The following is a 114122-nucleotide window of genomic DNA, read 5'->3' as shown; positions in this document are numbered from 1 at the left end:
CATGGCCTGGCTGATCGAGATCGGCGAGCTGCGGAAGCGTTCGATCTCGCGGCTGACGGCCAGACGGTCAGCCTCGGCGGTGACATCCGTCTCGCCGTGAAGGGCGGTAGGGGTGCCTCCGGCCGAGACGATCGCCTGCGCCGGGGCCAAGGCGAGCAACGCCGACAAGGCAGCGGCGAAAAACGTCCAGGGGTGCTGTCGTGCTGTCGTCATGCTCGAAACCCTCGGCCAGCGAGTGTGCCGGATGATCGTAAAGAATTCGCGGCCGGCCTTGGGCATCGGCCGGCCGCGGAGCGCCGCGGCGGGCTGCACCCGCCGTGACGATCAAGCGATACGGACCTCTTTGGGGCTGGTGAATAAGCGGCCCGTACCAACTTATAACTAAACCATACCGTATCGTTTTGTTTTGGTCAATGCTGTCGCGACGGCCCCGTTGGGGAAAGAGCGCGCGTTCACGGAATCGTCAGCGGGCGGAGCGGCGCCGCGGCGCCCCCTTTGTGGTGTCCCGGGCGCGGTCGGCAGGTCCCAGCGCGCCGGCCAGGAACAGCTTGATCGCGGTGCGCATGCGCTTCTCCGCCGATTTCGGCTCGAGCGTAGTTCCGAACGTCGCCATGCGGTGGGTATGTCCGACGACGACGTCGAGAAACACCTCGGCTGCAATGGTGGTGTCCTCGACGTCGAGTGCGCCTTGCGCCACCAGATGGTCGAAGAAGCGCGCGGTGGTGGCGACGGCCTTGAGCCAGCCTTCCTCCTTGCCGAGCTTGGCGACGTCGGGGAAGTTGATGGCCTGTGACGTCATCATGCGGCTGAACGCGACGGCGTCGGGACCGCAGGTGAACGAGAGCATCTCGCGGCCGATCTCGACCAGCCGCTGCTCGACGGAAATGTCCGAGGCGCTGGAGAGCTGCGTCTCTGCCGCGGCTGACAACGGCGCGAGCCAGCGCGCGATCTCGCGCCTCAGCACGGCCGCGAACAGCCCGCGCTTGTCGCCATAGCGCGAATAGACCGTGGGTTTGCTCACCCGGGCCGCTTCCGCGACCGCGTCGAGCGAAGTCGCCTCGAAGCCGCGATCCAGGAAAAGGCGGGTGGCGACCTCGATCAGCCGCTGGTCGCGTTCGATGGCAGCGGTTTTCGTCGGCCGGCCGCCGCGGGATTTCGGCATCTCGCGCCGTGGCGCCGCCGCTTTTGTTCTGGCCGCAGTCAATCCCATGCCCAATGATTCCCTGCGCGTTCCTGATCGTGTCTGTTCTATAACGCGCAGCGACAGGGGCGTCATCGCGAATCTGGCCGAATTGGCCGTATCGTCAACGGCCTCGATAAGACCTCGTTCCTTCCGCGGGCTCACGGAAGCGTCGAGGTCCAGGCTTGGCCGGATGCGGCCTTCTCATATCCGTACTGATACAGTGCCCGCATATAGGCGGTGTCGAATCCTTCCGAGGGTGGGGCGGGGTAATCGCGCGCGATGTAGGAGAGATGGAAGCCCAGCCGGTTGCGCTTGGCGAAATCGTAAGTGGAGAAGATGATCGAGCGCGTCTGCGACTGGGTGATTGCCGACAGGCTGCGTGAGGCAACGTCGATGGTGCCGTTGGAGACGAGCTCGAAGTTGCGCTCGATCTTCTTGTTGACGAGGATGTAGATGTCCATCTTCGCATTGCCGGGCAGGCGTCCGCTCTGGAACAGCAGCGCCTCCGGCAAAGTCAGCACCGGGGCCGTCACGCCGCCGTCGACATGCATCTCCTGAAACTTGCGGCCCTGGCCCTCGGCGTCGATCATGATCGGCGGAAACACCAGGGGAATGCTGGCGGAAGCCGCCATCACGTCGCGAAACAGCTTCAGGGCCTCGGGCGTTCCGACCGCAGCGATCTTGCCCATGTCCCAGATCACGGTGCGCTGGGTATCGAGGTCGGTGGTCACCACCAGCAACTTCCGGCCCCTGGCATGCTCGCGCGCGACCTGGGCCATGATCTCCGGACCGACATAGCGGGCGACCAGCTCGCGTAGCCGCGTGTTGCCGAACAGGCCGGATCCGAACAGCACGCGCACGATGCTGGGATCGTTCAGGAGGCTCTCGGCGATGCCGCTGGTGTAGACCTCCTTCAGCGTGTCGTCATATTGCGGGCCGAGGAAGGCGAAGGGCGCGATCAGTCCGCCGGTGCTCACGCCCGAGACGACCGAGAAGGTGGGGCGGGTTCTGGCCGCGGTCCAGCCGTTGAGCACGCCGACGCCATAGGCCCCGTCGGCGCCGCCGCCGGACAGCGCCAGATAGGATCTCGTCGCGGTGCTGTTGTCCTTTTCGAAGCTGAATTTCGTGACGGGATCGTCGGCGTAGCGCCGGAGGCCGTCGATATCGAGCACGCGCGACGTGCTGGCCTCGGCGGCCGTATAGGGCGTGCGCGGCAGGGACGTGCAGGCGCCGAGCGCCAGGCTGCACATCAGGACCAGCGATCCGATCAGGCGGACAGCTGTTTGCCTGATCCGCTCGCGCGAGGTGACGGATGCGTCGTTCGAACACGAAGTGTGAGGCATTGTCGGTGGCTGGCGATCACGCATGTACGACCGCCGGCCGAATTCGCCGCGGCATCTCGTCCAGCCCCCAAGATAAAACTACACGGTATCGTTTTGTTTTGCAAGGGCGAGAACTCCGATCCTCGCGCTAGCTGGTGTCCCGGTCTGAAGCACAAGCCGGGCCGACGCTGCTCGCGGGTTGATCGGCCCGCTCCGACACGCAATAAGCACCGCCATGAATCCGATTGATGACCTTCCCAATCACTTTGAATTGCTCGCTACCGATGGATCCGCGCGCACCGGGCGGCTGACCACGCCGCACGGCGTGGTGCGGACGCCGGCCTTCATGCCGGTCGGCACCGCCGGCGCGATGAAGGGCATGCACTGGCGCGAGGTGCGCGATGCCGGCGCTGACATCGTGCTCGGCAACACCTACCACTTGATGCTGCGGCCGAGCGCCGAGCGGATCGCGGCGCTCGGCGGCTTGCAGAAATTCACCGGCTGGAACGGGCCGATGCTGACGGATTCCGGCGGCTTCCAGGTGATGTCGCTCTCGGACTTGCGCAAGGTCAGCGAGAACGCCGTCACCTTCCGCTCGCACATCGACGGCGCCAAGGTCGAGCTGTCGCCGGAGCGTTCGATCGAGGTGCAGCGTTTGCTCGGCTCCGACATCGCCATGCAGATGGACGAATGCGTGCGGCTGCCCGCCGAGCGCGACGACATCGAGCGGGCAATGCGCCTGTCCTTGCGCTGGGCCGAGCGCAGCAAGCGTGCCTTCGCGAGCGCCCCCGATGGCTACATGCTGTTTGGCATCGTGCAGGGCGGCGACATCCCCCAGCTGCGCCATGCCAGCGCCGAAGGTCTCGTTGCGATCGGCTTCCACGGCTATGCGATCGGCGGTCTTGCGGTCGGCGAACCGCAGGCGGTGATGCTGGCGATGATCGAGGAGACCGCACCGCTGCTGCCGAGAGAACGCCCGCGCTATCTGATGGGTGTCGGCACGCCCGACGACATTCTCGAAGCCGTAAAGCGCGGCATCGACATGTTCGATTGCGTGATGCCGACGCGCAATGGCCGGCACGGAGTCGCCTTCACGCGCTTCGGCCAGGTCAATCTGCGCAATGCGCGGCATGCGGACGATCCGCGCCCGCTCGACGAAGAGAGCCCATGGCCCGCTGCGCGCAACTACGCGCGTGCCTATCTGCACCATCTCGTCAAGGCGGGCGAGACGCTGGGGGCGATGCTGCTGTCCGAAATCAATGTCGCCTACTATCAGTCCCTGATGCAGGGCATCAGAGATGCGGTCGCGCTGGGAAATTTCGACGAGTTCTATCAGCGCACGCGCGAGGACTGGGCGAGGGGCGACATCGCCCCGCGCTAAAGCGTTTTCGAGCGAAGTGGACACCGGTTCGCGTCAAGAAAACGCGTCAAGACAAGAAGCTAGTGCCGCGTTCTAATTCCATCGGAACGGGTAAAGGCTCTAGGTCTCAGTTGCAGGTGAAGCGTTGCTTCACGGCGTGCTTGGTCACGAAGCCATAGCCGCAATTGTCGCAGGTCCAGAGATAGCTGATCATGTGGTCCGAGACGTAGGCCGATGCTTCGGCGGCGACCATGGAGTCGGCGCAGACGGGACAGGTCGGCAGCTCGCTGCAACGCGGATCGCGCTTCGGCGCGACGGTCGACAGCACTTCAGCAATTGCTGACATCGTGGTGACCTCCCTGCTTTGAGACATAAGTCTAACATAAGCAGAAGCAGTTGACGAGGTCGCAACACAAATGCGTTGGTTTTCTGAACTTTACCGCTCACGTGATTTTGCGATGCAGCGTATTTAACATGTGCCGCATTGCCGCTTGCGTGTCGCCGCAAGCTGTCTGTAACTGCGCAATAGTCGCGACAGAAGCACAGGTTAGTTGCCACAGGGAGTTCTTCATGGACGCATCGTCTTCCACGGGTGCAGCGCACCAACCCGGCCGCGGCCGAATCTATGACTCGATCGTCGATGCCTTCGGCAACACGCCCATCGTGCGCTTGCGCCGGCTGCCCGGCATGCAAGGCGTGAACGCGACCATTTTGGCAAAACTTGAGTATTTCAATCCTGCCGCAAGCGTGAAGGACCGCATCGGTGCGGCCATGATCATCGCGATGGAGAAGGCCGGCATCGTCAAGCCCGACACCGTGCTGATCGAGCCGACCTCCGGCAATACCGGCATCGCGCTCGCCTTCGTTGCGGCTTCGCGCGGCTACCGCCTCAAGCTGGTGATGCCGGAATCCATGTCGATCGAGCGACGCAAGATGCTTGCCTTTCTCGGCGCCGAACTGGTGCTGACGCCGGCGGCGCAAGGCATGAAGGGTGCGATCGCGGCCGCCGAGGAACTGTTGAAGACGACGCCGAACTCGGTGATGCCGCAGCAGTTCAAGAACCTCGCCAATCCCGAGGTGCACCGCAGAACCACCGCGGAGGAGATCTGGAACGATACGGCCGGCAACATCGATTTCTTCGTCGCCGGTGTCGGCACCGGCGGTACGATCACCGGCGTCGGCCAGGTGCTCAAGCCGCGCAGGGCCTCGCTTCGGGTGGTGGCGGTCGAGCCGGAGGAGAGCCCGGTGCTGTCGGGGGGACAGCATACCCCGCACAAGATCCAGGGCATCGGCGCGGGCTTCGTCCCCGACATCCTCGACCGCTCGGTGATCGACGAGATCGTGAAGATCAACTCGACGACGGCGATCGAGACCTCGCGCGCGCTGGCGCGGCATGAGGGCATCCCGGGCGGTATCTCTTCGGGCGCGGCGATCGCGGCCGCGCTCGAGATTGGCAAGCGCCCGGAAGCTGCGGGAAAAACCATCCTGGCGATCGTGCCGTCTTTCTCCGAGCGCTATCTTTCGACGGCGCTGTTCGAAGGAATCTAGCAGATGGCGGATCAACCGAGGCGACCGCGTACGCTTGGCGATGCCAGGACCGAAGCGGAGGCGGCATTCAAAAAGGTGACCGCCAAGGTCGCCGTGGCGCCGCCGAAACAGAACGCCGTTCCCGGCGTCAAGGAGCAAGTCACGCTGCGCATCGACCAGGACGTGCTGGAGTTCTTCCAGGAGGGCGGCCCCGGCTGGCAGGACCGCATCAACGACGCGCTGCGAAAGGCAGCGGGGAAGTAGCTCAACCAGTCACCTTGCGAGGGGGAGGCGTGTCAGCGCCAAAGAAAGAGCCCGGCGTGAGCCGGGCTTTTTGCTTGAGAGTCCGGCTTTGCCTCAGCGGCGGAACATGCCGCCCATCATGCCGCCGACGACGCCGCCGACGAAGGCCGCACCGGCTGCATCGCCGGGGCTGCTGCGTTGAGGAGGCGGCGGCGCGCTGCTCGGAGCCGGGGCGCTGGCAGCCCGCCGGGCCGCCTTCTGGCTGTTGTCACTCGCCGTCGGCGGGCCGGCCACGACCTCCGAGAGCAGGGCCTTGTGCTGGTGCTTGTTGAGGTAGCCTGACGAGGGATAGCCGCGCGCAGCCTGCCAGCGCTTGAGCACCGCGCGGGTCTCATCGTTGAACACGCCGGTCTGCTTGGTGTCGAAGCCGAGCCCGGTGAGGCGGCGCTGCACGTCGCGGCGCTGGGTCTTGCTGAGGCCGATCTGGTCCTCGGTGAGTAGGGTTGCGTCGTCGGTGAAGGTTGCCGGATCGATACCGGCGTTGAGCGTGCGGGTCGCGGTCGAGGGGCCACTCTTGATCGCCGCGAGGCGCGCCAACGCCAGCGCCTTGAACTGACCGTTCGGATAGGCGGAGAGATAGGCGTTGAGCTCCTCCGGCTTGTTGGACTCCTTCACCGAGCGCCAATATTCGAGCTCGACACCCTCTGAGCTCGCGGCCGCCGCCGGCACGATGCCGGTCGCAGTCGGGGCCGCGTTGGCGACCTGCGTCGTCGGAGCCTGATTGAGATAGACAGAGCCCGTCAGGTTGGTGTGGCCCCAGGGCAGTTGGCCCTTGCGGGTCTCTTCATTGACCTGGGCGCGCACCGACGTCATCGCCTGCTGAATCTCGACGCCGGGCTTGGTGATGTTGTCGATCAACGCGCGGGTGAACGGGCTGTTGTTGCCCTCCTGGCCGTCGAGCGCGGTTTGGCCAGGGCCGGTGGCGAATGCAATCAGCGTGCCTTCGCCGGACTTCATCTCGGCGAGACCGCTCTGGACGTTGACGCTGCGGGTCGCGGCGTTCGACTTGATCTTGGCGGCGAACGGATTGTCGCGGCAGGCATCGAGGAAGACCAGCTTGACCTTGGCATCGCCCATGGTCTGCTCGAGCGTCAGGTCGATGTTGATGGCGGCCCCCAGCTTGACGTCCATCTCCGACTTGATGTCCGCATCGACGGGCAGGAGATAGTTGGTGCCGCTGACGGCGATGCCGTGGCCGGCATAATAGAACAGCGCGATGTCGGAGCCCTGCGCCTTGCGGCCGAAATCGAGCAGCTTCTCCGTCATCTGGTCGCGGCTGAGGTTGGAGCCTTCGATAACCTCGAAGCCGACATTGCGCAGCGTGGCCGCCATCGCCTTGGCGTCGATCGGCGGGTTCGGCAGTTGCGCGACGTTCTTGTAGGAGCCGTTGCCGACGACGAAGGCGACGCGGCGATCAGCCTTGGCGGCACTGACCGACAGCGCCATGCACATCAGCGAAGCGAGGAGGGTGAGATAGCGCATTCTGAAATCCCCAGAATCGAATTGCAGGCAGCAACAAATTGGCAACGAACCTACACGAAGTGCCCGACTTCGCGCCACCAAAACGGCCAGTCCGCTGCGTCAACCCGCTGCTGTGTGGCCGAATGTGCACGATAGAGTGTCTCTCCAACGTGATCTAAATCACACGGCCACTTGGTTTTGTCGCAGAAGACGGCGCGAGGTTCACTGCGCGCGGGCTGGAACCGGGGAGGCGGGCTTCAGGTTCAGGAGATTTCCGACCAGGATGAGCGCGGCGCCGAGCACGGTCCAGGCGTCGAGCCGCTCGGCATAGAGCAGCCAGCCGGCGGTCGCCGTCAGCGGAACCCTCAGGAAGTCCATGGGAACCACGATCGTCGCGTCGGCGTAGCGCATCGCGCTGGCGAGGCAATAGTGTGAAAAAGTGCCGCAGACCGCAATCACGCCGACCCAGGCCCAGGCATAGGCCGATGGCCAAGTCCAGACGTAGAGCGTCGGAACGAAGCCCGCGACCGATTGCACCACCAGCATCCAGAACAGGATCGAGAGCGCGCTTTCCGTCCGGGTCAGCGATTTGACCAGTGCCATCGAGACGCCAAATCCCATTGCGGCCCCGAGCGCGATGAGCTGGCCGGGATTGATCTCCCCGGTCGCGGGACGCACGATGACGATCACCCCCACGAGTCCGAGCACGATGGCGGCAATCTTCCAGGGCGTCATCCGCTCAGACAGGAAGCTTGCCGCGAGGATGGCGGTCCAGATCGGCATAGTGAACTCGATCGCCACCACCTGGCCGATTGGGATCAGCGTCAGCGCGAAGAACCAGCCGAGCTGGGCAGCATAGTGCACCATATTGCGGCCGACATGCTGCGGCAGGCGCGATGTCCTGACCACTTTCAAGCCTCCGGCGCGGTAGATGAACGGAGCAAGCAACACGAAGCCGACCAGCGACCGCACTTCCATGATCTGAAAAACGTTCAGCTCGCGCGTGGTCTCGCGCCCGGCAACCGCCATGACCAGCATCAGCGACAGCCAGCCGGCCATCCACAGTGCAGCCATCGTTTTGGACGGGGTCGCGCTCATTGGGGAGGATGCCGGAGGATGGAAGCACGAAGGGGACGCCGGTATCGGCGACATCGCCGGCGTTTGCAACGGTCAAATCTGCGGATGCAGCGATGCCAAGTGTCGTGCTAGGCATCCTTGAACAACGAGAAAATTGGGAGAGCTTCGCTCATGCATATCTTGCAGCCGGCCGAATGGAAAAAGCCGCGCGGCTTTTCACATGGCGTCGTCGTCAACGGCCCTGGGCGCTGGGTGGTCCTGGCCGGTCAAACCGGCGGCGACGAGGCCGGCAATTACGCGCCAGACATGGCGGCGCAGGTTGCGACTGCGCTGAAGCGGATCATCAAGCTCCTGGACGAGGCCGGCGCCGGCCCCGAGCACATCGTGCGCCTGACCTGGTACCTGACCAGCCGCAGCGAATATGAAGCGGCCGGTGCTGGCATCGGCGCAGCCTGGAAGGAAACGCTCGGACGCAATTTCCCGCCCTCGACGCTGCTCTATATCGGTGGCCTCGTCGACGACCGGGCCAAGGTCGAGATCGAGGTCACGGCGTTCGTGCCGGGCGGATGAAAAAGATACGACCCGGCGAGGCCGCGCCGGGTCGATTGTCCTGCCTGACGTCCGCTTAGCGCGACATCGAGATGTTGGCGCCGCGGAACTGGCTGTCCGCGCGCATCGTGACGGTCTGCTTGTTGCCGCTCGTCTTCAGCGCGATGTTGGCGTTGAATCCGGCGGCAGAGGCCACCACCTCGAAGTTTCCGCCGCCGCCGCGCCCCTGGAGCGAGCCAGAGATGTTGCGGCTGGCCTCGCTCCAGCTTCCCGAAATGGCGTGGCCCGCCGACTGAACGTTGGCGGCGAGGTTGAACTTGTAGGCGTCACTGGCGCAGGTCAGCGACATCTCCATGGTCGGACCGATCGGGGCATACTTTGCCCGGCAGCGGATTCGCTCAGTCGAACCGTCATCCAGCGTAACCGTGCCGCTGCCGCTCCAGCTTCCCGCCATCGCGGCGAATGGACCGGACTGGGCGTTGCTCTCGGAGTTGACAATTCCCGCTGCAAACATGACGGCGGCCGCGATCAGCAGCCGCCGGTTCCGGGCACGAACCTCCATTGGTTTATTGGCGCGATGCTTCCCAGCGCCCGCTGCACGGTATGCCTGCTGATGCTCCATTCCACTTCCCCGATCCGGCGTTGCCGTTGAGTTGACCGTTGGCATATGCACCATTGATCGAAACTTTCACAAGTCCCCCGCTACCTATGGTGCCGGAAACGTTAGCGCCGGGCGCGGTGATCTTGCCATCGGCGACCGTCAGCATGGAGCTCGCGGTCGGTTCGCACGAGCCGGTCTTGGTCACGATGATGACTTGCCAATTGCCGTCATAGGGGCTCTGGGCCAAGGCGGGGGCGGCGAGAGCGCCGGCGAAAACTGAGGCGGCACAAATCACCGCAATGCGATCAAAACGCATGAATTCGTCCTTGAATGTGTCTGATATGCCGACGTTTATTCGGACGAAATGTGACGGAAATTTGTTGCGTTGCCAAATTGAAAATTGTTCCTGTGGGAACAATGGTTTATTCGCACTTTTGACGCCAATTTTCGAAGCAGATTCAAGGTCGCCTCACGTTAAGGGTAAACGTGAGTGAGACTCAGGAAAGGCTTGGCGCGGTGGTTGCGAACTGCTCGTCCTGAGCTTTGGCTGGCAGCGCCTTGTGGACCTTGGCGTAGTCGATCACGTCGGCCAGCAGCTTGAGCCCGAGCGGCGCCAGGGCGCGCTCCCAAAGCTCCCTTGCAGTCTCGCCCTTCTTGACGAAGCACCAGTCCTGGGCGGCGATCGCGCCCGCGTCCATGCGGTCGGCGAGATGGTAGATCGTGCCGCCGGCGATTGGATCGCCTTCCTTGATGGTCCATTCCACGGCGGCTTTGCCGCGATGGCGCGGCAGCAGCGACGGGTGATAGCCGATCCCGCCGAGTCTGGCGGCGGCGAGCGCCTCCTTGCCGATTCGGGCGTGGCTGTGCGCGGTGATGATCAGATCGGTATCGGGGGCGATCTCGGAAGCCACCACCAGCTTCGGATTGGCCTGGACCGCGACCTCGATGCCGGCGGCCTTGGCAGTTGCAGCGAGGCGATCCTCGGGATCGGCCACCACGACCCGGACGACCGAGACGCCGTGCTCCCGGAGCATGTTCAGGGTGGTCACGCCGAAATGGCGGGAGCCGACGAGGGTAATGCGCATGGGGGTCCGATCCGTCTCGCAACTGCGTCATCCCCCGATAACACGTCCGCACGCCCTGTCACCACCCGCGCGGGGTTTGCATGGGTTATCAACAATGCGCCGGGAGACCGGCCGCAATGATTGGCCCCCATTTCGGATTGCCTTGCACCTGTTTCTGCGTCGCCGGCCAGAGTTGCCGCGCCGCCACGGTCGGACGGTGAGCGGGCGGGTAAGTGGTTCCTATGTTTCGTTTTTAACAGAGACGTCGCCGATCGGCTGATAACCTGCGCCAGCCGGGGCTGGCTACATTTCAATCCGCATCCGTTTTCGAACCCGGTTTTGGCCGCTGGCGCGATCGCCGGCGGCCTTTTCATGCCGCACGTCACGTCATCGTCGGATGGTAACAAGATCTCAACCAGCTTGGCGTATCGACGAATCTGTCGCGGATTTGTATTGCGTACCGCGACATCGAAAACGCCTGCTGGCGTGGGCGCGCCGCCGGGCCTTTTCGCCGGGACAGATTTCATGCCAAGCGCAATCGAGCAGATTGTCGACGCCTATGTGCGTCTGAGAAACCGTCGTGGTCTCGACGAACTGATGATGCACAGGCAGCGGCTCGCCGTCGATCTGAAGAGCAGGTCTGGTTATGATTTCAGCCTGCCGATCGGCCAGATCGACGAGGAGATCGCGATCATCGAAGCGGGGCTCAGCCGGCTCAAGGCGGAGAATTCCGCGACCGAGTAGAGGTCGGCGTCGTGCGCGGGTTTGGGCCGAAGCATCGTCGCGCAGCCGGGTCAGGTTCATTTGCGGTTCAGGCCGGCCGTGCCTCAATCGCCAGGTTGCTTCGTGGGACATGAATCCTGATAGGCTTGTCCCCGTGATCTGGAGGAGTCGTCATGATCGAGCTTGCGCTGGCCGGCCTGATTGCGTTTGCAAGCGTGCCTGCGGCACCGCCGGCACCCATGGTGGAGCAAGTTCAGTTCAGAGGCGGTCCGGGCGGACAATGTCCGCATGGCTATGATTTCAACCACTCAAACGGTCGCTGCTATCCCAATGACCATCACGCGCCGGGCGTCTACACCCGGGATCCCGGACCACGGTACGGGGGCGGCGGCCTTTGTCCGCACGGTTACGATTACAACTACTCGAACGGCCGTTGCTATCCGAATGGGGCGCATGCGCCCGGAGCCTACGGCGTTCCCCAAACTTACGGACGACGTGGCGGGCTCTGTCCCCACGGCTTTGCGCACAATTATGCGGACGGCCAGTGCTACCGCAACGGCATGCAACCGCCGGGACTGTACGGCCGATAGCCGATTGCCGCGCCGGCTCGTTGATTGCTCAGTCGCGCCGGCCGCCGTCAATCACCGTGAATAGTGGGCGCGCCGGCGTCGGCTCGACCAGCAGTTCCTCCACCAGCGCGGTTGCCGCATCGACATATTTGCGGGTCGGCTTATCGAGAGGGCGCTTGGCCTCGTCGTCGAGCGCTACTTTTGCCGCCTCGACCAGCTTGCGCATGCGTGCCGCATGATCATCGCCCGCCGTCAACGTGGCGCGCGCCAGCGAGCGCAGCACGAACAACTCGCCCTCGAGGCGGAGCAGACGATCGTTGAGCCTGGTCAGGACGGCGTTGAGGTCGGCCATGGGGTTCGACGTGGAGGATCCATCCTGATGTAAAGCGCGATGCGATGGAGTTGAAACGTCATCGCGCCTTAGGTGGTTGTTCGAGCTTGATCTTTTCGGAAAACCGCTGCGCACTTTTCCGGATCATGCTTTAGCGGCGATCGGTGAACGGAGTCCAAACGGCGCCGGTGCAATTCGGCCGATCCTGCGACGCCGCGGTCCGCTTACCACTCGACGCCCGCCCAGCGCCTTCCGAACACCGGCGGCCTCGTCTTCACCGCTTGCCAACCGAAGAAATGATGCTTGCCGGACCAGGCGTGTACGACACCGCTGCAGATGCCGCATTTGAAGCTGCCGGTGTGGACTTCGCTGTGCTCTTCTCTGGTCGCGGTGTAGTTCATGCCGCAACCCGCACAGGTGAACTCTTCGATCGTCCAGATGCTGTTCGCCATGGCCCAGAATGCGTTTCGCTGACCTCGATCCACTGTAGTCACCGGCTTTTGCAGCGGCGTAAACTCGCGCGGGGAAATCCGGTTAACGGCCGTTAGCCACGCCGGCTGGCGTTCATGGCGATGCGATATCCGCCTGATCACCGAGATCAGCCGTCGCTTCGAATGTCCCTGCCGATCAGGATCTGCAACTGTTCGAAGGGGTTCTTGTCGCTGACCGCATAGATATAGCGCCAAAAGCCGGGCGTGGCGTTCGGCTTTCAGTGGCTGCGGCAGCGCATTCCCGCGCGAGCGTGGGGTTCTCCGGGAGGGGCGTCATCGTCCCGAAAGCAGAATGGGCCGATGTACTCCTGATCGGGAGCGTGGTCACTTCCAGTCGTCTTGACGCCGGATGCGTTGCTGGCAATAACGGCCAAGCCTCGCAAACGCCGGAAGTTGCGTTCATGCCGCAAGGAAAGCTGTGCCCGTGAAAAGCCTCCGTCAGTTCCTGACGGGAGAGGATGTCATCCAGCTCGTGATCCGGCTCGGCCTGCTCGCCCTCCTGATCATCTGGACCTTCCTGATCATCCGTCCGTTCGTGCCGATCCTGGCTTGGAGCGGCGTGCTCGCGGTCGCGTTCTATCCGGCGTTCAGCTGGGTCGCCAAGACCCTGGGCGGCCGCCCCAAGACCGCAGCAGCGATCCTGACCCTGATCACGCTCGGCATCGTCATTGGTCCGGCGACCTGGCTCGGCATCAGCGCGGTGGACGGCGTGCGCGAGCTGGCGCACCAGCTGGGCACCGGCGATCTCGCGCTCCAATCGGCGCCGGAGCAGCTCAAATCGTGGCCGCTCGTGGGCCCCTGGCTCTACGACCTCTGGGATCAAGCCTACAACAACGTTCGGGCGGTCGTGCGCGAGGTGGCGCCGTATCTCCAGCCGCTGGCAGGCCCGCTGCTCTCGCTCGCGGGCGACGCCGGTGTTGGCACGCTCCAGTTTCTCGTCTCCGTGTTCGTGGCCGGCTTCCTGTTTCCGCACGGACCGCGGCTGGTTGCGGCCGGCCGCGGCTTCCTGTTTCGTATCGTGCCGGAGCAGACCGAGCAATTCCTGGGGCTCGCGGGCGCGACCATCCGCGCCGTGGCGCAGGGCGTGATCGGCGTCGCGATCGTGCAGGCGCTGCTCGCCGGCATCGGCTTCAAGCTCGCTTCGGTGCCGAGCGCGGGCCTTCTCGCCTTCATCGTGCTGCTGCTCTCGATCGTGCAGATCGGTGCTTTCCTCGTGCTGCTGCCGGTGATCATCTGGATCTGGACCGCCAAGGACGTCACCACGGCGCTGCTGCTCACCGTGTTTCTGGTCCTCGTCGGCTTCATCGACACCATGTTGAAGCCGCTCGTCATGGGGCGCGGCCTGACCACCCCGACCATCGTGATCTTCGTCGGCGTGATCGGCGGCACGCTGGCTCATGGCATCGTCGGGCTGTTCATCGGACCGATCATCCTGTCGGTGGCCTGGGAATTGATGATGGCCTGGATCAGGACCGAGGACCGGGCGGAGCCGGGGAAGGGCTGACCTCGCGCCTCGAAGGGGCGTGGCCTGCCGGCCGTGCGCGCCAGGACCCGAACGCTCGCGGCCTGTGATCAAGGCGTGCCGCGAACTTGTCTATTCGACTAGACAAGTTACGATGGGTCGATTCTGTTTCGATGACGGCTGCAAATGGCGAAGTCTTCCAAGCTGGTCGCCGCCAAGCGCGGCAAGGTATTGCTGGTCAGACGCCGATCGGATGGCCTCTGGATGTTTCCGGGCGGCCGCAAGCGCGCGCGCGAGTCGGAGAAGGACTGCCTGCGGCGGGAGATCAAGGAGGAGCTGCCCAAGCTGAAGCTTGGTAGGATCAGCCTCTGGAAAGAAGTGAAGGCAAGGAACAAGCGCTCGGGCCGCAAGATGAGCGACGCGATCTTCATTGCCAAGGCGGCCAAGGGCAGGCTGGCGATCGGCGACAAGAAGGAGATCGATCGCGCCGCCTGGCACAAGCCTCGCGGAATCCGCCTGACGCCGACATCGCGCTACATTCGCGACCGTCTGTTTCCGAGAAAGCGGCGGCGGAGCTAGTCCTCCCAAATCTCTGAAGAAAGCTCGAACGCCTACGCCGTTGGATGCTGGCAGAACACGGCCAAGCGTCATGAATGGGCTGCGCTCGATGCAGGCAGGAACGGTCAGTCAGCCGCTATTGCTTGGCTGCCATCGCCTCCAGGCAATGGTTGAGAAAGGCGGTGCGATCCCTGGGCAACACCTTCTGGAGGTCCGCCTTCATCGCACATTCGCGCTGGCGCAATTGCTCGGCGCGGCGCTTCTCGGCCGCCTCGCGGAATTCGGGAGCAACCTTGTTGGGATCGACCAGCGTCTGAGCATGGGCGGAGGCCGCCGCAAGCAGCGCGATGGCGCCGAAGAAAATGAGCGGTTTCAAATGTGCCTCCGTCAAAGCGACATCGTAGCGCGCGCCGTGTGCGCGCTCAAACCGGAAGATGCGGTACCCCGTTCCGGCGTGGTTGGCGACCTCAGGGCCGCCCGTGCTGAGGTTATGTGCATGGTGTGTGTGAACCAGTTCACAAGCGCGCGGCGAAACCGCTGCTATGAAGCGATCATTGCTCAACCGTTTCATTTTGAACGAGACGCCCCAGCGTGGCTCCAAGCGCTGGGGCTTTTTCGTGGCTCCATGGACGCACGACGTCTTCAATCGCCAAATGCTTGCATCGAGCGATGCTGATCTCAAGTCGCATGAGTTCCGCTCCGCGCGCGACCAACAGCCAGATCGTCGGGATCGCGGCGCCGCCTTGAACGTTGCCACGAGGGGTGCGTTCGCGGGGCAAATCCCATATGCATGGCGGCGAGTTGCCGATTCGGGATGAGGGCGGCTCGCATTCTGTTGGCTACAATGTACGACCAGAAACGGGTTCAAGTGAGGCTTTCCAAAAAGACGAGGGTGGCCAAGAAGGCGCCGAAGAAGAGCAAAGGATCGCAGCGCGCCACGATCTCGTCTTCGTCGCCCCTCGGCATGATGGCTCTTCACCTGCTCGCACAGTGGAAGCAGTCCGGACGCAGCGGGATCGTCTTTCTCGCCGAAAGCGAGAACAGGGCGGAGCGGCTGGGCAGCGTCATTCACGCGCTCGACCCGTCCTGCGAGGTGCTGGTGTTTCCGCGATTGAACACGCTGCCGTTCGACCAGCTGGAGCCGTCGCACGAGCTCGCGGGGCGCAGAGCCTCCGTGCTGAGGCGGCTCGCAAAATCCAAGAAGCCGCTGTTTCTCGTGTCGACCGCGGAGGCCGTGATGGAGCGCCTGCCGCCGCCGGCGACTCTGTCGCGGCTGAGCCTGAGCCTGAAAGTGGGCAGCCCGTTCTCCGAGCGGGACCTCGAGACCCGCCTCGAGGCTCTCGGATACGATCTCGACGACGAGCCGGACTATCCGGGCGGGGCGCTGTTCCACGGGCAGACCTTCGAGATATTCCCCGCGGGCGCGCTGGGACCATTCCGGATCGAGCATTCGGAGCATGCGATCGAACGGATCGTGGCGTTCGATCCGAACGAGCACAGGATCATTTTCGAGACAGGGGAGCTTCTTGTCGATCCCATGTCGGAGCGGCTCGGCCTTGCCGGCAAACGCGGCAAGCGCGCGAGCCTGTTCGACTATTGCGGGAACGCCAAATGGATCGCGGACGCCGGGGTCCCGTTGCATGCCGACGCTTGGCTCGACACAATCGAGGAGGCCGCAGGCCGGGCCGAGCGGGAGCGCGAATATCTCGGACGGCGTGACTGGAAGCTGCTCTCCAAGGGCATGAAGGTGCTGCCGCGGACGGCGCCGTTCCGGCCTATCCCGGAGTTTTCCAAGCTGACCTCTTCCAGAAAGGCGTTGCGGGCCTTCGTCGAGGAGACGCGCCGGGCCGGATCGCGACTGATACTCGCCGCCGCACATCAGGACGATCTGCGCGTGATGGAGCGGATGAGCGGCGTCAAGGCGGAGCGCTGCGACGACTGGAACGAGGCGGCACGCGGGCAGGGCGGCGAGGCGGCGCTTCTGGCCGATCTCGACGCCGGCTTCGTCTTGCCGGGGAAGAAGCCTCTGGTCGTGGTGACGGCGTCCGACGTGCTCGGCAGCCGCGCGCATCACCCTCAGCCGATGGCGCGCGCCTGGAGCGCGGCTTTCGATCATGCCGATGTGCCCGAGCAGGGCACGGTGGTCGTCCACCTCCAGCGCGGCCTTGCCGTGCTCGACGGCTTGCAGACCGTCAACACCGGCGGCGGCGCCATGCGCGAGATGATCCGCCTGAAGTTCGCGGGCGACAATGCGGTTCTGGTCCCGCCGGCCGATCTCGCCTTGATGTGGCCTTACGCGACCGAGCTCGGCAAGCTGACGCTCGACAAGGCGGATGGCAGCACATGGTGGGCCCGTCGCGGCGAGGCCGAGCGCGAGATCCGGGCCGCGGGCAAGGTGCTGGCGAAGCACATCAGCCAGCGCCGTCGGCGCCGCGCCGAAAAGCTGGTGCCGCCGGGATCGGCCTACGAGAAGTTCGTCGCGCGTTTCCCTTACTTCACGACGATCGACCAGGCCCAGGCGATCCGCGACGTGCTGGACGATCTCGCCTCCGGTCACCCGATGGATCGGGTGATCTGCGGCGACGTCGGCTTTGGCAAGACCGAGGTGGCGTTGCGCGCGGCGGCCGCAGTGGTGCTGTCGGGCAAGCAGGTGGCGATTGCGGTGCCGACGACCGTGCTGGCACGGCAGCACGTCGTAACGTTCCGGAAGCGCTTCGCGCCGTTCGGCATCGAGGTGGGCAACCTGTCGCGGGCGACGTCAGGCGCCGAGCTGCGCGAGACCAGGGAGGGACTGCGCAGCGGCAGGATCAAGGTCGTGATCGGCACGCAGGCGCTCACGGGCAAGGACGTCAGGTTCGACGATCTCGGCCTCGTCATCATCGACGAGGAGCAGCATTTCGGCGCTGCCGAGAAAGCGAAGCTCGCGGGCCTCGCCAGGAACGTCCATGTGCTGATGATGAGCGCCACGCCAATCCCGCGGACGCTGGCCGCGGGCCTTGCCGGTTTCCGCGACCTCAGCGTGATCGCCTCGCCACCGGTGCACCGGCTGCCGGTCGCAACCAGGATCGCACCGCTGTCGGACGCCGCCATCGCCTCCGCGCTGCTGCGCGAGCAACGGCGAAACGGCCAGAGCTTTCTGATCTGTCCCCGCATCCAGGATCTCGATCCCATGCTGGCGCGGGTGCGCGCGGTGGCGCCCGACCTTCGCATCGTCTGCCTGCACGGCAGGTTGGCGGCGGACGAGATCGACGACCGGATGATGAGCTTCGTCGAAGGCGGCGCCGACGTCCTGCTCGCGACCAACATTGTGGAGAGCGGCCTCGACATTCCCCGCGCCAACACCATCGTCGTTTGCTGGCCCGAGAAGTTCGGCCTTGCCCAGCTGCACCAGCTGCGCGGACGCGTGGGCCGCAGCGGTATCCGCGCCTTCGCCCATCTGCTGACCGAGACGGAGTCCGGACAGTCCGAGAAGCGGCTGGCCGTGCTGGAGGAGTTCAGCCGGCCGGGCGCCGGCTTTGCCATCAGCGAGCGCGACCTCGATCTCAGAGGCGCGGGCGATTTGTTCTCGGAGCAGCAATCCGGCCACGTCCAGGTGTTCGGACCCGTGCTCTACAGCCATCTGCTGAAAATGGCCTCGGAGAAGGCCGACGAGGAGCGCGCCGCCGTGTGGGTGCCCGACCTCAACCTGCCGGTCGGAGACATGCTCCCCGAGACCTATGTGCAGTCCGAGCCCGTGCGGCTCGAACTCTATGCGCGCGCCGCACGGTGCAAGGACGATGACGACCTCGACGATCTCGAGGAGGAAACCTCCCGCCGTTTCGGTCCGCTGCCGGGAGTGGCGCGCGATTTCTTCGCCGCAGCCAAGCTCAGGATCGCGTGCAAGCGCCGCGGCATCGTCCGGCTGGACGTTGGGCCGGAAGCGGCGGCCGCGACGTTCCTGCCGGGGCGCTTGCGGAAGTCACGCGGGAAGTCGCTGCAACGCGACGGCGATCGCGTCGTCCATTACAGCTCGATGCGCGCCGCGCCGTTCGAGCGGGTGGAAGAGCTGTTCGAGCTGCTGGACGAGCGGTGAGCTTCAAGAAAGCGCGAAAACAACCCCATGCACAGTAGCTAAGTGCTTCCAGCACAACGAGTTCTGCATCCGCTGCTTCTGCGCCGGGCGCAAGATCCCGTTTGACCTGTCGGGCAAAACAGTGGCATCCTGTCAACTTCGGAAAATCCGCCGCGGCTCGGGCTAGCGGGCCCAGTCGGGCACATCCGCGTTTTTCCTCGTGATCCCCATGAAATAGAAAACGCTCCTGGCCGTGAGCTCGGGATGGTCACCGTGGGTGAACACGATCTTCAGCCCGGCCGCGTCGATCATGGCGCGGAAGGTCTCGACCGTCGAGCCGCGGTTGTTCTCTTGCAGCACGATCACGCCGTCGGCAGCCAGGTAGGGTCCGATCGTATCGAAGAACTCGCGGTGGATTGCCCAATCCGGATCGTGAGCGCGGATATCGCCTTCATACTGGTCGATGAAGTGCGGCGGGTTGCTGACCACCAGGTTCCAGCGTTCGGTCTTCGGGATGCTCCGCAAATTGTTGGAGTGGTAGACGGAGACCCGATCCTCCAAGTGATTCAGTCGGACGGTGTTCCTGCAGCAGGCGACGGCCGCGGGGTTGATGTCGGCAAGGCACAGCGTTTCGCACAGGCCGTGTCCCAACGCCGAGAAGCCGATGAAGGCCGGCCCGGCGCACCACTCGAACATGCGTGGCTGCTTCGGCATCTGCCGGGAGCGCAGAAACGGGATGAAGGCCTGGCCGAATTCGATCCCGCCGCCGTCGAGCTCGGACTTGTATTCGATCGTGATGCCGCCCAGCACCACGCGCCTGGCAGGCCTGAGCCGGCGCAGCAGCGGCCGCACGAAACCATGCTCAAATCGGTGCAGGACCCCCATGCGCCAACGTTTCTGTTCGCTGCTGAAAGTTTCGCGATGTTGCTCTGCGCAGGCTGGGCTTGTCAAACTGCCGACAGCCACCGGCGACGCCGTTCGAGCGGGTCGGGGGCTGCAACCAGAACGAGATCCGTACTCGACCGGGGCGGCGCATCCCCGTCAGCCGCGCAGGCCGCTAACGTGGAATTAATCCGAAATGCTCACAATTTTACGGAGTTGGAGATGGGTGCTGCGTAGAGGAGCCGTCACGAGGACGATCCGGCGACGGCTTCCTCTTGCTCGCTCATTTGGGGTCAATGCAGATGACCGCGACTTTCGAAACGCAAAGCTTCGCCGAAGAACTCGACGCGGTAGCACTTGCAGCCGCCGCAGCAGCGCCCGAACCCGAAGCCGCAGAAGCTCCGGCGCCGATCAGGCGGTCCAGCCGGAAATCGGTGCTGGCATTGTCGGTGTGCGCCCTCGCGATCAACGGCGCGGCGGCCATCTATACGTTGCCTTCCGACTTGCCCTCGCTGGATGTCAGCCGCCTGGCTGAACTGCTTCCGCGCCGGGAGGCGCCCGCGGCAAAGCCGGATCCGGTCGTTGCTGCCTTGATGGACATTCAGTCGGCGCAGCAGCAGCACTCGGCCTCGCTGAAGGAGAACAGCCAAGTCTTGCAGCAGAATGCGGCTCTGCTGCAGCAGGACTCAATGGTGCTGCTGTCCCTGCGACAGAGCATCACGGACGAACGGGTCGATGTGAAGAAGATATCTTCGCAATTGTCGACGCTGATCGCAAAGGTCGACTCGCTGCAAAACGTGATGATGTCGGACGTCACGTCCTCGATCCGAAGAGCGAATGCGCGCTATGGACTGTCCGCAGCGATGCGCAAGCGGATGGTTCGGCAGCCGAAACCCGCGGGGCCTGTGTCGGTCGGAGGAGCTCCCCTGAGCGTGCCGGCAACCGTCTCAGTTCCGGAAAGCTGAAGACCGGGAAAGTGCATCACTTCGGATGATGTCCGCTCCGACCTCGTCCACGAATGACGGGCTCGGTGCACGCAACCGTCGTCCGTCACTTCATGGCGTGATCGATCTTGTGGCCCAAATGCCCGGTGTCGTGATCGCGGCGCAACTGGCTCAACGACGTCTCGTTCAACTGGGCCAGGACCTCGCTGAGCAGCGTCGCATCGGGATACCCGGCCGCAAAGCCTTTTCCGTAGATCTTGCGCAACGTGCCGACCAGCGTGTTGCCGTGCTTCTTGCTGATCCCGCCATCCTTGTCCCGATGGCGGCCATCCAGGCCCGGTTCCTTCATGTGTCTCTCCCTGGGCGGCGTCTTGAGCGCCTGAAGAGAGCGTGCGCCCAAAGGCGCTGATTGGCAATGGCATGCGCGCGAGCCGAGCGTTGGTCCGTGCCGCCGCGAGAGCGTTACCGTTGTGCGTCCATCGCCGAGCTGTGATGCCGCGTCAGATTGCGGCGGTGCCCTCAGCGCATCACATCAAGCCGGTGTTCGATTGGAGCTGTACGATGCGCTCAGTTCTGGCCATGGGCCTGTTGATTGTCCTGTGCACCGCCGCAAGCGCTGCGACCGCGCATCGCACACATCACTCGCGCTCTCCCACGGTCGGTCGTTCAGGCGTGGAGGTGAATCCCCGGGCGCGCTTTGCGGTCCCAGGCTGGAGCGATGAAGCAACCCGGCGGTGGCTGGATAATGCCTCCTCCAATGTCGGCCGAGGGGGCTAGGTGGATCGGTCGCGTTATCGACCGGCACCGCTGGCATCCGCAGACGCTGCAGCGCGCTTTGACGAGCCGGCGGTTTTGCGGGTGGCGAAGTCGGGCGGCTACGCGGCCTGCTCCTCGAACGAGGTGTAGACCCGGCCAGCCGGATCGACGATCTGAACGCTCCAGCACCCGTCCTCGACCAGCTCTCTGGCCTTCTTGAGGGCGGCTGCGAGCGAGGCCCGCTTGAGGCTGACGACGCCTGCCGTGTCGAAACCGCTGATTTCAAACATGCCGCTCCCTCCTGTGATTTCCGTCAAGCCTACACATTTCCAACGCGTTGTCGCGCGGCTTCTGGGGGCAGCTTCCGGAACAATCGAGAGAGTGTCATTGTCAACGCAAGTCGACGCGCATCACAGAGGTCGACGCGGTGCAATGCAATGACATCGGGCATCGCGCAGTGGATTTTCCGGAAAGATCATGCTCAAACAACGACCTAAAGCGCGATGACAGTTCATCCTGATCTCATCGCGCTGGGGGGCGAGAGATCGAGCCGTTCATCGGCAGGCCGTTCGACGAACGCGATCGATGGCGACTGATGCGTGCGCTTACTTCATTACCATCGGCGCCGAGAGACGGCCCGGCTCGGCTTTGAGGGGCGTCGAGGGCCATTCTGCAAATTCGCCGGCGAGTCGAGCCGATTCAAGCACCGGCCGGTGCCTGTTCCCTCGAAGCAGCGCCGATTTCTCAGGCCGATTTGGGTTGCAATTGTGTCATCTAGTTCACGTTATAATCGTGGTATCCATGGTAATAGTCCGATTTTCAGTCGTGCTATTTGAGGTCGTGATGAGTATCTCTGATCAGACTGCCGATGCCGCCATTGCCTTGCACCAACGTATCGCCTTTCTCGAAAGTCAAATTGCCGAACTGAGCGTCCTGCGAAATCGGTTGGCGCAAGCCGAGTTGCGCCGCTTCCGGTCGCGATCGGATCGGTCAGCTTCCCGAAGAACCAAGCCGACGCCAAAAATGTAGATAACCTTCCGCATTCAGTCGACGAATCGTTGCCGGTCTCGTCCGGACGCTCCAAGCTATGGCCCGCACGCGAGTCGCGGGGGGAAGCATGGAACGGGAGCGGTTTCAGAACATGTCTCTCGATGAGCTGTGGCAACTCCACGCGATCGTCAATGATATTCTGGCGGTCAGGCTGAACGCCAAGAAGGAAGAGTTGGAGCGGCGGCTCGTGATGCTTAGACGAGAAGACAAGAGTCCCCCCAATCAGGTTTGAGCCGAAGCCAGGCAATGGCTCGCTCACGAGTCTTCGCCATGGGCCGCGGCGTTGCGAGCTGTTTCGGGAGAGCCGCTGTGTGTCGCATCCAAGTCGGGATCATCGGGTGACGTTGGATTCCCGAGGCGGCCCTTGACGACGGCTCCGGTAACCAGGGCGACACGGCTCCGGCGCCTTAATGGAGGACGCGGGAAGCCTCGGCGGCCTCGACCTGTTCCTTCAGCTCTTCGAGCTCATCGATCGCGTCCACCAATCGGACTAGCTTGCGCGCGATATGCTTCAAACTGGGTCTTGCGCGTCTGGGAACAGGAACTCGTTGTGCCATCGGTGGACGCCTCCATGCTTGGAAGCTCTGAATCGCAAGAAGCGCGCCAGTGCGTCGTCAAATCGGGGGCGTGACAAAGGCCATTAAGTATTTGGTTTGGCTTTGGTGAGCGCGCTGGGGCTCGAACCCAGGACCCCGTGATTAAAAGTCACGTGCTCTACCGGCTGAGCTACGCGCTCCCATGGCCGCGGATGGCTTGAAGAGATCGCCACCGTGTTCGGACATTCGAGAAGCATGTCTTGCCGCCACGCCTCATTTGCGTTGCGGGGAAAACCGGTTGTTTCCGGATCATGCTCTCGGCTCGCGCTGTGTAGGGTGATGGGACGCGCAGGTCAATAGTGCGGGTGGCTGCTGAAGTTCGCGGCAGGAGCGGGGATTTTCTCGTTGCTTCTGCGGCTTAGGTCAGGATTTTCAACCTGATTGGCGGGCCGTCGTTCACGCGAACTGCGGTGGAGCACCGCGAGAGCTCGGCCTGCGTGTTTCCTCGGCGGTGCGGAGCATCGTCCGGAGACGCCCGCTGCGGCGTCTCCCAACCAAGAGGTCCCAAATCTCGCCGCACCTGCCTGGGTGGCCCACCGCGGGCCGGCGTCTCGGAGGATGGGCCGCGGGCGGCGTCAGCGTCAGTTCGTCTCCCGCCGCACCTCTGTCGACACGGTTTGCGGCGCGCCGACGGGGGGCAGCGCGACCGGGCGCAGGCCGATCAACTCGGCGGTGCGGATCGCGCTGTCGCGCCAGAACTGGAACGAGTTGATGCGGCTGAGCTCGAGGATGGCGATGGCGACCGCGGCCAGGAACGGCAGGCTTTGCAGCACCAGCACGCCGGCGAAGATGTAGATCTCGGTGATCTCGCGGAAGCTGTTGGTGGCGATCAGCACGCCGGCGCCGATCAAGAGCAGGGAGCCGATGACGGCCTCCCAGAAGGCCTGGAACTCGATCGACATCCTGCTGAGGCCGCCCTTGGAGGTGCGCGCGAACGCGATGTGCTCGGTGATGAGGCCCTGCGCGACCGCGCGCGAGACCGTCCACTGCACGCTCATCGCCGCGATCATCGCGCCCAGCATCTGGCCGGGCTTGATCGCGACGCGGGCGCGGTACATCGACAGGAAGTGCGCCAGCGAGACGATGAAGGCGCCGATGATCGGCAGCGTCAGGATCTTGTCGGGAATGGCGATGTCGGCGAAGGCGACGATCGGCACCCAGACGAGGTTGAGCAGCGCCACGACCACGCCGAGGCTTTCGGCACCCAGCCAGTTCAGCCAGCCCAAGCCATATTCGCGCTTCTGGTCGGGCGTGAGCCGGCTCTTGCCGGGCAGGAACTGGCGCCAGTGCTTCTTGACGATCTGGAGGCCGCCATAGGCCCAGCGGTGCCGCTGCTTCTTGAAGGCCTCGTAGGTGTCGGGAAGCAGGCCCTGACCGTAGCGGTGATTGGTGTAGTGGGTGACCCAGCCGAGCTCCTGGATCGCAAGTCCGAGATCGCTGTCCTCGCAGATCGTGTCGCTCGACCAGCCGCCGGCCATGTCCATCGCGGCGCGGCGGATCAGGCACATCGTGCCGTGCACGATGATGGCGCTGGCCTCGTTGCGCTGGACCATGCCGATGTCGAAGAAGCCGGCATATTCGCCGTTCATGATGTAGTGCATGATCGACAGATCGCCGTCGCGATGCTCCTGCGGCGCCTGCACGAGGCCGACGCGCGGGTCGGCAAAGGCCGGCACGAGGTCCTTCAGCCAGTCGGGCTCGACGACGTAGTCAGCGTCGAGGATGCCGATGATCTCGGCATCGGCGGCGGTTCGGTCCATCGCGATGCGCAACGCGCCGGCCTTGAAGCCCTGCACCTTCTCGGCGTTGATGAACTTGAAGCGTTCGCCGAGGGCGCGGCAGTGGTCCTGGATCGGCTGCCAGAAGGCGGGATCCGGCGTGTTGTTGATGATGACGACGCATTCGTAGTTCGGATAGTTCAGCCGCGACAGCGCATCCAGCGTCTGCTTGAGCATCTCGACCGGCTCGAAATACGCGGGGATATGGATCGAGACCTTCGGGTAGTAATTCTCCGGCACGTTCTCGACCGGCTTGTCCTTTTTGAGCAGCCGCTGCGGCGGCCGGCCGAAGGCGACCGCAGCGATCTCGTCGATGCGCGCCATCGCAATGAGGACGAGCGGAACGAGCAGGATCATGCCGAGCGTCAGCGCGAAGGCCGAGCCGAAGATGAAATAATGACTGTTCCAGAACGCGAAGACGGTCGCGGCCCAGGCGCCGACGCCGTTGGCGGTCGCCGACAGCAGGAACGCCTGTTTCGCAGTCGCCTTTTCAATCCGCAGGATCGGCAGAGACAGCAGGACCCCGACCAGCAGCGCGATGCCCATCAGCTTCCAGTAATCGGGATTCTCCACCGGGCCGGTCCAGGCGAATTTCGGCTCGCGGCTGGCGTTGAGGATGCCCCAGTACGGACCGACGCCGCCTTCAAAGAACTTCCAGGGCTGATCGATCGCTTCGACGATGTTGTATTCCATGCCGATGGCCTCGGCACGGGTGACGAAATTGCGCAGGATCAGCGCCTGCTGGAACGGGCCCGGATCGGCGTTGCGCAGATTGTAGCCCTGGCTCGGCCAGCCGAACTCGGCGATCACGATGCGCTTGCCGGGGAACAGGTTGCGCAGCAGGTTGTAGCGGTCGACGGCCTGGTCGACCGCCTGGTCCGAGCGGAAGTTTTCCCAATAGGGCAACACGTGGGCCGCGATGAAATCGACGTTGGAGGCGAGGTCGGGATTGTCGCGCCAGATGTTCCAGATCTCGCCGGTGGTCACGGGCACGCGGACCGAGCCCTTCACCTTCTTGATCATGTCGATGAGGTCTTCGACCTTCTGCTCGCCGCGGTAGATCACCTCGTTGCCGACGACGACGCCGACGACGTTGCTGTTCTTGCGGGCAAGCTCGATCGCGGCCTTGATCTCGCGCTCGTTGCGGTCCTTGTCCTTGTCGATCCAGGCGCCGACGGTGACCTTGAGGCCGAACTCGGCCGCGATCGGCGGCACCAGTTCCACGCCGCCCGTGGACGAATAGAGACGGATCGCGCGCGTCATGGTCGACAGCGTCTTCAGGTCGGAGCGGATTTTCTCGACCGTGGGGATGTTGTCGATGTCGGGGTGGGCCGAGCCTTCGAACGGCGCGTAGGACACGCTGGGCAAGAGGCCCTTGAAATCAGGCGCGGGTTCCTTTTCGCGCAAGACTCCCCAGATGCCGGCGTGGAGCGCGGACACGAGCAACAGAACGGCGGCGACTACGCGCATCGCGGCTAACCAAAAGGGGCTGAGGTGGCAGGGAAGCGGATCCGACCCCGAGATCCGACCGAGTCCGCGGCAACGGGAGCATATCTCGGCCGCGCGGTTTCACAACTGTCATGGCCTCATGTCCTCATGAGGGCATGGCTTTGTCGAAGGACGCGCAGCAGTGCCAACCGTCTCTATGGCCGATCGTTCCTGAACGGCAGCTGAAACGAACGCGGCTATTTCTGGGGCGCAGGGGAGGGGCTTGCCGCGGGCGAGGGGCTCGCGGCGGGCTGCTGTGCCGGCGGATTGCCTGCTGCCGGTGCTGCCGGCTGGGGCGCTGCGGCCGCAGCCTGCTGCGGCTGGGCGGCCGGGTTGATCCAGCACGCGTGCACGCGGCTGTCCAAGGTCTCGGCCACCTTCGGATCGATCTGCCCGCCGAACCGGGTCAGGCAGCGGAACGCGGCCTGGATGTGGCCGCCGGGACAGCCGAAGCGGTCGTAGAGGTCGAGATGGCGGAACGCGGTATCGAGGTCATCCCGCCACATCAGCCGCACCACGCGCCGGCCGAGCCAGACGCATTCCGGGTTGCCTGCCGGGCCGTTGATGACCTGGGCCGCTTCCGCGAACTCGTCGGTGCGGCGCTGGTTCTGGGCCGCATCCTTGGCGGCGTCGGCGGGCTGGGCGGCAGCCTTGCCCTGGTCGGGGGCCGGTGTGCCGCTTTGGGCGGAGGCGCCACCAAGACCGGCGAGAACGAGAAGGGCGGAGACGGTCAAGGTGGCGGCGAACTGCCGCAGGACCGTATTTCGTAACTCGAACACCCGTTGCCGCATGAATTCCCCAATATATCCGCTGACCGTCCGCGCCGAGACCTCGCGGACGCGCTAGCTGATGGCGTCCAAATGGGTCTCCAATGCGGCGGAAAATTCCCGTCGAATCCCATGACCTGTATTTCGAATTTTGTCCAGCAAAGTCACGATGCTAGCCCGCGGCCGAACGGCCGCAACCAAATTCCGCAGGGGAGGAGCGGGTCGGTCGCCGGTTACCCCTTGGCAGACGGCGTGCAAGCAGGTAATCGACGGACCCTTCGCGGAGGACGGAACCGATTTCTCTTCGTACGCCACTGGCGCTTCTGCTCGTTTCACTGGGTGCGATTGCTGCCGTGTGGTGGTGGCTGGCGACGCCGATCACGCTCGCGCGTGCACCGATCGATCCCGCCGAGAAGGTCCAATGCGTGTCCTATGCGCCGTTCCGCGGCGAGCAGACGCCGCTGGAGCCATGGACCCATATCGAGGCCGAGCAGATCGAGCAGGACCTGCGCCAGCTCAAGGAAATCACCGACTGCGTCCGCACCTATTCGATGGAGAACGGGCTGGACCAGGTGCCGGCGGTTGCCGCCAGGGTCGGCGGGCTGAAAGTGCTCCAGGGCATCTGGCTCTCCAGCAACCGCAGCAAGAATCTCGAGCAGGCCGCGCTCGCGGTTCGCCTCACCAAGGAATTCCCCGAGATCATCTCCGCGGTCATCGTCGGCAACGAGGTGCTGCTGCGCGGGGAGATGACGACTGCGGACCTCGTCTCGATCATCCGCTCGGTGAAGGCGCAGGTCAGCGTGCCCGTCACCTATGCCGACGTCTGGGAGTACTGGCTGAAGAACCGCGAGGTCTACGACGCCGTCGACTTCGTCACGATCCACATCCTGCCTTATTGGGAAGATTTCCCCATAAAGGCAAAGTTCGCCTCCGCCCATGTCGAGTCGATCCGCGAGCGCATGGCGGTGGCGTTCCCGGGCAAGGAGATCCTGATCGGCGAAACCGGCTGGCCGAGCGAGGGCCGCATGCGTGACGGCGCGCTGCCGTCGCGTACCAACCAGGCGCGCGTCGTCTCGGAAATCCTGAGCCTTGCGAAGTCACAGAAGTTCCGCGTCAATCTGATCGAGTCCTACGACCAGCCGTGGAAGCGCAAGCTGGAAGGCACCGTCGGCGGCTATTGGGGATTGTATGACTCGGTGCGCCGGACCCTGAAATATCCGCCCGGCCAGCCGATCAGCAATTTCCCGTATTGGAAGTGGTACATGGGCGCCGGCATGGGCCTCAGCGTGCTGGTGTTCGCCGTCGCGCTGATCACGCTGCGGCGGCGGCCGTGGACGCCGCGCTTCTCGGCCTGGCTCGGCGTCGGCATCTCGGCGACGACGGCGGGGATCCTGCTCGGGATCGGCGTCGACAAGATGTATTACGAGAGCTACGGCATCGGCGGCTGGCTGCTGTGGGGTGCGCTGCTGCTCGCCGGCGTCCTGTCGCCGATCTTCTGTGCGCAGGCGATGGTGATCGGCCGCAGCCTTCCGACCTTCCTCGACCTGCTCGGCCCGCGCGAGGGCCGCAAATGGTCGAAGCTCACCGCCGTTCTCGGCCTGACGCTGGCGGTGACGGCCGTGATCGCGGCGCAGACCGCGCTCGGCTTCGTGTTCGATCCGCGCTACAAGGATTTTCCCTACGCCTCGCTGACGATGGCGGTGGTGCCGTTCGCGCTGCTGATGCTGAACCGGCCGCAGATCGGCCAGCGTCCGATCGCAGAAGCGGTGTTCGCGGGCGTGCTCACGCTGTCGGCCGCCTATGTGCTGGTCAGCGAAGGCCGCGACAATTGGCAGTCGCTGTGGACCTGCGCGATCTATCTGTTGTTCGGGCTCACGCTGTGGCGGGCGCGGGCCGAGCAAACCCAAGAATGAACAGGCCGATCGCCAGGCCCGACAGCACGACATTGTAGAGCACGATGCCGAGACCGGCGGCAACGATGCCGACGGTGAGCAGCACGATCGACGGTCGCATCAGGTTCAGCGTCGCCACCACCAGTGCGACGATGCCGAACACCGAATTCTTGAACAGCACGGTCCCGACCGAACGCGCCTTGCAGATCGCAGTCTGCAGGCCGGCGTCGCAGGCGAGCGCGACCTGCGACAGCTCGATCGCGAGATAGCGCAGATAGAGTGCGTAGCCGACCGAGACGAAGCCGACGACGATCAGGAACTGCACCTGGTAGGGCGTGAGGCGAAAAGGCTTTTTTGTCATGGGGGCCAATATGGTCGGGATGGCGCGGGCAGGCAACAGGGCAGGCGATGTTTCTGTTGATCCGGCTCGCCCGAACATCTCTTCCAGGAACAGGCGGGGATCCGGCTGGTTCTGAACATCGTGACACCCAACGAATGTCGCCGTCGAGGAGTGAGTGAGCATGGACAAGCCAACGCAGGAGCAGCTGAGCGAGCTCAAGAGGCTCAGCAAGGAGGCGCGGGTGGAGGATTGGTCGGAAATCGTCCGCTCAAAGGACGAAGCGGAGATGCGCATTCGGGATCTGAAGGAGAAGGCGCGCATGGAGTAGGTGCGCGCATGAGACATCCTAAGAGTTGACGTTTTCAGAGCTGACGTTGCGTCTTCTGACTCTGGTCGGCGAGCCGGCGCTCGTACTTCTCGGCCAATGCGAGCAGTCGCTTCCGGACGTAGGGATCCGCCTTGTCGGCCAGTTCGCGGATCAAGGCGAGTTGCTCGCGCAGAAACTTTGCTTCCGTCATCTCCGCTCCGAATCAAGTCCGGCGCGAATGGTGCCGTTTTACACCGACCTCGTTCGTATCATTTGGGACGTTGGCTGAGCGTCGGCGCAACGATCAGCTCGTCCGCACGAGTCGGCATTGTCGAATCCGGCGCGAGAGTCATTTCAAACCCAACCGCCGCTCGACCCAGCCCAGCACGAACAGCACGAGCAGCGTCACCGTGATGGCTGCTCCGACAAGCAGCCAGGCTCCCAACGCGCAGGCGATGCCGAGGCCGGCCGCAATCCAGACGGTTGCGGCCGTGGTGAGGCCGTGAACCGTCTTCGCCTTGGCATCGTGCAGGATGACGCCTGCGCCGATGAAGCCGACGCCGGTCAACACGCCTGCAACGACACCCTGAATGACCCTGGAGATCGCATCCGGGTGGTCGCGCAGGTTCTGGAACTCGATCACCGAGATCGAGACGAGCGCAGAGCCGAGCGCGACCAGCGCCAGGGTTCGCATTCCCACCGGCTTGTCGTTCATGTCGCGATCGATGCCGATCAGCAGCCCGGTTCCGGCCGCGACGAGAAGCCTCAGAACATCATCCAGTTCGTTCATTGAAAGCCCGCGGGTTCGGCAACGGGATGACGCTGCATTGCGCCGGCGATGACTGCGAACTTGCTGCGAAAGTGCGGCTCGGGTCCAAGCGGCCGTTCGTCGCATGCTCGCGCAAGTTCGAGCGAGCATCGCGCGTGTGCGGTGCGGCCGCCACTGACAGCGTGACGGCGCCGACCGGCTTGGTCGGCGCCGTCTGCCAGAGTTGACGGATGGCCCTATGGCATCACTTCCTGCCGGTGCTCGAGCCGGTCGTGTTCTGCATCTTCTGTCCAGGTGCGCTTTCGGAGTGGCCCGGTCCAGCGTTGGTGTTGGTCTGCTGACCGGGCGCGTATTCGGAGGCGCCGGGACCCGTCGAAGGCTTCGTCGTGTTCTGCATCTGCTGACCCGGCGCATTGCTCGAAGCGCCCGGCGATTTCGTCGTTTGCGCAAGCGCAGAGGATGCCGCGAGAACGGCGGCCGTTGCGATGATGAATGTCTTCACGCGTGTCTCCCATGGTCATGGAGGCGGGCACGAGCGATCTTGCATGTCGGCCGCTCCGGTTCAGGACCGGGATAACTTGGCAATCGGTGGCTGGTTTCCGTGATGAGCTGAAAATTGGCGCCATCTGCACACGCGGCGAGATGCTGTCATTCACCTTGCGTTCAGGTGGACGCAGAGTCCGCCTAACGTCTGAAGAACGACGACAGCGTCGATCCCGCCGATGGTGATGCTGCCTCCGGTTTCGCCGGCGCAGGCTGCGGAGCAGGAGCGGGCGCGGGCTCATCGCGCTTCGAGCGTTTCGAGGAATAGCTGCGGCGGCGCTGCTTCTCGGGTTTGGCGTTCGGCGCCGTTTCCGCTTGCGGGGCTGCGTCCTGGTTCTTCTCCGAGCTCTTCTCCTGAACCCTGTCCTGAGTCTTCTCTTGCCCCTTTTCCTGCCCCTTCTCTTGCCCCTTTTCCTGGCCTCCGCGCATCGACAGGCGCTGACCGTCGAAGACGGTGGTCTCGCAGTGACGATCGTTCTCGGCGAGGGTCGCGCAGAATTTCGCGGCGGCGGCGGCGTTGACCAGGGGGCCGGCGCCCAAACGGAGCTGCATGCCGAGGCCGGTGGTGCCTTCCTTGACCATGATGATCGGCCGCAGCGCCGCGATCTCCGGATTGGATTTGGTCAGGCCGCGCCAGAGCGCGCGTAAGCCGTCGATCGAGTTGGCGCCGCCGAGATCGATCGCGAAGCGCGTCTGCTGAACCGCGATGGCGGGGGATTCATTCTCGGCTGCTTCCGCTGGCTTCGTTGCCGCTGCGACGACTTCGCTCGGGGCGGGCGCCGGTTCGGCCTTCTTCTCGGCTGCGTCGGGTTGAATCAGTTTCGATGCGGCTGAATCCGGCGGCGCCATGATCGACCTGGACGGAACCAGCGGAATGGTCGGCAGGGCCGAATTCATTGCCGGCGTCTGCTGCACGAGTGAAGCGGCGGCCGCGGTCTGCGGCGGCTGGCTCGAGGACTCCTTCAGCGTATCCTTCGGAGTGTCCTTCTGGGAATCCTTCGCGGCTTCGGTGCGCGGCTTCTCGCTGGCTGCGGCTGGTGTCGAGGCGACCGGCGCGACGCTGGGAGCTGCGGTCATGGGTGCGGCGTCCTGCGGCTTCGCGCCCTGCGCCGGCGCTGCGGCTTGCCTTGCGATGGCACCGGTGACGGAATCGAGGCCTTGCTCCAGCACGGTGACGCGCGAATAGAGCCGGTCGCGATCGCTGTTCAGCGTCTCGATCGCGGCGGCGAGGCGGCGGGCCTCGTTCTGGCTCTCCTTGGTCTGCATCTGGAGCCGGTCCGCCTGGCGCGCGAGATCGGCGGCGGCCATCTGGTCGCGCCGCCAGCCGAGCTGAGCCTGGTTGGCCATCACGGCAATGACGACGGCACCCACGGCCGCGACGCTCCACGAGCCCAGCCGCCACATCATGCGACGGTCGAACGCATTTTCCTCGGCCAACAGTCCGGAGAACAGCCCGCCGGTCTCCTTGGTGCCGAAGGCATCCGCGAGTGGGTCGGAATCCTTTGCCATCTACGTTAAATGCCCAGCCCCGTCCGGCTTCCCCGAATCAATCAGGGAACATTAACAGGAAAAGCGCACCGCACTTGAATTCCGGGCGTTTGCGGGGGTAGCAAGGCGATAGCATCACGGCGGCCTGCCGTCCGCCGCACATTGATTCGGCTCTAGCAGTCAGGATTGCGATGACCGCCCGTTCCAGCCTCACGATCGTGCTCGCCGCGGGCGAAGGCACGCGCATGCGATCGAGCCTGCCGAAGGTGCTGCATCCCGTCGCGCATCAGAGCCTGCTCGCCCATGTGCTTGCCGCCGCACCGAAGGGAACCGGCACCGCGCTCGCCGTGGTGATCGGTCCCGATCACCACGCAGTGGCGGAGGAGGCGAAGCGGATCCGCCCCGACGCGCTCACCTTCGTGCAAGGCGAACGTCTCGGCACCGCACATGCGGTGCTCGCGGCGCGCGAGGCGATCGCTGGCGGCGCCGATGATCTCCTCATCGCCTTTGGCGATACGCCGCTGATCTCGGCCGATACCTTCGCGCGGCTGCGCGAGCCGCTCGCCAAGGGCGCCGCGATTGCCGCGCTCGGCTTTCGCGCCGCCGATCCGACCGGCTATGGCCGCTTCATCGTCGAGGGCGACCGCTTGGTCGCGATCCGCGAGCAGGCCGATGCCAGCGAACAAGAGCGCAGGATCGATCTGTGCAATGCCGGCGTGATGGCGATCGACGGCCGCCGCGCGCTAGACATCCTCTCGCAAATCGGCAATGCAAATTCCAAGGGCGAGTATTATCTGACTGATGCCGTCGAAATCGTCCGCAAGCAGGGATGGGAGTCCGTGGTGATCGAGACCAGCGAGGACGAGGTGCGCGGCATCAACACCAAGGCGCAGCTCGCCGAGGCGGAAGGCGTGATGCAGGCGCGCTTGCGCAAGGCGGCCATGGAAGCCGGCGTCACGCTGATCGCGCCGGAGACCGTTTATCTCTCCGCCGACACCGTGTTCGGCAAGGACGTGACCATCGAGCCGTTCGTGGTGATCGGCCCCGGCGTGTCGATCGCCGACGGCACCGTGATCCATTCCTTCTCGCATATCGTGCAGACGACGCTCGGCAAGAACGTCTCGATCGGTCCCTATGCGCGGCTCAGACCCGGCACCTCGCTCGGCGACGGCGCGCGGATCGGCAATTTCGTGGAGACCAAGGCCGCGACGCTGGAGGCCGGCGTCAAGGTCAACCATCTCTCCTACATCGGTGATGCCACCATCGGCGCCAATTCCAACATCGGCGCCGGCACCATCACTTGCAACTACGACGGCTTCAAGAAGCACAAGACGATGATCGGGAAGGGCGCCTTCGTCGGCACCAACTCCTCGCTGGTCGCCCCCGTGACAATCGGCAACGGCGCCTATATCGGCTCCGGCTCGGTGATCACGAAGGATGTCCCCGACGACGCGATGGCGCTGGAGCGCAGCCAGCAGACCATCAAGGAAGGCGGCGCGGCGCGCTACCGCGAGATTAAGACGGGCGGCAGGAAACCGGAGAAGTGAACGGCGCTATTCGTCGTCGGCGAATTCGGAGAAGATGGCGCGGGTCAGGCGCCAGCCGCGCGGCTTGGCCCGCTTCACCGGCTCGCCTTCGGCATGCTTGACGAAGACGGGCTTGCTTTCCTTGCCGCGCTGGGGCGGCGGCCAATGCGCAAGATGCGTGCCCGTGGTCTCGCTGGCGCGCAGGTGCATCGACGACTGGCCTTTGCGATCGGACGAGCCCTTCATGGCGTAACTCTCCTGTACCGGAATCGTTGGCCAAATCCGTTGACAAGAGGTTAATGTAAGCCGCTTGAAGCCGGCCAATTCGACGCAGGCGAAGCTCAGGTGGCTATCCGGCGCTGTCTCAATCAGCAATAATTATTGAGTATCTGGTTCCTTCCGAACTTCGCTAAAAACCGAGCGCGTCGTTTAGGCGATTTTTCGACGATTTGGGGGATAGTGATCCGCATGTGCGGAATTGTCGGCATTCTCGGGCGCGAGCCGGTTGCAGAGCAGCTGGTGGATTCGCTCAAACGTCTCGAATATCGCGGCTATGATTCCGCGGGCGTCGCCACGCTCGAAGGTGCGCATCTCGAGCGCCGCCGCGCCGAGGGCAAGCTGAAGAACCTGGAGAAGCGGCTGCAAGCCGAGCCTCTGAAGGGCACCACCGGCATCGGGCACACCCGCTGGGCCACCCACGGCAAGCCGACCGTCAACAATGCCCATCCGCATGCGACCGAGCGCGTGGCCGTCGTCCACAACGGCATCATCGAGAATTTCCGCGAGCTGCGCGAGGAGCTCGAGACGAAGGGCTCGGTGTTCCAGACCGAGACCGACACCGAGATCGTGCTGCATCTCGTCGACGATCTGCTCGCGCGCGGCAACAAGCCCGTCGAAGCGGTCAAGCTGGCGCTGGCGCGCTTGCGCGGCGCCTTCGCGCTCGGCTTCATCTTCGCCGGCGAAGACGACCTCATGATCGGGGCCCGCAACGGCCCGCCGCTTGCGATCGGCTATGGCGACGGCGAGATGTATCTCGGTTCCGACGCCATCGCGCTCGGCCCGTTCACCGACACGATCAGCTATCTCGAGGACGGTGACTGGGTCGTTCTCACCCGCCAGAGCGCATCGATCTTCGACAAGGACGGCCAGCCCGTCCAGCGCGACAAGATCAAGCACGCGGCCTCGACCTCGCTGGTCGACAAGGCCAATTACCGCCACTTCATGGCCAAGGAGATCCACGAGCAGCCGGAAGTGGTCGGCCATACGCTGGCGCGCTACGTCGACATGGCGACCGAGCGCGTCGCCCTGCCGGTGAAGCTGCCGTTCGACTTCAAAAACATCCAGCGCATCAACATCACGGCGTGCGGCACTGCGAGCTATGCCGGCTTCGTCGCAAAGTACTGGTTCGAGCGCTTTGCGCGCGTGCCGGTCGAGGTCGATGTTGCCTCCGAATTCCGCTACCGCGAGGCACCCTTGCGCAAGGGCGATCTCGCGATCTTCATCTCGCAGTCCGGCGAGACCGCCGACACGCTGGCGGCGCTGCGCTATGCCAAGGCCCAGGGCGTGCACACGGTCGCCGTCGTCAACGTGCCGACGTCCACGATCGCGCGCGAGAGCGAGACCGTGCTGCAAACGCTGGCGGGACCGGAGATTGGCGTCGCCTCGACCAAAGCTTTCACTTGCCAGCTCATGGTGCTGGCAAACCTTGCGATTGCGGCCGGCAAGGCCAGGGGCGAATTGTCCGACGAGGACGAGACCAAGCTGGTCCATGGCCTCGTCGAGGTCCCGCGCCTGATGGCGGACGCGCTCACCACCGAGCCCCAGATCGAGAAGCTGGCGCACCGGATCGCCAAGTCCAGCGACGTGCTCTATCTCGGCCGCGGCACCAGCTTCCCGCTCGCGCTCGAAGGTGCGCTGAAGCTGAAGGAGATCTCCTACATCCACGCCGAAGGCTATGCCGCGGGCGAACTCAAGCACGGGCCGATCGCGTTGATCGACGAGACCATGCCGGTCGTCGTCATCGCGCCCCATGACCGGGTGTTCGAGAAGACCGTCTCCAACATGCAGGAGGTCGCCGCCCGCGGCGGCAACATCATCCTGATGACCGACGCCAAGGGCGCGGCGGAGGCGACCGTCGAGTCCCTCGTCACCATCGTCATGCCCGATATGGCGGCGGCCTTCACGCCGATGGTCTACGCAGTCCCTGTGCAGTTGCTCGCCTATCACACGGCCGTCGTGATGGGCACCGACGTCGATCAGCCGCGCAACCTCGCCAAATCGGTGACCGTGGAATAGGCAGAACGGACATCGGTCGGTCGCTTCGTGGTCTTCCAAAACCTGCTAGAAGACCCTAGCTTGTTGCTAGCGACCGACCTGGAACCCGAATGACCACCCGCGACGACGCGCCTGCGCCTCTTGATCCCGTCCCGGAACCGCATACCGGCCTGATGGGCCGCTTCCGTAATTATTTTCTGACCGGTCTCGTCGTGACCGGGCCGATTGCGATCACGCTGTATCTGGTCTGGTGGTTCGTCACCTGGGTCGATGGCGTGGTGCGGCCCTTCGTTCCGCTGGCCTACCGCCCCGAAACCTATCTGCCCTACGTCATTCCCGGCTGGGGACTGGTTGTCGCATTCTTCACGCTGACGCTGGTCGGCTTCCTGGCGGCCAACCTGATCGGCCGGACGCTGGTCGATGTCGGCGAGACCTTGCTGGGCCGGATTCCGGCGGTCCGCGCGATCTATCGCGGCCTGAAGCAGGTGTTCGAGACGCTGTTCTCGGGCAAGGGATCGAGCTTCCGCAAAGTCGGCCTTGTCGAGTTTCCCTCGCCGGGCATGTGGTCGATCGTGCTGATCTCGCAATCGCCGAACGAGGACATCGCGCGCAGCCTGCCGGGCCAGGAGGAGCATGTCTCGGTGTTCCTGCCATGCTCGCCGAACCCGACCACGGGTTTCTTCTTCTATGTCCCGAAGAGCAAGATCATCGAAGTCGATCTCACGGCCGAGGACGCAGCCACGCTGATCATGTCGGCCGGCGTGGTGCAGCCGGGCTCGGCCCCCGATCCGAAGAAAGCGGCGGCGCTTGCCGGCGTGGCGAATGCCGCGCGTATCGCCAATGCCTCCAAGCTCCAGCCCGAGCCTGCGAAGGCGGAGTAGGGCCATTCTCCCGCGGGATGGCCGCATTCACGCCGGCGTTTTCGTCATCTGCTAGTCTCCGATTGATCGAGCGCCTCGCTCGGAACGATTGGAGTGCACGATGTCCAAGACCATTGCGATCCTCGCGCCCGGGGCCATGGGTAGCGCCGTGGCCCGTCGGCTTAGCGAACATGGCGCGCGCGTGCTGACCTCCCTGAAGGGACGCAGCGAGGCGACGCTGAAACGCGCGGCAGACGCCGGCATGGTCGGCGCCGAGGACGAGGCGATCGCCGAAGCCGACATCATCCTCTCGATCGTGCCGCCGGGCGAAGCCGTTGCGCTGGCTGAGCGGCTGGCCGGGCTGATCGTCAGGCGCGAGAAGAAGCCGGTCGTGGTCGACTGCAACGCCGTCAACGTCGATACCGTGCAAAGGATCGAGGAGATCATCGGCTCGGCCCAGGCACCCTTCGTCGATGCCGGCATTATCGGCTTCCCTCCGCAGCCGGGTGGCAAGAGCCCGGCGTTCTATATGTCCGGCGAGCACGCCCAGAAGGTCGCCGTGCTGAAAGACCTCGGCCTCGACGTGCGGATCGTCGCAGGCCCGGTCGGCGCGGCGTCGGCCTTGAAAATGTCGTACGCCGGCATCGTCAAGGGGCTCGCCGGCATCGGCTCGGCCATGGTGATCGCGGCCACGAAGGCAGGCGCGGCCGATGCGCTGCGCGACGAGCTGGCACTGAGCCAGCCGGCTATTTTGGCGCGACTCGAAGTCGCGCTGCCCGACATGATCCCGAAGGCCTATCGCTGGGTCGCGGAGATGCGGGAGATTTCCGGATTCCTCGGCCCCGATCATCCGGCCAGCCAGATCTATGAGGGATTTGCGCGCTGGTTCGAGCATCTCGCGGAGGATGCGAAGAGCGAGGCGGTGGATGCGGAACTGATGAAGGCATTCGCGGACAAGAGCGCGAAGAAGAAAGTCTAGCTGTCGACCTCTCGCAAGCGGCTTGCCGTTCCGGGAGGGCAATGGCTGAATGGCCGGCGCATGCAATGGGAGTTCGAATGAGAGTGCTGGTGATCGGCGCAGGTGCGCTCGGAGGCTATTACGGCGCTTGCCTCGTCCGAGCAGGCCGAGACGTGACCTTCCTGGTGCGCGAGAAGCGGGCGGAGCAATTGCGACGGAGCGAACTGCAGGTCGTCAGCCCGCACGGCGACTTCGCCGTGCAGCCAGAGCTTCTCGTGGCCGGCGATCTCAAGGACCCGTTCGACGTCGTGCTCGTCGGCGTGAAAGCCTACTCGCTCGATGATGCGATGAACCAGTTTGCGCCCGCCGTCGGCCCCCACACGATGATCTTGCCGATCCTGAACGGGCTGAAACACATCGACGCTCTCACCGCCAGGTTCGGCGCGAGCTGCGTCCTCGGCGGCCTCGCAAACGTCAGTGCCGGGCTCGATGCAGATGGTCGCGTCGTTCAGTTCATGGCCAATCAGACGATCGTCTTCGGCGAGGTCGAGGGGACACTGAGCGAACGTGCGCTCGCACTTGAGACACTGCTTCAGGTCCCCGGCATCGACGTGCGCGCCAGCGAAGCGATCATACAGGACATGTGGGAGAAGTTCGTGCAGCTCTCGACGCTCGCCGGCATCACCTGCCTGATGCGCGCGAGCATCGGAGACATCCTGGCCGTGCCCAACGGCGAGCAGTCTATTTTCCGCCTTTTCGCCGAATGCTGCGCCGTTGCGACAGCATCAGGTTTTGAGCCACGCGCGCCGTTCATCGAGTTTGACCGAAAGCTGTTCACCACGCTGGATTCGCCGCTGAAGGCTTCGATGCTGCGCGATATCGAGCGCGGTTCGGTCACCGAGGCGGAGCACATCCTGGGCGATATGGCCAACCGCGCCCGCGCGCTCGGCATCGACACGCCGCTGCTGGATCTGGCCTGTGCGCATGTGGCGGCCTACGAAGTTGGGCGGCGAAGAACGGCAGGCTAACCTGCTCCGATCAGCGGGATCGCCTCGTCGCGTTCGTACAGATACAGCAGGCACCGCAGCGCCTCGCCGCGCTCGCCCCTGAGCTTCGGATCCTCCTTCAGGATCCGCAGCGCCTCGTCACGGGCCTGGGTGATGAGCTGGCCATGAACCTCCGGGCGCGCGATGCGGTAGCCGGGCAGGCCACTCTGGCGCACCCCTAACACGTCGCCTTCGCCGCGCAGCTTCAGATCTTCCTCGGCAATGCGGAAACCGTCGGCGGTCTCGCGGATCACCTTGAGCCGCGCCTTCGACATTTCGCCGAGCGGCTCGGAGTAGAGCAGAAGGCAGGTCGAGGCTTCCGAGCCGCGGCCGATGCGCCCGCGCAGCTGGTGCAGCTGGGCAAGCCCGAAGCGCTCGGCGTTCTCGATCACCATGATGGTCGCGGCCGGCACGTCGACGCCGACCTCGACCACGGTGGTCGCGACCAAGAGGCCGATCTCATGAGCCGTGAACCGGCCCATGACGCGGTCCTTCTCGGCGCCCTTCATCTGGCCGTGGACGAGGCCGACTCGCTCGCCGAACCGCTTTTGCAGGCTCTCGAAACGTTTGGTCGCGTTGGTGAGATGCTCGGTGCCCTCCGCCTCGGATTCCTCGACCAGCGGGCAGATCCAGTAGACCAGCTTGCCGGTTTCGAGCGCGCGGCCGACTCCCTCCATGACCTCGCTGATGCGGCTCATCGGTACCGCGCGGGTGTCGATGGGCTGGCGGCCGGCCGGCTTTTCGCGCAGCTCGGAGATATCCATGTCGCCGAAATAGGTCAGCACCAGCGTGCGCGGGATCGGCGTCGCGCTCAGCACCAGCACGTCGACGGCTTCGCCCTTGGACGTCAGCGCGAGGCGCTCGCGCACGCCGAAGCGATGCTGCTCGTCGACGATGGCGAGCGCGAGATCATGGAAGACGACGTCATCCTGGATCAGCGCATGGGTGCCGACGAGCAGGTCGATCTCGCCCTCGGCGAGCTTGGCGATGATCTCGCGCCGGTCCTTGCCTTTCTCGCGGCCAGTGAGGATTGCGACCCGCATGCCGGCGCGCTCGGCGAGCGGGGCGATGGTCTTGATGTGCTGACGCGCCAGGATTTCGGTGGGGGCCATCAGCGCCGCCTGCTTGCCGACCTCGGCGACCGCGGCGGCCGCGAGCAGCGCCACCACGGTCTTGCCGGAGCCGACGTCGCCCTGGAGCAGGCGCAGCATGCGCAACGGCTGCTTCAGGTCATCGGCAATCGCTGCGGCGGCGCTGCGTTGTGATGGTGTGAGCGCATAAGGCAGGGCGTCGATGATCTTGTTGCGCAGGTGCCCGTCGCCGGCGTTGCGCACGCCGGCAGGACGGCGCAATTGCGCGCGGATCAGGGCGAGCGCGAGCTGGCCGGCGAGCAATTCGTCGAAGGCCAGGCGCGACCAGAATGGCTGATCCGGCAGGATGTCGGTGAGCTCGACCGGCTGGTGCACGCGCGTGAGCGCTTCCGCGATAGGCGGAAAATTGCAGCGCCGCATCACCTCCGGGCTGATCCATTCCGGCAGGGCTGGCAGCTTCAGCAGCGCCTGCGCGATCGCGCGGCGGAGCGAGCCGAGCGCGAGGCCTTCGGTCAGCGGATAGACCGGATCGATGCCGGAGAGCTTTGAGATGGCCTCCTCATCGAGGACGCGGTCAGGATGCACGATCTGCGGGTTGCCGTCGTACATCTGCAGCGTTCCGGAGACGTAGCGCTTCTCGCCGACAGGCAGCAGCTTCTCGACATAGCCGGGCTTGGCGCGAAAGAACGTCAGCACCACGTCGCCGGTGTCGTCGCTGGCATAGACGAGGTACGGCGCGCGTGCGTTGCGCGGCGGGGGCGGGCGGTGCCGGTCGACGGTGACCTCCAGCGTCACCATGGTTCCCTGGGCCGCGTCGCGGATCTTCGGCCGGGCCCGGCGGTCGATGACCTGGCTCGGCAGATGCAGCAGCAGGTCGACCAGCCGCGGCGTCTCGTTGCGGCCGAGCAAGTACTTCAGCAGCTTGTCCTGCTTCGGGCCGACGCCGGGCAGGCTGGTCACGGCAGCAAACAGCGGATTGAGCAGGCTGGGGCGCATCGGGCGAATCTAGGATCGTTTCGACCCGTCATGCCCGGCTTTATGCCGGGCATCCACGGCTTTTTTCGTGCCGTGCGGCGGTGGCGGGCCAAACCAGGTTGGAGACGCAAATCGAGGGCTGACACGGTCGGTCGCAATGGCTATATCAAACCCGCCCGGCACGTCCGGGCTTTCTGCGTTTGACTGGATTTGAGACATGACGGGAACGACACGATCGAGCGACGGGCTGGACGACCGCCGCAAGCGGCTTCTGTTCCGCTGCTGGCACCGCGGCACGCGCGAGATGGACCTGATCCTGGGCCGCTTCGCGGATGCCGAGATAGGCAATCTGTCCGACGCCGAGCTCGGTGAACTCGAGCGGCTGCTCGAGGTCAACGATCCCGATCTCTATGCTGCCATCACCGGCGACAAGACGCTGCCGGCGGACGTCACCGGCGCGCTGTTCGCCCGCATCAAGGCGTTTCCGATCACGGACGGCAATCTATGAAGCAGGGGATGAAGTCGCCGGCCGAGCTGCTCACGCCCGGCCGCGCGCTGACGCTTGCCAATGTCGCGGAAGGCGCCGAGGGTCTCGTCGTCTCCGATCTCGCCCGCGCCATCGCCGCGCGGCCGAAGAAGCCGGCCGTCAGCCTCGCCGTGGTCTGCCGCGACGGCGGGCGCATGCAGCAGCTCGAACGCGCGCTAAGATTCTTCGCGCCGGATCTGCCGGTGCTGACCTTTCCGGCCTGGGACTGCCAGCCCTATGACCGCGTCTCGCCGCATGGCGGGATCCTGGCGCAGCGCCTGACGACGCTGGCGCGGCTCGCCCCCCTGACAGGCAGCGACAAGCCGCTGATCGTGCTGACGACCGTGAATGCCGTCGTGCAGCGTGTGCCCGCGCGCGAGCTCGTGACGGCGCAGGCGCTCTCGGTCGCACCCGGCAATGTGGTGCCGATGGACACCATCGTCGCCTGGCTCGAGCACAACGGCTACAACCGTTCCTCGACCGTGCGCGAGCCCGGGGAATACGCCGTGCGGGGCGGCATCCTCGATCTGTTTCCGGCCGGCCTCGACCAGCCCGTGCGCTTTGACTTCTTCGGCGACAGCCTGGAATCGATCCGCAGCTTCGACGCCGAGACCCAGCGCACGCTGCTCGACATGCGCTCGCTCGACCTCGTCCCGGTCTCGGAATTCCAGCTCGTCACCGATACCATTCGCCGCTTCCGCATGGGCTATGTCGCCGAGTTCGGCGCGCCCGAGCGCGACGATGCGCTGTATGAGGCCGTCAGCGAAGGCCGCCGCCATCCCGGCATGGAGCATTGGCTGCCGCTGTTCCAGGACCGGATGGATACGCTGTTCGACTATCTGCAGGGGGCAGCCGTCGCGATCGAGCCGCAGGCCGAGGACGCCGTCCGCGAGCGCTTCAAGCAGATCCAGGACTATTACGAAGCGCGGCGCGAGGCGATGGAGCATCCCGGCGGCGGCGCCATCTACAAGCCGCTGCCGCCCGATCGGCTTTATCTGACCGACGAGGAGTGGGGCAAACGCCTCGGCGATATCCCGCTGGCACGGCTGACGCCGTTCTCCGTGCCGACCGACGGCACTGGCGTCGTCGATGCCGGCGCGCGCAAGGGCCGCGACTTCGCACCGGAGCGCAACGACACCACCGTCAACGTGTTCGAATCCGTCGTCGCGCACGTGATGGCCTTGCATGCCCAGCGCAAGAAGGTCGTGATCGCGCTGTGGACCGAAGGCTCGCGCGACCGCATGACGTCGATGCTGCGCGATCACAAGCTGGCTCACGCCACCAGCGTCAACAGTTGGCGGACGGTGCAGGCGACCCCGCGCAACGAGACCATGCTCGCCGTGCTCGGCCTGGAGAGCGGTTTCGAGACCGACGAGATCGCGGTGATCAGCGAGCAGGACATCCTCGGCGATCGCCTGGTGCGGCCGCGCAAGGCGAGCCGCAAGCTCGACAATTTCATCTCGGAGGTGACGAGCCTCACCGCCGGTGACATCGTCGTGCACGTCGATCACGGCATCGGCCGCTTCATCGGCCTGCAGACCCTCGACGTCGCCGGCGCGCCGCACGACTGTCTCGAGCTGCGCTATGCCGCCGAGACCAAGCTGTTCCTGCCGGTCGAGAACATCGAGCTGTTGTCGCGCTACGGCTCCGACCAGACCGATGTCGAGCTGGACCGTCTCGGCGGCTCGGGCTGGCAGACCCGCAAGGCGAAGCTGAAGAACCGCATCCGCGAGATCGCGGGCGAACTGATCAAGATCGCGGCCGAACGCATGCTGCACGAGGCGCCGAAACTGCCGGTGCAGCAGGGTCTCTATGACGAGTTCTGCGCGCGCTTCCCCTATGACGAGACCGAGGACCAGCTCGGCGCGATCGAATCCACGCTGAAGGATCTCGAAAAGGGCCGGCCGATGGACCGGCTGATCTGCGGCGACGTCGGCTTCGGCAAGACCGAGGTGGCGCTGCGCGCCGCCTTCGCGGTCGCGCTCGACGGCAAGCAGGTTGCGGTCGTGGTGCCGACCACGCTGCTCGCGCGTCAGCACCACCGGACCTTCAGCGATCGGTTCAAGGGCTTCCCTGTCAACGTCGCACAAGCCTCGCGCCTGATCCCCACCAAGCAGCTCAACGAGGTCAAGAAGGGGCTCGCGGACGGCTCCGTCGATATCGTCGTCGGCACCCATGCGCTGCTCGGCAAGGCAATCAAATTCCGCGATCTTGGCCTCCTCATCGTCGACGAGGAGCAGCATTTCGGCGTCAGCCACAAGGAGCGGCTCAAGGCGCTCCGCGCCGAGGTGCACGTGCTGACGCTGTCGGCGACGCCGATCCCGCGCACGCTGCAGCTGGCGCTGACCGGCGTGCGCGAGCTCTCGATCATCGCTTCGCCCCCGGTGGACCGGCTCGCGGTGCGCACCTTCGTCGCGCCGCACGATCCCCTGATGATCCGCGAGGCGCTGCTGCGCGAGCGCTATCGCGGCGGCCAGGCCTTCTACGTGGTGCCGCGCATCGACGACCTCGCCGAGGTCAAGGATTTCCTCGACAAGAACGTGCCGGAGATGAAGGTCGCGGTCGCTCACGGCCAGATGCCGCCGGCGGTGATCGAGGACATCATGACCGCATTCTACGATGGCAAGTTCGACATCCTGCTGTCGACCACGATCGTCGAGTCCGGCCTCGACATCCCCAACGCCAACACGCTGATCGTGCATCGCGCCGACATGTTCGGTCTCGCCCAGCTCTACCAGCTGCGCGGCCGAGTCGGCCGCTCCAAGCTGCGGGCCTACGCGCTGTTTACGCTGCCGGCGCAGCAGAAAATCACGGTACAGGCCGAGCGCCGGCTCACCGTGCTGCAATCGCTGGAGACGCTGGGCGCGGGCTTCCAGCTCGCCTCGCACGACCTGGACATCCGCGGCGCCGGCAACCTTCTCGGCGAGGAGCAGTCCGGCCACATCAAGGAGGTGGGCTTCGAGCTTTATCAATCGATGCTGGAGGAGGCTATCGTCAATCTCAAGGCCGGCGTCTCCGAGCCCGCCGCCGACCGCTGGTCGCCGTCGATCACCATCGGTATGCCTGTGCTGATTCCGGAGGACTATGTCGGCGATCTCTCGGTGCGGCTGTCGCTATACCGGCGTCTCGCCGATCTCGACACCGAGGAGGAGATCGAGAACTTCGGCGCCGAGATGCGCGACCGCTTCGGCGTGCTGCCGGACGAGGTGCGCTACCTGTTCAAGGTCGCTGCGATCAAGGCGTTCTGCCGCCGCGCCAACGTCGAGAAGATCGACGCCGGCCCCAAGGGCGCCGTCATCGTCTTCCGCGACAATTCCTTCGCCTATCCGGATCGCCTCGTGACCTTCATCCGCAGCTACGGCCAGGCCGCCAAGGTGCGGCCCGACATGAAGGTGGTGTTCCTGCAGGACTGGGAGACCCCGGAAGAGCGGCTGGCCGGGACGACGGAGATCATGCGCCAGCTGGCGCAGCTCGCGGAGAGCAAGAAGGCGGCGTGACGGATTGTCGTGTCCCGGACAAGTGCAGGTACGAGACCCTAGGACGCCGCGCGCGAAGCGTCGGCCGACAGCCGCGCCAGCAGCGATCTTGCCGTATCCGATGACGACAGCGAGTCCACGCTGACCACGGGATCGCTGCGCATCTCGTGCTTGCCGTTCGAGGTGTGCCGCATCACCGCCGACAGGCGCCGGGCGATCATGTGGGCGGTGCGGAAGTCGGTCTCCGCGAACACGACGATGACCGAGCCGTCTTTCTGCGCGACGCCAAAATCCATTTGCCGCATCAGGCGGCTCAGGATGCGCGCGGCGTCGAGCTGGGCACGGGAATTGCCGGGATCGAAGGCGAAGCGCGCGACCGAGAGGCCGCCGCCGCGGGCCAGCGCCTGCTCGACCGCCTTGGCGAAGTCGCGGGCGAAGGCTTCCGCCGTGAGCAGGCCGCTGCGCGGATCGAGCCAGCCGCCGGCATCGATCGAGCGCAGCGTGCGGCTCAGCTGCGCTTCCATCGCATGCTGGCGGATCAGCGGGAGCGCACTGGCGGCGACCTTGGCCGGCTCGCCCGGAATCAACTCGAGATTGGGCAGGTCGTAGCTCTGGGTGAGCTGGTGCGCGGTGACGACCACCGGCAGGCTGCGGAAGCGGGTGTCCTCGGCGAGCACCGTCAGGAAGGCATCGGTGACGCGCGCGGTGAAACCTTCCGCGAGCACGACGCCGTCGAGGTCGCGGGTGTTGAGATGCTTTGCTGCGGCTTCGATCGAGAGCGCGCCGATGACGCCGACGCGTTCGCCGAGCGCCACCGAGAGCGCAGGATAGGCCGCGCCGCGGCCGATCAGGAGCACGGTGGCATCACGGGCCGGATCGGCCTCCGGCAGAGCGACCTTCGCCTCCGGCAGCCGGCGCAGCACGGTGGCGTGAAGGGTGCGCACGCGCAGCGCGGCGCGCAGCCGTGCGATCAGGCGGTCGGGATGGCCGCCGCGCGAGGAGAAAGGCAGGGCGTTGTGAGGCAGCGCGCCCGTTGCATCAATGGCCACGAAGGGAAGGTAGGGCGATTGGCCGGCGATCGTCTTCGCCACGACCGCCATGTGCGGCTCGTGCCCGCCGGACATTGCAGCGAGAACCGCGGCGGGTTGCACCTCTTCGACCGCGCGCACCGCGCTGGCCCAATCGGTGTCGATGACAGGAAAAAGCCGGCCCTCGTCCAGCGCCGCAACGAAGGCGGGGCGCTCGGCGTCGGACACAAACAGGATCGGGCCCGCCTGGGACATCGAGAAACTCTGATCACGCGACAGATGCCGCGCAATCTAGTTTGGCCGCCTTAATGCGGCGTCAACGAAACGGGTGAAACCGGGCCTAGATCGGCCCCGAGCGGTCGCGAAAAGCCTCGACCATCAGGGGGTTAAGCCCGAGTTCGCTGAGTGCCTCGCGGGCGCGGGCATTGTCCTGGGCCCTTCCTGCCAGGCGGTGGCCGCAGAGGCGGTCGGGCAGCGCGGTGAGCAGCGCGCCCTGGCCGAGCCGGCGTGCCCATTCCTGGAGGTCGTTGGACAGGAAGCGGTAGCCGCCGACGGCCATGATGCCGGAGGGCGGCGCCGTGATGCAGATCGCGCCGCTCGGACGGTCGAGCCGCGCCGCATAACCGGTGTCGACATAGTCGCGCGGTGGCTGCGCCATCAGGGTCTCGCCCACCGGCTGCGGTGGGGCGTAGGCCGCGATGGGCACCATCGGTCCGCGCAGGCCGAGCGTCCCCTTGGGCGTCAGCAGGATTTCGCCGGCGATGGAGGAGCCCGACTGCTCGCGCGGGGCGCCGTGGGGGCCGGGCATGACCGGCACCGGCATGCCGTCCTCACCGCGGCGGGCGCCGAACAATCCGGCCTCGCCGAACAGATAGACGTCGGTCAGCGGCGCATGCGGTGCGATCCAGGCATCGCTTGCCGTCACCTGCTCGGGCGCGCGCCACAGGCCGATGACGTTGCGCAAGGTGGGCATCCGCGCCGCGAGGTCGGAATCGCCGAGCCGCAGCGCGAGCTGCGCCGGGGCGATCAGCACCTCGCATTCGTGCGCGTTGATCTGCTGCTCCAGCACCTCGTTCTCGAACGGATGATGCAGCGCCAGCGTGCCGCCCGAGAGCAGCCACACGGCAAGCGAGGAGGCGAGGCCAGCGAACGACATCGGCGTGAACGCCGCCATCACGGTCGCGCCCTGCTTGATGTCAGCCTCCAGCGACATCGCGAGGCCGCCGGCGATCAGGCTGAAATGCGGCCGCGGCACCGGACGGAAGCCTTCGGCCGTGACGTCGAACGAGATCATCGCCGCCTTGCGGCCGTCCTGGATCACGGCGCGTGTGGTGCCGGGCGGGCGGGCGAGCACGTCGTCGAGCGAGGCCATGCCTTCGGGCAGGTCGGGGCCGAAGCCGCAGACGTGACGAATTGAGAAGGCTTCGGCGGCCGCATGCATCGCGAGGTCGGCATAGTTGACGCCGTCGACGGTGCTCATGGTGACGATGGCGCGCGCGGCGGTGCGGTTGAGGGCGGCGGTCAGTTCCGCGTGTCGCCAGAGCAGCGGCAGCACCGCGACGACGAGACCGGCGCGATGGGCGGCGAGCACCGTGAGCACGAACTCGACGGTGTTCGGCAGCTGGATCGCGATGACCGAATTGGCCGGCAGGCCCGATTCGACGAAATGCGCCGACAGCGCCTCGATGGCCGTATCGGCCTCGGCATAGCTCATCCGCCGCGGCTGGTGGCCGGTCACGCGCGCCTTGTTGAGGGGATCTAGCAGAGCGACCGCGTGCGGCTGCCTCAGCAGCGTGCGCTGAAACAGCGTGTCGAGTGTCGGCGATGTGGCTGGCTGGTTCACGGCGTCACTTTGCTTGATGAGCTTGCGGCTGCCCCTTCGACCACCAGGTTTCCGGCAAAACGCCGGACAGCGATGTGGCCTTGGGCCGTTCTATCCGATTCCAGCGCGCGATCCATTGCTCGGATACGTTAAACAGGGGGATTGTGTAGAACCCTGCGATCAAGGCGCGGTCGAGCGCCCGTACCGCCGGAACGAAATCCGTATGTTCACGGGCCTCGAGCAGGGCGGCGATCATGGCATCGACTGCCGGATCTCTGGCGCCCATGTAGTTGCGGGTCCCCGGATTGTCCGCGGCGGCGCTGCCCCAATAGAAATACTGCTCGTTGCCGGGCGAGAGCGACTGGTCCCACCGGTTCTGGATCATGTCGAACTCGTAGGCGAGCCGGCGCTGGTCGAACTGCACGGGATCGACCGAGCGCACCGTCGGCTCGATGCCGGCGCGCCTGAGGTCGCGCTGAAACGCCAGCGCAATGCGCTCCTGGTCGCGGGTGGTGACCATGATCTCGAAGGTCAGGGGTGCCCTGGTCGCACGGTTGCGCAGCACGGTGCCGTCGAGATCGTAGCCGGCCTCGGACAACAGCTTCAGCGCGGCGCGTAGCGTGGTGCGGTCGCGGCCCGAACCGTCGGTGACCGGAAGGCGATAGCTGCCGTCCAGGATGTCGGGCGGAATCTGTGAGGCGAACGGTTTCAGCAGCTCTCGCTCGCGCGCGTCCGCAGGGCGGCCATAGGCCGACAGGGTCGAGCCGGCGAAGTAGCCGGCAACGCGCGAGTAGAGCCCGAAGAAGTAGTTGCGGTTGACCAGCTCGAAGTCGAACAGCAGCGTCAAGGCCTGACGCACGCGAATGTCGGCGAAGATCGGACGGCGGGTGTTGAACACCAGGAATTCCGCAGGTTGCGGCACGCCGGGCTTGAAGGTGTCGCGGATCACTTCGCCGCTTCGTGCGGCTGGAAAATCGTAGCCGTCGTGCCAGCGCAGCGGCTCATGTTCGATGCGGAAATCGTAGAGGCCGCGCTTGAAGGCCTCGAACTGGCCGTTGGCCTCGCGAAAATAATCGAGCCTGATCTCGTCGAAATTGTAGAGCCCGCGATTGATGGCGAGGTCGCGGCCCCAATAATCGGGATTGCGGGTAAGCGTCACGCTGGCGCCGGGCTTCACCGCCGTGACCCGATAGGGGCCCGAGCCGATCGGCGCCGCCAGCGTCGTCTCCTCGAAGGTCGCAACGTCGACCGCGTGCTTCGGCAGGATCGGCATCAGGCCGAGAATCAGCGGCAACTCGCGATCATTGGCGCCTGCGAGGTCGAACCGGACGGTGAGGGGATCGGTCGCCTCCGCCCTGGCAACTTTGGCATAGTACTGCCGGTGGTTCGGGCGTCCGTGATCGCGCAGCAATTGCCAGGAGAACAGCACGTCCTCGGCCAGCACCGGCTTGCCGTCCGAGAAGCGGGCGCGGGGATCGAGGCGGAAGGTGACGAAGGTTCGGCCCTCGTCGGTTTCGACGGTCTTGGCGAGCAGCCCATAGAGCGTGAACGGCTCATCCTGACCGCGGGCCAGCAAGCTCTCCACGACGTAATTGCGGACCGGCTGCACCGCCAATCCCTTCACGATGAAGGGATTGAGGCTGTCGAAGGTGCCGAGAATGCCCCAGGTCAGGCGCCCGCCCTTGGGGGCATCGGGGTTGGAGTAGGGCATGTGGGTGAAATCGGCAGCCATGGCGGGCTTGCCGTGCATGGCGATGGCATGGGCTTCCTCTGCCCGGGCGCCGTCTGCCGGAAGTCCGATGGCCACGGCAACGAGGAGACAGAGGCGGACGCCGGAGCGCTCGAGAAGGCGCAGGAACATGAACATCGGCACACGGTGATTCGAGGACCGGCGGGCCTGAATCCTATCACAGGGAATTTGATGGAGCGTTGGCACGAGGCCGACCAAACACGGTTGTTGGCATTGATCTTTTCGTCGGCCACGTTAAGAAGGCGGTCGATCGCGCAAGAGCGTCGAGCCCGTCACTTATCCGCCTCAATTGACGGGGAGAGAGCCGCGCCCAAGGCGGCCAGGTTCGGCGCTTCGGAGCGGTTCGGGCACTTCCCGTTCAGAAAGGGTTTTCCGCAATGAATTTCCGTTACTTGGCCGCGTCCGTCCGGCCGCGCGGGCGACTTCTCGCCTTGTTGACGGCGACGGCGTTGGCCGTGCCGTTTGCCGCCGAGGCCCAAGCTCCCGCACCGGCTCCCGGCGCCCCCGCGCCCAAGGCGACTCCGGCCCCGAAAGCTGCTCCCAAGGCTGCCCCCAAGGCTCCGGCGCCCGCAGCGTCTCCGCAGGCTCCCGCCCAGGGCGCTCCGGCGCAGCAAGGCGCGGCCCAGCCCGCTGACCAGCAGATCCAGCTGATCTACGCCCCCTGGACCAAGTTCTGTCTCAAGGGCCAGGATGCCAATGCCAAGCAGGTCTGCTTCACCGGTAAAGACGGGCGCATCGAATCGGGCCAGCCGGTCATCGCTGCCGTCATCATCGAGCCGGAAGGCGAGCCCAAGAAGATCCTGCGCGTGACGCTGCCGCTCGGCATGCAGCTGGTGCACGGCACCCGTATCATCGTGGACAGCAACGCGCCGCTGCAGCAACCGTATGTGATCTGCTTCCAGAACGGCTGCATGTCCGACTACGAGGCCACGCCCGAGCTCATCAACAACATGAAGAAGGGCCAGAATCTCGTTGTCCAGGCGATCAACGCCAACGGCGCGCCGCTGACCCTGCCGCTGCCGCTCGCTGGCGAATTCCAGAAGGCCTATGACGGTCCGCCGACTGATCCGAAGGTGTTCGAGGAAACCCAGAAGAAGCTTCAGGAAGAGCTTCAGAAGAAGGCTGAGGAGCAGCGCAAGAAGCTCGAGCAGCAGGGCGCCCCTGGTGCGGCTCCGACCGGTCAGAAGTAATCGGGCCAGATTCCGAACATGAAAAAGGCGCTCGTTTCGAGCGCCTTTTTTGCGGACGCCTACCCGCGACGATCAGTTCAGCGATGGATTGCGCGGACGATAGCCGCCGGCCTTGTCCTTGATGAAGATCTCGGTGACCTGGGAATGCCGGACCGGCTCGCCGGAATCATCCGGCAACAGGTTCTGCTCGGACACGTAGGCGACGTATTCGGACTCCGCGTTCTCCGCGAGCAGGTGGTAGAACGGCTGGTCCTTGCTGGGCCGCACCTCTTCGGGGATCGACAGCCACCATTCCTCGGTGTTGTTGAATTCCGGATCGATGTCGAAAATCACGCCCCGGAACGAGAAGATCCGGTGGCGCACGACCTGTCCGATCTGGAATTTGGCGGTCCGCGCTTTAATCATCCTCCGTCGATAGACCAGGATTGTGGCCGATGCTAGTGGCCTTATCGGGAATTAACCTTCGCGTCCGGCGCGGATAGCCGTCAAATCTTCAGAAACCACTTCATCAATGGCCGATATCCTCAATCTCGCTCTACCCTATTTCGGCTTGATCTTCGTCGGGTTTGCCTGCGGCAAGGCCAAATCCCTGCCGGAATCAGGCCTCGCCTGGATGAATTTCTTCCTGCTCTACGTATCGCTGCCGGCGCTGCTGTTTGCGATCATGTCGAAGACGCCGTTTTCGGAATTGAACAACCCGCCGTTCCTGATCGCGACCACGCTGTCGACGGTTGCGGCGTTCACCCTGGCGCTGGTCGTCGGCAAGGTGTTCGGCCGCCTGACGCTGCGCGAGGCGACGCTTGCAGGTCTCTCCGGCGGCTACGGTAATATCGGCTACATGGGCCCGGGGCTGGCGCTCGCGGTGCTCGGGCCGAAGGCGTCGGCGCCGACGGCGCTGATTTTCTGCTGCGACAGCATCTTCCTATTCACGATCGTGCCGCTGCTGATCGAACTCTCCGACCGCGACCATCCTTCCCTCGTGCACGCCTTTGGCGTGGTGCTCAAGCAGATCGTGCTCAATCCGCTGATCATGTCGGCCTGTTTTGGCGCGGCCGTCGCAGCCCTCCACATCGAGATGCCCGTCGCGCTCGATCGCACGATCACCTTCCTCCAGAACGCGGCCGCGCCGACCGCGTTGTTCGTGCTCGGCGTGACCGTCGCGCTCCGCCCGTTCGACCGCGTGCCATGGGAGGTGCCGGGCGTGATCGCGGTGAAGCTGCTGATCCATCCGCTCGCGGCATTCGGCCTGATGCTGGCGTTCGGCCCGTTCGCGCAGCCTTGGGCCGCGACCGCGGTGCTGATGGCCTCGCTGCCGCCGGCGCTGAACGTGTTCGTGATCGCCCGGCAAAACGATGCCTGGATCGAATCCGCATCGGTCGCGGTGCTGCTTGGGACCTTTGCGTCCGTGGTTACGCTGACCACGGTTATGTGGTTGCTACAGACTGGAAGGCTGGCGTTTCCGTGAGAGCACGATGAGATTGGCTTGATCGCTGCCGCGGAACAGTGCGCTCCGTCTCCCGCAAGCAAGCCGGAGAGGCTGCACCGAGCAAGCGGCAATTCGTTCGGCCTAACGTCGCTACCTTCGCCAGGTCGGAGTCAAGCCTTCGCGCATGGCAAATCGCCTGAGCGGGCCGATGGCGCCGAGCAGGTGCATCCCGACGGCGCGCACCGGCTGGAGCGGCAGGAAATCGTTGAGCAGGGACCGGTTGGCGATGTCGATCGCAAAGGTCCGGCTCAAAATATCCGGCCGCCGCGCGCGGTCGTAGTGCTGGAGCACCTCGCTCGACCCGGGATCCTGACCCGAGGCGATGGCATCTCCCGCGAGCCGGGCGATGTCGGCGGCATCGCGCAGGCCGAGATTGAGGCCCTGCGCACCGATCGGCGGAACCACATGGGCGGCTTCGCCGACCAGCGCGATGCGGTCGCGGCCGAAGGATTTCGGACGTTCGATCGCGAGCGGGAACAGGTTGCGCCCGGGCTCGACCGTCATGCGTCCAAGGATCGAATGCGATTGCTTCTCGACGGCGGCGGAAAGCTCCTCGTCGCTGAGTCCGCGCAGCCGCTCGGCTTCCGCCGGCGCTGCGACCCAGACGACGCTGCAGCGGTCGCCGGGCAGGGGGACGAACACGCAGGGACCATGCGGGGTGTGGAACTCGGTCGAGACATTGCGATGCGGCCGTGCATGGGCGACGTTGAAGGTCAGCGCGGTCTGATGCAGTTCGCGCCGCGTCACCTCGATGCCGGCGGCCTCGCGGCACAGCGAGTGCCGGCCGTCGGCACCGACGACGAGGCGGGCCGAGAGAAACCGTCCGGACGCCGTTCGGATCGCGACGTCGTCGGCTTCGGTCACGATGCCTTCGGCCTCGTCGTCGAGGCGGACGAGGTTGGGCAGCTCGGCCGCGCGCTCTTCCAGCGCCAGCATCAGCGAACGGTTATCGATGTTGTAGCCGAACGCGTCGAGGCCGATTTCGTGACAGGAGAACCGGACCTCCGGGGCGCGGAACAATCGGTCGGTGTCGTCGACGAGGCGCATGACCTCGAGCGCGGCGGCCTTGTCCTTGCAGCGCGGCCAGACGTCGAGGGATTCGACGAGATCGACGGAAGCCCCCAACAGCGCGGTGGTGCGGTTGTCTGCATAGGGCACGCGCCGCGCCACCAGCGCGGTCCGTGCACCCGCTTGCGCCAGTGCGATGGCTGCCGCGAGTCCAGCCGGTCCGCCGCCGATCACGGCCGTGTCATGGAGTGTCGATGCGTCTGTCATGGAACGACAATTGACACGCTCGGCGGCAAATTCAAGCCCACCTATATTTCACTGATTTTATGACGAATTGTGCGACTGCGCGCCGCAATGGCGGATGTGCAAACCGATCCCATTCTGATAGCAGAAACCATGGACAGCCAAGAGGATTCCCTGAAGCCTACCCCCGCGATCCGCGCCGCGGCGCTATCGGTGCACATCTTTACGGCGTTCGGTGCTGCGCTCGCGCTGCTGGCGATGCTGGAGGCCGTGCGCGAGCACTGGGCGGCGATGTTTCAGTGGCTGGGCCTCGCCCTGATCATCGACGCGATCGACGGGCCGCTCGCGCGCCGTCTCGACGTCAAGAACGTGCAGCCGAACTGGTCGGGCGACGTGCTCGATCTCGTGGTCGACTTCGTCACCTACGTCTTCGTGCCGGCTTACGCGATCGTGGCCAGCGGCTTGTTGCTACCGGTCGCAGCTCCCTTGCTGGGCGTCGCCATCATCGTCACCAGCGCGTTGTATTTCGCCGATCTGCGCATGAAGGCCGACGACAATCATTTCCGCGGCTTCCCGGCGCTGTGGAATGCGGCAGCCTTCTACCTGTTCCTGCTGCACTGGCCGCCGCTGTGGTCGACGCTGCTGGTCGCGGCGCTCGTCGTGCTGACCTTCGTGCCGTTCCACGTGCTGCATCCGGTCCGCGTCGTGCGGCTGCGCTGGCTGACGATGTCGCTGATCGCGGTGTGGGCAGTGCTCGGCCTCTACGTTCTGGAGATGGATTTCCGCGTCGGCACCGGGGTGACCGTGGTGCTCTGCGCGATCGCGCTCTGGATCAGCTTCAGTGACGCCTTGATCCGTCTGGCAAGGTCGTTCGGATGATGGACCTCCTCACCAGCCCCGAGGCCTGGGCCGCGCTGTTCACCTTGACGGCGCTCGAGATCGTGCTCGGCATCGACAACGTCATCTTCATCTCGGTGCTCGTCTCGCGCCTTCCCGAGAAGCAGGCGCACCGCGCCCGTCAGATCGGGCTCGCGCTGGCGCTTATCTTCCGCCTCATCCTGCTCAGTCTCCTGGTCTGGCTGATCGGCCTGACCGCGCCGGTGCTCTCAATGATGGGCTACGATTTTTCCTGGCGCGACCTCATCCTGATCGGCGGCGGTATGTTCTTGATCGCCAAGGCGACGCATGAGATTCACGGCGAGGTCGAAGCCGATCACGACGGGAGCGAGAAGAAATCCGCAGCGAGCGCCTTCTTTTGGGTGATCGTCCAGATCATCGTCATCGACCTCGTGTTTTCGCTGGATTCGATCATCACGGCGATCGGCATGGCGGAGGACATCAAGATCATGGTCGCGGCGGTCGTGATCGCCTGCGCGGTCATGTACGTTTCGGCCGGGCCGGTGTCGCGCTTCGTCGCGGACCATCCGACCACGAAGATGCTGGCACTGGCGTTCCTGGTGCTGATCGGCGTCGCGCTGGTCGCGGACGGATTCCAGTTCCATATTCCGCGCGGCTATATCTACTTCGCGATTGCGTTCTCGGCGGCGGTGGAGTTGTTCAACGTGCTGGCCAGGCGCAACCGCAAGAAGGCCAGCAAGCCGTCTGCTTGATTGTTGCGGCCGGCGCCGAGTTGACAAGGCTGGTGCGATGGCTTTCGCTCAGTCCTGGGAAGAGGAGTCAAATGATGACCAAAGCGATCCGTGTGCACAAGGTCGGAGGCCCGGATGCCCTGGTCTATGAGAGCGTCGACGTGCCGGCGCCCGGCCCGGGCGAGGTGCGCATCCGCCAGCATGCGGTGGGCCTGAACTTCATCGACGTCTATTACCGAACCGGCCTCTACAAGGCGCCCGGGCTGCCCTTCATCGCAGGGAACGAGGCCTCGGGCGAGGTCGTTGCGGTCGGGCCCGGCGTCACGAATTTTCATCTCGGCGACCGCGTCGCCTATTACCACAATCTCGGTGCCTATACCGGCGAGCGCAACATCCCCTGGGAGAAGCTGGTCAAGCTGCCCGACCACATCACCTACGAGCAGGGCGCCGTGCTGATGCTGAAAGGGCTGACGGTCTGGTATCTCCTGCACAAGACCTTCAAGGTCGAGCCGCATCATCGCGTGCTGATCCACGCCGCCGCCGGCGGCATCGGCCTGCTGGCCTGCCAATGGGCGAGGGCGCTCGGGGCCCACGTCATCGGCACGGTCGGCTCGCGCGAGAAGGCCGAGCTGGCGGAGGCCAACGGCTGCGATCACGTCATCCTCTACAACGAGGAGGATTTCGTCGCACGCGTAAAGCAGATCAGCCGCAACGAAGGCTGCGACGTCGTCTATGACGGCGTCGGCAAGGCGACCTTTCCGGGCTCGCTGTCCTGCCTGAAGCCGCGCGGCATGTTCGTCTCCTTCGGCAATGCGTCGGGCCCCGTGCCGCCGTTCTCGATCGCCGAGCTCAACAATCACGGCTCGCTGTTCGCGACGCGGCCGAAGCTCAACGACTATGTCGGCACGCGCAAGGAGCTCTTGGAAGGCGCCGACACGCTGTTCGCCGCCGTCATCAACGGCAAGCTGCACGTGCCGATCAACCACGCCTACGCGCTCAAGGATGCCGCGAAAGCGCATATCGATCTCGAAAGCCGCAAGACCACGGGCGCGTCGATTTTGAAACCGTAGCTTTTCGTCATTGCGAGCGAAGCGAAGCAATCCAGGACTGTCGCCGCGGACGCAGTCTGGATTGCTTCGTCGCTTCGCTTCTCGCAATGACGAGGATAGACCTACGCGACGCGTCTTGCTGCGCCGGCCTTAGTCAAGATACCGTCGAGGCAATCGATCATCTCGGCGATCTCTGCCTTCGCGACGTTCAGTGCCGGCATGAAGCGCAGCGTGTCGAGCTGCGGCGCGTTGAGCAGCACGCCGGCTTCGAACGCCTGCGCGACGATGCCCGGCGCGATCGGCAGCTTGAGGTCGAGCGCGAGCAGGAGCCCGCGTCCCCGGACGCCGCCGAGCCCGTGCCGAGCCGAGACTTTCTGCAACTCGCTTTCGAGCAAGAGGCCGGCTTCGGTGACCTGTTTCAGGAAGTCGGGCTTGCCGACTTCCTCGAGCACTGCGAGGCCCGCGGCGCACATGATCGGGTTGCCGTTGAACGTGCCGCCCTGGTCGCCGTGTTCGAAGCAGGAGGCGCGTTCGTTCGCGAGCAGGGCTGCAAGCGGCACGCCGCCGCCGATGCCCTTGCCGAGCGTCATGATGTCGGGCGAGATGCCGGTGTGCTCATAGTGGAAGAGCTTGCCGGTCCGGCCCATGCCGGTCTGGATCTCGTCGAAGATGAGCAGCAAGCCGTGTGCATCGATGAGCGCGCGCAGCTCCTGCAGGAACTGATCGCTCGCCGGCCACACGCCGGATTCGCCCTGGATCGGTTCGAGCATGACGGCGACGGTGTTGTCGTTGATCAGCTTCTCGACCGAGGCGATGTCGTTGAGCTTCGCTTTCTTGAAGCCGGCGACCTTCGGCTCGAACAGCGGCTCGAACGCTTTCTTGCCCGAGGCCGACATCGTCGCCAGCGTCCGGCCGTGGAAGCCGCCTTCGAAGCTGATGATCTCAAACGCGCCGCCCTTGTGCAGGCTGCCATATTTGCGCGCGAGCTTGATCGCGCCCTCGTTGGCTTCCGCACCGGAATTGGCGAAGAACACCTGGTCGAAAGCACTGTTCTTGACCAGCGCCTGCGCAAGCTTGAGGCTCGGCTCGTTGTAGAAGGCCGGGCTGGGTGTCAGCAGCCGCCTGGCCTGCGCGGCAAGCGCATCGGCAATCGCAGGCGGCGAATGGCCGAGGCAATTCACGGCCCAGCCCTGCACGAAATCAAGATAACGCTTGCGACCGTCGTCCCAGAGGTAGGAGCCGGCGCCGCGGACGAACACGGTCTTCGGCCGTGCGGTGATGTCCATCAGCGCGTCATACGGATGCGTGGTCATGTCGAACTCCTCTGGAGGCGGGTGAAAGACGGGCGTAAAAAGCAAGAAGGCCGCACCTTGCGGGTGCGGCCTTCTCGAAAACTCGGCTGAATTCTAGTTGTTCAGCGGCGTCGTCGGACATGGCGCACCCTCTCGTCGTCGCGGGAGCGACGGCGGAGCATTTCGGTGCGCTGGTTGGTCCGGGTGATCATGGGGCGCGGCAATACATGCGAATGCTGGGCTTTGTCAAGCGGGTGCTTTGCTGAACACTCGCCTGGCATGCATCGGTCAGGTCAGGTGAGCGACTTCCTGGGCGTCCTCGTCGCCCCAATCCGCGTCCGCAATCGCGGTGTCGATGAGCTCGCCGCGCATCAGCTTGAGCGGCGATCTCCAGTACAGCGCGATGTTGTGGAAGGGGTCGGTCAGCACCTTGAACGCCCATATCAGGCCGGTCGTGAGGTCGCGCGTGACGAAGAGCTGGAGCATGCGCGCAAGTCCGCCGCCGATGCCGATCGCGAGCCAGAGCGTGCCGACGTGCCGGACGAAGTCGAGGCGTCCGGCCGCCGGATCGAAAAGTCCGAACAACGTCGGATAGAAATACAGCGCGACCGGCGCGCTGCCCCAGACGAGGAGCAGAATGATCTTGCGGGTCTGGTTGTAGCCGACCTTGATCGCTTCCTTGTATTCGTTGCTGACGCCGTTGACGGCGTCATAGCCGTTCGGCTCGAAGAAGAAATGCCCGGTCTGGCGCGTCAGCATCGCAAGCCAGCCCACGATGCCGGCGAGCGCGGGGTCTATGAACAGCAGCGCGTAGCAGAGCAGGAAGATCGCGGCGCTGCAGAGGTGCAGCGTCTGGTTGACGGTGCTCTGGTGGTAGAAGCGGTAATCGTCGAAGCGCTGTGTGCGCAGCATGCCTGAGAGGCTCATCCTCGTTCCTCGCTCGCGTTGAAAAGCGCGGGCAGGGTTAGGCCGAGTCCGTGACGCCTGCGTGAATGCACTATAGTGTCACAATACGTTCCGCAGGCGGTCTCGCGTGTCGCGCTGCGGCAGTCGAGATGATGCGAGCAAGGTCATGCGAACGCCCGGACCTGCGTCGTCCGCTCCCGATACCGGTGGGTTCACGCCATTCATTGTCCGCGGCACAGAAACCATCGCGTCGCTGGCGCGTTTGTGATCGAGATACGCGAATTGGTTCGAACCGGATGCACGTCGGCTCAGACCAAGAGGGCGGGACCAACAGACAGTTTGCAGCCTTGTCCGACACGCCTTATCCGATCGACCTCGACAGCATTCGCGGCGCATTTCCGCCCGGCATCGAAGCGCCGCGGCTTCTGGTCGACTTTGCCGACTGGCTCGAGGGGCGCCCCTGGGGCAGCGTCGGCTGTTTCACACTGCAAGGCCAGTTCGCAGATCATGCGCCGATCGTCGACGGCAGTCCCCTGCGCGACAGGTTTTCGCTGTTCATGCGTCTGCCGGACGGATCGGCCGTGGGTGGCTGGTACGGTGCCGGTCTCGACCGGGATAATCCCCCGATCGTAGGGCTGGGGTCGGAGGGCGACTACGAACTGCTTGCGCCGAGCCTCGACGGGCTGCTCGCCAAACTGACGTCGCAGCAATTCGACGACGCCTGGAGCGATCTGAAGCCGCGCGAGGAGGTCGAATGCCAGACGGTCGAGCTCGCGCGATGGCTCGCCGGACGGCAGCCGGGCGAAGCGGCGGCGCCCGATGAGGCATCGTCGCAGCTACCCGACTTTCGCGGCTTCATGGAGAAGTGGAGCCGGGAGCGCGAGGACTATTGGGCCAATCATCGGCTGATGGCCGAGCTCGGTTGGCGCTTGGCGGCGCATCTGCCGAAGGGCAAGAAGCCCTGGGACCAGACCCGCTTCGAGATCGCGATCGTCGGCGCGCAATACCAGGCGCGCGTGCTCTCGCGCGGACCGCAGCCGTTCGAAGAGGCTGCATCGATCGAGTCCCTGCTGCGCGATCTGCGCGAACAGATGTGTCGCGCGCAGCCCGAGCTCGGGCTGTGGTACGCGATGCATTTCGGCCTCCATGCCGATGGCCGGATCATGCCGCACTTCGAATACGATTTGCGGCCGACCATCGACGGCGAGCCGGCGCTGCTTTCCGAGGCGAAAGCCGATCTCGCGCGGGCACCACGGCCGGAGCGCTGGGTGCCGAAATGGCTGGCGCGACAGCAATGACGGAGTGCGTCAGAATCCCGCGACGCTGCCGTGCAGGTCGTACGCATCCGCGCGCTCGATCTTCGCGGTGACGATCTCGCCGACGCGCAACGGGCGGCGGCTGGTGAGATAAACCGCACCGTCGATCTCCGGCGCGTCGGACTTGGAGCGGCCCTTCGCAACGGTCGGGCCGACCTCGTCGATGATGATCTGCTGGCGCGTGCCGACCTTGCGCTTGAGCCTGCGCGCAGAGATTTTCTGCTGGCGCGCCATCAGCGCGTTGTAGCGCTCCTGCTTGATCTCTTCCGGCACGGGATTCTCGATCGCGTTCGCGGTCGCGCCGGCGACCGGCTCGTATTTGAAGCAGCCGAGACGATCGATCTCCGCCTCATCCAGCCAATTCAGCAGATATTCGAAGTCCGCATCGGTCTCGCCGGGGAAGCCGACGATGAAGGTCGAGCGCAAAGCGAGATCCGGGCATTCCTCGCGCCAGCGTTTGATGCGCGCCAGCGTCTTGTCCTGCGCGGCCGGGCGCTTCATCGCCTTCAGCACCTCGGGGCTCGCATGCTGGAAGGGGATGTCGAGATAGGGCAGCACCGTGCCTTGCGTCATCAGCGCGATGATCTCGTCGACATGCGGGTAGGGGTAGACATATTGCAGCCGCACCCAGGCGCCGAGTTCGCCGAGCTCGCGCGCGAGATCGAGGAACTTGGCGCGGACCTGGCGATCCTTCCACGGGCTCTCGGCGTATTTCAGGTCGACGCCATAGGCGGAGGTGTCCTGCGAGATCACCAGCAGTTCCTTGACACCTGCGCCGACCAGGCGCTCGGCCTCGCGCAGCACGTCATTGGCCGGGCGCGAGACGAGATCGCCGCGCAGCTTCGGGATGATGCAGAAGGTGCAGCGATTGTTGCAGCCCTCGGAGATCTTCAAGTACGCGTAGTGGCGCGGCGTCAGCTTGATGCCTTGCGGCGGCACCAGGTCGACATGCGGATTGTGCGCGGGCGGCAGCGCGCGGTGCACGGCATCGAGCACGCTCTCATATTGCTGCGGACCGGTGATGGAGAGCACGCCGGGATAGGCCTGCTCGATCTGCTCGGGTTCCGCGCCCATGCAGCCGGTCACGATCACCTTGCCGTTCTCAGCCATGGCCTCGCCGATCGCCGAAAGCGATTCCTGCTTGGCACTGTCGAGGAAGCCGCAGGTGTTGACGATGACGATGTCGGCCCCGTCGTGCTTGCGGGCGAGCTCATAGCCCTCCGCGCGCAGGCGCGTGATGATGCGCTCGGAATCCACCAATGCCTTGGGACACCCGAGCGACACGAAGCTGACCTTGGGCGCAGCCGTCTGATCCATATCTGAACTGCCTGATTGACCGGCCTGAGCTAGTCCCAATTGCCCATAATTACAACCCTTTGCATCGTCCGCGGCCGTGCTATGGATGAATCGCCCGTGATGAGTGAGCTATGAGCGCCGAACAGTCGCCCAAAATCGTGATCGTCGACGAAAGCCCGATCCGGGCTGCGATCCTCGAAGAAGGGTTGCGGGACGCCGGATTCACGCAGGTCGTCCATATCAGCGAGATGCAGAGCCTGCTGGCCCGCATCTATGCCGTCGACCCCGACATCATCCTGATTGATCTGGAAAACCCCAGCCGCGACGTGCTGGAGGCGATGTTCCAGGTCAGCCGCGCCGTGAAGCGGCCGATCGCGATGTTCGTCGACCAGAGCGATTCAGCTTCGATCCAGGCCTCCGTCGAGGCGGGGGTGTCGGCCTACATCGTCGACGGGTTGAAGAAGGAGCGCATCAAGCCGATCCTCGACCTCTGCGTGTCCCGCTTCAATGCCTTCGCCAAGCTCCAGGAGGAGCTCGAGCGCACCAAGTCGCAGCTCGAGGACCGCAAGGTCATCGAGCGCGCCAAGGGCATCCTGATGAAGGTGAAGGGCCTCACCGAGGACGAGGCCTATGTGCTGCTGCGCTCCACGGCGATGCGCGAGAAGAAGAAAATCGGGGAGATCGCGCAGTCGATCATCACCGCGTCGGAGATGCTGAAATGACCGTTCCCCTCCGCATCGGGTTCATTCCGCTGGTCGATGCTGCGGCGCTGATCGTCGCCGTCGACAAGGGGTTCACAGCCGCCGAAGGCCTCGATGTCGAGCTGGTGCGCGAGGTCTCCTGGTCCAATGTCCGCGACAAGCTCAATATCGGCCTGTTCGATGCTGCGCATCTCCTCGCGCCCGTGGCGATCGCCTCTTCGCTCGGGCTCGGTCACGTCAAGGTACCGATCGCCGCGCCGTTCAATCTCGGCATCAACGGCAATGCCATCACGGTGTCGCCGGCGCTCCACGCAGCGCTGATGGAGGAGGTCGACGGCGACCGCTTCGATCCCATGGTGACGGCCAAGGCATTGGCGCGGCTGGTAGCCAAGCGCCGCAAGGCCGGGGCCGAACCGCTGACCTTCGGCATGACGTTTCCGTTCTCCACCCACAACTACCAATTGCGGTTCTGGATGGCCGCGGCGGGCGTCGATCCGGACGAGGACGTGCGCCTCGTGGTGCTGCCGCCGCCCTATATGGTCGACAGCCTCAAGAACGGCCACGTCGATGCGTTTTGCGTCGGCGCCCCCTGGAATTCGATCGCGGTCGATCTCGGCATCGGTCACATCCTGCATTTCGTCTCCGACATCCTGGTCCGTGCGGCGGAGAAGGTGCTGGCCGTCCGCCAGGCCTGGGCCGAGACCAATCCGGACGTGGTCGCCAGCCTCGTGCGCGCGGCGGTGAAGGCCGCCGAATTCATCGAGCATCCGGAAAATCGGACCGAAGCGGCGCACATCCTGGCGCAGCCCGAGCGTATCGGCGTCGATGCCGAAGTGATCCAGCGCACCCTGACGGGACGCCTGAAGATCTCGCCCGACGGCACCTTCCGCGAAAGCGGCCGCTACCTCCTGGTCGGGCGCGAAGGGGCAGGGCGCCCCGACCCGGTCCAGGCCGCATGGCTCTATGCTCAGATGGTCCGCTGGGGGCAGACGGCGCTGACCCCGGATGGCGTCAAGACCGCGATGGCGGTGTTCAGGCCCGACCTTTACGACGCGGCGATTGAGAACCGGCCGCCCGCCCAGGCTCCCGCGGCATTCGGCGCCTTCGCCGGCCCGGTCTTCGATCCCAACAACATCCGGGGGCACCTCGAGGCCTTCGAGGTCGGGCGCTGGAAGGGCTGATTCGCGCTTGCAACGTTTTTGGGCGTACAAGTACGTTGGCTAATGTTTGGGCGCGCTGCTCGAATTTCGGAAGAGTTCCAGTTCGGCGACTGTCCCGAGCCTGTCCTAAACACCTGAAAAGGCGTTTGTTTCTATTTTCATCAAGCTGGCACGCAACTTGAATGTTGCACTGCGGCTAGCTTGTCACGGGTGACTGCTGAGCCAAGTCCAGCAGCAACGAAGCTGATCGGACCGCGGGTAACGGAGCCGGCTGATAAGCCAGTCCTAGTTCCTCGCGGGTCGCGCCAATCCGTCGAAGCCACTCTGGTGGCCGCAGGAGCTTCGTTACCGACCATGAAAATCGAAACGCTCTCAGTCGATTTTACCGACGAGCAGAAACGCTATCTCGAAGGCTTCACCACCGGCTTGCAGATCAACCGGGTCGGTCGGGGCCTCGGCGGCGGCGCTGCCGGCAAGGCGAACGCCGAGCCGACCGGCCCCGATGCCGTGCACATCAAGGCGCAGGACAAGGTGATCGCGTCGGGCAAGAAGCTCGCCGATCAGGAGAAGCTGAAGCGCGACGAGCATCCCTTCGATGCCTATCCGCGGCTGCGCCAGCAGGCGCTCGACAACGCGCCGCCGAGTCCGGCGGACAATTTCCGCTGGCGCTATTACGGGATCTTCTACGTCGCGCCGACGCAGGACTCCTACATGTGCCGCCTGCGCATTCCGAACGGCATCATGAAGCACTGGCAGCTGTCGGGCCTTGCCGATCTCGCCGACGACCTCTGCGGCCCGTACAGCCACGTCACGACGCGCGCCAATCTCCAGCTCCGCGAAATCCCGCCGAAGAACGCGGTGAAGCTGATCGAGGGCATCCAGGACCTCGGCCTGTGCTCGCGCGGCTCCGGCGCCGACAACATCCGCAACGTGACGGGAACGCCCACGGCAGGCATCGATCCGCAGGAAATCATCGACACGCGGCCCTATGCCCGCGAGTGGCACTATCACATCCTCAACGATCGTTCGCTTTACGGCCTGCCGCGCAAGTTCAACGTCGCCTTCGACGGCGCCGGCAGGATCGCGGTGCTCGAGGAGACAAACGACATCGCCTTCACCGCGTATGAGGTGAAAGATGGGTTCGGCGTCGAGCCCGGCGTCTGGTTCCGCCTCGGTCTCGGCGGCATCACCGGCCACAAGGACTTTGCAAAATATTCCGGCATCATCGTCAAGCCGGAGCAGGCGACGGCCGTCGCCGACGCCATCGTGCGCGTGTTCATCGACCATGGCGACCGCACCAACCGAAACAAGGCGCGTCTGAAATACGTGCTCGATGCCATGGGACATGACGGCTTCCTCACGCTCGTCGAGGAGCGGCTGAAGGCGCCGTTCGCGCGCGTGCCGGAAGAGGCGTTCGCGCCGCGCCCGGCGGCGGACCGCGTGGCGCATATCGGCGTGCACAAGCAGAAGCAAGAGGGTCTCAACTGGATCGGCGTGTCGCTGACGCTCGGCAAGCTCACCTCCGATCAGATGCGAGGCCTCGCCAAGGTCGCGCGCGACCTCGGCGACGGCGATATCCGCCTCACGGTCTGGCAGAACCTCTTGATCCCGGGTGTACGCGACGAAAACGTCGAGCTAGCAGTCGCGGCCATCAAGCAGATCGGGCTTGCGGTGGAGGCCTCGCACATCCGCGCCGGCCTGATCGCCTGCACCGGCAATGCCGGCTGCCGCTTTGCCGCGGCGAACACCAAGCGTCACGCAGCCGAAATCGGCGAATGGTGCGAGCCGCGCGTCCCGATGGACAAGCCGGTCAACATCCATGTCACCGGCTGTCACCATTCCTGCGCCCAGCACTACATCAGCGACATCGGATTGATCGGGGCTCGCGTTCCGGTCGGCGAAGAGGACACGGTCGAGGGCTATCACCTCTTCACGGGCGGCGGGTTCGGTCCCGACGCCGATGTCGGGCAGGAGGTCTATCACGACCTCAAGGCCGAGGACGCGCCGAAGACGGTCGAAGGACTGCTCAAGGCCTACATCGCCCATCGCTCGTCTCCCGAGGAAACGTTCCTGTCTTTTGCGCGCCGCCATGACGGCGAAACGCTGCGCAAGCTTGCCGATGCACAGGTGTCCGCATGAACCAGATCACCCCTCCGCCCAAGCTCGACATCATCCCACCCAGCGCACCGTTCTCGGACGCGCAGCGGTCCTGGCTGAACGGCTTCTTCGCCGGCCTGCTGTCGCCCGACGTCGCCGCACCGCTGTCCGCGGAGCAGGGTGCCGCGGTCATGCAGGGCCCGGCCGGTGACGGCGACGACGGCGAGGCGCCATGGCACGACCAGACCATGCCGATCGCCGAGCGGATGAAGCTCGCCGAGGGACGCCCCCTGCGCCGCAAGATGATGGCGGCGATGGCACAGCAGGATTGCGGTCAGTGCGGCTACAACTGTCACGATTATTCGGAAGCGATCGCGAGCCGCAGCGAGGCACGGCTCAACCTCTGTGTTCCCGGCGGCAAGGAAACCGCGCGGATGCTGAAGGCGCTGTACGAGGATCTCGACAAGGCCCCACTGGCCAAATCGGCCGACCAGCCGGACACGGCGGCGCCGGCCGTGACCGTGACGATCGCAGAGCCGGGCCGCTCGCGCGACAACCCCGTTGGCGCGACCTTCCTGTCACGCCGTCTTCTCAACAAGGGAAAGTCGGAGAAGGAGACCTATCACGTCGAGTTCGATCTCTCCGAGAGCAAACTCGATTACGTCGTCGGCGACAGTTTTGGCGTGTTCCCGCGCAATGACGTCGGCCTCGTCGACCAGATCATCGCGCTGCTCGGCGCCTCCCACACGACCAAGGTCAACGGCAAGACGCTGCGCGAGGTGCTGACCGACGACGTGTCGTTGTCGCCGGCTCCGGACACGCTGTTCGAGCTGATCTCGTTCATCACCGGCGGTGCGGCGCGTGAGAAGGCGCGGGCGCTTGCGCAGGGCGAGGATCCCGATGGCGATGCCGCCACCCTCGACGTCATGGCCGGGCTGCAGAAGTTCTCCGGCACGCGGCCGCATCCCGAGGCCTTCGTCGAGGCGCTGGAGCCGCTGCAGCCGCGGCTCTACTCGATCTCGTCCTCGCACAATGCGACTCCCGGAAAGCTGTCGCTGACGGTCGATTCCGTGCGCTACGTCATCGGCAAGCGCAAGCGCCTCGGCGTTGCCTCGACCTTCCTTGGCGAGCGCATCAACGAGGGTGAGAACCTCAAGGTCTACGTGCAGAAGGCACATGGCTTCGGCCTGCCGCGCGACCCGAAGACGCCGATCATCATGGTCGGTCCCGGCACCGGCATCGCGCCGTTCCGCGCCTTCCTGCTCGACCGCAAGGCCACCGGGGCGCCCGGCAAGAACTGGCTGTTCTTCGGCCATCAGCGCAGCGATTGCGACTTCTTCTACCAGGACGAGCTCAACGCGATGAAGACCGCGGGCGTGCTCACGCGGCTGTCGCTGGCTTGGTCGCGCGACGGCGAGAAGAAGTTTTACGTGCAGGACCGCATGCGCGAGGTCGGCCGCGAGGTGTGGACGTGGCTTGCCGAAGGCGCGCATTTCTACATCTGCGGCGATGCCAAGCGCATGGCCAAGGACGTCGAGCGCGCGCTGGTCGATATCGTCGCCCAGTTCGGCGCACGTTCGACGGACGAAGCCGTCAGCTTCGTCGCCGAGCTCAAGAAGACCGGCCGCTTCCAGGCCGACGTGTATTGACCGTCATTCCGTCGTCAACCGAGCCGGTTCCAGCTGGCTCGGATTTTAACGAATGAGATTCTCCGAACCCGCCGGCAAAGAGAATAAGCGTCCGCGATGAACCTTTTTAGAAGAAGCACATCGCTATTTTCGCCGCCATCTTGCCTCCCGCCAGGGTTGATCCCTCATAATCCCGAAAATGGGGCGTTGGAGATCGACTATGCGCGAATTATCGGCGGAAGCCAGGCTGCACTTTTACGCGCGCTCGCTCTCGCGGCGGACCGTGGCGAGCATGCACCACGTCGCGCTCTACAGCGCCTTTGCCGTCATCGCGGCCATCGTGTTCGGTACACTGTCGGTGCATCCATTTTGAGGTGTGACCGACGGCCTCACGCCCCGCGCTTGAACGGCGCGACCTCGATCCCTGCATCCTTCAGCGCCTGACGCACACCGCGCGCGATCTCGACGGCGCCGGGCGTGTCGCCGTGGATGCAGACCGTGTCCGTGCGCATCTTGATGACCTTGCCGGTCACCGACACCACCGCGCCGTCCTGAACCATCCGCACGACGCGATCCGCGATCGCCTTGGCATCGTGCAGCACCGCGCCGGGCTTCTTGCGCGAGACGAGGTTGCCGTCATCCTCATAGGCGCGGTCGGCGAAGACCTCGTGGACCATCGGCAGATTGGCCGCTTCGCCGGCCTTCACCAGCTTCGAATTGGCGAGCACGACGAAGATCAGGCCGGGATCGACGGCCTTGATGCCGGCGGCGATCGCCTTCGCCGTCATGTCGTCCTCGCACGCGACGTTGGAGAGCGCGCCATGCGCCTTCACATGCGTGACCTTGTGGCCGGCCGCGGTCGCGATCGCCTGCAACGCGCCGATCTGATAGGCGACGAGGTTCTCGATCTCCGAGGCCTTCAGCCCGGCGATCGGATGCCGGCCAAAACCATGCAGGTCGCGATAGCCGGGATGCGCCCCGACCGAGACGCCGCGCGCCTTTGCCAGCTCCACCGTCCGGCGCATGATGTCGGGGTCGCCGGCATGAAAGCCGCAGGCAACGTTGACCGAGCTCGCCAGCTCGATCATCGCGGCGTCGTTGCCCATCTCCCACGCGCCAAAACCTTCGCCGAGATCGCAATTGAGATCGACTGCCTTCATGGGTGCTCTCCGCCTCTGGTCTCGTTGTAGCTTACGGCTCGGCCGCGACCTGCCAAGTCCCGGCGTCCACGGCGCTCACCGCATAGCCTGCAACGTTGGCATCGCTGAGCGCCTCGATGTTGAGTGCGACTGTGTCGGCAGGACGCAGGCGATCGGGCAGGGTCCGGATCAATTGCGCAAATCTGCGCGCCTCGTCCTGCGCCTCGGCCATGCCGACCTGCTTGAAGCGGAACGCGATACCCGCCGATGTCTGCGCCAGGCGGCCGACATCGGCCGTGATGACGGTTGCGATTTTGGGATAGCCGCCGGAGGTGCCGCGGTCCATCATCAGCGCGATCGGCGCGCCGTTGCCGGGCACCTGGATGCTGCCGTTGACGGTGCCGTCGGAGACGATGTTGTGGCCGTGCAGATGTTTGATGGCGGGACCTTCGAGCCGGTAGCCCATCCGGTCGGAGGTTGCCGAGATCTTCCAATCGCTGTTCAGGAACAACGCCTTGTTGGCCTCGTCGAATTCGTCATCCTGCGGACCCAGCAGGACGCGGATGGGACCTGTCGCAGGCTTCGGCAATTCGATGCGGAGCTCCGCCGCACCGCTCGCAGCATCAACGCTGAACTCGTCGCCGGCCTGGAGCGGGCGCGGGTAGGGGCTGCCGAGGCCGGCGCGGGCATTGACCGCGAGACTGCCGAACACCGGCTCGCCCTTGATGGCGCCTTCGATGGCCAGATAGGTGAAGGCGCCGCCGCGGGCAAAGCCCAGCGTCAGCGTCTCGCCGTCCTTCAGCGTCACCGATGTGTCCATCGCGACCGGGTCTCCGGCGATGTCCGCATTGCGCGGCGCGCCAGCGATCGCGACGCGGACGGCGCCGTCGCGGGCGGTGAAGGAGGCGCCGAACGGGCCGATCTCCACGGCGGCAGCGAACGCCTCGTTGCCGACGAGCGTGTTCGCCGCCGCGAGCGACAGCCGATCCATCGCCCCGCTGACCGTCAAGCCGTAGCGCTGCGCGCCGAAGCGGCCGCCATCCTGGACCGAGCTCGCAGGGCCGATGCTGGCGACAAGGAGCCGGCTCATGCGTCCACCTGCTCGGCGACAATCTCGCCGCCCTCCGCCGCGCGATCCAGTTCCGTGAACGTCTTGTGGTCGATGGCGAAAAACGTCACGCGATCGCCGGGCTCGGTGAGGAAGGTCGGATTGCGGTGGAGCTGATAGGTGCGCACCGGCGTGCGGCCGAGCAGGTGCCAGCCGCTAGGCGCGGCCAGGCACTGGATCCCCGCCTGGACACCGCCGATCGAGATCGTGCCGGCCGGCGTCAGCAGCCGCGGGTTCTGCCGCCGCGACATGTGCAGGGATTTGTCGAGGCCGCTGAGATAGGACCAGCCCGGCGTGAAGCCGATCATGGCGACCTTGTAATCGCCGCCCGCATGCCGGGCGATGATGTCGTCAGGCGTGGTGTTGAGCGCCTTTGCGACGTTTTCGAGGTCGATGCCATGCTCGCCGCCATAGGCGACGGGAATGCGCCAGCGGCGCGCCTTGGTGACCGGCGGCAATGGCCGGGCGGCGATCGGGAGGATCTTTTCGCCGAGCGCGTCGAAACCGATCTTTTCGGGGTCGTAGTGCACCAGCAGCGAGCGGTAAGTCGGCACGGTCTCGGTGATGAATTCGATGGGGCTCGCGGCGAGCGCCTTGTCGAGCGCCAGCACGCGCTGGTTGGCTTCCTCGTCGATGGTGCGGCTGAACTCGACCGTGACGGCGCTGTCGCCACTGGGCAGAAGGCGGGGCGGGGGAAGCGTCGCGGCCATTGAGCTGTCGAAGAGCTGTCGAAATTCTGACTTTTGGAAGTGCGCGGGCTCGACGTTGAGTTCCGCGTCACCCCTGCTTCGCGTAAATGCGCCCGCAAGTCCAATAAATTAATGCAAGGGGAGCCGATAAAGCCTTGTTATCGCGTCGCATAACAGCTCGGCGGCCCTGCGTTATTGGGACCCTCTTGGCCCTTGACGCATGGGCTGCGGCTCGCAAGATGCGCGCGTTCTTTCCCGCCTATCCGGAGCTCGTTCTCGTTCATGTCGCTGTCCCCCGAAACCCGCAAGACCCTCGCCGGCATCACCACCGCCACGATCACCACGGTCCTGCTGAAAAAGGGGCTGCGCAATGTGTGGATGCGCGGCGCCCGTCCGCTCCGCCCGGGCCTGCCGCGCCTGGTGGGTCCGGCCTTCACGCTGCGCTTCGTGCCGGCGCGCGAAGATCTGGCGACGCCGGAATCCTGGTCGTCGCCGATCTCGACCCGCACCGCGATCGAGGCGATGCCGGAGGGATGCATTGCCGTGGTCGACGCCATGGGCATCACCGATGCCGGCATCTTCGGCGACATCCTCTGCGCGCGCATGGTCAAGCGCGGCGTCACTGCGCTGGTCACCGACGGCGTCGTGCGTGACGTCGAGGGCGTGCTCGGCACCAACCTTCCGGTGTGGTGCGACGGCTATGCCGCGCCGCCTTCCGTTGCGGGGCTCACCTTCGTCGGCTGGGGCGAGCCGATCGGCTGCGGCGGCGTTGCCGTTTTCCCGAACGACATCGTCGTCGCCGACCAGGACGGTTGCGTGCTGATCCCGCAGGCGATGCTCGATCACGTCCTCGCTGAGGGCGTCGAGCAGGAGCGGATGGAGGCCTGGATCGTCAACGAGGTGAACAATGGCGCGGTGCTGCCGGGCCTGTACCCCATGAATGCCGAAACCAAAGCGCGCTACGCCGCGAGCAAGAAGTAACCGGGAAGAAGAGAGGTCATTTCGATGGAGATCACTGTTGCAGGCACGCGGCCGACCGGCCACGCGCCCAAGGAACACTTCACCGGCACTGTCTTGCAGGATCCCGTGATCATGGCGCCCGCGCCGGCACGGCTGAACTGCTCGCGCGTGTCGTTCGAGCCGGGCGCGCGCACCAACTGGCATCACCATCCGCTCGGGCAGACGCTTTACGTCATTTCCGGCGTCGGCCGCATCCAGGCCAAAGGCGGGCCGGTCCGCGAGATCCGTCCCGGCGACACCGTCTGGATCCCGCCGGGTGAACTGCACTGGCACGGGGCGTCGCCGACCAACGCCATGTGCCACATTGCCATGCAGGAAGCGCTCGACGGCGTCTATTCGACCTGGCTCGAGCCGGTCACCGACGCGGAGTACGGGGCCGCAGTCGGCTGAAGGCTTCTCGCGTGCCCCGGACAAGACGCATCGCCCGCGGCGATGCGCCGCCGAGCCGGGGCCCAGAGCGTTCCAAATTAGCGGTCAAGAGTGCTGCCGGGGCCCGGCTCAGCGCAGTAACGCTAGCGCGTTGCAAGCGCGTCCGGGACACGGAAGAGCTCACATTCGCTCCGCCGTCCACGTTCCCGCACACATGGCGCCGCGCCACGTGCCGGAGCCGGACGTGCCATTCAGCCGGCCGAAGCCGACGGCGCGCTTGATGCCGGTGCTCAGGGTGACGTTGATGCTGCCGGCACCGGCGACGCGGCCCGACGCCGTCACTGCGGCGCTGCTGGATGCGATCTGGCCGTTGTTGATTCCGATCGAGACGGTTGCACCATTGCCGCAGGCCTCGCTCGAGGAGGCGATGCGAACATTCCATGTGCCGTCGAAAGTGCTCGTTGCCGCGCTGGCCTGCGTGAGCGGGAAGGCGATGGCGACAATGGCGGCGAAAAGACCCTTGCGAAATCCAGTCATGACACGCCCCTGCGATTGATCATGCGGGGAGCGTCGCACGGGTGCGGAACCGGCGATGTGAGGGCTGTCACGGGCGCAAGACGCTCTGTGAGGTGGCGCACCTCATGAGGTCGAAAGGGCAAAAGCGAAGGGGCCCCGATCAGGGGCCCCTTCGTCTTGCCGGAAGCGCGACCTCGAACCTAGTTCACGCGCGTCCAGGTCTGGCCGCCGCAGAACATGCCGCCAAAGGCGCAGCCTTGCACGCGCAGCCGGTCGGTGCCCTTCATCGCGATCGTGGAGTCGTAGGTCGATCCGCTGTTGGGGTCGACGATGCGGCCAGACCACCTCTGGTCCTTGCCGGGCTTCATGTTGATCAGGACCTGCTCGCCGTTCTGGTTCGACTTGCTGTCGACCGAATAGCCGCAGAGGTTGCTGCCGCATTGCTCGATGCGGACCTTGCCTTCCTTCTCCTCGGTGAGCCAGACGCCGAGCGGCGAATTGAGATCGCGCGTCGGCGCAGCTGTCGGAGCGGGCGGCGCGACGGCAGCCGCCTGGACTGGGGCGGTTGCCGGGGACGGAGCGGGGGGCGGAGGCGGCGCCGGAGGGGCCGCAGCCGTGGCGGGGGCTGGCGGTGGTGTCACGGCGGGAGCTGCCTGCTGCGTGGCCGGTGCAGGGGCCGGCGGAGGCGCGGGCGGCGGCAGCACGGCAGTCTCGGCCGGCGGATTGCTGGCGGTTGCCGCCGGAGGCGGTGCAGGCGGTGGTACTGCGGCAGCGGGTGCGGCAGGCACAGGTGCCTGCGCAGCCGCAGGCGGTGGGGCGACGGGAGCGGTGGCCGGCGCGACCGGCGTTTGCGGCTCGACCGTGGCTTGCTGCGGCGCCTGCTGACCCGGGCTCGTCTCGTTCTTCTTGGCCTTCTTCGGCTTGCTTTGACCGGTGTTGTCGTAGACGCCGGGGATCTGCACCGTGCCGCGGTCCGGATCGATGCGGATGGTGCGCCCGCCATACTCGAAAGTGTACTGCGCCTGTGCGGCGGTGCTCGCCAAAAGGAATGCGGCCGTGGCCAACAGCTTCCTCATTTCCGTCTCCTGAAACAGGTGGTCCCCGCACCGACGCTTACGCGCCGGCTCGCTCGCAAAAAGTGATCTAGATCACTGTCGTTGGTATGAGTCGTCTTCCAGCGGTTCCCGGTTCAATAGCCCCCGAGCCGGTCCAAAGTTTGGCCGTGGCAAGCGACAGGAGGACGCGGCCAGAGCCTGTCCGTCCCGGGAGCCATCTCTTCTCCACCCCTGTGCGAGCTGTCATTGTGTAGCTCTTCGGATTTGGATTTAGACCAGATGCCCGTCCCCCCCGGCGAGGCGAATTGAAGGGACTTTCAAGGTGACGATCGCGATGTACGAGGCCTCGGTCGGCCTCTTCGTGCCCTATTTGCGCAACCTGTCCGCGCTGCTCGACAAGGGCGTTGCCCATGCGGATGCCCGCAAGTTCAATCCGACGGTTCTGCTCGAGATGCGCCTTGCGCCGAACATGTACGATCTGGCGCAGCAGGTCGGCGAAGCCTGCCGCCATGCCACGGTCGCCCCTGCCTTGCTGGCGCAGTGCGAGCCGGTGGCGCTGCCGGCGCTGGAGCACGACATGGCCGGGCTTCAGGCGCGGATCGCGACGTCGATCGAGTTCATCGAAAGCCTGCCGCCCGCGGAGATCGATGCGGCTGCGGAACGGAATGTCTTCTTCAGGCTGAAGAACGGCACCGAGCTGCCCTTCACCGGGCGGGCGCTGCTGCTGACGTTCAGCGTGCCGCAGTTCTTCTTTCACGTCACCACGGCCTACGACCTGTTGCGGCACGCCGGCGTCGAGCTGGTGAAAAAGGATTATCTCGGGCGTCGGTAGAGCTTACGCTTCGCCCTTGCGCTCGTATTCGGCCAGCGAGCTGCGGCCGGCGATCTCGCTGCGCAGCTCTTCGAAGCGACGATGTGACTCGTCCTCCCGCTCGTCAACGAAGCGCACGGCAGCCTCGCTCGTCATCGGGCCGCTGATCACGGGGGCGGATTGCTCGCCGATGGTCTCGTGAACGTAGAACTGATCGTCATCGCCGCGATGGACCGTCCATTTGAGGCGGATCGCGACCATCGGTCCGGGGCCAACCTTGCTGTAGCCGTCCGGATCGGTGTGCTCCGGCACCAGCGGCTGCTCATCGACGACCGGATGCTCGTCGACTGCTTGATGTTCTTCGACGGACGGCTGCTCACCGACGACCACGATCTCGGTCTCCCGGATGGTCTCAGTCTCCCGAACGACGAGGACGGGCTCGGGGTGCTCCAGGATGCTGGCGATGGTCGCGAGCGCGTGGTCGGTCGGGTCGATTTCTGACAAGGGCTCATCCTCCAGCTCGACGCGGTTGGCCAGTCTGTCCCACTGCCGCCGCGGCTGGTCTCATTACGCGCGCTTGATTAAGGCTGAGTTGGGGCTCGATCTGCACCAAAATGGGACGCTTTCTGGCATCCCGAGGGCGGGCGCATCGGGGCGCCCGCCGGGAATTCGGGTTAGCCCAGCACGTCCTGATTGATCACGTTCTGCCGGATGGGATCGCCATCCAGGACGCTCAGGATGTTGCGTGCGGTCTGCTCGCTCATGCGCTGGACGGACTCGACCGTCACGCCGGCGACATGCGGGGCGACGATGACGTTGGGCAGCGCGAACAGCGCGTTGCCGATCGGCGGCGGCTCCACCTCGAACACGTCGATGCCGGCGCCGGCGAGCTTGCCGGAGACCAGGGCATCGTACAGCGCAGCCTCCTTCACGATGCCGCCGCGCGCGGTATTGATGAGGTAGGATTTCGGCTTCATCCGGCCGATCCGCGCCGCATCGAACAGGCCGACCGTCTCCGGCGTCTTCGGGCAGTGGATCGTGACGAAGTCGGCGCGGGGTAGCGCGGCGTCGAGGTCAGGCACAGGTTCGCAGCCGGCGGCCTTGATCTCGGCGGCTTCCTTGTAGGGATCGTAGACCTGGACGTTCATTTCGAATGCCAGGCAGCGCTTGGCGGTGCGGCTGCCGATGCGGCCGAAGCCGATGATCAGCACGGTCTTGCCATAGAGGTCGAACGGCAACATGCCGAGCCGGTCGGCCCATTTGCCGTCCTTGACGCAGGCGTGCATCTCCTGCGCGCGCTTGGCCAGCGTCAGCATCATGAACAGCGCCGCTTCCGCGACCGAGGGCGAGTTCGCGCTGCCCGCGACCATCAGCGGCACCTTGCGGCGGGAGAGGGCGGGCACATCGACGGCGTCGTAGCCGACGCCGATGCGGGTCACCACCTTCATGTCCCTGGCTGCTTCGAGCTCTGTCTCGCCGAAGGCGGTGGCACCGAGGGCCACGCCGTGGACGGGGGCATGGCTCTTCAGCAAGGTCTCGAAGTCCTTCGCCGAGATCAGGTTTGAAAACTCGACGAGCTCGATATCGTCCCGCTGGGTGAGGAGGGCGCGTGCCCCTTGCGACAAAGTTTGTGTAACGAAAATCTTCTTCTTGTTGGTCGTCATCGCTCCCCTGCCTGCGTTTCTTGAGGCGGCGTCACAGCACGACGCCGGTTTCCTCGTTTAGCAGGTGCATGTTGTTGAGGTCCATCGCCAAACGCATGGGAGCCCCGTCCTTGGCGCCGGCGTTGGGATCGACGCGGCCGCAGATCGGCGTGCCCTCGAGCCCGAAATAGACCAGCGTCTCCATCCCCATCGGCTCGGTGACGTCGAGCACGGTGTCGAAGGTCTCGACGCCGGGCTCGAGATGCGCGTGCGACTCGGTAAGATGCTCGGGCCGCAGGCCGAGCAGCAGCTTCTCGGTGCGCGGCAGCGCGTCGTAGCGCGCGGCGCGGGCCGGCGGCAGCGGGAAAGCGATGCGGTCGGTGAGGCGGATCTGGAGCGTGCCGCCGACATCCTCGAGCCGGCACGGAATGAAGTTCATCGCCGGCGAGCCGATGAAGCCCGCGACGAAACGCGTCGCCGGTTTGTGGTAGAGCTCGTTCGGCGTGCCGATCTGCTCGATCCGCCCCTTGTTCATCACCACCACGCGATCGGCCAGCGTCATCGCCTCGACCTGGTCGTGGGTGACGTAAACGGTGGTGGTGCGCACCTTCTGGTGCACTTTCTTGATCTCGATCCGCATCTGAACGCGCAGCTTGGCATCGAGATTCGAGAGCGGCTCGTCGAACAGGAAAACCTTCGGATTGCGCACGATGGCCCGGCCCATCGCGACGCGCTGGCGCTGGCCGCCGGAGAGCTGCTTCGGCTTGCGGTCGATCAGGTCGGTGATGTCGAGGAGGCGGGCGGCTTCCGTCACCCGCGCCTTGATCTCGGCCTTGGGATAGTGCTTCAGGCGCAGCCCGAACGACATGTTCTCGGCGACCGTCATATGCGGATAGAGCGCATAGTTCTGGAACACCATCGCAATGTCGCGGTCCTTCGGCGGCACGTCGTTGACGACGTCTCCGCCGATCATGATGTCGCCGTCGCTGATGTCCTCGAGGCCTGCGATCATGCGCAGCGTGGTCGACTTGCCGCAGCCGGACGGACCGACCAGCACGATGAACTCATGGTCGGCGATGTCGAGGTCGATGCCGCGCACGGCTTCGACATCGTCGTAACGCTTGACTACCTTCCGCAGAGCAACCTCAGCCATGAGTCATCAACCCTTTGTCGCGCCGGCGGTCAGGCCAGCAATGTAATAATCCATCAGGAACGCGTAGATGATCAGCGGCGGCGCCGCGCCGAGCAGTGCGCCGGTCATGATCTGTCCCCAGTTGAAGACGTCGCCCTTGATCAGCGTGGTGGTGATCCCGACCGGCAGCACGAGCTGATCCACCGAGGTCGTGAACACCAGGGGATAGAGGAATTGCGCCCAGGAGACCGTGAACGCGAAGATGGTCGCAGCGATCAGCCCGGGCAGCGCGACGGGAATGAAGATCCGCGTCAAGGTCTGCAGCCAGGAGGCGCCGTCGATGAGGGCGGCCTCATCGAGCTCCTTCGGGATCGAGGCGAAATAGCCGATCATGATCCAGGTGCAGAACGGCACGGTCAGCGTCGGATAGATGAACAGCAGCACGTACCATCTGTTGAGCAGCGTGATCCCGGTCAGGTCCTGGACCAGCGCCAGCATCTTGAACAGCGGAATGAACAACAAGCTGTCGGGAACCAGGTAGGTGAGGAACACGCCGGTCGCGAGCGTGGTCGAGCCCCAGAACTTCATCCGCGCCAGCGCGAACGCCGCGGGAATGCTGATCAGCATGGTGACCATCACGACCACGATGGAGACGATGGCGGAGTTCCAGAAGAAGCGAAGAAACTGGTTCGAGGTCAGGAGCTCGACGTAGTTCGCCAGGGTGGGATGAAACACCCACCATGGATTGGTCGCCGCCGATATTTCCGCACTGCTCTTGAGCGAGGTGATCAGCATGTAGATCGGCGGCGTGAGCGAGAATATCGCAAACAGCACCAGGAAGAAGTAGGACCAGCGCAGCGCCCAGGTGCGATCCCGGCTCATGCTCCGGTATTTGACCTTGCGCGTGGGGCCGCCCTTGTCGATTGCAAGCGTGCTCATCAGGCTTCGTTCCCACGTTTGTTGACGTCGCGCAGAATGAAGATCGCCGCGACTGCCAGGATCGGCACCATGAACAGCGAGACGCAGGCGCCCAGCGGAATGTCGCTGCTTTGAATGCCGACCTGGAACGCCCAGGTCGCGAATATATGCGTGGAGTCCAGCGGGCCGCCCGAGGTCAGGATGCGCACGATGTCGAAATTGGCGAATGTCACGATCAGCGAGAACAGCGTCGTGATGGCGATGATGTTGCGCATCATCGGCAGCGTGACGTACCAGATCCGCTGCCACCAGTTGGCGCCGTCGATGGCGGCCGCCTCATAGAGCTGGTCCGGCACCGATTTCAACGCCGCCAGGTACATGATCATGAAGAACGGTGCACCGTACCAGACATTGACGAGGATGACCGAGAAACGCGCCCAGAAGGTGTCGCCGAGCCAGGGGATCGGGCCGACGCCGAAGAACGACAGCGTGTAGTTGAAGGCGCTATAGGAGGGGTCGAACAGCCACAGCCAGGCCAGCGTGCTCATCGCGGGCGGGATCACCCACGGCACCAGCAGCATGCCGCGCCACTTGCGCTGGCCCTTGGCCGGCAGGTTGTGGACGAAATGAGCGACGATGAAGCCCAGCAGCGCCTTGAAGAACACGGCGGTGATCGCGAAGATGCAGGACTGCCTCACCACCATCCAGAACGTGTCGCGCTTGAACAGGAACGTGAAATTGGCGTAGCCGACGAATTTTTGCATCGACTTGTTCAGCGTCGCGAGGTGCACGGAATAGAAGGCTGGGTAGAGCACCAGCAGCGCGATCAGGATAATCAGCGGCAACGTCAGAAAGAACGCCACCGTCGACTTCCGCCTGAGCGCATTGTGTAAGCTTGTGCGTTTGCGCGGGGTCGCGGCGCGGACGGAGCGACCTTGCTCAACGACGACATCGGCCATGGTCAGACTTTCTTACGGAAGGTTCAACGGGGAAGCCGGCCGCATCGGTCGGCTTCCCACGACAAGGGGACGGGAGTGGCGGATCGTCGGCGGCCCACGCGCGAACGCGTGAACCGCCGCTCAGCCGGCATCAGCTCCGCATGAAGCCTTCGCACTCGCCTTCGGCCCAGGCGAGCGCCTGCTCCATGGTCTCGCCCCGCGCATAACGCAGCGCCAACTTGGTCAGCGTCGCCTGGGAGTAGATCTGCTGTGCGATCTTCGGCGGTGCCGGAGCCGCCGCGATCGACATCGTCTGGTGCTTGTAGGGATCGGGATAGTGAAAGAGCGTGCCCTTCGGCGGCCCTTCCTCGGCCCATGTCTTGAGCTTCGTCATGTTGGCGAATGCCGGAAGATCGTAGCCGCCGCTCGCCGCGACGAATTTTTCGATCGATGACGGTTGCGACAGATGAACGAGCAGGCTCTTGGCGGCCTCCTTGTTCTTGCCGAAGCTCCAGACGCCCCAGAAGTATGGCAGGAAGGGCGCGAAACGCCCCTTCGGTCCGGCCGGGAAACCGTGGGTCCAGCATTGCTCGGCCACCTGCGGCGCGTCGCGCTTTGCGACCGCCCAGGAACTCGGCGGGTTCAGGATCATCGCGCCGCGGCCCGAGATCAGCCATTTGTTGTTGGACGCATCGTCCCACGACGCCGCGTCAGGCGGCAGGACGGCAATCAGCTTCTTGTAGAACTCGAGAGCCTGACGAACCGCATCGGTCTTCACCGTGACGTCGCCCTTGGCATTGACGAGGTCCGCACCGAAAGAGCTGAAGATGGCGCCGGCGGTATCGACGCTGTCGGTGGTCTCGCCGAGTCCGATGCCAAACGCAAAGCCGGCCTTCTGGCAGGCCTCGGCCGCCTTCAGGAAGGTCTCCATCGTCCAATTGTCGACCTTTGGCGGTGCGCCGACCGGGTACATCTCCTGCACGTCGATACCGGCATGCTTCTTCATCAGGTCGATCCGCGAGCATGGGCCCTTGATCTGGCTGCCGACGGTTGCCGGGACGGCCAGCCATTTGCCGCCGGTCTGGCCCAGATATTTGACCGTGTCGTTGACCTCACCATTCTGCTTGATGACCGGTTCCATGACGTCATTGACCGGCTCGAGGTTGTCCGCATAGGCATGCGGCCACCAGGTCGGCATCTGCAGAATATCGTGGCCGGATTTGGCCTGCGCTTCGGCGGCGACGGTCAGTTCGAGCTTCTTGTTGTTGCTGGTGATGTAATCGATCGAGACTTCGACCTTCTCCTTGGCGGCCCATTCATTGACGAGATCTGTCGAGGCCTTGTTGGCGCCGGGCACCCAATGGTCCCAGAAGCCGATCGAGAGTTTGCCGGCGGCGTAAGCGCCGCGGACGTACGGCGCTGAAATCAGCGCCGCGGAGGACATTGCAGTGGCAGCCACAAATTGACGTCGCGTCAGTGTCTTGCGTGACATCTCGTTTCCTCGCCTGGGTGTTGTTGTTGGAGTTTCCTCTGACAGAGTCTCTTCTTTGGTTCTGTTCGATTTTCTTATTGTCGCCGTCGGCCGACGAGAGCAATTTCACGCAAGCCGCAGCAAATTGGTAGCGCGATCAGATCATGATTGATCGCATCTGTCGAGAAAGCCAAACAGCTCCGCGTCTAAAACTAACGTGGTGTCCGAAAAGGCCGAGGCTCACGCGGGAGCGCTCGGTTTTTGCGACGCACACTTGCGCGTCAATCGGTCTGAAACGATCGTGCGCATTTACGCCGCAGTTTCGAATAAGCCTGCATAACCGCTTCGCTTGAAAGACTTTTCGGGCGTGGACAGCAATCGGCAGCGTATGGACCTCAAAGCAGCAGAAACGATAGAGTCGCAGCTGGCGGGTGACGCCCACCCGATCAGCCAGTCCGATCGACGATGGAGACGAGAATGATGAACGCGGCGCTGCCAGCGCGGCTTTTCCTGCGGCAATGCTTCGCGCTGGGCTCCGTGCTCGCGCTCTTGCTCGGTGCCGCAGAATTGGCGAATGCTCAAGGATTGGTCAAAGGCGTTCAGGAAGGCGCGGCGGCGGGGAACAAGGCGGCGGGTCCGGTCGGTGGCGTGCTCGGCGGCGCGATCGGCGGCGTGGTCGGCGTCTTCACCGGCGTGCTCGGTGTCGGCAACAACGGCGGCAATCAGCCGCCGCCCGCCAAGGAGTCCAGCAGGGACGCCAAGCAGCAAGGCGCAGCCAAGGACAAGGACGCCAAGAGCGCCAAGCAGGGGAAGAGCGCCAAAGCCACCAAAGAGGCGAAGAACGCGCCGCAGGACAAGGGTAATAAGGACAACAAGGACGTCACGGTTCTCACCCAGACCGGCGCGCCGCAGCTGACTGCCGAGCAGATCGTCGCCAACAGCGATTCGTACATCGAACGGATCAAGACCCAGCTGAACCTCACGCCGGATCAGGAGAAGCACTGGTACGGCTTCTCGAGCGCGATGCACTACCTCGGGCACAATGGTGCAGAGCGGCTCAACCTGCGGGTTGCGCGCGCGAAACGGGATCCGCCCGACGACATCGTCGAGCAGATGCGCAACGAGGCGCAGTTCCTGATTGATCGCGCTGCCGACCAACGCAACGTCGCCGACGCGGCCGAGCCGCTCTATTCGAGCCTGGATGACAAGCAAAAGCAGGTGTTCATTCAGGAGATGGTGCGCCTGAGCCACGAGCGAGGGCTGGATTGATCTCAAATGAATCCGATCGGGCATGCGTGAATTGACGACCCGGTCCTCGAATTCGTGTATCCACTCCGCAATTCGGTTATGGTTAGCTTCGCAAGGCTGACTGCGGGGTTGATATGGCGGACGGACTCTCCGTTTTCCTGGTCGAAGACGAGGCCTTGATCCGGATGATGATGGCGGACATGGTGCAGGAACTCGGCCATCATGTCGTCGCGGAAGCGGACAATGTCCGAGACGCGAGCGCCTTCGCCATGACCGCGCAATACGATCTGGCCATCCTCGACATCAATCTGATGGGCGTTTACGTCGACCCCGTCGCCGACCTGATCGAACGTCGTGGAAAGCCGTTTCTGTTCGCGACGGGCTATGGTCCGGAGCTGCTGCCGTCCTTGCTCCGGCGCCGGCCAATCCTGCGCAAACCGATCGCCATGGATCAGCTCAGGACGATGATCGATTCGATGTTTCCCAAGCCGTCAGCCACAATTCCAAGCTGACCGATCATGCCGGGCGTAAGGCCCGGGAAAGCTTCAACCGCCTGAGCTGCGGCCGTTCCTCAACACCTTCGCAATGGTGTGGGCCGTCATGGCCGCGCGATCGGAGGCGCGCTGGGCAGCCAGCCGTTCACGCGCCTTTTCCTCGATCAAGAGCTCGATCAAGGCCAGCCGCTTGTCTTCGTTATCCGCCTCCCTCAGGAGCCGGTGATAGCGGTGGTAGTCGAAACCCAGATCCTGCTTACGCATGTCACGCCCCCGCAACTACGCCACGCACAGGGCGGGAGTGTTTCGCATCGGAAACGCGCAGGCAAGCACGATCCTGCGTGGAACTGCATCTTGGCTGCAATCAGTTGTTAATTACTGGAACCCGAGAGATTGGGGGCGCAACTTGCCTCAGATCGCATTGTGCTCGGCAAACATCGTCAAGCCGACAAAGCTCGCATCAGGCTTGATCACGAGCCGGGTCGGGATGTTGCGCAGATAGTCTTGGAAGCGCCCCTTTGCTTCAAAGCGTGCCCGGAACGCCGAGTTGGCGAGGAACTCGCGAAAGCGAGGCACGATTCCGCCCGCGACATAGACGCCGCCGCGGGCGCCGAAGGTCACCGCGAGATTTCCTGCAACCGAGCCAAGGATGGCGCAAAACATATCCAGCGTCGCGCGGCTGACGGGACAACTGCCCTCCAGCGCGGCCTTGGTGATGGCGGCGGCCTCGCGATGCGGCACCTGAGCGCCGTCGATCTCGGCCAACGCTTCGTAGAGGTTCTGCAGCCCGGAACCCGAGAGTGCGCCACGCTCTATCGAGACATGGCCGAGGCGCCGGCGCAAGCAGGCAATCACGCGTTCTTCCCGCTCGTTTTCCGCCGGCAGGGTCGCGTGTCCAGCCTCGGTGACGACGGCCAGCCGCGAACCATGGCGTTCGACCAGGCAGGAGACACCAAAACCGGTGCCGGGCCCGACGACCAGCAACGGCTCGCCAGGCAAGCCATCGCCTCCGCCGAGCGGAATCAGGTCGGCAGGCTGCAAGGCGGGCAGGGACCAGGCCACCACTTCAAAGTCGTTCAGCACATGGACGCTGTCGAAGTCGAGCGCGGGCTGTAGCTCGTTGCCGTCGATGACCCAGGGACTGTTGGTCATGACGCAACGGTTGTTGGTGACAGGACCCGCCACGGCCAGCACCGCTCTTTCGGGCTGCTCGCCGCCCGACCGGCGCGCCAGGACGTCTGCGATGGCTTCGCGGACGGTTGGGAAGTCAGCGACCTTCACATAATCGATCGGTCCGGTCTGATCGCTCCGGCTGAGCGCGAAGCGCGCATTGGTGCCGCCGATGTCGGCGAGAAGAATTTGCCCTGTCTTGCCGATGCCCATGGCCCCTGCGGCTTCCGCGGCCTTACCGGCCCTCGGGAACCTTCGCCTCCGTTCCTGATCCGATCCGCGGCTTACGGACGGTCTGAGATTCCTCGCTTGGTTGTTCCTAGTCAACACTGACGAGGTCAAAGCGTTGCATTCAGGGACGACCCTTGGCGGTCAGCGCGGTATCGCCGCATGCCGTCGGTGGTTGCGAAGCTGCGCCGGAAGATCGACATTGGAGGAGCGGCCGGCGCTTGACGTCAGCCGGATCGAATGGGGCCTTACGATGAAGATTTCCGACCGAGACGTGCTGCTGGTGATCGACGTGCAGAACGATTTCTGTACCGGCGGGGCGCTCGCCGTTCCCGGTGGCGAGAAGGTGGTCCCCGCCATCAACCGGATCGCCAAAAAATTCGCAAATGTGGTGCTGACCCAGGACTGGCATCCGAGCGACCACGTCTCGTTCGCGCCGAACCATGCGGACAAGCAGCCGTTCCAGACCATCGACCTCGACTACGGCAGGCAGGTACTATGGCCGACGCATTGCGTGCAAGGTACGGCGGGCGCTGAATTTCATCGCGATCTCGAGGTGACGCGGGCGAACCTCGTGGTGCGCAAGGGCTTTCGCCGTGGCATCGATTCCTACTCGGCGCTGTTCGAGAACGACCATCGGACGCCGACCGGACTGCTCGGCTATTTGCGCGAGCGCGAGCTGAAGACTGTCTTTGTAGCCGGTCTTGCGCTGGACTTCTGCGTCCGCTTCTCGGCGGAGGATGCGCGCAAGGCAGGGTTGGAGGTGGCCGTCGTGGAGGATGCCAGCCGCGGCATCGATCTCGACGGCTCGGTCGCCGCGACCCATCAGAGTTTTCGGGACCTCGGCATCGCCGTCGTGAGCCTCGAGGCGTTCCTGTGAGGACATCGAGGTAGCCATGGTGAAAAAGACCGCCCAACAGCCGCACGGACCCGGGTATGCTGATGATCCGCGGCTGTGGCCGTTCGCAGCCGCGCAGCTTGCCATGGATGCCTGCTTTTGGTGGCTGGAGCGGGCACCGGCGGAGCAGGGTGACAGCAGCCTGTCATGGACGACACCCAACAGCGTTGCGCTGGAGCTCGCAACAATGCAGCTGCGCGATTGCTCGCAGACCCGGGCCGGCCAGCCGGCGCTGGTCTGCGCCCCCTACGCGCTGCATCGGGCCTTGATCGCCGATTTCGCGGCGGGACACAGCGTGGTGCAATCCCTGCAACAGGGCGGTATCGACCGGGTCTATCTCACCGACTGGCGGTCGGCCACCCCGAGCATGCGCTATCTCTCCATCGACGACTATCTCGGCGATCTCAACGTCGCCATCGACGAGATCGGCGCGCCGGTCGATCTCGTCGGCCTTTGCCAGGGCGGATGGCTGTCGCTGCTCTATGCGGCGCGCTTTCCAGCCAAGGTCCGGCGGCTGGTCCTGGTCGGTGCTCCCGTGGACCTGTCGATTGAGTCCTCGCTATCGCGGCTCACCCGCAACGCGCCCGAGCTGGTCTACGACCAGCTGGTTGCGCGTGGAGGCGGCAACGTGAGCGGAGACGAGATGCTGCGCCTGTGGTCAAAAGCCCCAAGCCGCGACGATATCGTGGCGGCGTTGCAGAGAGACCTCTCGGACGAGGAGGGCGCGGCGCTCCTCGCGCGCTTCGATCGCTGGAATACGGAAACGCTCGATCTTCCGGGCACGTATTATCTCGAGATCGTCAACCGGATTTTTCGGGAGAACCGGATTGCCGGCGGCACATTCGTCGCGCTCGGCCGCAACATTGACCTGAGGAACGTCAAAATCCCGGTCTTCCTCTTGGCCGGGCTCGACGACGATGTCGTGCCGGCCGCGCAGGCACTCGCCACCGCGAATCTGCTCGGCACGCCGCCAGCCTTCATTGCGGCGGCTTCCGAACCCAGCAATCATCTCGGCCTGTTCATGGGCGCCCGCACCCACGCGCATGCCTGGCCCCGCGTCGTGGAGTGGCTGCGCGACGATCTGGCGGGCATGCTGGCGCGCAGCGCCTGAGCTCGCCAGACACACAGGACGGGCGCCCCTGAAAATCCGTTATGCATGACGGCGGATGGCTCGCACGGGACCCGGTCGATGGGCTACATAAGGCGCCGGAGCTGAGGGCTTCGGTAGCGAAGAGAGCTAAGGGTACTGCGCTCGATGACTTTCCAATCGATTTACGCTCACGGATTTGCGCGCGTGGCGGCCTGTGTCACCACCTCCCATGTCGCCGATCCCTCCGCTAACGCCAAGGCTGTCCTGGCGGCGGCCGAGGCCTGCCACGAGCAGTCGGTGGCGGTCGCCGTGTTCCCCGAGCTGTGCCTGTCCGGCTATGCGATCGAAGATTTGGTCAAGCAGGATCCGCTGCTCGATGCGGTCGAGCGCGGGCTCGCCGCGATCGTCGAGGCCGCCGCGGAGCTGATGACCGTCCTGATCGTCGGGGCGCCGCTGCGCTTTGGTCATCGCATCTACAATTGCGCCGTCGTCATTCATCGCGGCAACGTCCTCGGCGTGGTGCCGAAGTCTTATCTGCCGACCTACCGCGAGTTCTACGAGGGACGCCATTTCGCATCCGGTGCCGGCATCACCGGCGAGACGATCGCCTTCGGCGGCCTGCACGCCCCTTTCGGCGTCGATTTGTTGTTCGCCGCCGAGGACGTCCCCGGCCTCACCATCGGCGTCGAGATCTGCGAGGACATGTGGATTCCGGTGACGCCGGCCTCGGAGCTGGCGCTCGCAGGCGCCAGCGTGCTGATCAATCTTTCGGGGAGCCCGATCACGATCGGCCGTGCGCGCTCGCGAGCGCTGCTGTGCCAATCGACGTCGGCGCGCTGCCTCGCGGCCTACGTCTACGCGGCCGCCGGGGCAGGGGAATCGACCACGGATCTCGCCTGGGACGGCCAGACCTCGATCTACGAGAACGGCGTGCTCCTGGCGGAAGGCGAGCGGTTCCGCCAGGGTGGCCAGATCACGCTGGCCGATGTCGATTTCGACCTGCTCAGGCAGGAACGCGCGTTGATGGGGACGTTCGACGACAACCGCCGGCAGCGCGAAGGCTTCTACCGAAGGATCGCCTTTGCCTTGAAGCCGCCGGCCGCCGACATCGGATTCCTGCGCAAGATCGAGCGCTTTCCCTTCGTGCCGAGTGACGAGAGCCTGCTCGAGCAGGATTGCTACGAGGCCTACAACATCCAGGTCGCCGGCCTCGTACAGCGCATGCGCGCGACCGGCACCAAGCGCGTTGTGATCGGCGTCTCCGGCGGTCTCGATTCCACCCACGCGCTGATCGTCGCGGCCAAGGCGGTCGACCTGCTCGGCCTGCCGCGCGAGAACATCCTTGCCTACACCATGCCCGGCTTTGCCACCGGCAGCGAAAGCAAGACTCACGCGCTGGCGCTGATGCAGGCGTTGCGCACGAGCTGGCAGGAACTCGACATCCGCACCACCGCAACGCAGATGCTGAAGGACATCGGCCATCCCTTCGGCAAGGGCGAGACGGTCTACGACGTCACCTTCGAGAACGTTCAGGCCGGCCTGCGCACGGACTACCTGTTCCGGCTTGCCAATCATCACGGCGGCATCGTCATCGGCACGGGCGATCTCTCCGAGCTCGCACTCGGCTGGTGCACCTATGGTGTCGGCGACCAGATGGCGCATTACAACGTCAATTCCGGCGTGCCGAAGACGCTGATCCAGCATCTGATCCGATGGGTGATCTCCTCCAAGGAGTTCAGCGACGACGTCAACCGGACGCTTGGCTCGATCCTTGCCGCAGAAATCTCCCCCGAGCTGGTGCCAGTGCAGCCGGGCGAGAAGCCGCAGAGCACGGAAGCGTCCGTCGGGCCTTACGAGTTGCAGGATTTCAACCTGTTCTACACGCTGCGTTTCGGCATGCGGCCGTCCAAGATTGCGTTCATGGCGCTTCATGCTTGGAAGGACGTCGCCAGCGGCGAATGGCCGCCGGCGTTCCCGAACGATCGGCGCAAGGCCTACGATCTGCGGGAGATCCGCCGCTGGCTCGAGGTGTTTCTGCGCCGCTTCTTTGCCTTCAGCCAGTTCAAGCGCTCGGCCATGCCGAATGGGCCAAAGGTCTCGGCGGGCGGCTCGCTGTCGCCGCGCGGCGACTGGCGCGCGCCGTCGGATTCGAGCGCGGCCGCCTGGCTCGAGGATCTCGAACGGAACGTGCCGGACTGATCGGAACAACCGATCGACATGAGGAGATGATCCGATGTCGGCTGAGGATGGTGCGGAAGCGGGTGACGAGGCCAGGGTCGTCAACGGCCTCTACATCTTCGACATCAAGATGCGCGACGGCAAGCGCGGGCAGGCGAGGGGTGTTGTCGTGCTCTGTGACGGTCGCATCATGGGCGGCGACAGCTATTTCTACTACACCGGCAGCTACACCTTCCGGAACGGCAAGTGGCGGGGCGACATGACCGTCAATCAGCACAGCGAAGCGGTCGGCAGGACGCTCGCATTCGGCGGCCGAGAGGTCACCTGCGGCTTTTCCGGCGAATACTTTCCCGGCGGTGCGGAAGTCGAGGGCATGGCACTGGTCGGGAAGACCAGCGTGACGTTCACGGCACGACTGACGTTGAAGGATGCGATGTGAACGCGACCTGATCTGCTCGCTCACTCCGCGGCTGCGTTCCTCCTCAGGAACCTTCGCCCCCGCGGGACGTTCGCCTCCGTTGTTGCGAATTGTCGAGGAGAGGGATCATGCGCAAACACCTGATGTTGTCGACTGCGGCTGTTGGATTGATGCTTGCCACCGGCTTGGCCTACGCCCAGGCGCCGGGCGCAGCGAGAGACGAACCCAAACGGGCCGAGGAACCGGCAAGAGGCGCTACGCCGCAGCGCGGCGGCCAGCAAGACCGCGTTCAGGAGCGTGCGCAGGACGCTCAGCAGGGAGCGGGACGCGAGGACAAGGGCGGCGCGGCCAAGCGCGAGGCCAACGATGACAAGCGCCAGCCGGCCACTTCTGCCGAGCGCGATAAACCGAAGGCGAAGGATCAGGCACAAGATTCTCGTGAGCCTTCGCGTGACCGTAACCGCGAGGCGGAGAGCGCTAAACCCGGACGCGAACGCGACAGTGGCAGGAGCAGCGCCGAGACGAAGCAGGACAAGGCCGCCCCGCAGAAATCAACGGCCGAATCCGAGAAGTCCAAGGCCGGCCCGGCTGGCCAGCAGAACGAGCGCGCAGGAGCTGCGGCCAACCAGAACGAGCGCAACCAGGCTCAGCCGCCGCGCAGTGCCGCCGAGCAACAGTCGCCGGCGCACCAGAACAACCGGCCGGCCACCGCGACCGACACGAGTCGGACGGCTCCGGGTACCAACGCACAAACCGCACCAGCTCAAACCGGCACGCAAACCAACCAAGCCGATCAGACGACGCGGACCAACACGCAGGTCAATCAACAGGCCCAGGTGACGACCGAGAAGCAGGTGCGGATCTCCGAAACGATTAGCCGCGCACGCCTCGCGCAGCCGGAGCGCAATCTGAACATCTCGATCCGAATCGGCGAGACAATTCCGCCGCGCGTGCGCCTGCACCGTCTGCCGCCCGAGATCGTCTCGATCGAGCCCGAATATCGGGACTACGAATACTTCGCAACGGATGACGAGCTGGTCATTGTCGAGCCCCGGACGCATCGCATCGTCAGCCAGGTGCCGCGCGATCCGTCGCGGGCGCGTGCACAAATGGGCGGCAGCACCTCGTCGAGCATGGCAGCGGCCGGCGGAAGCCTTGTGAACTGCCAGATCATGCGGCGTGACGCTTCGGGCAATGTCGCCCAGGCGGAACCCTCGACGGTTGGCTCAACTGCGCGCACCGATTCCTTGAGCGTGACGGTCCAGATGCCCGACGGCGGCTCGTCCGCGCCGATCGCGCTCGGCGCTTTCGCGGGCAGCATCGTGGTCGCGACGCAAGGGCAGGGCGACTGCACGGTGACGATCGAGCCGCAGACGCGCTAAAGCATGATCCGGAAAAGTGCGCAGCGGTTTTCCGAAAAGATCATGCTTAAACAACAACCTAAAGCGCGATGACGATTCATCTTAATCACATCGCGCTTTAGCTGCACGACACCGCCGAAACGACAACGCGCCGCCCGGCAGAAACCAGCCGGGCGGCGCGATTGCGTTCGATACAGAAAGCTTCGAGGTCCGGAGTGCCTAGGAGTCCGGACCTCGTCACCTTGCCCCCAGCCTTCAATCCCCCGCCCCATGTGGTCCCCCAACCCCATGTTGCGCGATCAGAGGGTGATGCCCGTCGAAGTGGCCGCCGATCGATGTCCTGCGACGTACGCGAAGCATGGTTAGGATTCCATTCCGGATCACTACGGACATGGATACCGCTTGCCCTGTGTTCTTTCGGCATCGGTGGCGCCATCGCTGCGGCCTGATCCGCAGCACGCGGCCAGCGAGATGTCCACATCCCTTCGGTACGGCGGAAGGCGTGTTTCACGGGGCTGTCATTGAACTGGTCTAGCGCTGCTCCGGTCTTCGCTGACGACAAAGGAGCAACCCATGTCGAATCCGGTGCTGGGCGCCGCATTGTCCATGAAATCCATCCCCGCGCATCGCGACTGGCTGCTCGAACGGCAGCGCGATCTCGAGATTCAGGATTTTTTCCGCGCCGATCTGCTCGATAACGACTGGCGCGCGACCGCCGGCGAGATCAAGCAGATGCTTGCCGGTCACACCGGCCGACTCGGCATTCACGGCCCGTTCTGGGGCTTCAAGATCGACAGCCACGATCCCATGATCCGTCAGGCCGTGACCAAGCGCCTGCTTCAGGGCCTCGATGCTGCCGAGTTCCTCGGCGCGACGCAAATGGTGATCCACTCGCCGTTCACGACGTGGGACCACAACAACCTCGATCTCTATCCTGAGAACCGCGGCAACATCGTCGAACGCGTCAAGGCCACGCTCGCCGAGGTGATTGCGCGCGCTGAGACCATCGGCTGCGAGATCGTCATCGAGAACATCGAGGACAAGGATCCACGCGACCGCGTGCGCCTTGCCAAGGCGCTCGAAAGCAGCAAGGTCCGCGTCTCGCTCGACACCGGGCACGCCAATTACGCGCATGTCTCCACCGGAGCGCCGCCGGTCGACTACTATGTCGAGACCGCCGGCGACATGCTGACGCATGTGCACCTCCAGGACACCGACGGCTTTGCCGATCGGCACTGGGCGCCGGGCGAAGGCAACATCCCGTGGGTTGCCGTATTCCGCGCACTCGGCCGGCTGAATTCCAACCCGCGGCTGATCCTCGAACTCCGCAACCACGACGACGTCCGCGCCGGCGCAGCCCATCTCGCGGCGCTCGGTCTCGCCGAATAACAGCATCAACCAGGGCTGGGATTACCGCCATGAGCAAATTCACCCGTCGCACCATCCTGAAATCCGGCGGCGTTGCCGCAAGCACGCTGCTGCTCCCGCGCTTTGCGATCGCACAAGGCGACAACCGTCCGTCGGTCACGATCGCCGTGCAGAAGATCACCAACGCGAACGTGCTCGACGTGCTGCGCGAGCAGTCCAATGTCGGCGAGCGTGTGTTCTTCTCCTCGATCTGGGAAGGGCTCATCTCCAAGAACTGGCGCGGCAATCTCGAAGCCGTGCCCGGCCTTGCCACCGAATGGCGCCGCATCGACGATCAGACCGTCGAGGTCAAGCTGCGCCAGGGGGTCAAATTCCACAATGGCGACGAGCTCACGGCGGAAGACGTCGTCTTCACCTTCAGCCGCGAACGCATGTTCGGCGAGACCGAGGCCAAGAACCGCTCCACCATCAAGGCCTTCGAGAAGATCCCGACGCCGCGCCCCGGCAAGGAGTTGCCACCGGATGTGCCGGCCGTCGCCCGCCGCATCTGGCCGGACCTCGTGCGTGTCGATGCCGTCGACAAGTACACGGTGCGCTTCTACAACGCGACGCCCGACGTCACCATCGAGGGCCGGCTGTCGCGCTACGGCTCCGACATCATGAACCGCCGCGCCTGGGATCAGTCTGCGAGCTACCTCGACTGGGCGCGCAAGCCGGTCACCACGGGCCCTTACAAGGTCGTCGAGCTCAAGCCCGACGTCTCGCTCACGCTCGAAGCCCACGACGAATATTGGGGTGGCCGTCCGCCGCTCAAGCGCATCCGCTTCCTCGAAGTCCCTGAAGTCGCGAGCCGCATCAATGGCCTGTTGTCGGGCGAATACCAGTTCGCCTGCGACATCCCGCCGGACCAGATCGCGGGCATCGAGAAGAACGCCGCGTTCGAAGTGCAGGGCGGCACCATCCTCAATCATCGCCTGACTGTGTTCGACAAGAACCACGCCCAGCTCGCCAATCCGCTGGTGAGGCGCGCGTTCACCCACGCGATCGACCGCCAGGCCATCGTCGACAGCCTGTGGGCCGGCCGTACCCGCGTTCCCAAGGGGCTTCAGTGGGAGTTCTACGGCGACATGTTCAATGCCGACTGGAACGTGCCCGCGTACGACCCCAAGCTTGCGCAGGATCTCTTGAAGCATGCCAATTACAAGGGCGATCCGATCCCCTATCGCCTGCTCAACAACTACTACACCAACCAGGTCGCAACCGCGCAGATCCTGGTCGAGATGTGGAAGTCGGTCGGCCTCAACGTGCAGATCGAGACCAAGGAGAACTGGTCGCAGATCATGGAGCGTGCGCCGACGCGCGCGGTGCGCGACTGGTCGAACTCGGCCGCCTTCAACGATCCCGTGTCGTCGCTGGTGGCCCAGCACGGGCCGAATGGTCAGCAGCAGCAGATCGGCGAGTGGACCAATGTCGAGCTGAACAAGCTCTCGGAGTTCCTGGAAACCTCGACCGACCGCGCCGCGCGCAAGAAGGCCTTCCGCCGCATGCTGGAGATCGCCGAGCGCGAGGATCCAGCCTACACGGTGCTGCACCAGAACGCGACCTTCACGGCCAAGCCGAAATCGATCAAGTGGAAGGCATCTCCTGCCTTCGCGATGGATTTCCGCGCCGGCAATTTCGAGGCCTGACGTGGTGCAGCTGGTCAGCATTGCAGGCCTGCGCGTCGCCTTCAACGGCGTGCCGGTCCTGCGCGGCGTCGACATTGCCTTGCGGAAGGGCGAGGCCCTCGGGCTCGTCGGTGAGTCCGGATCGGGCAAATCGGTGACGTGGCTGGCCGCCCTCGGCCTGTTGCCGCGGCACGCGCAGGTCTCCGGCTCGGTGCGGCTCGATGACCGTGATATCCTTGGCGCGCCGGCGGCAGAGCTCGATCGCGTACGGGGCGGCCGCATCGCCATGATCTTCCAGGATCCGGCGAGCGCGCTCAATCCGGTGCTGACCATCCGCAAGCAGCTGTGCGAAGCGCTGGCGCTGCATCGCGATCTCTCCGGCAGCGCCGTGAAGGCGGAAGCCCGACGGCTGCTCGAGCTCGTCGGCATTCCCGACGCGGGGCGGCGGCTCGAAGCCTATCCGCACGAATTCTCCGGCGGGCAGGTCCAGCGCGTCATGATTGCGATGGCGTTGGCCGGAAATCCCGATCTGCTGGTCGCAGACGAGCCGACGACAGCGCTCGACGCCACCATCCAGGCGCAGATCCTGGAGCTGCTATCAACCATCCGTCGCGAGATGCGCATGGCGATGGTGCTGATCAGCCACGATCTCGGCGTCGTCGCCGAGAATTGCGACCGGGTCGCGGTCATGTATGCCGGCCGCATCGTCGAGGAGGCCCCCAGCAATCAGCTCTTCGCCGACCCCGTGCATCCCTATGCACAGGGTCTGATCGGCGCGTTGCCGCCGCTCGATGGACCGCGGCGGCGCCTGACCGCAATCCCTGGAACGGTGCCTGATCCGGCGCACATGCCGAGCGGCTGCGCCTTCGCGCCGCGCTGCACGCTGGCGGCCGAACCGTGCGGCCTTGGCGCTCCCAGCCTGGCGCCGATCGCGGATGACCGCAGCGTCGCTTGCATCCGCGCCGAGGCCTCGCGCCACGCGCTGCTCGGGATCGCCGCCGAATGAGCCCGCCGCTCGTCGAGGTGTCTGCGATCTCGCGCAGCTATGCCATGCGCTCCGGAATGTTCGGCCGCAGTACGGCCGTGCACGCGGTCGACGGCGTGTCGCTCACGATCGCCAAGGGCGAGACGCTTGGTCTCGTCGGCGAGTCCGGCTCGGGCAAGTCGACCACGGGGCGCATCGTGCTCGGCCTCGAGCCGCCCGACAGGGGCGAAGTGCGCTTCCAGGGCAAGCCGATGGCCGCTCCGGGAACGACTGCCTGGCGTACACAACGCGCGCGCATGCAGATGATCTTCCAGGATCCGCTCGGCGCACTCGACCGCCGCCTGCCGGTCGCCACCCAAATCCGCGAGCCTCTCGACATCCATGATCTCGGCACCTCCGCAGAGCGCGGGGATCGCGTGCGCGAGCTGCTGCGCGCGGTCGAGCTCACGCCGGCGCACGGTGCGCGCTATCCGGGCGCGCTCTCGGGCGGGCAACGCCAGCGGATCGTGCTGGCGCGGGCGCTCGCGACGAAGCCCGATTTCCTGGTCTGTGACGAGCCGGTCAGCGCGCTCGACGTGTCGATCCAGGCCCAGGTGGTGAACCTGCTCGCCGATCTCCAGGCGCAACTCTCGCTGACGATGCTGTTCATCAGCCACGATCTGCGCGTCGTCAGGCAGATCAGCAACGTCGTCGCCGTGATGTATCTCGGCCGCATCGTCGAGATCGGCAGTGCCGACGACCTGTTCGCGCAGCCTGAGCATCCCTACACCCAGGCGCTGGTCTCGGCCTCGCCCGCACCGGGCCGCCGCAGCGCGGGCCGCATCGTGCTGTCGGGCGATCCGCCGAATCCTGCTGCGCGACCTCAAGGCTGCGCCTTCCACCCGCGCTGCCCGCGCGCCATCGCCCGCTGTGCGAGCGACGTGCCGGCGCTCGCGGCCGTCGGCGGCAACAGGCAGGTCGCCTGCCATCTCGTCACGGGCTCAGAGACACGGGACGCGGCCTGATGGGACGCTATTTCGCCATTCGCATCGGGCGCGCCGCGCTTACGATCGTGCTCGTCGTCACCTTCGCCTTCATCGTTCTGCGACTGTCGGGCGATCCCGCGCTGATGATCCTGGGACCGGAGGCGCCGCCCGAGGTGCTCGCGGCGTTCCGCAAGGCCTGGGGCCTCGATGACCCCATCTGGTTTCAGTATCTCGACTATTTCGGCGCCATCGCCAAGGGCGAGCTCGGCCGGTCCATGCGCGACGGACGGCCCGCGATCGAGCTCGTGCTGGAGCGTATCCCGGCCACGCTGGCGCTGACCCTGCCGGCCTTCTTCTTCAAGGTCGCGCTCGGCGTTCCCGCTGGCATCTACGCCGCGCTGTATCGTGGCTCGGCGATCGACCGCGCCGTGATGATGACGGCGGTGGCCGGCTTCACGGTGCCGAGCTTCGTGCTCGCGCTGCTGCTGGTGCTCGTCTTTGCCGTGCAGCTCGGCTGGTTGCCGTCTGGCGGGCAGGACAGTTGGCGCCACGCCATCCTGCCGATCGCAACTCTCAGCTTCGGCGGCGCCGCCGTGCTGGCGCGATTCACCCGAAGCGCGATGCTCGAAGTGCTGGGCCAGCCCTATATCCGCACTGCCTCGGCGAAGGGCGTGCCGTGGCGCAAGGTGGTGACGTCGCACGCGCTGCCGAATGCGGCGATCCCGACCGTCACCATTCTCGGCTTCATGGTGGGCACGTTGATCGCGGGCGCGGTGGTGGTCGAGAGCGTATTCGCCTGGCCGGGAGTGGGGCGCCTGCTGGTCGTCGCCGTCGCCAATCGCGATCTCGCGGTCGTGCAATGCATCCTGTTGCTGGTCGCGATGACGATGGTGACGTCGAACCTGATCGTCGATTTCCTCTACGGCTTCCTCGATCCGCGCCTCCGCGCCAAGGGAGCGCACGCATGACCGACGCGACGCTGAAAGATACGGTCCGGGGCCGTCGTATCAAGCTGCCGGCGATCCCGGTCTCGGTCGCGCTTGCGATCACATGGATCGTTGCGATGCTGCTGATCGCCGCCCTCGCCGAGAAGATCGCGCCTTACGGCTTCACCCAGCTCGACCTGCGCAATCGCCTCGCCGCACCCGGCAACGCGGCGCACTGGCTCGGCACCGACGAGCTCGGCCGTGACGTGCTGTCGCGGCTGCTGGTCTCCATCCGCATCTCGCTGCTGATCGCCTTCGGCGCCACCGCGATCTCGGCCGTGGTCGGCACCACGCTGGGATTCTTCGCCGCGCATTTCCGTGGCGCCGTGGAGCAACTCGTGCTGATGCTGACCGACTTCCAGGCCAGCATGCCGTTCCTGATCATGGCGCTGGCCGTGCTCGCCTTCTTCGGCAATTCGCTGCACCTGCTGATTGGTCTGATGGGTCTGTTCGGCTGGGAGCGTTATGCGCGCATCGCGCGGGGCCTCGCCATCTCGGCCAATGCGCAAGGCTATGCGGCTGCGGTCCGCCAATTAGGGGCGACGCCGTCGCGGATCTATCTCCGCCATATCCTGCCCAACATCGCCTCGACCCTGATCGTCTCGACTACGCTGGTTTTCCCCGAGGTGATCCTGATGGAATCCGGCCTGTCCTTCCTCGGCCTGGGCGTACAGCCGCCGATGACCAGCCTCGGCAACATGGTCGGCTATGGCCGCGAGTACCTGACCCGTGCGCCCTGGATCATGCTGGCGCCGGCGGCCACGATCGTAGTCACCACGCTGGCTGTCTCGGTCATCGGCGACTGGCTGCGTGACAAGCTCGATCCGACCCTGCAATAGGGGGCTGCGACTAGACGGTCCTCCGCCGTCATTCCGGGGCGCGCCGAAGGGCGCGAACCCGGAATCCATTTCGCTGCGCCCATGCCGCCCGATGGATTCCGGGTTCGATGCTGCGCATCGCCCCGGAATGACGGAGAGGTAAGATAGCCGACGAAAACCCCGCGCCGGGAGCAGGGGAGCCCTGTCCGGCTCAAGTTCCCGTTGCGCCGGCGCGGCCCGTGCGCTATCCGGCCGGAAAGGCCTGAGGCGGCTCCCATTTTTCCGCCCGGCCGACGCAAACCCAGGACGGAAACCGCCATGCCAGCCTATCGCTCCCGCACCACCACCCACGGCCGCAACATGGCGGGCGCCCGCGGCCTCTGGCGCGCGACCGGCATGAAGGACGCCGATTTCGGCAAGCCGATCATCGCCGTCGTCAACTCCTTCACCCAGTTCGTGCCCGGCCATGTCCATCTCAAGGATCTCGGCCAGCTCGTCGCCCGGGAGATCGAGCAGGCCGGCGGCGTCGCCAAGGAATTCAACACCATCGCTGTCGATGACGGCATCGCCATGGGTCATGACGGCATGCTCTACAGCCTGCCGTCGCGCGAGCTGATCGCCGACAGCGTCGAATACATGGCCAACGCCCACTGCGCCGACGGGCTCGTCTGCATCTCCAATTGCGACAAGATCACCCCCGGCATGCTGATGGCCGCGCTGCGGCTCAACATTCCCGCCGTGTTCGTCTCGGGCGGCCCGATGGAGGCCGGCAAGGTCAAGCTGCAGGGCAAGACCAAGGCCGTCGACCTGATCGATGCCATGGTGGCCGCCGCCGACTCCAAGGTCAGCGACGAGGACGTCAAGGTGATCGAGCGCTCGGCGTGCCCGACCTGCGGCTCCTGCTCGGGCATGTTCACCGCTAACTCCATGAACTGCCTGACCGAGGCGCTCGGCCTCGCGCTGCCCGGCAACGGCACGGTGGTGGCGACCCATGCCGACCGCAAGCGCCTGTTCGTCGAGGCCGGCCACACTATCGTCGATATCGTCCGCCGCTACTACGAACAGGACGACGCCAGCGTGCTGCCGCGCAACATCGCGAACTTCAAGGCGTTCGAGAACGCCATGACGCTCGACATCGCCATGGGCGGCTCGACCAACACCGTGCTGCATCTGCTCGCCGCCGCCCATGAAGGGCAGGTGGCGTTCACCATGAAGGATATCGACCGGCTATCGCGCCGCGTGCCCGTGCTGTGCAAGGTCGCGCCGTCAGTCGCCGACGTCCACGTCGAGGACGTGCACCGCGCCGGCGGCATCATGGGCATTCTGGGCGAGCTCGATCGCGCCGGGCTGATCGACACCTCGGTCTCGACCGTGCATGCGCCGACCATGAACGACGCGCTGGAGCGATGGGACGTCAAGCGCTCCAAGAGCGAGTCCGTTCGCACCTTCTTCCGCGCCTCGCCCGGCGGCATCCCGACCCAGGTCGCCTTCAGCCAGGAGCGCCGTTACGACGGGCTCGATACCGATCGCGAGAAGGGCGTCGTGCGCGACCTCGCGCACGCCTTCAGCAAGGACGGCGGCCTCGCCGTGCTCTACGGCAATCTCGCGCAGGACGGCTGCATCGTGAAGACCGCCGGCGTCGATGCCTCGATTCTGAAGTTCTCGGGCCCGGCGCGCGTGTTCGAAAGCCAGGACGCGGCCGTCGAAGGCATTCTCGGCGGCAAGGTCGTCGCCGGCGAGGTCGTGGTCATCATCTACGAAGGTCCGCGCGGCGGCCCCGGCATGCAGGAGATGCTGTATCCGACCAGCTACCTGAAATCGATGGGCCTCGGCAAAGCCTGCGCGCTCGTCACTGACGGCCGCTTCTCGGGCGGCTCCTCCGGCCTGTCGATCGGCCATCTGTCGCCGGAGGCGGCGGAAGGCGGCAACATCGGTCTCGTGCGGACTGGCGACGTCATCGCCATCGACATTCCGAACCGCAGCATCACGCTGGAGGTCTCCGACGAGGAGCTCGCCAGCCGCCGCGCAGCGGAAGAGGCGAAGGGCGATGCCGCCTGGCAGGCGACGGGCCGCAAGCGCAACGTCTCGACCGCGCTGCAGGCTTACGCCGCGCTCACCACCAGCGCCGCGCGCGGCGCGGTGCGCGAGGTGAAGCGTCGCTCGAACTGAGCACGCGCGCCGTTCGCCTCACGCATATGGTCAACAAGTTCTGAACGGCCGGCGAAAGCCGGCCGTTCGCATTAAGGATGCCCCGACGAAGTTCGGCGGAACGAGGATTTGCGGCGTATACTGCCGACCTTCGGATCCAAATCCATTTCGGGCAACTGGGGCGCCACCGCAATGTCTCGTACTCTCGCCGTCGTCTTCTCGACCGCCGTCGCCGCGATTTCCATGACGGGCGCAGCTTCCGCCGGCTGCTACAACTGCTACACGCCGCCGCCGTGCACGACCTGCTATCAGCAGCAGTACGTCGCGCCGCAATACCGCACCGTCGACGAGACCGTGATGGTCTCGCCGGGCTCGGTCGTCGCGCACCGCACGCCGGCGCAGTACCGCACCGTGATGGTGCCGCAGACCGTGATGGTCGCACCCCCGAGCGTCCAGTACGAGCGCATTCCGCCGCAATACGCCACGCGCCAGCGCGTCGAGATGGTCTCGCCCGGCTATTCCTACTATGCTCCGGTGCAGATGAACTGCGCATCCTGCGGCTACTGAGCGAGACGACTTCGAAGAACATTGGCGGCGCTCCTTACGGGGCGCCGCTTTCTTTTGCGCAAGGCAAAGGTGGGGATCTTTGAAGCGGCAAGCCCGGAACGACACGAAAGGGCATCGGCCGTGTCAGCGACCGCCAGAGAACCGAACATGTCCGAAGCGCCGTCCTGGGTGAGTGCCCGTCGAGTTAGGGCAGGCCGAGCGTAGGGGACGGACGCACCCCAGACGGCACCGCTTCGCGATCGCCGTCACAAGCGTGGACGCCCGCGCCAACTTGGCGTTGCCTTGGGCGGTCGACTGCGTTAAGCGACACCCATTCCAGGCTTGGAAGGGTGGCCGAGTGGTTTAAGGCACCGGTCTTGAAAACCGGCGTGCCCGCAAGGGTACCGTGGGTTCGAATCCCACCCCTTCCGCCACTAAATTGTTCGCCACTGTTCGCGGTCGCTCGAACTCCACCGCGAATTCAGTGACTTAGTTGTGCTTCGCAACTCGTCGGTGTTCTTCCTGATCGGGTCACTCACGTAGTTGAAGACCAGAGGGGCGGAGGACGATTTGCTTGGAGGAATAATGACTGGGCGACTCAAACCATTCGATGAGAGCGCCTCATAGAGACCTGCAATACGCCGACGCGGCGACCTCTATTTGATCGTTACACGATCAACGTCGAAGGGTTGGTGACGAGTTGCGCGATGGACTTCAGGTCGATCTTCACCAGTCCTGAAGCGGAGCATTCACCGAGAACGCGACGCTCGCAGTGCCTGCTTGTCCGGCTACGGACACGTGACAGTGCATGGCTTTGGGTAAACCCTTGCAACTTGGCAGAGGAATGCAGGGCACCTCTCTGAAGATCGCTTCGCGCAGCGTCGACGCTTTTGTCGAGTAGCGGCTCACCGAAGAGATGCAGCGTCGTTTTCCTGGAGGACACGGTGCATTCTCCGGCTACCTTGCGGCGAAGTAAATTCCGGTTCCTGTTCCGGAACCGCTCGCCACTTCGGGAGCGAGCCGCCCAGGGCTTTAACCATCACTGGGTTCTCTCTTCCTACGATAGGACGTCGCCCGCCGGACCACATCTTCGCAGACTTTGCGCATTGCGAGATGGAGTCACCGAAGGGCATGGACCTAAGGCAGCGACGAGGCAGATATTAAACTTGCCGGCAACGGGCCGTTTACATTCTATTTAAAGTCATTTATCTAATTATTCTATTTTAAATTTAGATCCATGTTTTTAAATGGAGTGGTTGATGCGTCGCATTTCAGTAGGCATCGTTGATCATCATCCGATTACGTTGGAAGCGATTGTCGGCGTCATTGGCCGCAACATCAATTTGGAGGTGCTGGGCACCGGATCGGCCGTCACGGATGTTCTCGAGCTCGCGACTCGTTGCCGGCCGGACGTCTTGATTGTTGAAGTCGGTATGCCCGGCTCCTTTGAGGCGATCACCAACGTAATCGGCAGCGTGCCTACCGTGAAGGTTGTGGCCTTCACAGGGGCGGCCGGGGTTGCAATTGCGATCCGAGCGCTGGACGCAGGCGCCGTTGGATTTGTCTTGAAGGCAGCTCAGTCCAGCGAGCTGATCGAGGCCATCGAAGCTGTCGCACGGGGTGAAAACTACATCACCCGGAGCTTTGCCAGCCAGGTCATCGCGGGATTGCGGGACGAAACGCTTCGGCGCAAGGCTGCAGCCATCATCAACCTTAGCATCCGTGAAGAGCAGATAGTCCGGCTTTTGGTACGCGGCAGTACGAACAAGGAAATTGCGGCGCGCCTTAAGCTGAGCGACAAAACGGTAAAACACTATATGACGATCCTCATGCAGAAGATGAATGCCCGCAATCGACTTGAGGTTGTTGTCGCCGCCCAGAAGATGCAAGGTTCCAACTTCGGCGGGCACGCGCTGAATTGAGCGCATCCACATCGACGGACGCTGGCGATCAACGTAGGAATGGCCCCAATGATCAAGCAGGAATACGACTCAACAAATCGAAATGGCTCAACGAGAGAGCATTTGTTTTGGGCACGTGAGTTCATCCAGCTCGCCAAAACCCAAGCGCGAAATAAGGGCGTTTCCGACCAGATTCTCGCGCAAGCCATGTTAGTTCATGCATGGATGCTGTTCACGGGGCAGAACGAAGAAGCGTCGAGAAGATCCGTCAGTACCCTCTTTGCGTCGAGCATGGCCAAGAGTTTGGCAGCAGACTCATTGGCCCAGGGCAACTCAAAGCCGATGGACTCCTAGATGGCAGGCAGCGACGCTGCTTGGTAGCAGCCGAAATATTCCCGCGAGCGCGGTTAGGATATCCTGCGCTGTGACCAAGTTCGAAGATCCGACTTCAGGACCTTGTACCGCAGGGTAGCGATGCGCATCGAAGGCGCTCGATCCGACCTTCCACCCACAGTCCTCCGAATTTGCAGGGAATGCTCGTCCTGACATTTGCCCGGGACGGTCTTGCCGCTCCGCGGCACATGCGCACACCTCAACGATATGAGATGAGTTCCCCCGCCAAGGCTTAGTGGCAGAAGCCACCTGTCCGACTGAAGGTTTTCAAACGCTCCTTCGAGCAGGCTGTGACGCCAAGCCCCATTCTTCGGACCTAAGTCTGAAGATCATTCCGACCTTTGTCTCAAAGACGGTCGGACCTTCCTACGTTCCGCACACGGCTTGCAAGCCTCAAAAGTTACTCCAGAGTTCACGGTTGCGCCTTTAGGACACCTCGTTCCTTTTGGGTGGCCTCCGTGCCCAACAACGGGAGCGCGTCATGGTTTCCTATATCAAGAGCGATCTGGAATTCATCCTCGAGCAGATCAAGATTTCCGAGGCGCACGCGAGCGGTCAGCCGCTGTTTGGCGTTGGCGGGCTCGTGCCGGCTTACAACCTCTCTCTAGGTCTTCGTACTGTCGACGGCACCTACAACAATCTGTTGCCCGGGCAGGAGCAATGGGGCGCGGCCGACATCCCGTTCCCCGAAGGGCTTGGTACGGACTTCCGGCCGGCGAGCGGTACGCCGTTGGACTTCGACGGACCGGGAGGAATGCCCCCGATTCCGACTCAGTCGACTTACGCGCCCTCCAACGATCCGAATTCCTTTGTCGTCGATGGCAGCATCCGCACGATCTCCAACCTCATCGTCGACCAGACGTTGAACAATCCAGCGGCGATCGTGACCGCGCTTGAGCGCGCCGGTTCGGCAGATCCGTTTGCGGACCTGGTGATTGTCCAGAACGCAGCCGAACTGATCATCACGACAACCGCTGCGGCCACCGCTGCACAGGCTGCCGAGCTTGCCGCCGAGGCAGCCGTCGGCGCGGCAACCGCAAATCAGGTTGCGGCGCAGGCCGCCTATGACGCTGCACTAGCGAACAATGGCGCGGCTGTCGCGGCACTGGCTGCTACGTCCGACGATGCGGCGGCGGCCGCGGATGCTGCGACAGAAGCGGCCGCGATTGCGCTGTTCGTCGGTGGAAACATAAGCGCCGCGGACATCGTCTCGGTCGATGCAGCGGTCGCCGCGGCGCTCGCCGCTTCCAACGCTGCCGCCGCAGTGGTGACTGAGCTACCTGTGGGCCATGCCGAATTCGCCGACGCGCAGGCGGTCCAGACGAACGCGCTGGCATTGCATACGCAGTTGGTCGCGATTCAGGGAGCGTTGGTCGAAGGTCAATCTGCAGGACCGCATTTTGCGGCGATCGCTGCTGCGGCGACGTTGGCGGATGAGAATGTAGCGCCTGCCGAGAGTCTCACTGCCGATCTGAATGCGTTGGTTGATCCGGACGCGGTCGCGGAAGCTCTTGCCGCTCTGACCGCCGCCAACGACGCGCTGGCGACGGCAGTCGTGAACGAGGCGACAGCCGAAGACGCCAGCGATGCGGCAGACGCGGCGGCGGCGGCGGCCATCGCGGGATTGGCAACAACCCTGGCTGGTTTCGGTATCGAGTTCGATGGCGAGAACATCAGCCTGCCTAACATTGCGCCGGACGGCGGCCTGTCGGCATCGTTCAACTCGTGGTTCACCCTGTTCGGCCAGTTCTTCGACCACGGTCTCGACCTGGTGGGGAAGGGCGGCAGCGGTACCGTCTACATTCCCCTGCAGCCGGACGATCCGCTCTATGTGCCGGGCAGCCAAACCAACTTCATGGTGCTGACGCGCGCTACCGTTACGCCTGGAGCCGATGGCATCATGGGCACGGCTGACGATGTCAGACCCATCAACACGACGACATCGTTTGTCGACCAGAACCAGACCTACACCTCTCATTCCTCGCACCAGGTGTTCCTGCGGCAATACGTGCTGAACGCGGATGGCGAGCCGGTCGCAACCGGCAGGCTGATCGAAGGCGCCAACGGCGGCATGGCGACCTGGGGTGAGCTCAAGGCTCAAGCCCGGGACATGCTTGGGATCACCCTGACCGACTCCGACGTTGGCAATGTGCCCCTGCTGAGAACCGACCAGTACGGCAACTTCATTCCCGGAGCGAATGGCACGCCGCAGGTCATCATCGGCATCGGCGCAGATGGCATCCCGAACACCGCCGACGATGTGACGATTTCCGGGACGCCGGATGCTCCTGTCGGCATTGCCGGTGCCGTCCGCATTGGCCACGCCTTCCTGGCTGACATCGCTCACGATGCAGTGCCGACCGGCCTCGCCGATGGTGACATCGAGATCGGGCTGGGCAATCCAGGCAACGAACCGGCAGATCCCGGTGCATATGACAACGAACTGCTCGACGCGCACTTCATCGCCGGCGACGGCCGCGTCAACGAGAACATCGGCCTGACCGCGGTCCACCATGTCTTCCACGCCGAGCACAACCGGTTGGTCGAGCACACCAAGGCGGTCATTCTGGCCACCGGCGACAACGCGTTCATCCAGGAATGGCTGGTGCCCGGTGCCGTCATCGGCGATGGCGTCAGTGATATGGAATGGAACGGGGAACGCCTGTTCCAGGCCGCCAAGTTCGGCACCGAGATGCAGTACCAGCATCTCGTGTTCGAAGAATTCGCGCGCAAGATTCAGCCCCAGATCAACCCGTTTGTCGTTCCCGACGGCTACGACGTCACGATCAATCCGTCGATCGTCGCCGAGTTCGCCCACGTGGTCTATCGCTTCGGTCACTCGATGCTGACCGAGACGATCGACCGGTTCGATCCGTCGTTCAACGCCGGGCATATCGGCCTGATCGAGGGCTTCCTCAATCCATTCGAGTTCGACGAGGTTGGCGGTACCGCGCACGGTGTGACCGACGAAGTCGCGGCCGGCGCGATCATCCGGGGTATGACCCGGCAGGTCGGTAACGAGATCGACGAGTTCGTGACCAGTGCGCTCCGCAACAATTTGCTCGGCTTGCCGCTCGACCTCGCCACCATCAACCTGGCGCGCGGCCGCGATACCGGCGTGCCGTCGCTCAACGCCGCGCGGCGTGAGTTCTTCGAGGTGACCAACAGCGCGGCCGAGCTCAAGCCCTACGAGAGCTGGGTCGAGTTCGCCGCCAACCTCAAGCACGAAGCGTCGATCATCAACTTCATCGCGGCGTACGGCAACCACGCGCTGATCACCGGCCAGACAACCATCGAGGGCAAGCGTGACGCGGCGCTGACCATCATCACCGGGCAATCGGTCGGCGGCCTGTTGGTGCCAGCAGATGCCGAAGACTTCCTCAACGGCGTCGGCGCCTACGGGGCGGGCAACGCCCTGGGCGGCCTGGAGAATGTCGATCTTTGGATCGGCGGCCTGGCCGAAAAGATCCTGCCGTTCGGCGGCATGCTGGGTTCGACCTTCAACTTCGTTTTCGAGGTGTCGCTGGAGCAGCTTCAGAACGGCGACCGCTTCTACTACTTGCAGCGGCTCGACGGCCTGCATCTGTTCGGGGAGATGGAGGCGAACTCGTTCGCCGCCATGATCATGCGCAACACCGACGCCACCCATCTTCCGTCGGACGTGTTCTCGGTCCCCGGCCTGATCCTCGAGATCGACCGAACCAAGCAGTACAATCCGGGATTAGGTGAGACGGCCGGTGCGGATGGCATCCTGGCCGACGATCCGCTGACTGTGGGGATCGATGAGAGCGCCGACAATCTCGGCAACGATCCGGTCGGCGGCGGAATCCTCACCCCGCTGGTCATTCGCAACAACCCGGCCACACCGGGCGCGGACACCAACTACCTGCGCTACACGGGCGACCAGCACGTCGTGCTCGGCGGCACCGCCGGCAACGATATCCTTATCGCCAGCGAGGGCGACGACACGCTCCACGGCGATGCCGGCAACGACTTCCTCGAGGGTGGCGCCGGCAACGACGTTCACAATGGCGGCGACGGCGACGACATCATCAAGGATCTCGGCGGCGACGACAACATCAAGGGCGGCAACGGCAACGACGTCATCAACTCGGGGCCGGGGCTGGATCTCGTCCTCGGCGGCGCCGGCAAGGACTTCGTCTTCCTGGGCAACGACGCCGGCGGCGAAGTGTTCGGTGGTGAAGGCGACGATTTCATCTACGGCAACAAGAACGCCGAACGCCTTCTGGGCAATGAGGGCAACGACTGGATCGAGACCGGCACCTTCGACGGCGCGCCGGGCGACAACTTCGACGAACTCTTCGCGCGCGACGGCGTCGTCGGACACGACGTGTTCCTGGGCGACGGCGGTTTCGACGAGTTCATCGCCGAGGGCGGCGACGACGTCATGGTTGGCAGTCCCGGCCGTGGAAAGCTGGCCGGTATGTCGGGCTGGGACTGGGTGACGTACAAGGACAACACCTTCGGCATCGACGCAGACCTGACGCGCGGCATCGTGTTCGATGAGTTTCCGAACCCGCCAGTGAACGGCACGCTCGACGCTTACGAGTCGGTCGAAGGTGTATCGGGCTCGAGGTTCAACGATATCCTGACCGGCTCCGATACCCTGGCCGCCGATCGTCTGCCGTCGGCTCTCGGCGGCTCGGAAGGCTACACCGGCAGCGCCGTCACGGCCGAGAGCCTTGCGCTCGTCAACGGCCTGGCCGCCGTCCTGGGCACCGGCGTTACGTCCTACTCCGCGGGCGACATCATTCTCGGCGGTGACGGCAGCGACCGGATCACCGGCCGCGCCGGCGATGACATCATCGACGGCGACAAGTGGCTGAATGTCCGGATCAGTGTCCGTCAAAACTTGGACGGAACCGGCCCTGAAATCGACTCGCACAACAGCATGACGACACTCGCCGCCGCCATGTTTGCCGGCACGTACAATCCGGGTCAGCTCGTGATCGTGCGCGAGATCCTGGCTACGGGCGACGCGGTCGTCGACACCGATACCGCGGTGTTCGCTGGCGCTGCCAGCGAATACATCTTCGCCGGCAATGCCGACGGCAGCATACAGGTGACACACACCATCGAGGATGGCGACGGATCCGACAAGCTCCGCGGCATCGAGCGCGTGGAGTTCGCTGGCGGTGAGTCGTTCAATATCATCATGGGAACGCCGGGCAACGATCCCGCGCTGAATGGCACCAATCCCGGCGCCCCGGTGGGCAACGACGGCAACGACCTGATCGTTGGGCTCGGCGGAAACGACGTCCTCAATGGTCTGGGTGGCAACGATATCCTGATTGGTGGAGACGGGACCGACACGCTCAACGGCGGGGACGGCAACGATGCGCTCGACGGCGGCCTCGGTAACGATGCGCTCAACGGCGGCCTCGGCAACGATACCTATAACGTCCGTCTGGGCGACGGAAACGACACGATCACGGAACTCGACAACGGCGGATCGGTCGATCGGCTGGTGATCCAGACGGGCAGCACAGAGGACCTGCCGGTCGCGCTCACGACGCTGAATGCCGCAGACAATGATACTGGCACCGCCAACGGCGACCTTGTTGTCGCCGCGAACGGACAGACGGTGACCGCCATCAACCATTTTGACGGCGGCAATGCGCAGCGGGGCATCGAGAGGATCAACTTCACCGGCGCCACCTACAATGGTTATCTGCTCGGTTTCGAGGACTATGTCGTCAGCCGTGCCGATCCGACCGGTTTCAGCCGCACCATCAATCTCGCGGCATCGACGACTAACAACTTCATCGCCGGCGAGAACGGTACCGATGATGAGATCACCGGCGGCAGCGGAAACGACCTGATCTTCGGTGGTACCGGGGACAACGAACTGCAAGGCGGAGCCGGTGAAGACCTTTTGGTCGGCGGCTCGGGAGCCGGCGATGGCGACCTTCTCGACGGCGGGCTCGATGCTGACGTGATGGTCGGCCTGAACGGCAACGACACTTACGTCGTCGACGACATTGCCGACGTGGTGGTTGAAGCCTTGAACCAGGGCATCGACACGATCGAAACCGAAATGGCCGTGTTGTCGATCGAAGCGATCGTCAACCTGGAGAACCTGGAGTACACAGGCATCGATGCCGATCCGTTCGTCGGTACCGGCAACGATCTCAACAACGTCATCACCGGCGGCGACCTCGCCGACACCCTGAGCGGACTCCTGGGCAACGACACGCTGAATGGCGGGCTCGGCACTGACACCCTGCTCGGCGGCGACGGCAACGATCAGCTGAACGGCGGCGACGATAACGATACGCTGAACGGCGGCATCGGCACTGATACGCTCAATGGTGGTGCCGGGGCCGACAACATGGCAGGCGGCGCCGACAACGATATCTACGTCGTTGACGATGCCGGCGACGTGGTCAACGAGATCGCCGCGGGATCGGGAGGAATCGATCGGGTTGACTCGTCCATCGGTTACACTCTGGGCACCAACGTCGAGAACCTGAACCTGACTGGAGGCAACACGATCAACGGAACCGGCAATGCTCTCGACAACGCGATCGTCGGAAACAACGCTGCCAATCAATTGTTCGGTGGCGGCGGTATCGACGTCTTGACGGGCAACGCTGGCAACGACCTGCTGGATGGCGGTACCGGCAACGACGCCCTGTCCGGCGGCGACAACAACGACGTGATCATAGGTGGTGAAGGCAACGACGTCATCGATGTCGGCACCGGCTTCAACACGATCGTCTACAACTCGAGCGGCTTCGGTAACGACACTATCAGCAGCTTCGATGCAGACGGGGGCACCGCGGCCAACCAGGACAAGATCGATCTCTCGGGTCTTGGCGTCACGGCAGCCAACTTTGCCACCCGTGTCTTCGAGAGCGCGTCCGGTGGCAACACCGTGCTCACGATCAGGGAGGGTGGTGCGGCCTCGCCGATCCAGGGCACGATCACGGTCAATGCCGTCGGCAATGCCTCCATCGACATCAACGACTTCACCCTGGCAACGACGCCAGCCTCGACGATCAACGGTACAGCGGGCAACAACATCCCGCTGAACGGCACTGCCAATGCCGATACGATCAATGCCCTTGCCGGCAACGATTTGGTCAATGCCGGCGGTGGAAACGACATCGTGAATGGCGGTACCGGCAATGACACCGTGAATGGCGATGATGGTGACGACACATTCAACTGGAACGCCAACACCGCGACGGCGACGTCGCTGACCAACTCCGATGGTCGCGATATCGTCAACGGTGGAGCCGAGGGTGCTCTGGGCGATACCTTCGTGATCACCGGCAACGCCGCCGTCGCGGAGACCTATCGCATCTACACCCGTGCCGCCTGGGATGCACTGCCGGGCAACATCGGCGCCAGCCTCAATGCGGCCACGGAGATTGTCGTCACGCGCGGCGCGAATACCGATTTTGCCAACTCGGTCATCGCCGAGTTGCGCGAGATCGAGGAGATACGTATCAACAACTCAGAACCCGTCGGCAGCGGCAGCGCAGGCGGCGACACGATCCAGGTGATCGGCGACTTCTCCGGCACCAGCCTGCGCCTCAACACCATTACCATCGATGGTGAGCAAGGTGACGACACGATCGATATTTCGGCCCTGACGTCGGCTCATCGCATCGTGTTCAGGTCCAACGGCGGCAACGACACCATCATCGGCGCCTTGCAGGCCGAGGACGTGATCGAGCTTCCTGAAGGATCGGATATCTCGACCTACGAGCTCGTCGAGAACGACAACGGCACCAAGACGATCTCGAACGGAACCCATTCGGTTACCTTCACGGGCGTCGTTCCGCCGCAATTCTTGACGGATGAGCCTGGCGGCAGCGGTGATAGCGAGACGCCGCCGGACGACAGCGACGATGAAGAAACCGCAATGGACGGCGTGGTGCGAACCGGAACAGCGCAGTCGGACATGCTGGTCGGAACGGCGGGCGATGACAACATCGTTGCATTCGCCGGAAGCGACATTGCCATTGGCGATGCCGGGGCCGACGCGATCGCCCTGGGTGAAGATGCAGACTTCGCCAACGGTGGCGCGGGGAGGGACGTGATCTTTGCCGGAACAGGCGATGACCACGTGTTTGCCGGTGCGGACGCCGATATCGTCTACGGCGATGCCGGAGCCGATCGGCTCTTCGGCGATGAGGGCAATGATATGATCACGGCCGGCGCAGGCGACGATACCGTCTTCGGCGGCGCCGGGAATGATCTCATCATAGCGGAGATCGGTGACGGCAACGACACGTACTTCGGCGACGAAGGTACCGGGGACGGCGGGATCGACACGCTCGACATGTCCGCGTCGACTGCGGCGGTCACCGTCAACCTGGGCTCCGGCCCGCTGATGAACGGCAGCACGTCGAGCATTCAGACCGGCAACGACACGATCTGGGGCATCGAGAATGTCAACACCGGATCCGGCGACGACACCATCACGGCGAGCAACTCGGCCAACGTGCTGAATGGCGGCGCAGGTGACGATACCTTCAAGTTCCAGACCACCTTCGCTGCGGATGGCGATACGATCCATGGGTTCGAACCCGGCGATCGCATCGATCTGAGCGGCATCAATGCAAACACCGGTATGGCAACTGATCAAGCCTTCACTCTCGTGAGCGGGGCTGCTCAGACCGCCGCGGGCCAATTGGCCGTCCGCCTCGAGACCCGGGCTGATGGCGAGTTCACCGTCCTGCAAGGTAACGTCGACGGCGACGACGCCGCCGAATTCACGATTGAAATAGAAGGTCATCACACTCTGACCAATTCCAACTTCAATCTCTAGGGTCAGTGCGATGGAGGCGGATTGAATAGTCCGCCTCCATCGTAGCCCTTTCCTTTCTGAAGCGAGCGTTGGAGTCCAATGGCGAAGTCCAAAGAGTTGACGCCGGCAAAGCGCCGCAATCTTGAGGAGTTGACGCGTGGCTTCCGCGGCATAGCCCTGTTTCTGTTCTTGATTTCGGGAATGATCAACGTGCTGGCCCTGACCGGCTCGTTGTACATGATGCAGATCTACGATCGGGCCCTGACCAGCGGCAGCATTCCGACTCTTGTCGTTCTGTCCAGCTTGGCCATCGGACTTTACCTCTTTCAAGGCGGCTTCGACGTCGTTCGTTCGCAGGTGCTGGTGCGTGTCGGCGCGAGGCTGGACAAGAAGATCGCTCCGCTGGCTCACCGGGTGGCGATCGACATGCCTCGTTTCGGCTTCTCGACGGCGGAGGCGCTCGAACGTGGGCGGGACGTTGATACGGTCCGCGGCTTTCTCGGCAGCCAAGGACCTGCGGCGCTGTTCGACTTGCCGTGGATGCCGATCTATCTGGTGTTCATCTACCTCCTTCACCCGCTCCTGGGCGCGCTGACGTTCGCCGGAGCATTCATACTTACGGTGCTCACCGTCGTCAGCGAGATTATGACCAAGCATCTGAGCGTCTCTGCTCGGAAGGCCGCAATGGTCCGCAACACCATCGCAGATTCCAACGCACGCAATGCGGACGTTATCAAGGCGATGGGGTTTGCGAACCGCGCGGTCAATCGCTTCCACGCGGCCAATGGTGAGCATCTGGAGCTGCAGACCAGGACGAATGATATTACGGGCACCTTTGCCGCAGTATCGCGGGTGCTGCGCATGCTGCTGCAGTCCGCCGTGCTTGGATTGGGTGCCTACCTCACGATCAAGGGTGAACTCTCGGCCGGCGCGATTATCGCATGCTCGGTAGCCTCCGCTCGCGCCCTGGCGCCGGTGGATCTGGCGATCGGCAACTGGAAGGCGTTCATCGCGGCTCGGATGGCCTTTCAACGGCTTCGCGATACTGTCGTGGCACTTGGCGATGTCGACCAGCCGATGAAGCTGCCGGCGCCGAGCAAGCGTCTCAGCGTGGACAAGGCCACAGTCGCTGTTCCCGGATCCGGACAGGTCATCCTGAGCGACATCAGCTTTGAACTCGAGGCGGGCCAGGCGCTCGGCATCATCGGACCGAGCGCCGGTGGCAAGACCACCATGGTGCGCGCCCTTACCGGCATCTGGCCGCTGCTGCGCGGCAGTGTTCGCCTGGACGGCGCCGATCTCGGCCAATGGCGCGAGGACGATATCGGTCGTCACGTCGGCTACCTCCCTCAGGAAATCAGCCTGATGGATGCGACGATTGAAGAGAATATCTGCCGCTTCGAGCCGGAGCCGGACTATCAAAAAGTGGTCGAGGCGGCCAGGGCGGCCGGCGTTCACGAGATGATCGTGAAGATGCCGGAAGGGTATCGGACGCAGCTTGGCCCCCAGGGTGCGGCATTGTCCGCCGGTCAACGCCAGCGCGTGGCGTTGGCGCGGGCGCTCTATGGCAACCCGTTCGTTGTGATCATGGACGAGCCCAATTCCAATCTTGACGGCGAGGGCGAGGCGGCCCTGACCAGGGCGATCGAAGGCATCAGAGGCCGGGGGGGCATCACGATCGTAATCGCCCACCGGCCCAGTGCGCTCGTGGCCGTGGATATGGTTGCCATCGTCCAGAACGGCCGCATGACGGCGTTCGGCAAGAAGAACGACATCATGACACCAGGTCTGCCAGCAAGACCTGCAACCGAAGAACTCCAAGCGCAAGTGAGGAGGCCAGCATGATTACAGTTCAGGCGCTGAAACCGAAGGCGCCGCCATCGCAATCAAGGAAAGAGGACTACGTCGAGAAGGAGCCTGAGAAGAAAGGGATCTTGCCGATCGCTTTCTTGCTGCTTCTGACTGCGTGTGCGACGTACCTGAAGACCTTTCTTCCGACGACAGTGGAAGCGCACGAAGACCGGCAGAACGACAGGGATGACGGTGCCGACGAAGAGAGCGATGCGCCAGCGACAGAAGCGAGCGCCGCAGATGAGGAAGATGCGACCACGGACACGACCGAACGCACTGCCAAGTCTTCCGACAATGTCGTGCCGATCCGGATCGTACTGCCGCAGGAGATCAGCGAGTTCCTGGCCAACGATTCGCCGGCACTTGACTTCAACGGACTAGAGCGTCCCGGCCAGGTTCGAGTCGATAGTGGCCCTTTGGGAGACTCAATTCGGGCGACCAATGATAATCGTCCGCAATCAACATCTGCTGATGGAGCAGGTGCTTCGGGTGGCGGCGGAGGCGGTGGCGGCGGAGGCGGTGACGACAAGCCGCGCGGGCCGAGCCCCCTCAACCCCCGTCCCGACCCAGACCTCGATATCGACCCTCACCGCAATCGCGCGCCCCGGATCAGCGGACCGGTGCATCTGCGCAATGTGATCGGCTGTGAGGCTTTGACGATCTCGCTCCTGGCCTTGCTAAGCGGCGCCACCGATCCGGACGGCGACACTATGAGGATCGTTAATCTCTCGGCAAGTTCCGGCGCTATCACGCAGGCGCAGGACGGAAGCTGGGTGTTCGCCCGCGATGAGGGAATGCTCGGCGAGGTGATGCTGACCTATACCATTACCGATGGTTTCGCATCTGTCGTGCAGACCGCTTACTTTAGCGTCATCGAGGCGCCCCCGATCATCGGGACGGCTGCCGACGACAACCTTCTCGGCACGCAGTGCGCCGATCGGATCGACGGTCGAGATGGCGACGACAACATCGACGCCCGCCAGGGCAACGATACGATTGTCGCTGGGTTGGGCGACGACCACATCGTCGCCGGGAGCGGCAACGACATCGTCTATGCGGGGGAAGGCAACGACCTGGTGTTCGCGGGCGCGGGAAACGATCTGGTGTTCGGAGGTGCCGGGCACGACAGTCTGCATGGCGAGGACGGCGACGACACCATCATGGGCGAAGATGGAGACGACGTCATTTCAGGCGGGGGCGGTGCAGACATCCTGATCGGTGGCGCTGGCGACGATATCATTCAGGGCGATGCAGGCAACGACACGCTCGATGGCGGAAGCGGCAATGACAGCCTCGCCGGTGGTGTCGGCGATGACGTGATCATCGCGGCCGGCGGCGATGATTCTCTGTTCGGTGGCGCCGGCAACGACATGCTGGCGGATGGTCTGGGTAGCGATAGGGCGCAGGGCGATGCCGGAGATGACCATTTTCTAGTCGCGGCCGACGAGGCTAATGATGCCTACGACGGTGGTGACGGGTTGGATACCATCGATTTCTCCGCTGCGACGGAGAGCGTCGTCGTCAACCTCGGAAGCGGAACGGCCGAGGGACGCGAGACAGGTCATGATATGGTCGCCGATGTCGAGAGGATCATCGGTGGAAGCGGCGACGATCATGTCGATGCGGGATCGATGACGGCTGACGTGACCATGAGCGGCGGCAACGGAAACGACCTCCTCGAGGGAGGTGTTGGAGACGACACCGTTTTTGATGGTTCTGGAAGTGACGCAGTCTCTGCCGGTGGTGGCAACGATCATGTCGTTGCCGACGCTGACGCGGCCAATGACTCCTATGATGGTGGAACCGGAGAGGACACGCTCGATTATTCGACCGCCACCTTAAGCGTTACGGTCGACGTCGCGGGAGGCACTGCCGACGGTCTCGATGTGGGACACGATTTGATTGCCGCCTTCGAGAAGATCATTACCGGATCCGGCGATGATCATATTGTCGCTGGATCGAACTCCATTTCGATGACCGGGGGTGATGGCGACGACACCTTCGAATTCAAGAGAACGGGCGAAGATGACCAGGCGATGACGATCCGCAAGATCACTGACTTCACCGTCGGTGATCGAATAGTAGCTGCGACCTACGAGATCAGTGTCCTCCGAGAGGATGATCTCGACGAAACGATCTCCGATATGTTCGACGACGTCTATCTTTCGACAACTGGAGACCAGAGACCGGTGCGCTTCCGATTTGAAGAGGCAGACAGCAACAAGATGACGTTGGTGGATGTGCATGATCGACCTGGCACGGACGAGTTCTTCACGATCCAGGTCGAGGGGCACCATCAACTTCAGTTCACCGTCGCGGTCAGCTGAGGGAAAGAGGTCCATGAAACATACCGACCCGAGAGAACTTGCTGTGCCGCACAATACCGGCAGCGTCGAGAGATCGTTCCGGCTTTGGCCAAGGATCGTCGGCGGACTTGCCCTTGTGGTTGTATTGGTGATCGGTTGTGGCGGATGGGCGGCGATAGCCAAGCTGGAGGGGGCCATCGTCGCCGGCGGCACCGTCAAAGTCGACGAAAACCTGAAGGAGGTTCAGCATCGGGACGGTGGCATCGTGAAAACGCTGTCGATTCGCCAGGGTGATTTCGTCCGTGAAGGACAGATCCTGGCGACGCTGGACGACGTGCAAATCAGGGCGGAGCTCCTCATCGTCAGGTCGCAGTTGGGCGAAGCCCTGGGTCGTCAGGCGCGTCTGATCGCGGAGCGCGACAATCTGGCTTCGATCGAGTTCCCAGCCGATCTCGGGCGCATTTCGACTGCCTCGCACGTGGTGATGAAAGGTGAAAGCCGACTGTTCGCCGGCAACAAGTTGGGGAGAGATAGCCAGAAGGAGCAGCTCGAGCTCAGCGTCAGCCAAACCCTGGAGGAGATCAGGGGAATGGAAGCGAGGCTTGCTGCCAAAGAACACGAGATCAAACTGGTTGGTGCCGAGCGCGACAAGCTGGACGCGCTGTTCGAGAAGAAGATCGTTGAGTATACCCGGGTCTATTCGGCACACCGCGACTGGGCGCGAATACTGGGAGAACGCGGCGAAATTGCCGCCGGTATTGCCCGGGCCAAGGTCCGCGCCAGCGAAATCAGGGTCCAGATCATCGCCGTCGATCGTCGAGCGTGAAGAACCCCAATTTTAGGCTGGATTGGCGATCGGCTCGGTGAAGAGCGCGGCCAGGATTTGGCACAGCAAAAGCCTGAGCCATCGGATGAGACGGCGGAAGTTGTAGCCAGCGGCGGCGAGGACGGCGTTGTTGGCGTCGCCGTGCTTGAACCAGAGATAGT

100 protein-coding genes, 2 tRNA genes and 1 pseudogene (1 of these 103 running past the window's edge) are annotated in these 114122 nt (G+C 64.5%); 56 read left to right on the top strand and 47 right to left on the bottom strand.

Going from position 1 to position 114122, the window contains the following annotated elements; translation table 11 throughout:
• The 3 genes from ACYCVF_RS28395 to ACYCVF_RS28385 all read right to left on the bottom strand — a co-directional run.
• Positions 1-213 carry the start of a PepSY domain-containing protein gene (locus tag ACYCVF_RS28395; protein WP_459596445.1) on the bottom strand. Its footprint begins 393 nt before the window's first position, so the window shows 213 of its 606 coding nt (coding positions 1-213); it begins with the start codon at positions 211-213; the stop codon falls past the left edge of the window.
• 250 nt (positions 214-463) lie between these two features.
• Positions 464-1210 carry a TetR/AcrR family transcriptional regulator gene (locus ACYCVF_RS28390; protein ID WP_459595570.1) on the bottom strand — a complete coding sequence of 249 codons (747 nt, stop codon included), beginning with the start codon at positions 1208-1210 and terminating at the stop codon, positions 464-466.
• A gap of 131 nt (positions 1211-1341) precedes the next feature.
• Positions 1342-2526: a patatin-like phospholipase family protein gene (locus tag ACYCVF_RS28385; protein ID WP_459595571.1), complete on the bottom strand. Its 1185-nt coding sequence runs from the start codon at positions 2524-2526 to the stop codon at positions 1342-1344.
• A gap of 214 nt (positions 2527-2740) precedes the next feature.
• Here ACYCVF_RS28385 and tgt point away from each other — a divergent pair, with 214 nt between their 5' ends.
• Positions 2741-3886: a tRNA guanosine(34) transglycosylase Tgt gene (gene tgt, locus ACYCVF_RS28380; protein ID WP_459595572.1), complete on the top strand. Its 1146-nt coding sequence runs from the start codon at positions 2741-2743 to the stop codon at positions 3884-3886.
• A gap of 106 nt (positions 3887-3992) precedes the next feature.
• On the opposite strand, the gene ACYCVF_RS28375 is transcribed toward tgt, so the two are convergent.
• Positions 3993-4211 (bottom strand): hypothetical protein, encoded by a 219-nt coding sequence (locus ACYCVF_RS28375; protein WP_061028238.1) that lies wholly within the window; start codon positions 4209-4211, stop codon positions 3993-3995.
• A gap of 224 nt (positions 4212-4435) precedes the next feature.
• On the opposite strand from ACYCVF_RS28375, the gene cysK reads away from it, so the two are divergent.
• A complete protein-coding gene (gene cysK, locus ACYCVF_RS28370; RefSeq protein WP_459595573.1) occupies positions 4436-5413 on the top strand; it encodes a cysteine synthase A in 978 nt (325 codons plus the stop codon).
• 3 nt (positions 5414-5416) lie between these two features.
• Entirely contained in the window at positions 5417-5656 is a 240-nt protein-coding gene (locus ACYCVF_RS28365; RefSeq protein ID WP_459595574.1) for a BrnA antitoxin family protein, read from the top strand.
• A 93-nt stretch (positions 5657-5749) separates the two neighbouring features.
• On the opposite strand, the gene ACYCVF_RS28360 is transcribed toward ACYCVF_RS28365, so the two are convergent.
• Together ACYCVF_RS28360 and ACYCVF_RS28355 are read right to left on the bottom strand one after the other, a co-directional pair.
• A complete protein-coding gene (locus tag ACYCVF_RS28360; protein WP_459595575.1) occupies positions 5750-7177 on the bottom strand; it encodes a caspase family protein in 1428 nt (475 codons plus the stop codon).
• Positions 7178-7378: 201 nt separating this feature from the next.
• Positions 7379-8254, bottom strand: a complete 876-nt coding sequence (locus ACYCVF_RS28355; protein WP_459595576.1) for a DMT family transporter — start codon at positions 8252-8254, stop codon at positions 7379-7381.
• A gap of 150 nt (positions 8255-8404) precedes the next feature.
• On the opposite strand from ACYCVF_RS28355, the gene ACYCVF_RS28350 reads away from it, so the two are divergent.
• A complete protein-coding gene (locus ACYCVF_RS28350; protein ID WP_459595577.1) occupies positions 8405-8803 on the top strand; it encodes a RidA family protein in 399 nt (132 codons plus the stop codon).
• A gap of 55 nt (positions 8804-8858) precedes the next feature.
• Here ACYCVF_RS28350 and ACYCVF_RS28345 read toward each other — a convergent pair whose 3' ends face one another.
• The 3 genes from ACYCVF_RS28345 to ACYCVF_RS28335 form a co-directional block, all read right to left on the bottom strand.
• Positions 8859-9404, bottom strand: coding sequence for a hypothetical protein (locus ACYCVF_RS28345; protein ID WP_459595578.1), 546 nt, complete (start codon positions 9402-9404; stop codon positions 8859-8861).
• Positions 9349-9699, bottom strand: coding sequence for a hypothetical protein (locus tag ACYCVF_RS28340; protein ID WP_459596446.1), 351 nt, complete (start codon positions 9697-9699; stop codon positions 9349-9351). Before ACYCVF_RS28340 ends, ACYCVF_RS28345 begins: the two co-directional genes overlap by 56 nt.
• A 181-nt stretch (positions 9700-9880) precedes the next feature.
• On the bottom strand, positions 9881-10468 hold the full coding sequence (locus ACYCVF_RS28335; RefSeq protein WP_459595579.1) for a formyltransferase family protein: 588 nt from the start codon (positions 10466-10468) through the stop codon (positions 9881-9883).
• A gap of 504 nt (positions 10469-10972) precedes the next feature.
• Between ACYCVF_RS28335 and ACYCVF_RS28330 the strand changes: the two genes are divergently transcribed.
• Both ACYCVF_RS28330 and ACYCVF_RS28325 read left to right on the top strand, forming a co-directional pair.
• Positions 10973-11191 (top strand): hypothetical protein, encoded by a 219-nt coding sequence (locus tag ACYCVF_RS28330; protein ID WP_459596447.1) that lies wholly within the window; start codon positions 10973-10975, stop codon positions 11189-11191.
• Positions 11192-11343: 152 nt separating this feature from the next.
• The gene (locus tag ACYCVF_RS28325) at positions 11344-11760 is read left to right on the top strand and encodes a hypothetical protein (protein WP_459595580.1); all 417 of its coding nucleotides are present in this window, start codon (positions 11344-11346) and stop codon (positions 11758-11760) included.
• A 28-nt stretch (positions 11761-11788) separates the two neighbouring features.
• Here the strand turns inward: ACYCVF_RS28325 and ACYCVF_RS28320 are convergent, their stop codons facing one another.
• Together ACYCVF_RS28320 and ACYCVF_RS28315 are read right to left on the bottom strand one after the other, a co-directional pair.
• Positions 11789-12091 (bottom strand): hypothetical protein, encoded by a 303-nt coding sequence (locus tag ACYCVF_RS28320; RefSeq protein WP_027575377.1) that lies wholly within the window; start codon positions 12089-12091, stop codon positions 11789-11791.
• Between the two features lie 203 nt (positions 12092-12294).
• Complete coding sequence (locus ACYCVF_RS28315) at positions 12295-12522, bottom strand: hypothetical protein (RefSeq protein WP_459595581.1); 228 nt, start codon at positions 12520-12522, stop codon at positions 12295-12297.
• Between the two features lie 463 nt (positions 12523-12985).
• Between ACYCVF_RS28315 and ACYCVF_RS28310 the strand changes: the two genes are divergently transcribed.
• Positions 12986-14065 carry an AI-2E family transporter gene (locus ACYCVF_RS28310; RefSeq protein WP_459595582.1) on the top strand — a complete coding sequence of 360 codons (1080 nt, stop codon included), beginning with the start codon at positions 12986-12988 and terminating at the stop codon, positions 14063-14065.
• A gap of 144 nt (positions 14066-14209) precedes the next feature.
• Positions 14210-14602: an NUDIX hydrolase gene (locus ACYCVF_RS28305; RefSeq protein ID WP_459595583.1), complete on the top strand. Its 393-nt coding sequence runs from the start codon at positions 14210-14212 to the stop codon at positions 14600-14602.
• Between the two features lie 115 nt (positions 14603-14717).
• On the opposite strand, the gene ACYCVF_RS28300 is transcribed toward ACYCVF_RS28305, so the two are convergent.
• A complete protein-coding gene (locus ACYCVF_RS28300) occupies positions 14718-14957 on the bottom strand; it encodes a hypothetical protein (RefSeq protein ID WP_459595584.1) in 240 nt (79 codons plus the stop codon).
• 588 nt (positions 14958-15545) lie between these two features.
• Here ACYCVF_RS28300 and ACYCVF_RS28295 point away from each other — a divergent pair.
• Complete coding sequence (locus ACYCVF_RS28295) at positions 15546-18653, top strand: DEAD/DEAH box helicase (RefSeq protein WP_459596448.1); 3108 nt, start codon at positions 15546-15548, stop codon at positions 18651-18653.
• Positions 18654-18815: 162 nt separating this feature from the next.
• Here the strand turns inward: ACYCVF_RS28295 and ACYCVF_RS28290 are convergent, their stop codons facing one another.
• A complete protein-coding gene (locus ACYCVF_RS28290) occupies positions 18816-19598 on the bottom strand; it encodes a methyltransferase (protein WP_459595585.1) in 783 nt (260 codons plus the stop codon).
• Between the two features lie 212 nt (positions 19599-19810).
• Here ACYCVF_RS28290 and ACYCVF_RS28285 point away from each other — a divergent pair, with 212 nt between their 5' ends.
• Positions 19811-20479: a hypothetical protein gene (locus ACYCVF_RS28285; RefSeq protein WP_459595586.1), complete on the top strand. Its 669-nt coding sequence runs from the start codon at positions 19811-19813 to the stop codon at positions 20477-20479.
• An 85-nt stretch (positions 20480-20564) separates the two neighbouring features.
• Here the strand turns inward: ACYCVF_RS28285 and ACYCVF_RS28280 are convergent, their stop codons facing one another.
• Both ACYCVF_RS28280 and ACYCVF_RS28275 read right to left on the bottom strand, forming a co-directional pair.
• The gene (locus ACYCVF_RS28280) at positions 20565-20807 is read right to left on the bottom strand and encodes a hypothetical protein (RefSeq protein ID WP_459595587.1); all 243 of its coding nucleotides are present in this window, start codon (positions 20805-20807) and stop codon (positions 20565-20567) included.
• Positions 20808-21333: 526 nt separating this feature from the next.
• Complete coding sequence (locus ACYCVF_RS28275) at positions 21334-21504, bottom strand: hypothetical protein (protein WP_459595588.1); 171 nt, start codon at positions 21502-21504, stop codon at positions 21334-21336.
• A gap of 851 nt (positions 21505-22355) precedes the next feature.
• Between ACYCVF_RS28275 and ACYCVF_RS28270 the strand changes: the two genes are divergently transcribed.
• On the top strand, positions 22356-22496 hold the full coding sequence (locus ACYCVF_RS28270; RefSeq protein ID WP_459595589.1) for a hypothetical protein: 141 nt from the start codon (positions 22356-22358) through the stop codon (positions 22494-22496).
• 428 nt (positions 22497-22924) lie between these two features.
• Here the strand turns inward: ACYCVF_RS28270 and ACYCVF_RS28265 are convergent.
• The 3 genes from ACYCVF_RS28265 to ACYCVF_RS28255 all read right to left on the bottom strand — a co-directional run bounded on the left by ACYCVF_RS28265 (position 22925) and on the right by ACYCVF_RS28255 (position 26917).
• Positions 22925-23000, bottom strand: a tRNA-Lys gene (locus ACYCVF_RS28265).
• Between the two features lie 441 nt (positions 23001-23441).
• Positions 23442-26108, bottom strand: coding sequence for a glycosyltransferase (locus tag ACYCVF_RS28260; RefSeq protein WP_459595590.1), 2667 nt, complete (start codon positions 26106-26108; stop codon positions 23442-23444).
• A gap of 215 nt (positions 26109-26323) precedes the next feature.
• Entirely contained in the window at positions 26324-26917 is a 594-nt protein-coding gene (locus ACYCVF_RS28255) for a beta-1-3, beta-1-6-glucan biosynthesis protein (RefSeq protein ID WP_459595591.1), read from the bottom strand.
• A 329-nt stretch (positions 26918-27246) separates the two neighbouring features.
• Here ACYCVF_RS28255 and ACYCVF_RS28250 point away from each other — a divergent pair, with 329 nt between their 5' ends.
• Positions 27247-28806, top strand: coding sequence for a glycoside hydrolase family 17 protein (locus tag ACYCVF_RS28250; protein ID WP_459595592.1), 1560 nt, complete (start codon positions 27247-27249; stop codon positions 28804-28806).
• On the opposite strand, the gene ACYCVF_RS28245 is transcribed toward ACYCVF_RS28250, so the two are convergent.
• A complete protein-coding gene (locus tag ACYCVF_RS28245; protein ID WP_459595593.1) occupies positions 28766-29146 on the bottom strand; it encodes a hypothetical protein in 381 nt (126 codons plus the stop codon). The two genes, ACYCVF_RS28250 and ACYCVF_RS28245, sit on opposite strands and share 41 nt — an antisense overlap.
• A 160-nt stretch (positions 29147-29306) precedes the next feature.
• Here ACYCVF_RS28245 and ACYCVF_RS28240 point away from each other — a divergent pair, with 160 nt between their 5' ends.
• Positions 29307-29453, top strand: a complete 147-nt coding sequence (locus tag ACYCVF_RS28240; protein ID WP_459595594.1) for a hypothetical protein — start codon at positions 29307-29309, stop codon at positions 29451-29453.
• A gap of 34 nt (positions 29454-29487) precedes the next feature.
• On the opposite strand, the gene ACYCVF_RS28235 is transcribed toward ACYCVF_RS28240, so the two are convergent.
• From ACYCVF_RS28235 to ACYCVF_RS28220, 4 genes are all read right to left on the bottom strand, one after another.
• Positions 29488-29643 (bottom strand): hypothetical protein, encoded by a 156-nt coding sequence (locus ACYCVF_RS28235; protein WP_459595595.1) that lies wholly within the window; start codon positions 29641-29643, stop codon positions 29488-29490.
• A gap of 138 nt (positions 29644-29781) precedes the next feature.
• Complete coding sequence (locus ACYCVF_RS28230; RefSeq protein ID WP_459595596.1) at positions 29782-30222, bottom strand: MgtC/SapB family protein; 441 nt, start codon at positions 30220-30222, stop codon at positions 29782-29784.
• A gap of 223 nt (positions 30223-30445) precedes the next feature.
• A complete protein-coding gene (locus tag ACYCVF_RS28225) occupies positions 30446-30703 on the bottom strand; it encodes a hypothetical protein (protein WP_459595597.1) in 258 nt (85 codons plus the stop codon).
• 182 nt (positions 30704-30885) lie between these two features.
• Positions 30886-32253: a hypothetical protein gene (locus tag ACYCVF_RS28220; protein ID WP_459595598.1), complete on the bottom strand. Its 1368-nt coding sequence runs from the start codon at positions 32251-32253 to the stop codon at positions 30886-30888.
• 170 nt (positions 32254-32423) lie between these two features.
• On the opposite strand from ACYCVF_RS28220, the gene glmU reads away from it, so the two are divergent.
• Entirely contained in the window at positions 32424-33779 is a 1356-nt protein-coding gene (gene glmU, locus ACYCVF_RS28215; protein WP_459595599.1) for a bifunctional UDP-N-acetylglucosamine diphosphorylase/glucosamine-1-phosphate N-acetyltransferase GlmU, read from the top strand.
• A 6-nt stretch (positions 33780-33785) separates the two neighbouring features.
• On the opposite strand, the gene ACYCVF_RS28210 is transcribed toward glmU, so the two are convergent.
• Positions 33786-34004, bottom strand: a complete 219-nt coding sequence (locus ACYCVF_RS28210; RefSeq protein ID WP_459595600.1) for a hypothetical protein — start codon at positions 34002-34004, stop codon at positions 33786-33788.
• Positions 34005-34226: 222 nt separating this feature from the next.
• Here ACYCVF_RS28210 and glmS point away from each other — a divergent pair, with 222 nt between their 5' ends.
• The 4 genes from glmS (at position 34227) to panE (ending at position 38878) form a co-directional block, all read left to right on the top strand.
• Positions 34227-36053: a glutamine--fructose-6-phosphate transaminase (isomerizing) gene (gene glmS, locus ACYCVF_RS28205; protein ID WP_459595601.1), complete on the top strand. Its 1827-nt coding sequence runs from the start codon at positions 34227-34229 to the stop codon at positions 36051-36053.
• Positions 36054-36142: 89 nt separating this feature from the next.
• Complete coding sequence (locus ACYCVF_RS28200) at positions 36143-36913, top strand: DUF502 domain-containing protein (RefSeq protein ID WP_061028265.1); 771 nt, start codon at positions 36143-36145, stop codon at positions 36911-36913.
• Positions 36914-37013: 100 nt separating this feature from the next.
• On the top strand, positions 37014-37871 hold the full coding sequence (locus tag ACYCVF_RS28195) for an NAD(P)-dependent oxidoreductase (RefSeq protein WP_459595602.1): 858 nt from the start codon (positions 37014-37016) through the stop codon (positions 37869-37871).
• Positions 37872-37948: 77 nt separating this feature from the next.
• Complete coding sequence (gene panE / locus ACYCVF_RS28190; protein ID WP_459595603.1) at positions 37949-38878, top strand: 2-dehydropantoate 2-reductase; 930 nt, start codon at positions 37949-37951, stop codon at positions 38876-38878.
• Here the strand turns inward: panE and recG are convergent.
• On the bottom strand, positions 38875-40983 hold the full coding sequence (gene recG, locus ACYCVF_RS28185; protein ID WP_459595604.1) for an ATP-dependent DNA helicase RecG: 2109 nt from the start codon (positions 40981-40983) through the stop codon (positions 38875-38877). The genes panE and recG overlap by 4 nt on opposite strands.
• 196 nt (positions 40984-41179) lie before the next feature.
• On the opposite strand from recG, the gene ACYCVF_RS28180 reads away from it, so the two are divergent.
• The gene (locus ACYCVF_RS28180) at positions 41180-41470 is read left to right on the top strand and encodes an FAD assembly factor SdhE (RefSeq protein ID WP_459595605.1); all 291 of its coding nucleotides are present in this window, start codon (positions 41180-41182) and stop codon (positions 41468-41470) included.
• On the top strand, positions 41467-44985 hold the full coding sequence (gene mfd, locus ACYCVF_RS28175) for a transcription-repair coupling factor (protein WP_459595606.1): 3519 nt from the start codon (positions 41467-41469) through the stop codon (positions 44983-44985). Before ACYCVF_RS28180 ends, mfd begins: the two co-directional genes overlap by 4 nt.
• A gap of 38 nt (positions 44986-45023) precedes the next feature.
• On the opposite strand, the gene ACYCVF_RS28170 is transcribed toward mfd, so the two are convergent.
• The 3 genes from ACYCVF_RS28170 to ACYCVF_RS28160 form a co-directional block, all read right to left on the bottom strand.
• A complete protein-coding gene (locus tag ACYCVF_RS28170) occupies positions 45024-46247 on the bottom strand; it encodes a GGDEF domain-containing protein (RefSeq protein ID WP_459595607.1) in 1224 nt (407 codons plus the stop codon).
• Between the two features lie 85 nt (positions 46248-46332).
• The gene (locus ACYCVF_RS28165) at positions 46333-47835 is read right to left on the bottom strand and encodes an AMP-binding protein (RefSeq protein ID WP_459595608.1); all 1503 of its coding nucleotides are present in this window, start codon (positions 47833-47835) and stop codon (positions 46333-46335) included.
• A 4-nt stretch (positions 47836-47839) separates the two neighbouring features.
• A complete protein-coding gene (locus ACYCVF_RS28160) occupies positions 47840-49681 on the bottom strand; it encodes an extracellular solute-binding protein (RefSeq protein ID WP_459596449.1) in 1842 nt (613 codons plus the stop codon).
• Between the two features lie 260 nt (positions 49682-49941).
• Here ACYCVF_RS28160 and ACYCVF_RS28155 point away from each other — a divergent pair, with 260 nt between their 5' ends.
• Positions 49942-50754 (top strand): invasion associated locus B family protein, encoded by an 813-nt coding sequence (locus ACYCVF_RS28155; protein ID WP_459595609.1) that lies wholly within the window; start codon positions 49942-49944, stop codon positions 50752-50754.
• Positions 50755-50826: 72 nt separating this feature from the next.
• Here ACYCVF_RS28155 and hspQ read toward each other — a convergent pair whose 3' ends face one another.
• Positions 50827-51159, bottom strand: coding sequence for a heat shock protein HspQ (gene hspQ / locus ACYCVF_RS28150; protein ID WP_459595610.1), 333 nt, complete (start codon positions 51157-51159; stop codon positions 50827-50829).
• Positions 51160-51265: 106 nt separating this feature from the next.
• On the opposite strand from hspQ, the gene ACYCVF_RS28145 reads away from it, so the two are divergent.
• Complete coding sequence (locus ACYCVF_RS28145; RefSeq protein WP_459595611.1) at positions 51266-52219, top strand: AEC family transporter; 954 nt, start codon at positions 51266-51268, stop codon at positions 52217-52219.
• A 111-nt stretch (positions 52220-52330) separates the two neighbouring features.
• Here ACYCVF_RS28145 and ACYCVF_RS28140 read toward each other — a convergent pair whose 3' ends face one another.
• Positions 52331-53515, bottom strand: coding sequence for a UbiH/UbiF family hydroxylase (locus ACYCVF_RS28140; protein ID WP_459595612.1), 1185 nt, complete (start codon positions 53513-53515; stop codon positions 52331-52333).
• An 87-nt stretch (positions 53516-53602) separates the two neighbouring features.
• Here ACYCVF_RS28140 and pcsA point away from each other — a divergent pair, with 87 nt between their 5' ends.
• The 3 genes from pcsA (at position 53603) to ACYCVF_RS28125 (ending at position 56150) form a co-directional block, all read left to right on the top strand.
• Positions 53603-54370, top strand: coding sequence for a phosphatidylcholine synthase (gene pcsA, locus ACYCVF_RS28135; protein ID WP_459595613.1), 768 nt, complete (start codon positions 53603-53605; stop codon positions 54368-54370).
• Positions 54367-55101 (top strand): TerC family protein, encoded by a 735-nt coding sequence (locus tag ACYCVF_RS28130; RefSeq protein ID WP_459595614.1) that lies wholly within the window; start codon positions 54367-54369, stop codon positions 55099-55101. The genes pcsA and ACYCVF_RS28130 overlap by 4 nt, the downstream gene beginning before the upstream one ends.
• Before the next feature lie 74 nt (positions 55102-55175).
• Positions 55176-56150 carry a quinone oxidoreductase family protein gene (locus tag ACYCVF_RS28125; protein WP_459595615.1) on the top strand — a complete coding sequence of 325 codons (975 nt, stop codon included), beginning with the start codon at positions 55176-55178 and terminating at the stop codon, positions 56148-56150.
• Between the two features lie 101 nt (positions 56151-56251).
• On the opposite strand, the gene ACYCVF_RS28120 is transcribed toward ACYCVF_RS28125, so the two are convergent.
• Positions 56252-57442, bottom strand: a complete 1191-nt coding sequence (locus ACYCVF_RS28120) for an acetylornithine transaminase (protein ID WP_459595616.1) — start codon at positions 57440-57442, stop codon at positions 56252-56254.
• Positions 57443-57709: 267 nt separating this feature from the next.
• Positions 57710-58348, bottom strand: coding sequence for a hypothetical protein (locus ACYCVF_RS28115; RefSeq protein WP_459595617.1), 639 nt, complete (start codon positions 58346-58348; stop codon positions 57710-57712).
• Between the two features lie 326 nt (positions 58349-58674).
• On the opposite strand from ACYCVF_RS28115, the gene ACYCVF_RS28110 reads away from it, so the two are divergent.
• Positions 58675-59625 carry a hypothetical protein gene (locus ACYCVF_RS28110; protein WP_459595618.1) on the top strand — a complete coding sequence of 317 codons (951 nt, stop codon included), beginning with the start codon at positions 58675-58677 and terminating at the stop codon, positions 59623-59625.
• A 9-nt stretch (positions 59626-59634) separates the two neighbouring features.
• Here ACYCVF_RS28110 and rimO read toward each other — a convergent pair whose 3' ends face one another.
• A complete protein-coding gene (rimO, locus tag ACYCVF_RS28105) occupies positions 59635-60960 on the bottom strand; it encodes a 30S ribosomal protein S12 methylthiotransferase RimO (protein ID WP_459595619.1) in 1326 nt (441 codons plus the stop codon).
• A 110-nt stretch (positions 60961-61070) separates the two neighbouring features.
• Here rimO and ACYCVF_RS28100 point away from each other — a divergent pair, with 110 nt between their 5' ends.
• From ACYCVF_RS28100 to ACYCVF_RS28080, 5 genes are all read left to right on the top strand, one after another.
• Positions 61071-61661 (top strand): ANTAR domain-containing response regulator, encoded by a 591-nt coding sequence (locus ACYCVF_RS28100; protein ID WP_028179749.1) that lies wholly within the window; start codon positions 61071-61073, stop codon positions 61659-61661.
• Positions 61658-62821, top strand: a complete 1164-nt coding sequence (locus tag ACYCVF_RS28095) for a CmpA/NrtA family ABC transporter substrate-binding protein (protein WP_459595620.1) — start codon at positions 61658-61660, stop codon at positions 62819-62821. Before ACYCVF_RS28100 ends, ACYCVF_RS28095 begins: the two co-directional genes overlap by 4 nt.
• A gap of 333 nt (positions 62822-63154) precedes the next feature.
• Positions 63155-64939 (top strand): NirA family protein, encoded by a 1785-nt coding sequence (locus ACYCVF_RS28090; protein WP_459595621.1) that lies wholly within the window; start codon positions 63155-63157, stop codon positions 64937-64939.
• Positions 64936-66546 carry a sulfite reductase subunit alpha gene (locus ACYCVF_RS28085; protein ID WP_459595622.1) on the top strand — a complete coding sequence of 537 codons (1611 nt, stop codon included), beginning with the start codon at positions 64936-64938 and terminating at the stop codon, positions 66544-66546. Before ACYCVF_RS28090 ends, ACYCVF_RS28085 begins: the two co-directional genes overlap by 4 nt.
• A gap of 199 nt (positions 66547-66745) precedes the next feature.
• Positions 66746-66898 (top strand): hypothetical protein, encoded by a 153-nt coding sequence (locus ACYCVF_RS28080; protein ID WP_459595623.1) that lies wholly within the window; start codon positions 66746-66748, stop codon positions 66896-66898.
• Between the two features lie 16 nt (positions 66899-66914).
• On the opposite strand, the gene ACYCVF_RS28075 is transcribed toward ACYCVF_RS28080, so the two are convergent.
• From ACYCVF_RS28075 to pxpB, 3 genes are read right to left on the bottom strand one after another with little or no spacing between them, the layout of a single operon-like run.
• The gene (locus ACYCVF_RS28075) at positions 66915-67685 is read right to left on the bottom strand and encodes a LamB/YcsF family protein (RefSeq protein ID WP_459595624.1); all 771 of its coding nucleotides are present in this window, start codon (positions 67683-67685) and stop codon (positions 66915-66917) included.
• A 31-nt stretch (positions 67686-67716) separates the two neighbouring features.
• A complete protein-coding gene (locus ACYCVF_RS28070) occupies positions 67717-68754 on the bottom strand; it encodes a 5-oxoprolinase subunit C family protein (protein ID WP_459595625.1) in 1038 nt (345 codons plus the stop codon).
• The gene (gene pxpB / locus ACYCVF_RS28065; protein ID WP_459595626.1) at positions 68751-69482 is read right to left on the bottom strand and encodes a 5-oxoprolinase subunit PxpB; all 732 of its coding nucleotides are present in this window, start codon (positions 69480-69482) and stop codon (positions 68751-68753) included. The genes ACYCVF_RS28070 and pxpB overlap by 4 nt, the downstream gene beginning before the upstream one ends.
• A gap of 261 nt (positions 69483-69743) precedes the next feature.
• On the opposite strand from pxpB, the gene ACYCVF_RS28060 reads away from it, so the two are divergent.
• Positions 69744-70442, top strand: coding sequence for a ribonuclease activity regulator RraA (locus tag ACYCVF_RS28060; protein ID WP_459595627.1), 699 nt, complete (start codon positions 69744-69746; stop codon positions 70440-70442).
• Positions 70443-70466: 24 nt separating this feature from the next.
• Positions 70467-70871, top strand: a complete 405-nt coding sequence (locus ACYCVF_RS28055) for a (R)-mandelonitrile lyase (protein ID WP_459595628.1) — start codon at positions 70467-70469, stop codon at positions 70869-70871.
• Positions 70872-71030: 159 nt separating this feature from the next.
• Here the strand turns inward: ACYCVF_RS28055 and ACYCVF_RS28050 are convergent, their stop codons facing one another.
• Together ACYCVF_RS28050 and ACYCVF_RS28045 are read right to left on the bottom strand one after the other, a co-directional pair.
• The gene (locus ACYCVF_RS28050) at positions 71031-71387 is read right to left on the bottom strand and encodes a hypothetical protein (protein ID WP_459595629.1); all 357 of its coding nucleotides are present in this window, start codon (positions 71385-71387) and stop codon (positions 71031-71033) included.
• 179 nt (positions 71388-71566) lie between these two features.
• A complete protein-coding gene (locus ACYCVF_RS28045) occupies positions 71567-72442 on the bottom strand; it encodes a DUF2147 domain-containing protein (RefSeq protein WP_459595630.1) in 876 nt (291 codons plus the stop codon).
• A gap of 313 nt (positions 72443-72755) precedes the next feature.
• Between ACYCVF_RS28045 and ACYCVF_RS28040 the strand changes: the two genes are divergently transcribed.
• Positions 72756-73253: a DUF1993 domain-containing protein gene (locus ACYCVF_RS28040; RefSeq protein ID WP_459596450.1), complete on the top strand. Its 498-nt coding sequence runs from the start codon at positions 72756-72758 to the stop codon at positions 73251-73253.
• Between the two features lie 3 nt (positions 73254-73256).
• On the opposite strand, the gene ACYCVF_RS28035 is transcribed toward ACYCVF_RS28040, so the two are convergent.
• The 6 genes from ACYCVF_RS28035 to ACYCVF_RS28010 all read right to left on the bottom strand — a co-directional run bounded on the left by ACYCVF_RS28035 (position 73257) and on the right by ACYCVF_RS28010 (position 79355).
• Positions 73257-73736, bottom strand: a complete 480-nt coding sequence (locus tag ACYCVF_RS28035) for a hypothetical protein (protein WP_459595631.1) — start codon at positions 73734-73736, stop codon at positions 73257-73259.
• Positions 73737-73906: 170 nt separating this feature from the next.
• Positions 73907-74896: a hydroxyacid dehydrogenase gene (locus ACYCVF_RS28030; RefSeq protein ID WP_459595632.1), complete on the bottom strand. Its 990-nt coding sequence runs from the start codon at positions 74894-74896 to the stop codon at positions 73907-73909.
• Positions 74897-74927: 31 nt separating this feature from the next.
• Positions 74928-76028, bottom strand: coding sequence for an ABC transporter ATP-binding protein (locus ACYCVF_RS28025; protein WP_459595633.1), 1101 nt, complete (start codon positions 76026-76028; stop codon positions 74928-74930).
• Positions 76029-76034: 6 nt separating this feature from the next.
• Complete coding sequence (locus ACYCVF_RS28020) at positions 76035-76946, bottom strand: carbohydrate ABC transporter permease (protein ID WP_459595634.1); 912 nt, start codon at positions 76944-76946, stop codon at positions 76035-76037.
• Positions 76946-77884: a carbohydrate ABC transporter permease gene (locus ACYCVF_RS28015; RefSeq protein ID WP_459595635.1), complete on the bottom strand. Its 939-nt coding sequence runs from the start codon at positions 77882-77884 to the stop codon at positions 76946-76948. The genes ACYCVF_RS28020 and ACYCVF_RS28015 overlap by 1 nt, the downstream gene beginning before the upstream one ends.
• 130 nt (positions 77885-78014) lie before the next feature.
• The gene (locus tag ACYCVF_RS28010) at positions 78015-79355 is read right to left on the bottom strand and encodes an ABC transporter substrate-binding protein (protein ID WP_459595636.1); all 1341 of its coding nucleotides are present in this window, start codon (positions 79353-79355) and stop codon (positions 78015-78017) included.
• 456 nt (positions 79356-79811) lie between these two features.
• Here ACYCVF_RS28010 and ACYCVF_RS28005 point away from each other — a divergent pair, with 456 nt between their 5' ends.
• Positions 79812-80603: a Spy/CpxP family protein refolding chaperone gene (locus tag ACYCVF_RS28005; RefSeq protein WP_459595637.1), complete on the top strand. Its 792-nt coding sequence runs from the start codon at positions 79812-79814 to the stop codon at positions 80601-80603.
• A gap of 113 nt (positions 80604-80716) precedes the next feature.
• Positions 80717-81094 (top strand): response regulator, encoded by a 378-nt coding sequence (locus ACYCVF_RS28000; RefSeq protein ID WP_459595638.1) that lies wholly within the window; start codon positions 80717-80719, stop codon positions 81092-81094.
• Between the two features lie 33 nt (positions 81095-81127).
• On the opposite strand, the gene ACYCVF_RS27995 is transcribed toward ACYCVF_RS28000, so the two are convergent.
• Both ACYCVF_RS27995 and glk read right to left on the bottom strand, forming a co-directional pair.
• Positions 81128-81340, bottom strand: a complete 213-nt coding sequence (locus ACYCVF_RS27995) for a hypothetical protein (protein ID WP_459595639.1) — start codon at positions 81338-81340, stop codon at positions 81128-81130.
• A gap of 147 nt (positions 81341-81487) precedes the next feature.
• Positions 81488-82459, bottom strand: coding sequence for a glucokinase (gene glk / locus ACYCVF_RS27990; protein ID WP_459595640.1), 972 nt, complete (start codon positions 82457-82459; stop codon positions 81488-81490).
• A 268-nt stretch (positions 82460-82727) separates the two neighbouring features.
• On the opposite strand from glk, the gene pncA reads away from it, so the two are divergent.
• The 20 genes from pncA (at position 82728) to ACYCVF_RS27890 (ending at position 113961) form a co-directional block, all read left to right on the top strand.
• On the top strand, positions 82728-83354 hold the full coding sequence (pncA, locus tag ACYCVF_RS27985; protein ID WP_459595641.1) for a bifunctional nicotinamidase/pyrazinamidase: 627 nt from the start codon (positions 82728-82730) through the stop codon (positions 83352-83354).
• Between the two features lie 16 nt (positions 83355-83370).
• Complete coding sequence (locus ACYCVF_RS27980) at positions 83371-84483, top strand: alpha/beta fold hydrolase (protein ID WP_459595642.1); 1113 nt, start codon at positions 83371-83373, stop codon at positions 84481-84483.
• Between the two features lie 144 nt (positions 84484-84627).
• On the top strand, positions 84628-86661 hold the full coding sequence (locus tag ACYCVF_RS27975) for an NAD(+) synthase (protein WP_459595643.1): 2034 nt from the start codon (positions 84628-84630) through the stop codon (positions 86659-86661).
• A gap of 34 nt (positions 86662-86695) precedes the next feature.
• Positions 86696-87079, top strand: a complete 384-nt coding sequence (locus ACYCVF_RS27970; RefSeq protein ID WP_459595644.1) for a GrlR family regulatory protein — start codon at positions 86696-86698, stop codon at positions 87077-87079.
• 107 nt (positions 87080-87186) lie between these two features.
• A complete protein-coding gene (locus ACYCVF_RS27965) occupies positions 87187-88440 on the top strand; it encodes a DUF1236 domain-containing protein (RefSeq protein ID WP_459595645.1) in 1254 nt (417 codons plus the stop codon).
• A gap of 552 nt (positions 88441-88992) precedes the next feature.
• A complete protein-coding gene (locus ACYCVF_RS27960) occupies positions 88993-89808 on the top strand; it encodes a sugar phosphate isomerase/epimerase family protein (RefSeq protein WP_459595646.1) in 816 nt (271 codons plus the stop codon).
• A 29-nt stretch (positions 89809-89837) separates the two neighbouring features.
• Positions 89838-91475: an ABC transporter substrate-binding protein gene (locus ACYCVF_RS27955; RefSeq protein WP_459595647.1), complete on the top strand. Its 1638-nt coding sequence runs from the start codon at positions 89838-89840 to the stop codon at positions 91473-91475.
• Between the two features lies 1 nt (position 91476).
• A complete protein-coding gene (locus tag ACYCVF_RS27950; RefSeq protein WP_459595648.1) occupies positions 91477-92460 on the top strand; it encodes an ABC transporter ATP-binding protein in 984 nt (327 codons plus the stop codon).
• The gene (locus ACYCVF_RS27945) at positions 92457-93443 is read left to right on the top strand and encodes an ABC transporter ATP-binding protein (RefSeq protein ID WP_459595649.1); all 987 of its coding nucleotides are present in this window, start codon (positions 92457-92459) and stop codon (positions 93441-93443) included. The genes ACYCVF_RS27950 and ACYCVF_RS27945 overlap by 4 nt, the downstream gene beginning before the upstream one ends.
• Complete coding sequence (locus tag ACYCVF_RS27940) at positions 93443-94372, top strand: ABC transporter permease (protein WP_459595650.1); 930 nt, start codon at positions 93443-93445, stop codon at positions 94370-94372. The genes ACYCVF_RS27945 and ACYCVF_RS27940 overlap by 1 nt, the downstream gene beginning before the upstream one ends.
• Entirely contained in the window at positions 94369-95229 is an 861-nt protein-coding gene (locus tag ACYCVF_RS27935; RefSeq protein WP_459595651.1) for an ABC transporter permease, read from the top strand. Before ACYCVF_RS27940 ends, ACYCVF_RS27935 begins: the two co-directional genes overlap by 4 nt.
• Before the next feature lie 297 nt (positions 95230-95526).
• Positions 95527-97377 (top strand): dihydroxy-acid dehydratase, encoded by a 1851-nt coding sequence (gene ilvD, locus ACYCVF_RS27930; protein ID WP_459595652.1) that lies wholly within the window; start codon positions 95527-95529, stop codon positions 97375-97377.
• Positions 97378-97599: 222 nt separating this feature from the next.
• Positions 97600-97923, top strand: coding sequence for a hypothetical protein (locus ACYCVF_RS27925; RefSeq protein WP_060736072.1), 324 nt, complete (start codon positions 97600-97602; stop codon positions 97921-97923).
• Between the two features lie 323 nt (positions 97924-98246).
• Positions 98247-98336: transfer RNA gene (locus ACYCVF_RS27920), tRNA-Ser, on the top strand.
• 825 nt (positions 98337-99161) lie between these two features.
• Entirely contained in the window at positions 99162-99824 is a 663-nt protein-coding gene (locus ACYCVF_RS27915) for a LuxR C-terminal-related transcriptional regulator (protein WP_459595653.1), read from the top strand.
• A gap of 48 nt (positions 99825-99872) precedes the next feature.
• Positions 99873-100157: a hypothetical protein gene (locus ACYCVF_RS27910; protein ID WP_459595654.1), complete on the top strand. Its 285-nt coding sequence runs from the start codon at positions 99873-99875 to the stop codon at positions 100155-100157.
• Between the two features lie 520 nt (positions 100158-100677).
• Positions 100678-108999, top strand: a complete 8322-nt coding sequence (locus tag ACYCVF_RS27905; protein ID WP_459606429.1) for a peroxidase family protein — start codon at positions 100678-100680, stop codon at positions 108997-108999.
• Positions 109000-109077: 78 nt separating this feature from the next.
• Entirely contained in the window at positions 109078-110823 is a 1746-nt protein-coding gene (locus ACYCVF_RS27900) for a type I secretion system permease/ATPase (protein ID WP_459595656.1), read from the top strand.
• On the top strand, positions 110820-113156 hold the full coding sequence (locus ACYCVF_RS27895; protein ID WP_459595657.1) for a calcium-binding protein: 2337 nt from the start codon (positions 110820-110822) through the stop codon (positions 113154-113156). Before ACYCVF_RS27900 ends, ACYCVF_RS27895 begins: the two co-directional genes overlap by 4 nt.
• 13 nt (positions 113157-113169) lie before the next feature.
• On the top strand, positions 113170-113961 hold the full coding sequence (locus ACYCVF_RS27890; protein ID WP_459612942.1) for a hypothetical protein: 792 nt from the start codon (positions 113170-113172) through the stop codon (positions 113959-113961).
• Between the two features lie 12 nt (positions 113962-113973).
• Here the strand turns inward: ACYCVF_RS27890 and ACYCVF_RS27885 are convergent.
• A pseudogene (locus ACYCVF_RS27885) lies at positions 113974-114122 on the bottom strand (IS5/IS1182 family transposase); the annotation flags it as partial.

It is taken from the genome of Bradyrhizobium cedriense, assembly GCF_054602315.1.
This window is presented reverse-complemented; position numbering and strand designations above follow the sequence as displayed.

Coding starts and splice junctions, on each gene's coding strand:
- ACYCVF_RS28390 (WP_459595570.1), bottom strand. CDS start 1,210: ATGGGATTGACTGCGGCCAGAACAAAAGCGGCGGCGCCACGGCGCGAG.
- ACYCVF_RS28385 (WP_459595571.1), bottom strand. CDS start 2,526: ATGCCTCACACTTCGTGTTCGAACGACGCATCCGTCACCTCGCGCGAG.
- tgt (WP_459595572.1), top strand. CDS start 2,741: ATGAATCCGATTGATGACCTTCCCAATCACTTTGAATTGCTCGCTACC.
- ACYCVF_RS28375 (WP_061028238.1), bottom strand. CDS start 4,211: ATGTCAGCAATTGCTGAAGTGCTGTCGACCGTCGCGCCGAAGCGCGAT.
- cysK (WP_459595573.1), top strand. CDS start 4,436: ATGGACGCATCGTCTTCCACGGGTGCAGCGCACCAACCCGGCCGCGGC.
- ACYCVF_RS28365 (WP_459595574.1), top strand. CDS start 5,417: ATGGCGGATCAACCGAGGCGACCGCGTACGCTTGGCGATGCCAGGACC.
- ACYCVF_RS28360 (WP_459595575.1), bottom strand. CDS start 7,177: ATGCGCTATCTCACCCTCCTCGCTTCGCTGATGTGCATGGCGCTGTCG.
- ACYCVF_RS28355 (WP_459595576.1), bottom strand. CDS start 8,254: ATGAGCGCGACCCCGTCCAAAACGATGGCTGCACTGTGGATGGCCGGC.
- ACYCVF_RS28350 (WP_459595577.1), top strand. CDS start 8,405: ATGCATATCTTGCAGCCGGCCGAATGGAAAAAGCCGCGCGGCTTTTCA.
- ACYCVF_RS28345 (WP_459595578.1), bottom strand. CDS start 9,404: ATGGAGCATCAGCAGGCATACCGTGCAGCGGGCGCTGGGAAGCATCGC.
- ACYCVF_RS28340 (WP_459596446.1), bottom strand. CDS start 9,699: ATGCGTTTTGATCGCATTGCGGTGATTTGTGCCGCCTCAGTTTTCGCC.
- ACYCVF_RS28335 (WP_459595579.1), bottom strand. CDS start 10,468: ATGCGCATTACCCTCGTCGGCTCCCGCCATTTCGGCGTGACCACCCTG.
- ACYCVF_RS28330 (WP_459596447.1), top strand. CDS start 10,973: ATGCCAAGCGCAATCGAGCAGATTGTCGACGCCTATGTGCGTCTGAGA.
- ACYCVF_RS28325 (WP_459595580.1), top strand. CDS start 11,344: ATGATCGAGCTTGCGCTGGCCGGCCTGATTGCGTTTGCAAGCGTGCCT.
- ACYCVF_RS28320 (WP_027575377.1), bottom strand. CDS start 12,091: ATGGCCGACCTCAACGCCGTCCTGACCAGGCTCAACGATCGTCTGCTC.
- ACYCVF_RS28315 (WP_459595581.1), bottom strand. CDS start 12,522: ATGGCGAACAGCATCTGGACGATCGAAGAGTTCACCTGTGCGGGTTGC.
- ACYCVF_RS28305 (WP_459595583.1), top strand. CDS start 14,210: ATGGCGAAGTCTTCCAAGCTGGTCGCCGCCAAGCGCGGCAAGGTATTG.
- ACYCVF_RS28295 (WP_459596448.1), top strand. CDS start 15,546: ATGATGGCTCTTCACCTGCTCGCACAGTGGAAGCAGTCCGGACGCAGC.
- ACYCVF_RS28285 (WP_459595586.1), top strand. CDS start 19,811: ATGCAGATGACCGCGACTTTCGAAACGCAAAGCTTCGCCGAAGAACTC.
- ACYCVF_RS28280 (WP_459595587.1), bottom strand. CDS start 20,807: ATGAAGGAACCGGGCCTGGATGGCCGCCATCGGGACAAGGATGGCGGG.
- ACYCVF_RS28275 (WP_459595588.1), bottom strand. CDS start 21,504: ATGTTTGAAATCAGCGGTTTCGACACGGCAGGCGTCGTCAGCCTCAAG.
- ACYCVF_RS28270 (WP_459595589.1), top strand. CDS start 22,356: ATGTCTCTCGATGAGCTGTGGCAACTCCACGCGATCGTCAATGATATT.
- ACYCVF_RS28260 (WP_459595590.1), bottom strand. CDS start 26,108: ATGCGCGTAGTCGCCGCCGTTCTGTTGCTCGTGTCCGCGCTCCACGCC.
- ACYCVF_RS28255 (WP_459595591.1), bottom strand. CDS start 26,917: ATGCGGCAACGGGTGTTCGAGTTACGAAATACGGTCCTGCGGCAGTTC.
- ACYCVF_RS28245 (WP_459595593.1), bottom strand. CDS start 29,146: ATGACAAAAAAGCCTTTTCGCCTCACGCCCTACCAGGTGCAGTTCCTG.
- ACYCVF_RS28240 (WP_459595594.1), top strand. CDS start 29,307: ATGGACAAGCCAACGCAGGAGCAGCTGAGCGAGCTCAAGAGGCTCAGC.
- ACYCVF_RS28235 (WP_459595595.1), bottom strand. CDS start 29,643: ATGACGGAAGCAAAGTTTCTGCGCGAGCAACTCGCCTTGATCCGCGAA.
- ACYCVF_RS28230 (WP_459595596.1), bottom strand. CDS start 30,222: ATGAACGAACTGGATGATGTTCTGAGGCTTCTCGTCGCGGCCGGAACC.
- ACYCVF_RS28220 (WP_459595598.1), bottom strand. CDS start 32,253: ATGGCAAAGGATTCCGACCCACTCGCGGATGCCTTCGGCACCAAGGAG.
- glmU (WP_459595599.1), top strand. CDS start 32,424: ATGACCGCCCGTTCCAGCCTCACGATCGTGCTCGCCGCGGGCGAAGGC.
- ACYCVF_RS28210 (WP_459595600.1), bottom strand. CDS start 34,004: ATGAAGGGCTCGTCCGATCGCAAAGGCCAGTCGTCGATGCACCTGCGC.
- glmS (WP_459595601.1), top strand. CDS start 34,227: ATGTGCGGAATTGTCGGCATTCTCGGGCGCGAGCCGGTTGCAGAGCAG.
- ACYCVF_RS28200 (WP_061028265.1), top strand. CDS start 36,143: ATGACCACCCGCGACGACGCGCCTGCGCCTCTTGATCCCGTCCCGGAA.
- ACYCVF_RS28195 (WP_459595602.1), top strand. CDS start 37,014: ATGTCCAAGACCATTGCGATCCTCGCGCCCGGGGCCATGGGTAGCGCC.
- panE (WP_459595603.1), top strand. CDS start 37,949: ATGAGAGTGCTGGTGATCGGCGCAGGTGCGCTCGGAGGCTATTACGGC.
- recG (WP_459595604.1), bottom strand. CDS start 40,983: ATGCGCCCCAGCCTGCTCAATCCGCTGTTTGCTGCCGTGACCAGCCTG.
- ACYCVF_RS28180 (WP_459595605.1), top strand. CDS start 41,180: ATGACGGGAACGACACGATCGAGCGACGGGCTGGACGACCGCCGCAAG.
- mfd (WP_459595606.1), top strand. CDS start 41,467: ATGAAGCAGGGGATGAAGTCGCCGGCCGAGCTGCTCACGCCCGGCCGC.
- ACYCVF_RS28170 (WP_459595607.1), bottom strand. CDS start 46,247: ATGTCCCAGGCGGGCCCGATCCTGTTTGTGTCCGACGCCGAGCGCCCC.
- ACYCVF_RS28160 (WP_459596449.1), bottom strand. CDS start 49,681: ATGTTCATGTTCCTGCGCCTTCTCGAGCGCTCCGGCGTCCGCCTCTGT.
- ACYCVF_RS28155 (WP_459595609.1), top strand. CDS start 49,942: ATGAATTTCCGTTACTTGGCCGCGTCCGTCCGGCCGCGCGGGCGACTT.
- hspQ (WP_459595610.1), bottom strand. CDS start 51,159: ATGATTAAAGCGCGGACCGCCAAATTCCAGATCGGACAGGTCGTGCGC.
- ACYCVF_RS28145 (WP_459595611.1), top strand. CDS start 51,266: ATGGCCGATATCCTCAATCTCGCTCTACCCTATTTCGGCTTGATCTTC.
- ACYCVF_RS28140 (WP_459595612.1), bottom strand. CDS start 53,515: ATGACAGACGCATCGACACTCCATGACACGGCCGTGATCGGCGGCGGA.
- pcsA (WP_459595613.1), top strand. CDS start 53,603: ATGGCGGATGTGCAAACCGATCCCATTCTGATAGCAGAAACCATGGAC.
- ACYCVF_RS28130 (WP_459595614.1), top strand. CDS start 54,367: ATGATGGACCTCCTCACCAGCCCCGAGGCCTGGGCCGCGCTGTTCACC.
- ACYCVF_RS28125 (WP_459595615.1), top strand. CDS start 55,176: ATGACCAAAGCGATCCGTGTGCACAAGGTCGGAGGCCCGGATGCCCTG.
- ACYCVF_RS28120 (WP_459595616.1), bottom strand. CDS start 57,442: ATGACCACGCATCCGTATGACGCGCTGATGGACATCACCGCACGGCCG.
- ACYCVF_RS28115 (WP_459595617.1), bottom strand. CDS start 58,348: ATGAGCCTCTCAGGCATGCTGCGCACACAGCGCTTCGACGATTACCGC.
- rimO (WP_459595619.1), bottom strand. CDS start 60,960: ATGGATCAGACGGCTGCGCCCAAGGTCAGCTTCGTGTCGCTCGGGTGT.
- ACYCVF_RS28100 (WP_028179749.1), top strand. CDS start 61,071: ATGAGCGCCGAACAGTCGCCCAAAATCGTGATCGTCGACGAAAGCCCG.
- ACYCVF_RS28095 (WP_459595620.1), top strand. CDS start 61,658: ATGACCGTTCCCCTCCGCATCGGGTTCATTCCGCTGGTCGATGCTGCG.
- ACYCVF_RS28090 (WP_459595621.1), top strand. CDS start 63,155: ATGAAAATCGAAACGCTCTCAGTCGATTTTACCGACGAGCAGAAACGC.
- ACYCVF_RS28085 (WP_459595622.1), top strand. CDS start 64,936: ATGAACCAGATCACCCCTCCGCCCAAGCTCGACATCATCCCACCCAGC.
- ACYCVF_RS28080 (WP_459595623.1), top strand. CDS start 66,746: ATGCGCGAATTATCGGCGGAAGCCAGGCTGCACTTTTACGCGCGCTCG.
- ACYCVF_RS28075 (WP_459595624.1), bottom strand. CDS start 67,685: ATGAAGGCAGTCGATCTCAATTGCGATCTCGGCGAAGGTTTTGGCGCG.
- ACYCVF_RS28070 (WP_459595625.1), bottom strand. CDS start 68,754: ATGAGCCGGCTCCTTGTCGCCAGCATCGGCCCTGCGAGCTCGGTCCAG.
- pxpB (WP_459595626.1), bottom strand. CDS start 69,482: ATGGCCGCGACGCTTCCCCCGCCCCGCCTTCTGCCCAGTGGCGACAGC.
- ACYCVF_RS28060 (WP_459595627.1), top strand. CDS start 69,744: ATGTCGCTGTCCCCCGAAACCCGCAAGACCCTCGCCGGCATCACCACC.
- ACYCVF_RS28055 (WP_459595628.1), top strand. CDS start 70,467: ATGGAGATCACTGTTGCAGGCACGCGGCCGACCGGCCACGCGCCCAAG.
- ACYCVF_RS28050 (WP_459595629.1), bottom strand. CDS start 71,387: ATGACTGGATTTCGCAAGGGTCTTTTCGCCGCCATTGTCGCCATCGCC.
- ACYCVF_RS28045 (WP_459595630.1), bottom strand. CDS start 72,442: ATGAGGAAGCTGTTGGCCACGGCCGCATTCCTTTTGGCGAGCACCGCC.
- ACYCVF_RS28040 (WP_459596450.1), top strand. CDS start 72,756: ATGTACGAGGCCTCGGTCGGCCTCTTCGTGCCCTATTTGCGCAACCTG.
- ACYCVF_RS28030 (WP_459595632.1), bottom strand. CDS start 74,896: ATGACGACCAACAAGAAGAAGATTTTCGTTACACAAACTTTGTCGCAA.
- ACYCVF_RS28025 (WP_459595633.1), bottom strand. CDS start 76,028: ATGGCTGAGGTTGCTCTGCGGAAGGTAGTCAAGCGTTACGACGATGTC.
- ACYCVF_RS28020 (WP_459595634.1), bottom strand. CDS start 76,946: ATGAGCACGCTTGCAATCGACAAGGGCGGCCCCACGCGCAAGGTCAAA.
- ACYCVF_RS28015 (WP_459595635.1), bottom strand. CDS start 77,884: ATGGCCGATGTCGTCGTTGAGCAAGGTCGCTCCGTCCGCGCCGCGACC.
- ACYCVF_RS28010 (WP_459595636.1), bottom strand. CDS start 79,355: ATGTCACGCAAGACACTGACGCGACGTCAATTTGTGGCTGCCACTGCA.
- ACYCVF_RS28005 (WP_459595637.1), top strand. CDS start 79,812: ATGATGAACGCGGCGCTGCCAGCGCGGCTTTTCCTGCGGCAATGCTTC.
- ACYCVF_RS28000 (WP_459595638.1), top strand. CDS start 80,717: ATGGCGGACGGACTCTCCGTTTTCCTGGTCGAAGACGAGGCCTTGATC.
- ACYCVF_RS27995 (WP_459595639.1), bottom strand. CDS start 81,340: ATGCGTAAGCAGGATCTGGGTTTCGACTACCACCGCTATCACCGGCTC.
- glk (WP_459595640.1), bottom strand. CDS start 82,459: ATGGGCATCGGCAAGACAGGGCAAATTCTTCTCGCCGACATCGGCGGC.
- pncA (WP_459595641.1), top strand. CDS start 82,728: ATGAAGATTTCCGACCGAGACGTGCTGCTGGTGATCGACGTGCAGAAC.
- ACYCVF_RS27980 (WP_459595642.1), top strand. CDS start 83,371: ATGGTGAAAAAGACCGCCCAACAGCCGCACGGACCCGGGTATGCTGAT.
- ACYCVF_RS27975 (WP_459595643.1), top strand. CDS start 84,628: ATGACTTTCCAATCGATTTACGCTCACGGATTTGCGCGCGTGGCGGCC.
- ACYCVF_RS27970 (WP_459595644.1), top strand. CDS start 86,696: ATGTCGGCTGAGGATGGTGCGGAAGCGGGTGACGAGGCCAGGGTCGTC.
- ACYCVF_RS27965 (WP_459595645.1), top strand. CDS start 87,187: ATGCGCAAACACCTGATGTTGTCGACTGCGGCTGTTGGATTGATGCTT.
- ACYCVF_RS27960 (WP_459595646.1), top strand. CDS start 88,993: ATGTCGAATCCGGTGCTGGGCGCCGCATTGTCCATGAAATCCATCCCC.
- ACYCVF_RS27955 (WP_459595647.1), top strand. CDS start 89,838: ATGAGCAAATTCACCCGTCGCACCATCCTGAAATCCGGCGGCGTTGCC.
- ACYCVF_RS27945 (WP_459595649.1), top strand. CDS start 92,457: ATGAGCCCGCCGCTCGTCGAGGTGTCTGCGATCTCGCGCAGCTATGCC.
- ACYCVF_RS27940 (WP_459595650.1), top strand. CDS start 93,443: ATGGGACGCTATTTCGCCATTCGCATCGGGCGCGCCGCGCTTACGATC.
- ACYCVF_RS27935 (WP_459595651.1), top strand. CDS start 94,369: ATGACCGACGCGACGCTGAAAGATACGGTCCGGGGCCGTCGTATCAAG.
- ilvD (WP_459595652.1), top strand. CDS start 95,527: ATGCCAGCCTATCGCTCCCGCACCACCACCCACGGCCGCAACATGGCG.
- ACYCVF_RS27925 (WP_060736072.1), top strand. CDS start 97,600: ATGACGGGCGCAGCTTCCGCCGGCTGCTACAACTGCTACACGCCGCCG.
- ACYCVF_RS27915 (WP_459595653.1), top strand. CDS start 99,162: ATGCGTCGCATTTCAGTAGGCATCGTTGATCATCATCCGATTACGTTG.
- ACYCVF_RS27910 (WP_459595654.1), top strand. CDS start 99,873: ATGATCAAGCAGGAATACGACTCAACAAATCGAAATGGCTCAACGAGA.
- ACYCVF_RS27905 (WP_459606429.1), top strand. CDS start 100,678: ATGGTTTCCTATATCAAGAGCGATCTGGAATTCATCCTCGAGCAGATC.
- ACYCVF_RS27900 (WP_459595656.1), top strand. CDS start 109,078: ATGGCGAAGTCCAAAGAGTTGACGCCGGCAAAGCGCCGCAATCTTGAG.
- ACYCVF_RS27895 (WP_459595657.1), top strand. CDS start 110,820: ATGATTACAGTTCAGGCGCTGAAACCGAAGGCGCCGCCATCGCAATCA.
- ACYCVF_RS27890 (WP_459612942.1), top strand. CDS start 113,170: ATGAAACATACCGACCCGAGAGAACTTGCTGTGCCGCACAATACCGGC.